The sequence below is a fragment of the Vibrio sp. MM46 genome (assembly GCF_027587135.1).
GTDB classification, from domain to species: Bacteria; Pseudomonadota; Gammaproteobacteria; order Enterobacterales; family Vibrionaceae; genus Vibrio; species Vibrio harveyi.
The window spans coordinates 1-115,343 of sequence record NZ_JAPPTO010000008.1 but is presented as its reverse complement, the minus strand read 5'-3'; the positions used below and the strand labels follow the sequence as shown (position 1 = coordinate 115,343).

The following is a 115,343-nucleotide window of genomic DNA, read 5'->3' as shown; positions in this document are numbered from 1 at the left end:
CATCTTTCCACGCATCAGTTTCAGAGAAGTTTTCGTTAATGAATTTTTCACCAAACGACTTCAAACGATCCTGAAGCTGATCACCGAAGTGTTCCACTTCAAAAGAAAGTTCTTCATAGAGTGCACGGTTGTCTTCCAAACGTTTTTTAATTTGTTTTGGGTTACCACTCATCTCTGCAACGAGCGGATCTTCAAACATTCCAAGTTCATTGAAGCGCAGATCACCATCTTCAACAGCTTTGTATAGTGATTCAAAACCGAACATGGTCGCGCCATCTTCAAGGATCGCATCAAACTGGTCATCCAAAAGACAATTAGACACATCACGGCCTTTGTCTTGTTGATCAATCAGCCCTTTCATCGCCGCTTTGATCTTGCTTGGGCTCCACACCTGACCCAGCTGACCCAGATCTTCTGCTGAGTTAATCAAGGTATCCAACAAGCTATTGTGAATGACCACCAGCGCACAGCCCTTCAAGTAGCCTGACTGGCTTGCAACTTCATCACGTAGGTGAGAGATATAGTTTTCTGTAAAGCCTTGGTACTCAGCAGGATCTTCACTATGAATAACAGGTACGATCTTACAGTTAGACAACTGAATAAATGGCAGTTCGATACCGTTACTCGCACTAATACTACTTTGCGAATGTGCGATCATCGCTTGGTACAAACGCACACTGTTTTCGCTATCTGGTGACTTGAACTGATAACGGAAGCCTGCCTTGATGTGAGCTTCAGCATCAGCCAGAAACTGCTCAACTAGAAAGGTCTCAAATTGTTTTACGGACATAAACTGCGTCTCCACTATCACTCATGCGCTCAACGTTACCAATGCGCTCATAGAATTTAATTAGTTCTTGTTCGGTTTGTTTATCAACGAAAATGCCACGTTGTTTAAATGCGGCAATCAATTCGTGGAAACGGAGTTTGTCCTTTTCTCCAACAACAAGGTTGGTTAATAAAATGATGTAGTCTTGGTTAAGTACCAACACTCGGCCACTGCGACCTCGGCTTTGAATAAAGTGAGCAGCAAGATACTTTTCTACTTCAGAAACATATTTTTTGTTGATGTTGAATCGCTCGCCGATACTAAACTGTGCCATGGCTAACTTCATGATGTTGCCAAGCCAGTCCAGCGCAGATTCCGATTCATCAAGCGATGTATCAAGTCCACGCTGAGCTTTAAATGCTCGCGCAAAGTTCTCTAAGTCACTCTTTAGGTGTTCATAGCGGGATTCTTGAATCCCCTTTGAAATCGCCCACAATGGTACTTTGGCAGCACTCTTGTCACCCATGCCAGGCTGAAGAAGTTCTAGCATTGTCAACATTGGGAACAAACGAGTCGCCGATTCATTGAAAAGCTTGTAGCCGTGATTTTTGATGTGCGTACGTTCATTGCTAGCACGCTCATGATCCATGATGAAGTACAACGGCTTCGCTGTTGGCTCCTCACCAGAGCGCCAATCTGTGAGCGATAGGCTTAACTGAGCGGTGTAAGCAAAACCGTAAAAAGACAAAAACGATTCAATTTCACTTAACAGGTACTTAGGTCGACTTGCCAAAAACTTCAAATCATCACGAAATGCTTTAGATAGGTATGGCAAGTATGGATGCTCACTTGCTTGCATTGATGAATCGCTCTTCATCTTGCCACGCAGAGTTGAAAGCATCTCTCGTTCGATGAAGTTGAGTTTTGCATCAAACTCTTCGACACGCATGTTCTGAAGTAAGTTGGTAAACATAGAAGCAACACGAGAATCGCCTGCTGCAAACTCACCTTTTTGCGCACGAAATAGTAAAAGCTCAGGGCTCACCGAGAAGATATCTTTGTTGTCAAAGTACATCTCTCGTAGTACTTCCCAAAACTCTTCTTCGCCTAACTTCTCTTCAAATACAGACTGACAGTCAGAGACAAAATCCTCGTATTTGTAGCCTTCAATCTTCTTACGTAATAATCCACGCAATACAAGACCAATCACCGCATCACTATCAAAGTCATTACCTTTAGTACGAATTGGCAAATAACTGTTCAAGCTGTTTTTATTGGGTACGTCTTCCGCCGTTTGTGGCAATTTCTGATTAAACGGTTTGATGTATTTATCCATTGTCATCTTAAATACCACTCACTTCGAAATACTCGTCATCTTCGTTGACGATCTTGTAGCGCTTATCATTTTTCAGGATAAACAGGGTGTTCTTCTCGTTTGCAACAGTGATGAGCTGTTCAATCACTTCATCCAACAAAAGCACCGCGTTTTTATCGTGCTTGTTAGGTCGATACCCCTGATTAATCTTTTCTAGCAACTCAAGTAAGTTAATACTGATTGGCATTGGAAGCAGAGCGTTATCATCAGCACGGATGTGCGCATTGAAAGAACCAATTTTGCCAACACCTTGAGTTTTGATAGCTGTAAAGTCAGGTTTCACCTCAAGCTCTGCTGCGGTTTTAAACCCGTTGTATTCTGAGATAAAAAATTGGTCTTTATCGAGCGTTGGAGAGTTACGATTACAGTAACGATGAATCGCCGAAATTAGGATGTCTTTATAGAACTTGTTTAGCTCTTTTTTCTGTTTACCAGAACCATCAAACTCACGGTGAAGCAGCCAAGTATTCGCGTACTGATTCACTAAAGAGTTATCGAAGTCGACTTTCAGCTCGTTGATATAATTATTTGCAAACTGCTCTTCATCTTTGAGCAAGTAAACCATGCGAAGGTAAGAAGCAGCATTTGATACATCAAATACACCTAGTGGCTTCACTTGTTCTTTCAACTGAGTAAAGCCTTCTTCTTCAATGCCCAAACCAAATTGCAGAACAAACTCATCAATCTTGCGAGTATGAATATTGCTTGGGTCAAAGCTCTGAATATGCTCTAGCAACTCGTTATCCGCACCGGAGAACAAGTTGTCGAACAGGTAACCTTCTTCCATTGCTAAGATCTGGAATACAAAATCCAGTAGAGCACGTGCTGTTAAAAATTGGTCTTTGATCAAACGCGCTTTGAGTAACAGAGCGATAATGTTCTTTTGAACGGACTCCAACCCCAATAAAGCGTAGTTTGCAGTCAGTACGCTGTGACCAGACTTTTTCACTTCACTGTCGTAGAGCGCATAAAACGGGTTATCTAAAGTTGGCTCAGTTAAGCGAGCTAGAAATTGAGCGGCAAAATCGGATGTGCTTACTTCGTGGCCAAGAGTAAATTTCGGATATTGTTCGAAATCTAGAAATGTATGGTTTGCTGGAATGTCGTCCGTTTGATTTTCCAGAAAAGCCTTTATCGACGCTTTCACATCGTTATGTTGGTCAGCACCTTCCTCAGCATAGTTACCCAACATACCAATATTAATGCCAACAACGAGTGGCTTGTCATTTCCTTTGAACTGAGTGAAACGCTCATCTAACGCATGAATAGCTGTTTGGCTCGGGTTGAAGCTGTGTGTCGCATCAAGATGAAAATCATGCGTTGCTTTATGCTTTTGGCTGTATTGAGTCAAAATCTCCGACTTGCCGTCACCACTACTGCCACACAAAAAGATAATTTCATCTTTTTTGGCAGACAGAAGCGCTTGCTTAAAATCAGCTTCAATGTCGGTTTTGATGTAGATATGACTTTTATATTCAGCCAAAAGGTCTTGATTTTGCTCTCTTTCGGTACTTACCGCATAGGGTGAGGACTTGGAGAGAATGCTGAGGGCTTGTGCTAAATTCAAGGTTCTTTCTCTTCAAAGGTTGATTAAACGGACTTTCTTTGTGGGATTGAATACTACCAAACGAAGAAAACACACGATACCGTATATGAAATGCATCTAGTTTAAATGGGTGATTTATAACCACCATTTATGCAACCAGTTCATATTACTATTCTCACACAAAAGTTGAATTCTGACCTTAATAAAATTTGAGCCAACTGACATTGCTATGAGTCAGAATTTTCAACTTTCGTATGACGTAAGCACTATACCCCCAAGAAAAATGTACGTATATTCTGTATACATCAACATGTATCATTTTCAGGCATTAAAACAGCACAATGACTATCAAATGGGATCAACTTCTTCGCTTCAAACTGATTGAAGTAGTCGCGTTGTGGGAAGGTCGAGTTACCACTAATCATTTGTGTAACTCATTCAACATAAAGCGACAACAAGCATCTCGAGACATCAAAGCATTCCAAGAACAGTTTGAGTTCCCCCCTCTTATCCACGATAGAAGTATTAAAGGTTATCGCCCGTCAGAAGACTTCGTCCCTCGCTTTACAAAAGGCACACCAAACGAATACTTGTCACTGCTGCACAAATACAGCAATGAGCACGTCGATGGTTTCGACATACAAAACTTAGGTCATGCAGATTCTATCGTTCTCTCTGTTCCAGATAGGCACGTCGCTCCGATCATTGTTCGCGGCTTGCTACAGGCTGCTAGAGAAAAGCGTCGTGTGGATATTGAGTACGTTTCAATGGATAGCCCAGAAGGTCGTGGCAGAAACATTGTTCCTCACACAATCATATTCGACGGCTTTCGCTGGCATGTGCGCGCTTACTGCGAAGATAGACAAATGTTCTTAGATTTTGTTTTAAGCCGCTTCCGAGGAGAGCCAGAACTGCTCGACAAGTCGAACATTGGAATGGATGAGGATGAAGACTGGATGATTGAAGAAACCATCCAAATCATTCCAAATCCGCACTTAACACTGGAGCAACAAGCCATTGTTAAAGCAGATTACGGAATGGATGAGTCATCTTTTACTATCAGTTGCCGAAGAGCACTGATTAAGTACTTGGTTAAGCGATTAGATATATGCGTAGATCAGAGAAAACTAAAATCCTCTCCGAAAAAATACCAACTAACAGTCGCTAACCCTCATGTGGTTAAACGTTGGCTTTTGTGACAAAAAAGCCCCACTTTTTTCACAAGCGGGGCTTTGATATTAAATGGCTATCCTTAGTTTCGGTTCTGAGCCTTACAGCTCTTCGCCTCTTACCAGTTCCGCTAATGTAGATAACCGCTGCTCACTCTGTTTTACGTATGGGTTGGCTTCATCCCATGCGTAACCCGCAAGAATCGCGCTGATCATCTGTTTGATACGTGGGTTGGGGTTTTGGTAGAAGATAACATCTTGCAACATGCCGTTGTACCAACCTTCCACGTAAGTACGGAAAGTATTGACGCCCACCATTAAGCGATCAGCATAATCAGATTGCCAATCGACCGTTTCACCATTTAGCTGGCGTTCAATGCAGTCTGCTGCAAATTGTGCTGACTTCATGGCAATAGTCACGCCTGAAGAGAAGACAGGATCAAGAAACTCACCAGCATTACCAAGCAACGCGTAGTGTGGTGTCGCTAAGTGTTTTACGTTCGCTGAATAGCCACCCAGTTCACCAGCAGGATTTGGGTACTGAGCTTGGTTAAGGAGCTGCGCAAGCCCTGGTTCTTCACTTGCTAACTGCTTAAGAGCGGTAATCTTATCCTCGGGATAGTTTTCAAAGAACGTCGGTTCGCCAACCACACCAAATGAGCAAGTACCATTTGAGAACGGGATCAACCAATACCACACATCATGATTTTCAGGATGCACAGAGATCAGGATCTTGTTGCGATCGTATTCAATCCCTTCTGCAGTAATGTTGTCTTCAATGTGCGTAAAAATTGCTTTTCTTGGTGGCAGGCATGAAGGCTCTTCTAGCGCGAGCAAACGAGGAAGAACGCGACCAAAACCACTAGCGTCTAGCACGTAATCGGCTTCAATTTGGTAAGCTTGTTTGTCAGCGTCAAGCACATTAAGAATCGACTTGGCACCTTCAAAGTCGATGCTTGTCAGTTCGTGTTGGTAACGAATTTCAACACCTTGCTCCACTGCACTGTCTGCCAGTACTTTATCGAAGTTACCGCGTTGAACTTGGTAAGTGGTACCCGGTCCTGCAGTGAATTTGTCGGTGAAATCAAATTGGGTATAAACGCCATTGCGACGAAACGCAGCACCATCTTTGTACTGGAATCCATATTGGTTCACCGCTTCCAACATACCGGCTTGCTCTACCACTTCCATGCAGGCAGGAAGAAGGCTTTCACCGATCGAAAAACGTGGGAACAACGCTTTCTCAATCACAGCGACATTAATTCCGCGCATATTGAGCAATGCGGAAACGGTAGAACCTGACGGTCCTGCACCAACGACGACGACTTGCTTTTGTTCTTTTCTCATTCTGCTTTCTAGTTTGCTTGTAGTTTTAATAATGTATGACCGAGACCAATGTTGTCGGTTCTTTCTGTCACGACTAAGCCTGCCGCTTCAACAATTTCCAGGAAATCATCGCTGCGGTAGAAACGACTGTTGCCGTTTGCTAAACAGGTAAAGTAAAGCGAGGTCGCGTTCAAGCTATAAGAAGCACCCGCGTATTTTTGTGCATCCCAGAACAGTTCTAAGATATACACCGTATCGCCTTCTCGAAGCTGCGCTTTCACTTTCTTAAGAATATTGAGAATTTCGATTGGTGAGAAGCAATCAAGGAATTGACTCATCCACCAGATATCAGCGTGCTCAGGTAACACTTGAGCTTTATCCAGCATGTTGGCTGGGAATGGAGTGATGCGCTCACTCAGTTGATTTTCGTTGGCATTTGCCATCGCAACTTCTAGCTGCTGAGGAAGATCAACAATCGTAATGTTCACATCTTGATCGTGGTTACAGCACTGCATTGCCCATTTACCAGTATTGCCACCAATGTCCACAATGTGACTTGGTTTATTAGCAAATACTTCTTTAAGTAATAGTGGGAAAGAGCGATCAGAGTAAAAGTGGTCAAACTTGAACCAGCTTTGTTTCGCTTGTTCTGGCAATGTTGATAACCCTTGGTAAATGGTTTCCCAATCACCAAGTTCTTTAAGACCTGACGGCTTGCCTTCTTTGATCGCATCCGTTAGGTGCATCATAGCGGCGTAACAAACATCGGCAGTGAAATCCATGTTTGCTTGCGTCATGCCATCATAAAGTAAGTAAAAGCCTAGGTTAGCCAAGGAATAGTTAGGTTTTTCCCACAAAACAATGTGCGCACTAATGGCCATATCCAACAATACTTTCACGCCGTATTCAGACACACCCGTTTTTTCTGCAATTTCTACAGCGTTCATACCCTTTGAGCCTGCACTGTCGAGCGCGGCTAAGATACCAAGTTCTCTTAATGTTCTCGCAGTGTGGAAAACAATAGGGGCAAAAGATAATTTTTGAGCTTCTGTTTTAGCTTCAAAAGCGTTGAAAGGATCAATATTTTGATTTAACACGAAAAAACCTAACTTCAATTAATATAATTATTACTGGGGCTCTGCGCCTAAAAGTGCAAGCGCGCGTTGAATATCAACATTTAAGTTGTTCACCCAACGGTTGTAATTACGATGGATTTTGCCATCACTTGCTTTTAGATTTACTGAGTTGAGATAAATAATTGAATAATATTTGTTGCTATATGGAATTTTTACTTCCGCAAAGTGACTACGAACGTTGATTTTTGCAATTAATACACCTGGGCTTGTTTCTTCAATCGTCCAACCGCGATTAGTTGCTGATTGAACAATCGCCGATTTTACTTGTTTATTTTGAAGATCATAAGCAACTGGAGTATCCTCCACATTCAATACAGGTTGCACTCGGCCACAACCGACAAGAAGCAAAGTTAATAGCACTGATATAAACAGCTTTAAACGTGACATGATAATTTCCTTTATTATGGTTTCTGCTGAAGCTTAAATTGTATCGAGCGGTAAAATAAAGCAATTTAATCAAATATGCCAAACTCCAAGATCAAAATTTCGTTTAATATCGACGCTTGGTCAGCTAACTCTCAAGGGCTTAGTCAAGTCGATGAGTGGAAACAATGGACCTCTACCGGTCAGTGGCCAGAAGAAGGCAAACTGAACGTATCTGATATCCCACCTATGATGCGCAGACGTATGAGCCAACTGAGTAAGTTAGCGGTTCAAACGGCGATTGAGTTGCTCAAGCAGCACGATGTTGACTACCTTGTTTTCTCTAGCCGTCATGGTGAACTTCATCGCAGTGTGGCGTTGGTAGAAGACATCCTCAAGGGTGAAGAAGCTTCGCCAATGGCATTCTCTCAGTCTGTGCATAATACCGCAGCGGGGCTTGCGACCATCGCAACTAAACAGCCGATCCCTCTCACCTCTATCGCAGCTGCTGAAAATACCTTCCAAAGCGCGTTAATCGAAGCGTGGCTATTCCTGTATGACAACCCTGACAAGAAAGTTCTGATTGTCGATTTTGATGAGCCACTCCCAGAGTCATATTCTGAGTTTGAAACGCACGCTTACCATGGATATGGTTTAGGTTTGGTGCTTTCTCATGGCGATACTTTTAGCGTTCAAGCAACAACCGAGAAAACAGACGAAGATGCCTTTCCGCAAGGGCTTAGCTTTATTCAGCACTTTTTATCATCAGCAAACAATTGGACGATTCATTCGCCTCAACAATCATGGGAATGGCGTCGTCAATGAGAATATTGAATCAATATTGGCGAGTATTCGCGACAGGATTTTGTTTCTCGGTTTTTGGTTTAGGTGGCTTGGCACTCAGCTTTATCGTCATTCCACTTATTCACCTAACTACATCGGATATAAAACAGAGAGAATATAAAGTTCAAGGGGCGATTCAATATTCTTTCAACACTTTTTGTAATTTGATGAAGCTTTGCGGCGCAATTGATTACCAAATCATTGGTGCCGACATTCTTCAACAAGATAAAAACTGTCTCATAGTTGCGAACCACCCAAGTTTAATTGATTACGTTTTGATCGCATCCCAATTAAAGCGCTGCGACTGTTTAGTTAAGTCCGCAATTTGGGTAAACCCATTTATGAAGCACATTGTTAAGGCTGCAGGTTATATACCCAACGAAGCACCTGATGATTTATTAGCAATGTGTGAAGAAAGATTTGACGATGGTAACGTTTTGCTTATTTTTCCTGAAGGCACAAGAACCACTCCAGGTGTAAAATCGAAATTACAAAGAGGCGCTGCGCAAATAGCGGTTAGAACCGAGCGAGATTTGCGTGTCGTACATATTACGGTCACGCCAAGCTTCCTGACAAAAGAGAAAAAATGGTATCAAGTTCCAAAGACAAAACCATTTTTCAAGGTTGAAGTTAAGGATAAAGTTGAGATTGAGCCTTTTATAAAGCAAACTACGTCCCCAACGATAGCGGCTCGTCGCTTACAACAGCATTTGGCTGAAACTATATTTCCAGAAAATTCGTAATTATAAGCAGGTCCCAGTGGAACAATTACACAACGATATCAAGCAACTTATTATTGACGCTCTAAACCTAGAAGATTTAACCGTCGACGATATTGAAACAGAAGCACCACTTTTTGGTGATGGTCTTGGCTTGGATTCTATCGATGCTCTTGAACTTGGATTAGCAATTAAAAAGCAATACAACATTGTCATTGATGCAGACGATTCGAACACTCGTGAGCACTTCGCTTCTGTAGCTAACCTTGCGAAGTACATTTCTTCTCAAACCTCTTCTCAAGATAATGAATAGTTTTTAGGTATATTCATGACAGACGTAAATAAAGATCAAGTATTTGAACAAGTTAAAGATGCGCTTGTGGAGCTATTCGAAATTGAAGCTGAAGACATTCAGCCAGAAGCCCATCTTTACACCGATCTAGACCTAGACAGCATTGATGCCGTAGACCTTGTTGTACACCTACAAAATGTCACTGGCAAAAAGATCAAACCAGCGGAATTCAGCACAGTTCGTACTGTCGATGACGTGGTTAATGCAGTAACTGAACTTCTCAAGGAAAGTTAATGCGCCAATTGCTGACGGTTTTGTCTGCAATTGTATTATTTGCCTACCCCTTCGCGGTTTACTTCGGTATCGACCGATTTGGTTTAAATCTGGTTGGTGGCTTATTGGTTGCAGCGTTGCTTTTGCGGTTACTCGCTGCAAACAAAACACCACTCAAAGAGTTTAAGTTCCTTGCGATCACCACGGGCGTTGTGGGTATTGTCTTAGTCACCTTAGGTGTTGTTTTTAAGCAGCACGGGTGGCTAAAGTTCTACCCTGTTGTCGTCAACCTTTGCATGCTTGGCGTGTTCTCACTGAGCTTGAAGCAACCGCAAACCATCATCGAGAGACTGGCTCGCCTTCAAGAGCCTGAACTTCCTCAAAGTGGCGTGATCTACACACGAAAAGTTACGATCGTGTGGTGTGGATTCTTTATCTTGAATGCATCGGTAGCACTGTATACCTGTTTTCAACCTATCGAAATCTGGACGCTGTACAACGGCTTAATCAGTTATTTACTCGCTGGTAGCTTGTTCGCTGGTGAATGGATCGTGCGTCAATTTGTACGAAAGGAACATTAAATCGTATGAACACAAGTTCGTTAAACTTCTCCTCTATTGCGACCTTAATGACAGCCAATAGAGAGGCACAATCCACGATTGCGTATGACAGAAACCAAACCATGACGTGGGAGTCTTTTCAGCATAACGTCGCCAGTTTGCGAGCAACGTTAGAAGCGCTTGATGCCCAACGAATTGCGCTCTGTTTTGGCAACAGCTACCTTTTTGCGCTCAGTTTCTTTGCTTGTTGTCATGCTGGAAAATCCATCGTCCTTCCCGGCAATTACCAACCTGAAGCTTTAAAAGAGCTCGACGAGCACTTCGATCTTGTATTGCACGACACTGAAGTGATGATTCCGACAGGGCTCTCAGCTTTGCACGTGAATACAAGTTTCGATTCTCTCATTTGTGAATGGCAAGCCTTGCAACTTGCGAATATCAACGTCACGCTGTTTACCTCAGGTTCAAGCGGCAAACCAAAAGCGATCAGAAAAACACTCAAACAACTGGATGTGGAAGTCGCCATTCTTGACGGCTTATGGGGAGACAAACTGGAAGGTTCTCATATCGAGAGCACAGTATCTCACCAACATATCTACGGATTGCTATTCCGCGTTCTCTGGCCATTGTGCTCTGGGCGCACTTTTGCCGCTCATAACTTAGAATTTCCAGAGCAGATTGTGCATTTTGCCTCTACTGAGACAACATTGATCAGTAGCCCTGCATTACTTAAACGCCTGACAGAAGAGCATCAACCATCGGCGTTACGCTGCGTTTTTTCTTCTGGAGGTCCTTTACCTAATGATGCTGCCAATCACAGCCAGCAATTGTTTGGTGATTACCCATTAGAGGTCTTCGGCAGTACCGAAACGGGTGGTATCGCTTATCGACAGCAATTATCTGCTACCCAACCTTGGACTCTATTCCCCGGTGTAGAAGCCGCTCTAAATCATGAAAACTGTTTAAAGCTTCGCTCCCCCCACATTGATGAAAACGCGTGGTATCAAACTGCAGATGAATGCTATTTCCATGATAGTATTTCCTTCGAACTACGCGGTCGCACCGACAGAATCGTCAAAGTTGAAGAAAAGCGCGTTTCGTTGGTCGAAGTCGAGAAGCGTTTAGAGCAATTGCCGTGGGTAAAAGAAAGTGCCGTCATCCCGATGGAAGATGCCGGTCGGCTGTCTCTATTTGCAGTGATAGTCTTGACCAACGAAGGCGATCAAACACTGCAAGAACTCGGGAAAGGTAAGTTCTGGTTAGCGCTAAGAAAAGCCTTGCGTAGCTGGTTAGAGCCGATTGCTATTCCAAGAAAATTCCGCGTTTTAGACGAGATTCCGCTCAATAGCCAAGGCAAGCGCCAGATCGCTGAAATAGAAAAACTGTTCCAAGAATAAAAGAACTCATCATGGACAAAAGAAAACCAACGCTCAAACAGGTTGATATCGACAATCACATCGCGACGATTGAAATGCGTGTCGATGCCGACATCTTGGATTTCCAAGGTCACTTTACCCATTTCCCATTGTTGCCAGGCGTAACACAAATCGATTGGGCGCTGTTTTATGCGGTCGAATACTTGAACACACCAACACTGTTCAAAGGCATGGAAGTCATCAAATTCCAAGAACCTATCCTACCGGATATGTGCGTTAGTCTTACGCTTTCTTGGGATGCAGAGCGTGAAAAACTGGCATTTAAGTACACGTCGATCTCGGGCGAGCAAACCGTAGTTCATTCTTCAGGCAAAATGAAGCTAGGGAATTAACGTGACAAGCGCAAGCAACGAGAACCAATACCACCCTTGTTTTCTTATTCCATGCTACAACCATGGCAGCACGATTGCGGCTGTAGTTGAGTCGTTGTCTGTTTTTTCCCTGCCAGTTTTAGTCGTTGATGACGGCAGTAATGAAGAGACAAAACGTGCTCTAGATGCTTTAGCAAATGAAGAGAAAATCACCTTGATTCGCCTTTCAGAAAACCAAGGTAAAGGTGGCGCAGTAATGGCTGGTATTAAGCAAGCGCTGCTACAAGGGTTCTCTCATGCAATTCAGATAGATGCCGATGGGCAACACGACCTTGAGGCTGTGCCAACGTTATTGCAGGCTTCGCAGGCTAACCCAAACAGACTAATTTCTGGACAACCGGTTTACGACGAAAGTGTACCAAAATCACGTCTCTACGGACGATACGCGACCCATGTTTGGGTGTGGATTGAGACGCTATCGCTTTCTATCAAAGACAGCATGTGTGGCTTTCGAGCTTACCCTCTTACCCAGACTGTGGACGTACTCAACAAGTACGATATTGGTAAGCGCATGGACTTCGACATTGAGATCTTAGTTCGTATGTATTGGGAAGGCACCGATATTGATTTCGTACCAACACGCGTGATTTACCCTGAAGGTGGCATTTCTCATTTTGATGCACTTTGGGACAACGTAAAAATCAGTTGGATGCACACACGTTTGTTCTTTGGCATGTTGCCTCGCATCCCTTCATTGCTGGCTCGTAAGCACAAGCGTGCAAACGAGTCCAAGCAAGCAACATCTCGCGACGATCATTGGTCAAAGCGAAAAGAACAAGGCACCGTGTTGGGGATCAAAACCCTATTAGCCGTGTATCGAGTATTTGGACGCAAAGTTTTTGACCTCATTTTGAAGCTCGTAATGCGTTACTACCACCTAACAGGTAAGTCTGCTCGACAAGCTTCTGAGATCTACTTAGATCAATTGCAACAACACGCGAAACAACAGAACATCACCCTACCTCAACCTTTGGACAGCTATCAGCACCTGCTGTCATTTGGGCGAACCATGCTTGATAAGTTGGCAGCTTGGCAAGGTGATTTCAGTGTGGACAATCTTACCATTCATGGTCAGCACCACTTCGAAGAGATGGCTGAGAAACAACAAGGCGTGGTCATTCTTGGTTCCCACCTTGGTAACATCGAATTGTGTAGAGCGCTTGGTCGTCGACATTCACACGTGAAAATCAATGCATTGGTGTTCACCGAGCACGCCGAGCAATTTAATGCCGTGATGAAGGCCGTTAACCCAAGCTCCGAGCTTAACCTTATCCAAGTGAGTTCGATGGGACCCGATACCGCCATTTTGCTTCAACAAAAAATAGAGCAAGGTGAATGGGTGGTGATTGTTGGCGATCGCACTTCCACCAGCGTTGAAAGCCGCGTCGTTTGGGCGGACTTTTTAGGCAAGCCAGCGCCCTTCCCACAGGGACCATTTATGTTGGCTTCAGTGTTGAAAGCTCCAGTTTATCTGCTGTTTGGTCTACGAGACGATAACGCCGAAACGCCGCACTTTAACGTATATTTTGAACATTTTAGTGATCAAATCGTCTTACCACGTAAGAGTCGCCAAGAAGCGCTGGACAACGTGGTGCAGCAATATGCGCAACGATTAGAACATCACACACTGCAAGCTCCATTGCAATGGTACAACTTTTTTAATTTCTGGACTTTAAGTAATCAGCAACATGACAATGAACAATAATCAAAGCATCACCTTTGGTGCAGAACGCCTTTCGATTGAAGATGTCGTCGCGATTGCACATGGTGCAAAAGCAAACATGAATGCGTCACCGGAATTCACATCGAAGATTGATCGCGGTGTGGCATTCCTAGAAAAATTACTTAAAGAAGAAGGCGTAATTTACGGCGTAACCACTGGGTATGGCGACTCTTGCACTGTTGCAATCCCACCAGCATTGGTCGATGAATTACCCCTTCACCTCACTCGCTTTCATGGTTGTGGTTTAGGCGAGATCTTGTCTCATGAGCAAGCAAGAGCCGTGCTGGCAACTCGCCTATGTTCTCTATCACAGGGGGTTTCTGGTGTTTCGCATGATCTATTGAACCAAATCGTCAACCTGATCAACCACGACATTGCACCACGCATCCCACAGGAAGGCTCGGTTGGCGCTAGTGGCGACTTAACACCACTGTCTTACCTTGCTGCGGCGCTTATTGGTGAGCGCGATGTGCTTTACAAAGGTGAAGTACGCCCAACTCTTGATGTATTTACTGAACTTGGCATTACTCCAATTACGCTCAAACCAAAAGAAGGTTTGGCGCTGATGAATGGCACATCCGTGATGACTGCTCTGGCGTGTATTGCTTACAAACGCGCAGAATACCTTGCTCAGTTGTGCACTAAGATCACGGCGATGGTATCGGTAGGTATGCAGGGCAATGATTTCCACTTTGATGAAGCCCTCTTCGCAGTGAAACCTCATCCGGGTCAACAACAAGTTGCGGCATGGCTACGTAACGACCTTAAAGCGGAACGCCCACCACGCAACAGTGACCGCCTGCAGGATCGTTACTCTCTGCGTTGTGCTCCACACGTGATCGGCATGGTTCAAGATTCTCTTCCTTGGTTGCGTCAATTGATCGAGAACGAGCTTAACAGCGCAAACGACAACCCAATCATCGATGGCGACAACGAACGCGTACTGCATGGTGGACACTTCTACGGCGGTCATATTGCAATGGCGATGGACACACTGAAAACAAACATCGCGAACCTAGCGGATCTACTGGATCGTCAGATGGCTCAGTTAATGGACTACAAGTTCAACAATGGTCTGCCATTCAACCTGACGGGTGCGGAAGGCGAACGTAAGCCAATCAACCATGGCTTTAAAGCGGTGCAAATTGGTATTTCAGCTTGGACAGCAGAAGCGCTAAAACACACCATGCCTGCAAGCGTGTTCTCACGCTCAACAGAGTGTCACAACCAAGACAAAGTGAGCATGGGTACGATTGCAGCTCGCGACTGTATGCGCGTTCTTGAGCTGACAGAACAAGTCGCAGCGGCATCTTTGCTGGCGAGTGTTCAAGCGGTAGAGATTCGTCGCCGCCATAATGAGCTAGACGAACACCACATGAGCAGTAACTTGAAGATGATTCGCGATGCGGTATTGGAAGAGTTCGAGTTTGTTGTCGAAGACCGTCCACTAGAGCACGATCTACGTAACTTCATCGCTAAAATCCAACAACGTCACTGGTTGTTGTACGCGGAGGCGTAATGCAAGAACAAGTCCTTTACCCGCTAGAAACCGAGGTGACAATGGTCACCTCATTTCAGGATGCTGATCCGATGGGCGTCATCTATCACGGTAACTTCTTTCGTTACTTCGAAGAAGCACGCCGAGTGCTAATGGAGAAGATTGAGTACAGCTACCGTGATATGCAAGCGTCGGGCTACATGTGGCCAATCATCGACACCCGCGTGAAGTATGTAAAGGCAATCCCATTCAACCACGAGATTCGCATTACCGCGACGCTCACTGAGTGGGAAAACCGCTTGCGCGTAGACTACGTGATTTATGATGCCAAAACCGATCAGCGCATGTGTAAAGCTCATACCACACAAGTGGCAGTTTCTATCGAAAAACAAGAAATGTGCTTTGTTTCTCCTGCCGCTTTTCTAGATAAAGTAGAGCAGTGGCATAAATGTGGGAGCCTATCTTAATGCACAAATCCTTGTTCTCTTTATTTGTGTCTATGGCTCTGCTCGTATCATTCTCGACTCCGAGCTGGGCAAAAGTGGTGGATCTCGACTCATTGCAGGCGCAGCTGTCACAAAACGAAGTAATCCGCGGCGATTTTAAGCAAAGCCGTCACCTAGAGATGTTTAATCAACCGCTTACTTCAACAGGCATTTTTACTCTCAGCAAATCGCACGGTTTACTTTGGCAACAGCAGATCCCATTTGCCGTAAACTTGGTTTTAACTCAAGACAAGTTACGCCAGACCTTTGCTAACCAAGCGCCAAAAACCATCACCGCACAAGAAAACCCAATGGCATTCTATTTTAGCCATGTATTTCTATCGGTTTTCCATGGTGATACCGCAGCATTGAAAGAACAGTTTACGCTGGACTTTTCTGCTCAAGATAGTGGTCAATGGCAATTGGTTCTCACTCCAAAACAAGCGCCACTTAACGCGGTGTTTAAAGCCATCACGCTCTCTGGTAACACTCATATTGACCAATTAATGCTAGAAGAACTGCGCGGAGACAAAACAGAGATTGAGTTTACTCAACAAGCGTCTTTGCCAAAGGAATTAACGGATGCAGAAAAGGCTCAATTTGATTTCTAAATTCCGTCTAGGTTCATACGCATTGGCTTGGCTTTGGTTAAGCTTAGTTGTGATCGCAAGCGCTCTGCTATTAAAACAATGGGGGGGGAGCGAACACTCGCCGATTGAAACTAACATCCTAAAACTGCTGCCTGAAAATCAGCAAAATCCAATCGCAGAGCAAGCGTTTGAAGCAGTCTCCACCAGTATGAGTGATCAAGTCATCTTTGTACTGACCGCTGCCGACAAAACACAATTGTTAAAAGCCGCTGGCGCATTTGAAAAAGGGTTAAGAGAAACCCAACAGTTTACCAACGTCGTCGGGAAAATATCACCTGACGCTCAACAAGCTTGGGCAAGCTACTACTTCAATCATCGTTTCCAGCAACTGACTCAAGCACAACGAGAGCGACTAAGCCAAGACCCACAAGCTCAAGTGCAATATGTGGTTCAATCCCTTTACAACCCGTTTTCGGGCGTAACAGGTCAAGAGCTACAAAACGATCCGTTCTTACTGTTTCGTGATTACTTAAGCCAAGTCACGCAGCAAACATCAGCGTTTAGACTCGATAATGGCTACTTGTCTGTCGAAAAAGATGGTCAACAATACCTCTTAATCACTGCGACACTCAGTGGTTCTCCATACGCTCTCTCGACTCAAAGTGTCGTCCCAAAAATCGAACAGCTAGAGCAATCCATCGCCGCACAGTTTGGTGCTAAAACCGCGCATACCGGCGTGCTGTTTTACGCAGACTTTGGCACTCAGAGTGCGAAATCAGAAATCAGCACTATTGGCGTGTTCTCTTTATTGGGCATCGTCGTGTTGTTCTTGGTTGTGTTCCGAAGTTTAATGCCGCTCTCTTTAGCGCTGTTATCCATTTCGGTTGGTTTGCTGATTGCTCTTAGCGTCACCACTTGGGTATTTGGCAAAGTCCATCTATTCAGTTTGGTCTTCGGTGCAAGCTTGATTGGCGTTTCAATAGACTACGCCTTCCATTATCTGACGGAACGTTTATCTGAAGGCAGCCAGTGGGACAGTCGAAAAGGTCTCAAACATATTTTTGCTGCCATCACTTTAGGTCTTATCACCAGTTTGATTGGCTATTTAGGCATGTTGATTGCGCCTTTCCCAGGCTTGCAGCAACTTGCCCTCTTCTCCTCTATCGGACTGATTGCCGCTTACGCAACCGTAGTGGCTTGGTACCCGATTCTCGCAGTGAAACCTTCTCGCAATGCGGTGAAAGTACCGGGTCATCGGTTGTTGTCTGCATGGTTATCTGTGTGGCAACGTCCTAGTGTGAAAGTTGGGCTGCCGCTTATCTGTCTTATCATCAGCGGCTATTTTCTCACTCAGTTGAAGTACGACGATGACATTCGCCAATTGCAAGCCATGCCAGAAACGCTAAAGCAGCAAGAAGCTTTGATTACAAAAGTCAGTGGAATGCAGGCTTCTCAACAAATGCTTGTGGTCACCGCCGACACGGATCAATCTCTACTTCAACGACTAGAGCAACTTGACCCTACGCTACAGCAATGGCAACAAACCAACATCATTGAAGGCTATCAAAGTTTGAGTAAGTATCTGGGCTCAACCGAACGCCAACAAAGTGATTTTGCTCTGATAGCGAATCTGTACCAAACGCAAGCTTCTGCTTTAGCATCAGGCTTACAACTGGCACACAAGCCAAAACTGACAAACACCCTTGTGCCAGTCAGTTTGCCAGACTATCTAAACAATCCGGTATCCGAACCAATTCGCTTCCTCTACTTGGGAGAAATCGAAGGCCAATCGGCAGCGGTCATCACGTTAAACAAGTTGAACGACCCAGAAATTGTAATAGCATTTGCGCAGTCTCAACCAGATATCAGTTACTTAAACAAAGCCGAAGAGATCTCGACATTATTTGGCGAGTACCGCATTAAAATCATGGAGCTGTTATTTGCTGCTGCCGCGATTATTTTTGCCGTTCTAGTCAAACGCTACGGCTTTCACCACGGTTGGCGTATTTTACTCCCTTCAGCAATTGCTTGTATTGGAGGTCTCGCTGCCGCGGTTGCTGCTGGCTCGACACTCAACTTATTTAACTTGTTAGGCTTGATCCTGATCTTGGGAATAGGTATCGACTACACCCTATTTTTTGCTGAGAAAGCACGCAGTTTGAGCACTCTTCTCGCGATTACGCTCTCTGCCATCACAACGGTATTGTCTTTTGGGTTACTCTCTCTCAGTCAAACCCATGCGATTCATAGCTTTGGTGTGACCGTTTTAAGTGGCATTTTCATCGCTTGGCTACTCTCGCCGATTGCTATTATGACTAAGGAAAAATCACAATGAGCACTTCCACGGCCGTGCGTATTTTCATCACAATGATTTTTGTAACTTTGCTCAGTGCTTGCAGCTTAGTACCCAAACAATCAACGCCTAGCGTCGAAATAGAACAAGGCGTCTCTGTCGCGCTCCCTGCCCCGAACGATCTCGGTTATCACCTCACAGCAAGCCAGTTGATTACTGCGACTTGGACCGCAGAAGGAAAAGAGAGACAAGAACAACTGCCAGTGCAATTACAAGTGAACAGCAACGATGTAACACTAGCCGGCTTTTCCTCTTGGGGTACCCGAATTTTATCCCTCAACTACAATGGTGAGCAGATAAATACAGAAGTTTTAACCGGTCTCGATGGCACGTTGCCAGAACCGGAGCAAGTACTATTCAACCTAATGATCACGCTGTGGCCGAGTTCTGCTTGGGAAGCGCCGCTAAATAAGGTAAGGTGGCGAATGATTGATGATGAATATTCTAGAGCCGTGTTTAATAGCGACGGTGAAAAGATCATAGACATCCGCTATGAGAATCACGACAAACTGAAAGGTAAGATTAGCTTTAATCACCTTCAACATCCGTTTTCGATTTCTATTCAAACACTGCAGTATCAATTAAATTAAGAACGATCCTAATACAACACTATGTCTACTCGCTCTCCTCAACCTTTGTATATTCAGGCCTGCGGCTTTCATTCCGCGATGGGTAACGATGATGCAAGCATTCATCAATGTCTATCGGGTTCTAAGCCATCGAACATGGTCATGGATAAAACCATTCTGAATAACGATCGAGAAACCGTTATTGGACGCGTCTTAGAACCATTACCAACGCTTCCGCAGGCGTTGCATTCGTTTGATTCTAGAAACAACCGACTCGCACTCTCTGCCATTTTGCAGATCGAACCCAAAGTCCGCGAAGCCATTGGCCAATATGGCTCAGACCGCATTGCCGTGGTGATCGGGACCAGCACCTCCGGCATTGCAGATGGTGAAATTGCCTTTGCAGAAAAGCTCTCAGATGGTGCGTTCCCAAACGATTACCATTACCGTAAGCAAGAGCTTGGTCATTGCAGTGACTTTGTCGCCGCGTATTTTGGACTGACAGGTCCTCATTACGCCGTATCGACAGCTTGCTCTTCCAGTGGACGCGTATTTATCACCGCTCAACGTCTTTTAAAATCGGGGCTAGTCGATGCAGTGATTGTTGGTGGTGTCGACACCATATGTCGCCTGACCTTAAATGGCTTTAGTGGTCTAGAAGCCCTGTCAGACAAACACTGCTTACCATTCGATGCAGATCGTTCGGGTATTAATATCGGAGAAGCCGCGTCCATCATGCTATTGAGCCACACGCCAGCCAAAGTGGCGTTGTTAGGCGCAGGAGACAGCTCTGACGCACACCATATCTCTGCACCACACCCAGAGGGACTAGGTGCAGAAGAGGCCATGAACAAAGCCCTTTCAAACGCTGGCTTAACGGCTGAAGATATTGGTTACATCAATGCGCATGGAACCGCGACCCCATTGAACGATTCGATGGAAAGCAAAGCCATTTTCCGCTGCTTTGGCGATGCTGTATCAGTGAGCTCAACCAAACCGTTAACCGGTCATACTCTAGGTGCCGCCAGCGCAACTGAAGCGGCAATCGCATGGCATATTTTGAATTACGATCTCGATCTCCCCGTCCAGCATTGCGCAAACAAAGCGGAAGATATCGAAATCTCCCTCGTTGAAGCACCATCAAAACTTGGTGGAAAAGCGATTTTAAGCAACTCTTTTGCTTTCGGCGGTAATAACGTTAGTCTTATTTTTGGTTACGCTCATGACTAAACTTCCCCCAATTGAACAACTGCTTCCGCACGATAGACCAATGATCTTGGTTGATCGTGCTATCGATATTCAACAAGACACCATCCATTGTCAGGTTGATATTGGCGAGCATAACCCTTTTTTCAACCGTGATACTCAAACGGTTCCGGCGTATGTCGGCATAGAGTTTATGGCACAGTCTGTTGCCGCTTGGTCTGGCTACCATGCCCTTATTCAAGGACAGGAGCCACCTATTGGGTTCTTATTAGGCAGTCGACGTTACACCTCTGAGTGCGATGCCTTTACTAAAGGTCAACAGCTCGACGTATATGCCGAGAAAATGATGGAAGACAATGGCATGGCGGTGTTTTCTGCTCGCATGGAGTGGCAAGAAAAAACCATCGCTACCTGTCAGTTGAACGTATACGTTCCATCAGAAGAAAAATTAAAAGAAATGAAAATCAGGAGTCAACAATGACCCGACAAGTCCTCGTAACTGGTGCCAGTAAAGGCATTGGTAAAGCCATCGCCGTTCAACTTGCCAAAGACGGTTTCCACGTCGTCGTGCATTACATGGGCGATCAACAAGGCGCACAAAACACTTTAGAGACCATTGAACAACATGGTGGCTCGGGTCGTCTGATCCAGTTTGATATCAGCAACCGCGAAGAATGCCGTACTAAACTAGAAGCCGACATCGCAGAGCATGGTGCTTACTACGGTGTCGTCAACAATGCTGGCATCACTCGCGACACTGCTTTCCCAGCGATGACGGAAGAAGAATGGGATGGCGTGATTCATACCAACCTAGATAGTTTCTACAACGTACTGCACCCTTGCGTAATGCCAATGGTACAAAAACGCAAAGGCGGTCGTATTGTGACTCTCGCGTCGGTGTCTGGTCTGATGGGCAACCGTGGTCAAACCAACTACAGCGCGGCAAAAGCTGGCGTGATTGGTGCAACGAAATCTCTCGCGCTTGAACTCGCAAAACGTAAGATCACCGTGAACTGTGTGGCACCAGGTCTTATTGATACTGGCATGGTAGATGAGCACGTAAAAGAGCACGCGATGCCGCAAATCCCTCTTCGTCGCATGGGTGAACCAGAGGAAGTGGCTGGTCTGGTAAGCTACTTGATGTCTGATATCGCAGGTTATGTTACCCGCCAAGTTATCTCAGTAAATGGAGGCTTAGTATGAGTCGTCGAGTCGTTGTGACAGGTATGTCCGGTGTTACCGCCTTTGGTAACGATTGGTCAGCAGTAGAGCCTAAACTGCGCGACTGCCAGAACGCCACTCAATACATGCCTTCTTATGAGCAATATGATGGTTTGAACACCAAGCTTGCTGCACCTGTAACTGACTTCGAACTACCGAAGCATTACAAACGCAAACAAGTCCGCGGTATGGGTCGTGTCTCTAAGCTTGCGACTGTCGCAACAGAAAACGCGCTAAGCCAAGCTGGTCTGATTGGCAATGATGTTCTCACTAACGGTCAAACCGGTATCGCTTACGGCTCATCTACAGGCAGTACCGATGCCATTGGCGCATTTGGTGTAATGCTAAATGATAAAACCACCAAAGCGATTACCGCGACAACTTACGTACAAATGATGCCACACACGACTGCAGTTAACGTTGGTCTGTTCTTTGGCTTAAAAGGTCGCGTAATCCCAACCAGTAGCGCATGTACTTCTGGCAGCCAAGCGATTGGTTACGCCTACGAAGCCATTAAGCACGGTTACCAAACCGTGATGGTTGCAGGTGGCGCTGAAGAGCTTTGCCCAACAGAATCGGCTGTGTTTGATACCCTTTTCGCGACCAGTTTGAAAAACGACGCACCGAAAAGTACCCCAAGACCCTACGATACCGAGCGCGATGGCTTAGTAATTGGCGAAGGTGCAGGTACATTGGTTTTAGAAGAGTACGAACACGCAGTGGCTCGCGGCGCGAAAATCTATGCCGAGATCATTGGTTTTGCAAGCAACTGCGATGCTGCACACGTAACACAACCTCAAATGGAAACCATGCAAATCTGTATGGAGATGGCGCTACAGAACGCAGGCATTTCGGCAGATCAAATCGATTATGTATCGGCGCACGGTACGGCGACTGACCGCGGCGACATTGCAGAAAGCAACGCCACGGCAAATGCACTCGGTAAAGTGCCAATCAGCTCATTGAAGAGCTACTTTGGTCATACCCTAGGCGCTTGTGGTGCTATCGAGGCGTGGCTAAGCCTAGAGATGATGCACGGAGGTTGGTTTAACCCGACCCTTAACCTAGAGAACCTAGACCCACAGTGTGGCGACCTAGATTACATCTCAGGACAAGGTCGCGAGCTCAATGTTGAATACCTAATGAGCAATAACTTTGCGTTTGGCGGTATCAACACCTCACTCATCTTTAAAAAGATCTAAACCCCTTTTAAACAAAAAGCGCTAGCTTCTTCTTATTAGCTAGCGCTTTTTTGTTCTATTCGTAAGCTACAGATCGGTGCTTACAGCGATAAACATCTGCTGAAACTGACGTTGGATTTTGTCCATCAGTTTCTATCACCTTCACCACGTGATATCGGTTACCACCCGCCATATAAACTTGGTTTGCAAGTTCCTCAAATAAGGAACCTTTTTGTTGCTCAGACACAACTTGGTTACCGATGACTTTACACTCATTGTTTTCCACCTCTGCAAATGAGATTGGCTGCACCTCATTGGCACCAGGCAATAGCATGGTCTTGGTTGCTTTAGCCACACTTACGCTCGGTGCCGATGGACAGTGATACAACTCAGCAACCACACTGGAAGGACGACCACGACTGGTATCGAGCACGGTAGCAATGTGATAACGGTTACCTCCCGATGCGTACGTTTGATTCTTCAACATACGGTCAACGTTGTTAGGATGGATATCTTCAATCGTGTAAGAGTCCACCATCTGACAATTAAGATTTTTAATTGCTACGTCAGTAATCGGAGAAATATTGACAGCTTGTGGAAGCACACGAACTTTACGCGTGACACATCCACTTAAAATAGAAAGCACAACTGCGGTTAGAATTATTTTTTTCATGATTTACTAAATGGAATAGAAGAGAACCAAATTCTATGAAATGAGTCATTTTGGACAATCCAAAACGACAAAACCCCGACAACTCAGAGAGTTATCGGGGCTTTTGAATAAATGGCACGCCCTATAGGATTCGAACCTATGACCACATCCTTAGAAGGGACGTGCTCTATCCAGCTGAGCTAAGGGCGCGCTACAGGGACAGGATTATACGAGTTCAAGCGCTTAAATCAACGAGTTTTCATAACATTCTGATCTGAATGCCTAAAAAAAGGGCACCAAAAGGCTAAATGTTCAAAAACACCACAAAGCAAACGTTTGCGTATGGATGTTAAATAGATTTTCTGCGACAATGCGCCGCAAATAATTTGCCTTCTCAATTTAAAAGGAAAGTCATGACTGCTCAAAATATAGATGGAACTCTTATTTCCCAAACTGTTCGATCCGAAGTTGCAGCACGTGTGAAAGCTCGTATTGAAGCTGGTCTTCGCGCTCCTGGTCTTGCAGTTGTTCTAGTTGGTGAAGATCCAGCTTCTCAAGTATACGTTGGCAGTAAGCGCCGTGCGTGTGAGGAAGTTGGCTTTGTCTCTAAGTCTTTTGACCTTCCTGCGACAACGTCGGAAGAAGAATTGCTGGCTCTAATTGATGAGTTGAACAACGACGCAGAAATCGACGGTATTCTTGTTCAGTTGCCTCTTCCTGCTGGCATCGATGCAACGCACGTTCTTGAGCGCATTCACCCAGAGAAAGACGTGGATGGCTTCCACCCTTACAACGTGGGTCGTCTAGCGCAGCGCATTCCTAAGCTTCGTTCTTGTACACCAAAAGGCATTATTACGCTTCTTGACCGTTACAACATAGAACTACGTGGCAAACACGCAGTTGTGGTTGGTGCATCAAACATTGTAGGTCGCCCAATGACTCTTGAGCTGCTTCTTGCTGGCTGCACAACAACGACTTGTCACCGCTTTACCAAAGACCTAGAAGGTCACGTTCGCCAAGCAGACCTTGTTGTAGTTGCGGTTGGTAAGCCGAACTTCATTCCTGGAGAGTGGATTAAGAAAGGCGCGGTTGTGGTTGATGTGGGTATCAACCGTCTTGAGTCAGGCAAACTAGTGGGTGACGTGGAATACGATAAAGCGCGTGAAAACGCGAGCTTCATTACCCCTGTACCAGGTGGTGTTGGTCCGATGACAGTGGCAAGCCTAATTGAGAACACAATGCTGGCATGCGAACAGTTCCACACCAAAAAGTAAGTGCGCCCCCGATGAAAAAAAGGCTCCAGTGGAGCCTTTTTTATTGGCTGTAACTCTAACCCCAGCCGTTAATAACAATATAACTCAATAGAGAGTGAGTATTTTTTGAACCACTTCTAAGTTCATTCAAACACAGCCAATACACAATTTAGTCGCGGTATAGTGGTTTTCATTTGTTTCTGTACAGCTAAATACCATGCGAGAAAGAATACTGTTTGAAGGTCCGTCACCAAAACAAAACCTACCGGATTATGAGTTTTACGCGGAAGGTGGAAGCCCCAAATTTACTGATTTCATTTGCGATTTTATCGACCAACAGAAAGAGCAGCTCGAAGAGATCAATCTCGCGTTGTATTTATGCAATAACAAATTGATGCTGGAAAGTATGATTGGATCAGCGTTGAAGGCTGGAATTACATTGAATATCTTCTCTATTCCTTTAGAGGGCTACGATAAAACTCCGGCGCAATCTCCCACTTTCGCACCTAAGCTAAGCAAAAACAAAGCACTACAAAGTAAACAGAAAAAACCGTTCTCCAAAAAAGACATCGCCCAGTATTTATATGGCAGATTTGCCAAGTCTGAGAATCCAAAAATCAACTTGTACATCTGTGATCATATGTATGTCCGATCGAAGTATGTTAAGCCCTTCTCTCGAGGAAGAATGCCCTACTCTCTCCATATCAAACACCTATTTATTAAGTTCAAATCGGGGTCTAGTCACTCCATGGTCACGTCTTCAAATATGGCAGTCAGGGACTTAATTAAGCACGAGTTATTGGTTCATACGGAAAACTCAGAACACGATCATCAAAGGTGTCAGGTGTTTTTTGACCACTTAAAAATCAATAGCGCAAATATCAAACATTACAAGGAAAAACGAGGGTATAGCTATCAAGAGAAGACACAAGAGAGATTGTCTTCCCCCTCATGGGATCAAGGCATCTACTTTACCGCTCACTTTTTAAATGAATCCAATACCATTGTTCAGGATAAAATTTATACCCTGATTCGCAATGCGAGAAAAAGGATCATTCTGTGTGCACAGCACATTAATGATCAGAACTTAATACCTAACCATCCCGATGTCGAACTGCGCGTCATTTCTCAAACCTATACGGATGAGCACAAAATTAAAAAATCAGGTAAACACTACGTTTGCATCAACCAGCAGTTAGTGGAAACGCGGATGCCTTCTAATACCACTAACTTTCTCCAGATGGTCAACTTCCTCAAACAAAGACCAAACACGGCGTATTACTTCAACACCTCTTTGCACGCTAAATTTATCATCGTCGATGACACAATCATTATCTCCACGGGTAACCTGACAGAGACTCAATTTATTTACCGTTATGTTGCATCAATGAATCTCGTCAACATGCCTGATACCACCTACGAAGGGACACATTCCGAGGTGAATGCCTACTATTTGAGTCGCAACAATCCAAAACTTGCCGATGAGCTTGTCACTTATTTTGAAGTATTAACTCAATGCCCTCTCACCCATCGCGCTTTCTGAGTCTGGCTTCTACTATACCCAAGTGACTTCAAGATGCAGGATTCAGAGCGTTGTCATTGATTCGAGAGTAAGGAAAACAACGCAGTGTAATAGCCAGCTCTTTCCAAGTTGTTTGACGCAGCAATCGGGTCAATGACACGCTCCCAAAGGGCGAGCTGCCTTGGCTTGTATACTTTGTTGCCGATTCTTGATTTAGAATGACTAGATCTTTAAATCGCCGCCGCGTCTACAAACCAAGTCATTCTCGCTGAACCTAGCATCTCGAGGTTACTTGGGTATAAGTGCAGCCATACATTCAACTTATTGAAATAACGTGAGAAAAAATCACTGGCCTTATGTACAGTAAGTTGGTACAATACGCCCATTATTTAGACGACATATATCAGAGCATGACACAACGAATCGTTTCTTTTTTTGCTGGGGCTGGTGGCTTAGACCTAGGGTTCGAACAAGCCGGGTTCAATGTAACTTGGGCTAACGAATACGATAAAGATATTTGGGCGACATACGAGAAGAACCATCCTCACACTACGTTGGACAGACGTAGTATCACAAACATTGATGCGGATGAAGTGCCTGAATGTGATGGTATTATTGGTGGTCCACCATGCCAAAGCTGGAGTGAAGCGGGTGCACAACGTGGTATCGAAGACAAGCGTGGTCAGCTGTTCTTCGATTTTATCCGTATCCTAGAAGCGAAAAAGCCCAAGTTCTTCTTGGCTGAAAACGTAAGTGGTATGCAGCACACACGCCATGCAAACGCGCTCAACAACATCAAGCAGATGTTTAAAGATGCTGGTTATGATTTGTATTACCAGATGATGAACGCGGTTGACTACGGCGCTGCGCAAGACAGAAAGCGCGTTATCTTTATTGGCTTCAGAAGTGACTTAAACATCAAGTACACCTTCCCAGAACCAATGGAAAAAACAGAACGTCGCACCTTGAAGCACGTGATTGCAGACCTTGATGGAACGGCAGTGCCTGCATTAGACAAGCAGAAGCCAAACCCAGATGTAAAAGTGCTAAACCACGAGTACATGATTGGCGGTTTCTCTACGATGTTTATGTCTCGAAACCGAGTGAGAACTTGGGATGAGCCTTCTTTTACCATTCAGGCTGGCGGTCGCCACGCACCGATTCACCCAGGCGCGCCAAAAATGGAAAAAGTAGAGACAGACAAGTTTAAGTTTGTGGAAGGTCACGAAGACAAATATCGCCGTCTGAGTGTGCGTGAGTGCGCACGAATTCAGGGCTTCCCGAATGACTTTGAGTTCGTTTACAACAATGTTGCAGCGGGCTACAAGATGATTGGTAATGCTGTTGCTGTCCCTTTTGCAAAAGCATTGGCTTTAAGCATTCAAGAGCACCTAGCTCAAGCAAAAGATCTTAAAGCCGCTTAACGAAAAAAAGTATCCCTAAATGCCTTTAGGGATACTCATTTCTTCTCTTTCTATTACTTCAATTGGAAGAAGCTCCCCACTTAAGGGAACCTTCCATCACCTTTCAATTAAAGACTCAAAATCACGCCAGCGATTGATGCGCTCATCAGGTTGGCCATTACGCCTGCTGCGATTGCGCGGAAGCCGTATTTCGAGATGAATGAACGCTTCTCTGGTACGAGTGAGCCTAGACCGCCAATCAGCATTGCCATGGTTGAGATGTTTGCGAAACCACACAGTGCGAAGGTTACGATAGCTTGTGAGTGTGCGCTTAGCTGAGACTTCACTTCCATCAGTTGGATGAAGGCTACGAACTCGTTTACCACAATCTTGTTACCGATCAGTGAGCCAGCCACAATAGCTTCATTCCAAGGAATACCTAGCAACCATGCGATTGGTGCGAATAGGTAGCCAAGTACTAGCTCGAAGCTCAGTTCCATACCGAATAGACCGCCGAACCAGCCTAGAATGCCGTTTAGCATCGCGATAACGCTCACGAACGCCAATAAGGTTGCACCTACCGCCACTGCGATGCGTAAACCAGACATTGCGCCGTCTGCCATTGCTTCAACCACATTGGTTGCACGTGGCATTTCTACTTGGTCTAGGCCGATATCTGGTGTTGTGGTGTCTGTCTCTGGCATCATGATTTTTGCCATCAGAAGACCTGCAGGCGCTGACATGAATGCTGCCGCGATTAGGAAGTTAAGATCCACACCCAGTGATGCGTAACCTACTAGCGTGCCACCAGCAACCGATGCCAAACCACCAGTCATTACTGCGAAAAACTGAGAATCACTCATGTGCTTCAGGTATGGCTTTACTACAAGCGGCGCTTCAATCATACCAACGAAGATGTTCGCTGTTGCAGATAACGATTCTGCACGACCTGTACCTAGCAAACGCTGAAGACCACCACCGATTAGGTTGATCACTTTTGGCATTATACCGATGTGGTACAAACCAGAAATCAGTGCCGAGAAGAAGATGATGATACCAAGTACGTTAATCGCGAAGGTAAAGCCGTTGGTCGCAAGACCGCCGAATAGGAACGCGATGCCCTCTTGACCGTAGTTGATTAGGTTAGAAACCGCGCCAGTTACTGCGTTAAGCGCTTCTTTACCCGCTGGTACGTAAAGTACCAATAACGCGAAGATTACTTGCAGAGCAAAAGCCAAAGACACCGTTCGTAGACGAATGTTCTTACGGTTAGTCGAAAGCAGCCATGCTACGAATAGGATGGCTACGATACCAAGAATTGAGTTCATAAAATGAATCCGACAAAAGGGGGAACAGGAAAGGCGTCGGATTGTATAGAGCGTAAAAAAAGCTGCAAGTTGGGGATGTTAACAGGCTGAGAATCTCGCCTGCTCACTCTTTAACCAGAAAAATAACTCTTTGAATTAAATAAAGATAAACGTTTGCCTAAAGTTATTATTTCCAAATGGAAAAGATGTTTCTGGATTTGGAAAAATTTTGTGATTCAAATCACCTTATGTATTCCTTATTTCGGAATCGAAATATACGGCGCTAATCGCTGATCCCAATGGCAAGGCGATCCGATCTTTTGTTTGATGAACTCGATCACTGCTGAGATCTTTTTCGGCATATGTTGACGGCTTGGGTACACCGCATAAAACGGCATGGATTGGCTGGCTCTCCAATCAGGTAGAAGCTGTATTAGTTTGCCTGAGCGGAATTCATCCCCCAGCAAATAAGTGGCTAAGTAAGCAATCCCCCACCCTGCGATTGCGGCATCACGCACCGCTTCTGCTAAATCGACCGAGTAGTTGCCAGAGACTTTCACGTTGAGCTCTTGCTCGCGATTGGTGAACGCCCAACTGGTGTAGTCACGCTCCCAACTGCGGTAAATAAGGCAGTTGTGCTGCGACAAGTCATTCGGTTCGGTTGGCGTATCGAACTTGAGTAAGTAATCTGGCGAAGCAGCAACCACAAATTGGCAATCTGCTAAGCGCTGAGCAATGTAACCTTCTGGCAAATGTTCATTATTGGTAATCCACAGATCCAAGCCTTCTTCGAGCATATCGACTTTGTAATCGAACAAATGCACTTCGACTTGCAGTTGCGGGTATTTCTCACGAAGTTCTTGAATGGCAGGGATGATGTGCAACGTGCCAAAAGACTGCGACAAACCGAGACGAACCAAACCGGCGACTTCATCGCGTTGGCTTTCCATCTCTAACGTGGCACTGCTAACGGCTTGCACCACTTGTTCACAATGGTGATAGAAGGTTTGCCCCGCTTCGGTTGGCGTGAAGCTGCGCGTGGTGCGTTGCACGAGCTTGATACCCAGTGACGCTTCCAACTGGCTGAGCTGTTTACTGACGTGAGAAACAGACACGCCTAAGCTCTTTGCCGCAGCGGTAAAGTTTTTATGTTTGATCAACGCCGAGAAGATCACCATTTGTGCAGCACGTTCAGATAACACGCAAACCTCGTTTCAAATAGAGAAAACAAAGGGCTCCGAAGAGCCCCTTTTTATTCGTTTATACATTCAATCTAGAATGTGATGCGGTCAGCTAAATGACTTACCGCCAGTGCGAAGTAGTAAGAGCGGTTCCACTTCATCAACACATTGTAGTTGTTGTACACCAGGTAAGTACGACCGTTCTCATCGTCTGGCATGATCAACCATGCTTTGATGTCTTCGTCCAACTTAGGAAGTGGGCTGCCATCGTATTTGGTGATGCCAAGCTTGCTCCACTCTTGCAGATACTTACCTTTTTCCGCTTCGCGACCTTGCAGGTTGCGGTCAATGCCGTGTGGCACTTTAACCTGACGACCCCAAGTGAACTTATCATCCCAGCCAGATTTGCTTAGGTAGTTCGCAGTAGAAGCAAACACATCAGCTTCTGATTGCCAGATATCCTTCTTGCCGTCGCCGTTACCATCCGCGGCAAAGCGTAGGAATGAGCTTGGCATAAACTGACATTGACCCATCGCACCAGCCCAAGAACCTTTGAAGTTCTCTAGCTCGATATGACCTTCATCTAGGATTTGTAGTGCCGCCATGGTTTCTTTACGGAAGAACTCTTCACGGCGCCCCTCAAACGCCATGGTCGACAACGCGTCGATCACGCGGAAGTTACCAGTGAACTTACCGAAGTTACTTTCCACGCCCCAAAGTGCAACGATAAAGCGCGGCTGCACGCCAAACTCATCACCAATGCGTTTTAGCTCAGCGTAGTGTTCTTTGTACAGTTGCTTCGCTTGTTTTACCTTCCACTCAGGTACCGCGCGCGGAATGTATTCATCTAACGTCAGTTTCTTCTCAGGTTGGTTACGGTCGGCTTTGACTGCTCGTGGTTTGTATTCCACATCAGCAAAAGCGGCACTGATCACCTGTTCGGAAATGCCTTTATCACGCGCTTCTGCGCGCAATTTATTTAGGTATTCATCAAAGCCATCGCTGCTTGCAAAGGCTGAAGTGCACATACCAACGCTGAGCATTACTGCCAGTATCTTTTTCATATCGCCCTCCTTGAGCGAGGCAGAATTCCCAGATGAAAAGCGGTGACGTTATTCGCCTTTCTGCTGGGCTTTTTGTTCTTTGTATTTTTCTAGTAGGTTTTCCGGCGGAGGCGGAACCTGTAGGAAGAAACCATCATTGATTAGTGACGTTTTCACTTTCTCGACATCAACTTGTGCCAAAGTACGACCATCAAGTTTGATTGTCATCACCGGCATAGGCTTACCGAACATCTGCATTAACGTGTCAGGAACCTGTGAGAAATCATCCTTTTTCGGAATATAGAGATAAGTGCCTTCTTTTCTGGAGCTTTTATAAATAGAACAAAGCATGACGAGCCTTTTGTGCTGATTTACCCGCTTTGAGTGCGGATTTTGTTGAAAACGTAAAATTCTCGCAAACTTGATAGCAAATTTGAGATTAATTCACTTATTTGCCCGCTTGAGAACTTGCTGCGCTAAAGGATGAAATATAACATGACAGACCTAGTTTAAGGCAACGCTCTTTCAATAAAGGCAAGAAGTCCACGATGACCCATTCACCTGACCTTAAAGGTAGCAGTTTTACATTGTCAGTTTTACACCTTTCTGACAACGAGATCGCTAAGACTGTCGAATTTTTGCAAGAAAAGGTTTCTCAAGCACCCTCTTTCTTCGCATCCGCACCTCTGGTTATCAATATAGCAAAAGTAGAAGGCGACATTGATTTCACCACACTTAAACAAGGCATCGCCGATGCAGGGTTTATTCCGGTTGGTGTGACTGGCTGTAAAGATAAGCGCGTTCAAAACCTTGCCTCAGAAGCGGGCTTCGCCATCATGTCTGCGAGCAAATCTCCAACTCAAGCACCAGCGAAAATGGCGCCGACCAAAATCGTTCGTACGCCTGTGCGTTCTGGTCAGCAGATTTACGCCAAAGACGGTGACTTGGTTGTACTAGCACACGTAAGCGCTGGTGCAGAAGTGATTGCTGATGGCTCTATCCACATTCATGGCACTCTACGCGGACGCGCCATTGCTGGGGCGAGTGGTCAACAAGAAGCACGAATTATTTGTCACGATTTACAAGCTGAACTGGTTTCCATTGCTGGAGATTACTGGTTGAGCGATCAAATTGAGAGTGAGTATTGGCAAAAGAAAGTAATGATCAGTAAAGCCGAAGAATCATTACATCTAGAAACACTCACGATTTAGTCTAAAAAGGAAATAAAATGGCACGCATTATTGTAGTAACGTCTGGTAAAGGTGGCGTTGGTAAAACCACTTCAAGCGCAGCCATCGCCTCTGGTCTGGCTCTTAAGGGCAAAAAGACTGCGGTGATCGATTTTGATATCGGCTTGCGTAACCTCGATCTTATCATGGGCTGTGAGCGCCGCGTGGTGTATGACTTTGTTAACGTCATCAACGGTGAAGCAACGCTTAACCAAGCGATGATCAAAGACAAGCGCACAGATAACCTATTCATTCTTCCAGCTTCTCAAACACGTGATAAAGACGCGCTGACCAAAGATGGCGTGCAACGTGTGTTCACTGAGTTGGATGAAATGGGCTTCGACTTCATCATCTGTGACTCTCCAGCAGGTATCGAGCAAGGTGCTCTGATGGCGCTGTACTACGCAGATGAAGCGATTGTAACGACCAACCCAGAAGTGTCTTCGGTACGTGATTCTGACCGTATCCTAGGTATTTTGGATTCTAAGTCGCTACGTGCTGAGCAAGGTCTTGAGCCTGTTAAGCAGCACCTATTGCTGACGCGTTACAACCCATCTCGCGTAACACAAGGTGAGATGCTGAGCGTTGAAGACGTAGAAGAGATCCTACACATTTCTCTACTGGGCGTGATTCCAGAAAGCCAAGCCGTTCTAAACGCATCAAACAAAGGTGTGCCAGTGATCTTTGACGAGAACACAGACGCAGGCATGGCTTACTCTGATACGGTAGACCGCCTACTGGGCAACCAGGTTGAATTTCGTTTCCTTACCGAGGAGAAGAAAGGAATCTTTAAACGACTATTCGGAGGCTAGAAATGTCACTATTAGAATTTTTCCGCCCGCAAAAGAAAACTTCAGCGAATCTAGCCAAAGAGCGTTTGCAGATCATCGTTGCTGAGCGTCGTAGCCAGAACGATCCTGCGCCTTCTTACTTGCCTCAATTGAAAGAGGACATCTTGAAGGTGATCAGCAAATACGTTGCGATTGATCCAAACATGGTGGATTTGACGTTTGAGCACAAGGACGATGATATTTCGGTTCTTGAGCTAAACGTGAAGTTGCCAGAAGACGAGAAGTAATTACTTTTCGACTTTGCTTGAGAGTCTTCCTCTTCGTCATTCTGGACAGCGAGGTACGAGCGCGATTCAGAATCTATTACCAGAGTACTCGGCTTGGTGAAAGAAGGTTTTGGCTTTAAAGCGGGCTGTCAGTAGATTCCTAGTCTCACTTAAGCTTTTGGCTTTCACCCAGCTTCGCTGGAATGACTCAAGACCCCTTCGTCATTCTGAACAGCGAGGCGCGAGCGTGATTCAGAATCTACGACTAGCGTGCTCGGGTTGTTGAAAATAGGTTTTGGCTTCAAAGCCAATTACAAATGCGTGTTACAAAAAAGGTTGGCGATAGTGCCAACCTTTTTTATTTGGTACTTACTTCAGCACCTTATTCATCTTCTCGCCGAGCAATTCAAGACGCCAGCCTTGCATGACATCCGGTAGACGCGCTGGGTCGCGGTCTTTCTTCCATACCCAACTGATGATTTGGTTGATCTGCTTTTTAGACGCCAAGAACTCGGTCGCCAAGCCTGATTTTTGCGATGCTACCTTCACCACATCTTTCATGTTCTTGAAGATTTGCTTGTAGCCTGGATAATCCATCAAACGCTCGATTTTAGCTGGGTAATCATCGGCAGGTGTTTGCTTTGCACTTTTCACGATAGCCGCAATTCGTGCGCCGTGGCGGTTAATCGCACGAATGTCGATGCCTTCCGCTTCCATCTTCTTAAAGCCAGTCAAACCAAGGCGAGCCACTGTCAGCAAATCACCTTCTTTGAAGATAAAGTTCAGTGCTAGGTCACGCTTAATCGCTTCGCGGTAGCGCCAAGTCGCCAAAGGCTTAAGAATCGCAAGTTCAGCCGGTCTTAGTTGCCATGCACCTTTGATATCTAGGTAGACGGTTTCTTCATTTAAGTTACGAATACGCTTTGATACAAGCAGGTCACTCTCTTGCTGAACCGCTTCCCACCAGCCTGCTTCGTTCACTTTATCTAATAGCTTCTCGTAAAGAGGCATTAGGTAGTGTACGTCGGCCGCGGCGTAATCAAGCTGCTTTTGAGTCAGTGGACGCGCCATCCAATCAGTGCGAGATTCGCTCTTGTCTAGCTCGACACCTAGGTATTCTTCTACCAGCGTAGCAAAGCCCGTCGACAGACCGTGACCCAAAAATGCTGCCATCAACTGAGTATCCACCATTGGGAATGGTGTGCAGCCAAAGGCATTTTGGAAGACTTCTAAATCTTCACCACACGCGTGCAGTACTTTTAGCACTGAGGTGTCTTTTAGCAACTCGACGAACGACGTCATGTCAGTCAGTTCGGTCGGGTCGATAAGGGAAAGTTGTTTGCCATCGAAAAGCTGAATCAAACCTAGTTGCGGATAGTAAGTCCTGATTCGCACGAATTCGGTATCCAGCATAACTACGTCGGCTTCTCTTGCTAGAGCGCAGACTTCTTCTAGGTCTTTGTTTTTCGTAATGATCTGATAGTTCACATGCTTCTCGCTATAAAAAAATGCCAGCAAAACGCTGGCATTCTAACACTATTTGGCAATAAATGATTGTTGCACAAAGAAATCCGCTTATGCGCTCTTCTTCGCTAGTTCTGCGTCGTTCTCTTCACGCAGTACGCGACGAAGGATCTTACCTACGTTGGTCTTCGGTAGATCTTCACGGAACTCAACCAACTTCGGCACTTTGTAGCCCGTTAGGTGTTGGCGACAGTGTGTAATCACTTCGTCTTTGGTTAGGCTTGGATCGCGTTTTACAACGTAGATCTTCACCAACTCGCCAGACACTTCGTGAGGCTGACCGATTGCCGCGACTTCTAGTACTTTACCGTGCAGAGCAACCACGTCTTCGATTTCGTTCGGGTAAACGTTAAAGCCAGACACAAGAATCATGTCTTTCTTACGGTCAACGATGTGTAGGAAGCCTTCATCATCAAACTTAACGATGTCACCCGTCGATAACCAACCGTCTTCGTTGATCACTTCTTTAGTCGCTTCTGGGCGCTGCCAGTAACCTTGCATCACTTGAGGACCGCGCACTTGAAGCTCACCTGTCTCAGTATTTGCTAGTGGGTTACCTTCTTCATCAACAATACGTACTTCAGTTGATGGCACAGGCAGACCGATAGAACCGTTGTATTCCACTAGGTCGTGCGGGTAAGCCGCCACCAATGGAGAACATTCTGTTAGACCGTAACCTTCTAGTAGGTAACAGCCTGTGGTCTTTTGCCATTTTTCAGCGACGGCACGTTGCACTGCCATACCACCACCTACTGCTAGGCGAAGGTTGCTGAAATCTAGCTCATGGAAATCTTCATTGTTCACTAACGCGTTAAACAGGGTGTTAACGCCAGTAATCGCAGTGAACTGGTATTTTTGCAGCTCTTTCACAAAGCCTGGGATATCACGTGGGTTAGTGATAAGCAGGTTGTTACCGCCCATCTCAACGAACAGTAGACAGTTCACCGTTAGTGCGAATACGTGGTAAAGCGGCAGCGCCGTAACAACAAGCTCGCGACCCGGAGACAATACAGGACCATAAGCACCTTTCGCCTGCATTACGTTAGCGATCATGTTGCGGTGCGTCAGGATTGCGCCTTTCGCTACGCCCGTTGTACCACCAGTGTACTGTAGGAATGCGATATCATCGCCAGACATAAATGGTTTCACGTACTGAAGACGACGACCTTTGTGCAGCGCTTTACGCATTGAGATTGCACCCGGTAGATCGTACTTAGGCACCATGCCCTTCACGTACTTAACCACGAAGTCGACAAGCGTACCTTTCGCACGTGGCAACATTTGACCAAGGCTGGTCAGAACCACGTGTTTCACTGGCGTGTTTTCTACGATTTGCTCTAGTGTGTTCGCGAAATTAGAAACGATAACGATCGCTGTTGCGCCAGCATCGTTTAGCTGGTGCTCAAGCTCACGAGGAGTGTAAAGTGGGTTCACGTTCACAGCGATACAGCCTGCACGCAAAATACCAAATAGCGCGACAGGGTATTGAAGCAGGTTTGGCATCATAAGAGCAACGCGGTCGCCCTTCTTCAGCTTAAGTTCGTTTTGTAGGTATGCGGCGAATGCGCGGCTACGCTCTTCCAATTTGCGGAAGGTCATGACCGAGCCCATGTTCATGAATGCCGGCTGGTCTGCGTATTTTTGAACAGACTGCTCGAACATTTCTACCAAAGACTCATATTGCTCTGGATTAATGGTTTCAGGTACGTCACTTGGATAACGTGAAAGCCATGGTTTATCCACGATGTTACTCCTCGTTTATAACTGGCTAAAAAATAGCGTCCTTTTTATTTTGAGCACTATTACAGCACAGCAAACGTGCTTGAGCACGTAACTCTCAAACACTTGTTTAAATTTTGTTAACTACACCAAGAATTCGCTTTGCGACCTCGAGTATTTGCTCTAAATGGCAATGATGCCCACCCGCGACAGAAACCACGTTCGGTGGATTTTCGCCCCAATCGACTTGGTTAGACTGTAAATGTTGAAATCCTTTGTCACCCAATATGATCAGGTGTGGACAGCGTATTTGGCTGGTGATCGAGTTCGCGTGGTCCTGTGCCATGCGATAAAGAGAATCGCACTTTAATTTGGCATCGTGTCGCCAAAACCATTGGTTCTCGCGACATTCAGTCCCGCGCTCTACGATTGGCATCAACTGCTCGGCGGTCAGGTGATTCGCTTGCATGCGTAGCTTTAACGCCAGATCGAAAGAAGCGATCGCTCGCTCCGGTTTGTTGCGTTGACGTTGCCGGCTAAGGACACCATCACGCAGTCGTTTTACGCTATTGGAAGGTTGTTCTGCGAGTGGACCCGCTCCTTCAATTTGCACTAACGCTTCGACCTGTTCAGGAAAGGCAGCACTATAGCAACTTGCGATTAAAGCGCCTAGTGAATGACCTACTAACACCAGTCTGTTTGGCGATAATTCATCCAATAATTGGTGTAAATCAGCAATGTAGTCGTGGAAGGGGTAGTAATTGTCTGAGGATTTATGACTGGATAAGCCATGACCAAATAGGTCAATTGCTAGTAAATGAAGATCAGGGTTGCAGTGATGGATAGCTTGCATCAAGGTTTTGAAGCTGCCTGCGTTATCCATCCACCCATGAAGAAAAACGACTGAACAAGCAGTCGTTTTTTCATTTCCGATCTCTAAGGCTGCCATGCTCCCATTTGGGAGTTCGAAACGGCGCTCATTCATCACAGATTATTTAACCTTCTTGATCACCTTACCGTCTTGCGGGAAATCCGAACGCATCATACGGCAGTTTATGGAGTAACAAGGGTAGTAATAGGTTGGCGTGTCGTACATACGTACTCGCTCTTCAATCTTCCATAAACGGTAGCCATCGCCTTTGATGACAGGGAAGATGTATTGGTGCTCGCCAATTTTGCCTTCTTCTTCGCCCGCACCTTTACCCACCACGGTAATGATTCGACCTTTACTGAAAGCAACTGGCTCTAAGTAACCATCAAAATAAACCGCGAAGCGACCCGTTGGTTCTTGATCGATGTCCGGCTTGCCTGATTTGCTGATTGGCAGATTTACGATCTCCAGACGCGTTTGGTCTTTCAAGTTATCCACTTTCGCGATAACACCACCAAGACGGACATCGTTAGCAGCCTGTCCTTGGTCTTCAGCAAAGGCTTTGTAATCCGTCAAAACCTGCTCGGTGCTTGCATTCAGCTCTTCAGGAAGAGAACTACAGGCAGAAAGCCCGAATGCTGCGATAATAACCAGAAAAATACGTCCAGAAAGTTTCATAAACCCCCACTATAAATTCGTTGTTTTACACATAGATATCGACACCAAGTAATTGAGCAAGTTCCTCTTTCTTCGCTCGATTCATGACGTCCATATACTGTTCCATTGCTTTGCGAGCGTGACCCTCGGGCAAATCATATTGCACTTGAGCGCGATGAATCTGAGACTCATCCACTTGCTTAATGGAATGCGCGACAGCGTTCGCCACCTTAGAGGGTTGACCAACGGGCTGCTTATCTTGAGCTTTCTTTACCTGCCCTTTTTTACCGACTTTATTGGTGCGTTTTGCACCCGGTATTAACGCAGGAGGTAAACCATTGATAGACGCCATAACGCTCCATAAAAATACAGGGCGAACGCCCTGTACTTTGTCAAATCATTGAAAGACCGATTATTCGCGCCCCGGAAGTTTCTTCCACGTCACATTATCACGCAGATAAACCGGGCTCGATTCTTCTACTGGAACTGTGTTGCCTTTCTTAAGCTCCTGCTCAGCAAGAATCACAATGTCTTGTGAATCAGGGTAAAGCACATCACCGCTCGTTAAGTTGAGTGGCAGTTTGCCAAGATCTTCTTGGTAAGCATCCCAACCAGTACCTGCTTTAGTCCACGTTTTGTCGTCTGCTTGCGCTTCTTCTGCAAGTCGTGCTGGTGGAATAACGCATTCTGCATCCACACCTGCCCATTCACCGTTTTCTTGGCGAGTGTAACGTGCCCAGTAAACTTCACTCATACGCGCATCAATCGCAACCGCAACATCCGTTGCACCGTGCAGGCGGTAGCTTGCTTGTGCCATCGCAGCCAACGTTGAAACGCCAATCATTGGTAAGTCAGCACCAAACGCCAAACCTTGCGCGATACCAATACCGATACGAACACCAGTAAAGCTGCCCGGACCACGACCAAACGCCAATGCGTCTAAATCTTGTAGAGTTAGACCGGCTTCTTTCAGTACTTCGTCTACCATAGGCAGCACTTTCTTAGTGTGATCACGAGGAGCCACTTCACTGCGTGAAATCACTCGGTCATTAACCAGTAGCGCAACTGAACAGTTCTCAGTTGCCGTATCGATAGCAAGAATTTTTGCGCTCATGTAACTCTCTACAATTCTTCTTTAATTTATTGATGCCACAGCGCATTAGTCTGCGGCAGGTTGTTCTGTTTTTAGGAATGTTTTGATTCGTTCCAAATCCCGTGTTCTTGGGATTGGCGGTAAACTGCCAAGGAAGATGCCACCATAATCACGCGTCACCAAACGGTTGTCGCAAATGATTAAAGCCCCATGGTCTTTTTGGTCTCGAATCAAACGTCCTACGCCCTGCTTTAACGTGATAACCGCGTCTGGGATTTGCACTTCTGCAAACGGCTCACCACCACGTAATCGACAATCTTCGATTCGGGCTTTGAGTAGCGGGTCATCAGGGGCAGTAAACGGTAATTTGTCGATGATAACACAGCTCAGCGCATCACCTCTAACATCGATCCCCTCCCAGAATGCCCCAGTCGCCACCAGCAGCGCGTTACCCAGTTCCATAAACTCGGCAAGGGTCTTTTGTTTGCTCATCTCACCTTGCATCAGCACAGGCAGATCCAGTACTTCACGGAAACGTTCACCAAGCTCACGCATCATGCTGTGCGAAGTACACAGGAAGAAACAACGCCCATCGTTTTCTTCAATTACAGGCGCAAGCATTCGCACCAGTTTGTCGGCTAAGCCAGGGCTGTTTGGCTCTGGTAGATAACGAGGTACACACAAGCGTGCTTGCTTCTCGTAATCAAACGGAGATGGCAACGAAAACTGCTGCTTCGGCTTCAATCCAAGACGGTCGGTAAAGTGTTTAAAGTCCCCCGAAACCGCAAGGGTTGCTGAGGTAAAAATCCACGCACCTTGTTTGATTTCGATTTGCTCATGGAATTTATCTGCCACCGATAGCGGCGTAATGTGCAGAGCAAAATGGCGGGGAGATGTGTCGTACCAGTATGAGTAACCAGTAATATCGACATCACAGACGCGGTCAATTCTCCCTTTGATCAGATTGGCACGCTCAAAGGCGGTATCCAGCAATTGGCTTCGACCTAATGCCAGTTTCAATACGTCAATCGCCAAGTCTAAGCTATCGGTTAAGCGCACCAATTCACGTTTGATCGATTCCGACTGCAGCGCTTCACGCCAGTTACCGCGAAAGCCCGGTTCACCCAGTACGATGCGCATATCCATGGCACTTTGCATCAGCTTATCGCCCACTTTTTGTAGCTGGCGCATGTCTTTTGCTTCAGTACGGTAGGCAATCTCAATGTCCTTAGCGAGCTCTTGGATCTGTCGGCTAGAGATCGATTGTCCGAAGTATTCGCTGGCAATGTCTGGAAGCTGATGAGCTTCGTCGAAAATGAATACATCTGCCTCAGGGATCAGTTCACCAAAGCCAGTTTCTTTGATCGCAAGGTCTGCAAGGAACAAGTGGTGGTTAACGACAACAATGTCTGAATCCATTGCTCGTTTGCGTGCTTTTAAGACGAAACAATCGGTGTAGCTCGGACACTCTTTGCCCAAACAGTTGTCGTTGGTTGAAGTAATGGTCGGGATGATCATGCTGTCTTCTGGCAGATCCTCACAGTCCCCTAAATCGCCCGTTTTGGTCTCAGACGACCAAGTTCGGACTTTAACCAATTGAGTCAACAGTGTTGGATCGGCTTCATTGGTATGGCTCTCGACCATTTGTCGGCTAAGACGATCCAAACATAAGTAGTTGGAGCGACCTTTTAGTAACGCAACTTGTCCATAAAAGCCTAAAGCACTGACCATCAACGGCAAGTCACGGTGATACAACTGCTCTTGCAGGTTCTTCGACCCGGTACTGATGATGACTTTTTTGCCGCTTAATAGCGCAGGTACAAGGTAAGCGAAGGTCTTCCCCGTTCCCGTTCCTGCTTCAACCACCAGCTGAGTTTGGTCTTTGATCGCACTGCTGACAGCTTCTGCCATATCGATTTGTGGCTGGCGAGCTTGAAAGCCCGGAATGGCTTTGCCTAACGCGCCCTCAGAGGAGAATGTTTTTGCGATCATGCCTGACATCTGGTTGGAAAAATTGTCGTGAGTATATCAGGAGTTGAGTGTAAACATCAGCCAACAAAAGCACTAGGTTTTAGCATCGCGCGGATAATTTGTTGAAACCGCGCCGAGAATAGATTATTTATGAAGTCAGATTGCAGTACGATTCACGCTTCTGACGTGACCCTTTTATTCGTACGCTAGAAAAATAATGCATGGAAGTATCTGATTTATGGAAAAGAAAACACTGTTAACCCATTGTTCTGACGCACCGGGTTTGATCTCAAAAATCACCAATATCTGTTATAAGCATCAGCTGAATATCGTTCATAATAACGAGTTTGTTGATAACACCAGTGGGCACTTTTTCATGAGAACCGAGTTGGAGGGTTACTTCAACGATCAAACGCTACTCGCCGATTTAGACCAAGCACTGCCCCAAGGTGCAAAACGCAAACTTATTAGCTCTCGCCGCAAACGCATTGTTATCCTAGTAACCAAAGAAGCGCACTGTCTGGGTGATATTCTGATGAAGACTTACGATGGCAGCTTAGATGTTGAAATTGCTGCGGTTGTTGGTAACTACGACAAACTGCAAACACTCACGGAGCGTTTTGATATTCCTTACCATCACGTTACTCACGAAGATCTTAGCCGTGAAGAGCACGAGCAAAAAATGCTAGAAGTGATTGATCAATACGATGCCGATTATCTTGTACTAGCGAAGTACATGCGTGTTCTTACTCCGACTTTCGTAGAGAAATACCGTCACAAGATCATCAACATCCACCACAGTTTCTTACCCGCTTTCATCGGTGCGAAGCCATATCAGCAGGCTTACGACCGCGGTGTGAAGATCATCGGTGCTACGGCGCACTTCGTGACAAATGACTTGGATGAAGGTCCAATCATCAAGCAGGACGTTATTCCAGTGGATCACACGTTCAGCGCACAAGATATGGCGCAAGCAGGTCGCGATGTAGAGAAGAACGTATTGAGCAAGGCTTTGAATAAAGTGATCAATGACCACGTTTTTGTCTACGGTAATAAGACGGTTATTCTTTAAATTCGTCGTATTTGAAAAAAGAAAGGGTTGCTCATTTGGCAACCCTTTCTTCTTTATAGTTATTCAGAGCCAACTTATTCAGCCTGCTCAGACTCCACAATACGCTTAAGTGAATGCGGGTGCAGCTTGATACAAATGCCTTGATACTTAAACGCCACGGTTGGGTTGTGCAAGCGTTCGCCTTCTCCTTTCGGGCTCGACAGTTTGGTCTTCACCCCCAGCTCTTCCAACTCGTCAAAACGCGCACCAAACGCTGGGTAAGTGTGTTTCAAATCAGCAAGAAACTCGTCTGCGGTTTCGGCATGAGATGGAATCACGAACTCCACATGCTCCCAACTTTCGCTCGGGTAGATTTTGCCTTCCGCAGGGTATGGCAGCTCCAGACACTCAATCTTCCAGCCACGGCTTTCCAACGCTTTGTCGAATTCGATAACAATAATCGGGCGACCGTTGATTTTCGCTTGTGAAATCACCTTACCGTATTGATTCCATGCTTCATGCGCGGCTTTCGCTATTTCAGTATCATTAATACGCAGCGCAATATGGTCAGCTTGAGCAAAGCTCAGATCCAGTTTTAACAGGGATGCAAGCTCTTCAATCTTCGCAATAAATGCATCCAGATCTTGGATCATCAATTCAGGCGCTAGGCGTTTTTCAACTAGTTGAGTCGTCATTGTGGCTCTCTCATGGGGCGATTTATCTCATTACTCTGAGCGCAATAGTAAACGCAAACCAAGCCACATTTCCATTCAATCGAAAAAGTATAAATTTCCCCAATTCCTCTCTGTATGAAAAGCAATAAAGTTGTTATCATTAGCCCCATTTTTGTGAACTCCAACAGAACTCGGCACTTACTTCGCCGAGTTCTTCGTCCTTGAATTGAAGGAAACGCGTGTGAATATCCAAGCACTTATTAATGACAAAGTATCTCAGGCTCTAGAAGCCGCTGGCGCACCTGCAGGCAGTCCTGCGGCAGTACGCCAATCAGCAAAGCCACAATTTGGTGACTACCAAGCAAACGGCGTAATGGGCGTTGCTAAAAAACTGGGTACTAACCCACGAGAATTTGCACAGAAAGTACTGGATGTTCTAGACCTAGACGGTATTGCGAGCAAGACAGAAATCGCAGGTCCTGGTTTCATCAACATTTTCCTAAGCGAAGAGTTCCTAGCAAAACAAGCGGAAGCAGCATTGGCTGACTCACGTCTTGGCGTTGCGGCAGACGAAGCTCAAACTATCGTTGCTGACTACTCTGCACCAAACGTTGCTAAAGAAATGCACGTTGGTCACCTACGTTCAACCATCATCGGTGATGCAGTAGTACGTACTCTTGAGTTCCTAGGTCACAAAGTGATCCGTGCGAACCACATCGGTGACTGGGGTACTCAGTTCGGTATGCTTATCGCAAACCTTGAGCGTGTACAACAAGAGTCTGGCGAAGTTTCTATGGAGCTGGCTGACCTTGAAGGCTTCTACCGTGAGTCTAAGAAACTGTACGACGAAGACGAAGAATTCGCAGTGAAAGCACGTAACTACGTTGTGAAACTGCAAAGCGGCGACGAGTTCTGCGCAGAAATGTGGAAGAAGCTGGTTGACGTAACTATGATCCAAAACCAGCGTAACTACGATCGTCTAAACGTATCTCTATCTCGTGATGACGTAATGGGCGAGAGCATGTACAACGACATGCTACCTAAGATCGTAGCGGACCTTAAAGCACAAGGTCTTGCAGTTGAAGATGACGGCGCGCAAGTTGTGTTCCTTGAAGAATTCAAGAACAAAGACGGCGAAGCGATGGGCGTTATCGTTCAGAAACGCGACGGCGGCTTCCTATACACAACAACGGACATCGCATGTGCGAAATACCGTTACGAAGAACTAGGCGCAGACCGCGTACTTTACTTCATCGACTCTCGTCAACACCAACACCTAATGCAAGCTTGGACTATCGTTCGTAAAGCGGGTTACGTGCCAGAGTCAGTATCTCTTGAACATCACGCGTTCGGTATGATGCTAGGTAAAGATGGTAAGCCATTCAAGACTCGTGCAGGTGGTACGGTTCGTCTTGCTGATCTTCTTGACGAAGCAGAAGTTCGTGCAGCACAGCTGATCGAATCTAAGAACCCAGAACTAGCAGAAGACGAGAAGAAAGCGATCGCAAACACAGTTGCAATGGCAGCAGTTAAATACGCAGACCTTTCTAAGCACCGTACCACGGACTACGTGTTCGATTGGGACAACATGCTAGCGTTCGAAGGTAACACTGCACCGTACATGCAATACGCTTACACTCGCGTAGCATCTGTATTCGCTAAAGCTGGCGTTTCTATGGATGATCTACAAGGTGAAATTAAGATCACTGACGAGAAAGAAAAAGCGCTTATCGCAAAACTTATGCAGTTCGAAGAAGCAGTTCAATCTGTTGCTCGCGAAGGTCAACCACACATCATGTGTAGCTACCTATTCGAACTAGCAGGTCAGTTCTCTAGCTTCTACGAAGCATGCCCTATCCTAGTTGCTGAAGACGAAGCAGTGAAACAAAGCCGTCTGAAACTAGCAGCCCTAACAGCGAAGACCATCAAGCAAGGTCTATCTCTACTAGGTATTGATACTCTAGAGCGTATGTAAACGATTCGAGAATCGAGACGATTTAGAAAGGTTGGCGTGAAAGCGTCAACCTTTTGTTTTATCTGGCGTATACTGATGTCATTCAATTCAAATCGGATAATATAATGAGTTTTGAACTGCACCCTCAATTGGCAAAAGACACTACCGTTATCGGTCACTTCCCACTGTGTGTGGCGCTTCTGCATAAAGACAATGCCGTGCCATGGGTTATCTTGGTACCAAAACGTGCAAACCTAAAAGAGCTTCACCACTTGCCAATGAAAGAACAGCAACAGTTTTTGCTAGAGTCTCAGGCAGTAAGCCAAGCACTAGAAGCAACATTCCGTCCAGACAAGTTAAACCTAGGCGCACTAGGTAACATGGTACCTCAGCTACACATTCACCATATTGCTCGCTTCAAAGATGACGTAGCATGGCCGGGACCAGTTTGGGGCAACACCAAAGGTGAATTCCGTACAGAAGAAGAGCAAAACGAATTGCTTGGTCGTATTAAAAACGTGCTATCACTGAGCTCTATTTTCCAAAAAGCATAGCCGCTGCCAGCGAAAATAATTCGCCTTTGAATACGGCTGAAACAGACAGAGAAAGATTAATACGCATTTGTAACAATCTTTCTCATTTTTCTAGGATTATCACTTAAATAAAACTTGTTTAGACTGCCAACTCAGTTAGAGAGGGTCATCATGAAACAAGTCTTCAACACATTCCGATACGTCAGCTGGATCGCCATCATCTGTTCTATGGCTGCTTCATTCTTGCTTTTTGTTATGGGCGCAGCAAAAACCTATTCGGCATTTGCGGTCTTCATTCTCAATCAAACACCTCCAGAAGCACTCGCACATTTAGATAAAGCAGACATCGCGATCGCGTATTTGATCAAATCACTGGATACGTTTCTTGTCGCACTAGTTTTGTTCATCTTTGCTCACGGCATCTACACACTGTTTATTTCCAACAAAGCTAAAGCGAAAACACAAGAACAGTCGGTTTTGCATTGGATCAGAACCCCAAACATCGGTCACCTAAAAAACATTTTGGCTGAAGTCATCATCGTGATCTTGTTTGTGAAGTTCTTAGAGCTCGTGCTGATTAACTTCGACAGCTTAGATTGGACGATCTTAACATTACCTATTTCGATTTTAGTTTTAAGTCTTGGTTTGAAGTTCCTAGGGTTAGGCGCGACTAAACACTCTGAAGAACATTAATTTCTCTGTATTCACAAACAATAACCAGCAAAAGAAAAGCCGCATCATTGCTGATGCGGCCTTGTCGTTTTTACATGATAACTTTTTAGGTGACTAATTTTGACAATCGCTACATGGTGACTGTCAAAGACAAACCATCTTGTTTAGTCACTGAGTAGCGAACACGAGTCACGTCATGAGCTTTATTAGTGTCGACTAGGCGGCTAATTTTGCCCTTCTTAATCCACACGTTTAACATCGCGTCAGCGCCATCTTCACTCATCCCAAACTGTTTAGCCAGATCTGACTGGGAGACGGTTCCTTTGTCTGCAATGTATTGATAAAGCTCTTTTAAAATCATGCTACTTGCGCCTCTAATGCACCGTTTTGTTTCTTACCAACTTGTTTGAACACGCGGTAGGTACCAAAGAAGATAGCAACGATCACAGCCATCCAAATACCACTTGTCACTGGGCTATCTGCGAAATGCGTCAATTGGTTGTAGAACGTCGCACATAGGTAAGCTAAGCCCATTGTCCAAACCGCGATAAAGCGTGCGAACTTATGACCAAACTCACGTACGTAAGCACCCATCGCCGCCACACAAGGTGTGTACAGTAGGATAAAGATTAGGTAAGCAAATGCGGCATTGCCAGAAGCAAACTGCGATTTGATGTTACCGAAGATAGAAGCATCGACTTCTTGTTCTTCTGCAACTGCATTTGAGTCAGTTAAGTCACCCACTTCAATGCCTAGGGGATCTGAGTAGCTCAAACCGGCTAGGTTTTCAGGGATACTCATTACTGCCTCTTCTAGGCTGCCCATTAGGTCAAATTCTGCGTCTTCACCATCGCTTGGTGTAGTGTATAGGCTGTTAAGCGTACCAACTACCGCCTCTTTTGCGAAGATACCGGTAATGATACCTACCGTCGCCGGCCAGTTGTCTTGTTGAACACCGATTGGCGCGAATACTGGAGTCACAACTTGCGCTGCTTTAGAAAGCACAGAGTTTTCGCCGTCTTCGTTACCAAAGCTGCCATCAGTACCCAATGAGTTGAAGAAACTCAGAATAGCAACAACGATAACGATGGTTTTACCTGCACCAAGAACGAAGCGCTTTAGCTTTTGCCAAGTTTTGATCACCACGTTTTGTAACGTTGGAAGCTCATAGTCAGGCATTTCCATTACTAGGCTGTCACTGCTACCTGGGTAAAGCGTGTGCTTAAGGAAAAGCCCCGTGAAGATCGCTGCCACAATACCAAGTAGGTAAAGTGCGAATACAATGTTCTGACCAGAACCTGGGAAGAATGCCGCAGCGAATAGTGCGTATACTGGTAGACGAGCACCACATGACATAAATGGCGCCATAGATGCAGCTAGTTTACGCTCACGCTCTTGATCTAGAGTACGGGTTGCCATGATTGACGGTACGTTACAGCCAAAACCAAGAACAAGCGGTACGAATGCTTTGCCTGGTAAACCAATCTTCTGCATCACTTTATCTAGTACGAATGCGGCACGAGCCATGTAGCCTGAGCTTTCTAGTACCGCTAAGAACAAGTACAAACACGCGATAACTGGAATAAAGGTTGCAACCGTTTGGATACCACCACCAATACCATCAGCAAGCACCGTCACTAACCACACAGGCAAATGACCGTCTAACAAGTGGTGTCCACCATCAACCAACAGAGCACCGACACCGATATCAAAGAAGTCGATGAACGCACTACCAATGTTGATAGAGAACATGAACATTAGGTACATAACAATGAAGAAGAATGGAATGCCCACCCACTTGTTCAAGATAAATTGGTCTAGCTTTTCAGTCACACTGCGACTTAGCTTGCCCTCACTGCGACGTACTTTCTTGCACTCTTCATGAAGGTGTGTGTATTTGGTGTCAGCCACATGAAGGTCAACATCAAGATCTAGCTCGGCAATCGTATTTTCAACACTATTGCGGTCTGCATCCGACATGCTGTTAAGGACCAGTGCATCTTTTTCCAGTGCACGAATTGCTAGAGCACGATTAGAAACGGTTTGATCATTGAAAAGAGCCGAAACGTTGTTGATCGCCGCTTCCATTTGTTCGCCGTAATTCAAAGCGATGTCTTTTAGTGCAACACCTTGAACCACTGACTTGTGCAACTTCTCTTTAAATTCTGCAACTTGTGCTTTATTTGTCGCTGATAGGCTAACGACTGGACAACCCAAGGTTTTTTCTAGTTCTGCAACATTGATGACTTGGCGTTCACGCTTAAGTGCGTCCATTTTGTTTAATACAACAATCATAGGACGACCAAGTTCACGCAGTTGTAGCGTCATGTATAAGCTGCGCTCAAGACTCGTTGCGTCTACTACGTTGATAATCAGATCAGCAGGGTGCGTCAAAACCGCACGCGATGCGATAGATTCGTCGATACTATTGCTATCATTGCCACTGTCGAGAGAGTAGATACCCGGAAGGTCCGTCAGAAGAAATTCATCACCAGCATGTTTGAACTGACCAGTTTTCTTTTCAACCGTTACACCAGCCCAGTTACCAACTTGTTGTTTTGCACCAGTCAGGCCATTAAAAAGTGTGGTTTTACCGCTGTTTGGGTTACCAACAGTAAGAATTTGGTATTGCATTATGCTCGCTCCACTTCGATGTTTTGCGCAATAGTCTCTCGTAATGCAACAGAAACACCACGAACTTCAACTTGCAGTGGGTCTCCCATTGGTGCGCGTCGAATAACTTTAACCTCAGTATTAGGAAGTAGTCCCATTACCATTAGCTTTTTTCTGACGTCCGACGTAAGTCCTTCTAACAACCGAATTGTCACTGTTTCGCCAGGTTTGATTTCTGATAGCTTCATAGTGGCCCTTAAGAGTAGTGCAAATGATAAATATTATTATTAATAGTATAGGGCGCTAATGTTACTCTTCTATACCCTCTCATTCATTGTGTGAAATCAAAGATTTCATTAATGCTTTTGGCGAAATCTAACGTCAACTCCGTTAATTAATTTCACGTCATTTTCGTCAAAATTGAATATTTTCAGACAAATGCAAATTAACACAAGCGTAACATTTGCAGTTTCGAAAAATTAAAAATCAATAAATTCAGCACCTTAAATAGAAAAAGGCAACTTGTCGCTTTTCTCACATAAAGCTGTCGTTATTTTTATAAGAAAAATAAGTAAGGTCTCGTATAGTTAACCCATCGAGAGACAACAGCCTCTCAAAAGAATTCCAGAGGTGGCATGGCAACATGTCACTCCGGCAGCAAGCGAAGGTGTCATTGACACCCGTGGTATAGTCCCCCCGGCTATACCACGATATTTTTTTCTTCTCTTTCTTCATTCGCTTCTCAATTAAGTCCCAATAATTCCTAAACGTTTTACTCGAACAAATCCCTGTTATTCTCATTATCTATCACAACACTATATCGCCATTGTGCTGCACGTACTCTGCGTTATATAGCTCGAGCCCTTTATCACGCATCACGCATCACGCATCACGCATCACGCCAGACTAAATGTCATTCCCTTGTGTCCAGAATCTATATTGAGCTCTTTACGATACCGTTTACCTTACAGACGTAAAAAAACCCAACGCTAAGGCTGGGCTCGGTAATGTCGAATTAAGAGCTAGAGGCTTGTTTGGCTCTCTTGAGTCATTGCGAACTTAGAAGGTGGCAGCCCGAAATGTAGCTTAAACTTCTGGCTAAAGTACGACGGGTCATTAAAGCCGCAGTTAAAGGCAACTTCACTGATCTTCTCACCAGCGAGCAATTGTTCACATGCGGTTTCCAACCTAACTTCCGTTAAGTAGTCTTTCAATGTTCGTGAAGAAGCAGATTTAAATCGTCGTTGTAGGCTTCTTTCTGACATATAGAGCATCTTCGCTGCAGACGCTGTACCAAATTCTGGGTCGTGATAATGTTCTGCGACAAGTTGATACACTTTCATCAACCATTCTTGTTCCGGCGATGTATCTTGCTGTGGTTTCTCTACTTCTGCAAACTCCGGCAAGACCTCTTCGACATGACTCGGTTCTTGAGCACATGGCCACGTGATTTCAATTTTATTTTGAGCATCCGACGCAAACATAGATAAATGACCACCGCTGACCGCCACCAATTGAGGCAAATTATCCATACTTAAATCAACATTGCTGCTGTTTGATGGTCGCATCGTCGAAGCCTTACTCGGTAACTGGGTACCATGATCGATAAAACTTAACGAGACAATGTCATTCCCCTCCTCCAATACCAACTTAACCGACTGCCCTCTAAAAGAGCGTTTAATAATATTGGCGAAGATGCTGTTAAAAATGACATCAAGATTAAAGCTTTCGAGTGAAATCCGGCTCGCTTTGTTGTCATCTTCTAACTCAACACTAATGCCAGCTTTAGTGAAGTCCTCTCGCCACACATCAACGACGGACTGGGTAATCTGGCTTAAGTTATAGTTTTGACTACCATTGCTGGTATCTTCTGGTGAGCTCTTAAGCTCGTTCAATTGCCAATAGGTTTTAGAAAGGTGATCTTGAGTTACTGAATCTAAATCCAGTGGAAGCTTATGGGCAATCGAATCCACACTGGATTTAATTGATTGTGCAACATGGTCCACCAGCAAGTTTCTCACTTGAATTTGCTTTCTAAGCTGTTGATTGCTCGTCAATAGAACTCGACTTTGATGACGTAACTGATTGGTTTTTAATGTCACCTGCGCCGCTAGATCACGGTTCGCTTGCAATACAAATCGCGAACGCCAGTACATCAGGAGTGCTAACGTTGCGATCGTAATTAACGTAAATCCAGATATTGCCAACTTTGACAAATACCAAGGCTTGAGTACCGTAAACTTAGATTCAAGTCCAATCAAACCAGAGGCGAGCTGTGAGTCATTACTTACTTGAAGGTGATAATCTCCGGAATTTAAGTGCTCTAGTGTTAACTGTCCACCTTCCAGAGATTGCCATTGTTCACTCTCATTCAAGCGATAGTAGAGGTTTTGGTTATCTGGTTTTGGCATCACACCAAACAAGAAACTCAATGAAGACCCATAAGGCAACTTCATATCTTCTAAGTCAGAGCTTCCTACTTGAACAACATCATTTTCCAACATGACTTGGCTAACAATAAGTTTGGACTCTGGCGTATTAGACACTAGCAGTTTTGATGAATCAGCTTTCACTAAACCGTATTGAGATCCAAAGATAAGTTGGCGGTCACTATCCTCTGAACGTCGAATCAGATTACAAACGCCTGGAAGAAATTCATTATTAATTAAGCCTGAAGAAGAGGAATAGTGCTTCATCAACTGACCGGAGAGATGGTAATAGCTTAACCCTACCGATGAAGCGAGCCAAACCCCTTCAGAATCACTCAGTAAACAAGCGGACCGAGAGTTTGAAACACTCATTTCCATCACCTGCTTTTCGTTACGACCCGGGATGGTTCGAAAAACACCGTAAGCAGATGCAAACCATTGAGAGCCATCATTAGCAGTAATGATATCAAGCGACTCTCCATACTTTTCAGAGAAACGGTTAAAACGAATCCGCTCTCCATCATACTCATAGACACCGTGATCGGTACCAATCAGCAGCAACTCTTCTTTGTCATACAAACGAGTAATTTTGGCAGGTAGATACTGACTCACTAACCAGTCACTGCCAAAGTTACGCATTTCTTGCTTTTCAGCGTCGATATTAAACAGTTGATAACCACTTGATACCCACAATCGGCTCGCCCCGTCAGCCACAATATGATCAACGGCTCGTCCTGCAATGACTTGCAAATACGGGAAGGTCATTGGGGTTAAGTTCTCAAGATCGAATATCTCAAGACCATTTGCTGTCGCTATCCATAACTTATCACCTTGAAAAGCGAACTCATTAATCTGAGAAGATAAATCTAAAACCTCACTAATTGCCTTGGGTCCTGAGCGATAAAGCTTATGATCATCAGCAAACCAAAGCGCACCATCAGGTCCCGTCAACGTTTGGCGGATTCGCCCAGAAAGTGTCAATTGATCGTAACTACTGAACGTTGTTCGCTCGAATTTTTTACTAAATAATGAGTAATAACGAATACCTTGGTTGGTAGCAATCCACATACCGCCCATGTTGTCGTTCAATAACGAGTAGATCTTAGTGGTCGCTAATTCCAGCTCAAGGAAGCTTGCCGGGGTGACTTGAGTTACATCTCCGCTTAAGAACGAATACAAATAAAGCCCTTGCTCCGTTCCGACCCAATACTCTTGGTTGGTTTCTGCAAATGTAAGAACGTGAGATGTACCAATTCGAATGACAGGTTTATCTGGTTCGGAGATATTAAAAATCAGCGCGCCTTTTAGCGTTCCGACCAGAATCTCTCGACGAGTATGTGAGTAATACACTTTTTCTATGTAGTGTTTACCCGACGAAACAACATGGTTGAACTTGCTCCCCTCTGATAGATATACACCTGATGTCGTCGCTAACGCCCACTTCGTTTCGACGAAAATGGCGTCATTAATATAGACGTAACTGTTGTTACTATGCTGATAGAGTTGCAGTAAAGAGAAGGAGTTAAGTTCACTGGTTTCAATATTGTAGGTATAGAAATGCGCGCCGTCACTAACCCAGATAAAATTGCCAGATGAGCCAATCTTACGAATTTGAGAACCAGGATTGAGACTAAAGACCAAGCGACGTTCTTGGTTAGGGTAAGTCTGATATACCTCGTTTTCGATAAACGTCCAGAATGAGCCTTTGTGGTATGCCAGTTGTTCTACTTTCGCTCGTAGAAAACTGCCTGATTTTGGCAAAGTGGTTTGCCCATCATAAAACAGCACCCGTCCGTGGACATCGTGAATCCAAAGCCCACCATGCTCACCCGGGAACAATTTTTTTGCCGCAATAAAAGTCCCCTTAACCTGATTTGGCAAAGGGTAAAAGATCGCATTCGCTTCACTTGAAGCAAACGCTTGAAATGAGAGGATAAAAGCCCAGAAAAAGAGGGCTAATTGGCGCAGCAAGATAAAATCCTTACATGTATCAATACGTGCGACTCATGGTTCACTCATGCCTTCCATAGCTAAGTGTCTATATGGTTATTTTGAGCCGCTAATTATTGATAATGATATCTCAAATCCTTTGATAGAAAAGACTCACTGCGCTTAAGGTTTGTAATTCTTACTGCCAGATCACGTTAAAAACGTATTCCGTGTAGAGAAGCACAACACAATTGTTACTTTTCGCTCAAACATTGACTAAAGCTGTTGGACATTCCTTTAAGAAATTCGAAGTAACTTCCAGATTTCACCTCAACCTCACTACCCAGCGGATCAAGAACACCTGAACGAACGTCACTGCCGCGCATCACACTCTCAATAACCGCCGGAGTAAACTGAGGTTCAGAGAACACGCACGCTACATCACCGGTTCCCAACGTTTTACGGATACGAATCAGTGTTTTTGCACCAGGTTTACGGTCCGGTGAAACGGTGAAGTGACCCATTTGATTCAAACCATAACGCTCTTCAAAATACCCATAAGCATCATGGAATACGAAGTAACCTTTATCTTTGACTGGAGCAAGCTGCTGTTTAATCTCAGAATCAGTCGCGTTCAACTTTACTTCAAATTTCTTCAGGTTGTTGGCGTACGTATCGGCATGTACTGGATCAACTTCCGCTAACTTGTGTGCAATTGCATTAGCGACCTGTTGTACTGTTTCAACACCCAACCAAAAATGAGGGTCATGTGTACCATGGTCATGACCATCGTGATCATGAGAATGCTCGCTACCAAACTCTCGCAGCGACAAACCTGGAATTTGGCTTAGTGTCAGTGTGTTCCCTCTATCTGTCACCACTTTTTCAAGGAATGGTTCGAGGTCGTGCCCATACCAAATCACCAAATCCGCAGCAGCTACTTTCTGGACATCAGAAGGGCGCAACGCGTAATCATGCGGAGATGCATTGTTTTGTAGCAATACGTCCGGAGCTGTTACGCCTTCAGTAAGCTCGGTCGTGATCATTTGAATTGGTTTGATACTGGTTAACACAGTTACCGCGTGAGCAGGTAACGTTAATATTGCTGAGACAGCAAGAATAATAGCTCTTTTCATAGTTTTACTTGGGGTATGGCGTGGAAAGTGAGATAATGTTACATTATAACATTATTATTTTGCAAATGAGTTTCATTCATGTCTTCACTAGTCCGTCTTGAGCAACTGTGCGTCGAGTTTGACGAACGCAGAGTTCTCGACAATATCACTATGGAATTAGAAAAGGGCAAGATCACCACCCTAATTGGTCCCAACGGAGCGGGAAAATCGACATTAGTTAAAGTCATTCTAGGTCTCCAAAAACCGACCAGCGGTAAGTTAACGAAGCAACGTAAACTGAAAATTGGTTATGTTCCTCAGAAACTGAAACTCAACGATTCACTGCCACTCAATGTCATTCGCTTTTTGAACCTTGCTGGCAAGTATAGCAAGCAGGAATGTCTCGATGCGCTACGCCTTGTTGGAGCTGAGCATCTCATCGCAAGTAACATGCACCGTCTATCTGGCGGAGAGAACCAACGAGTATTGCTCGCACGCGCCCTACTACAACGTCCAGAATTGTTGGTATTAGATGAACCCGCTCAAGGAGTCGATGTTCAAGGTCAGATCGATCTCTATGACTTAATTGAGAGCATCCGCCACCGATTTGACTGCGGTGTGTTCATGGTGTCTCATGACTTGCACTTAGTGATGGCTAAAACTGACGATGTGATTTGCTTGCATCATCATGTGTGCTGCTCTGGCTCACCGGCAACCATCACCCAGCACCCTTCTTACATTGCGCTGTTTGGTAATGCGACTCGAGAATCTCTGGCTTTTTACCATCATGATCATGAGCATCACCACCACGATTTAGCGGGTTCACCAGTCACTGGCGATGCTACATCTTGTTCAAACCATTCTCACGGACATCATCATCATGATTGAGTTTTTATTGCCTTCAATTCTGGCTGGTATTGGTATTGCGCTCATCGCAGGTCCACTTGGCTCATTCGTGGTTTGGCGAAAAATGGCTTACTTTGGCGATACCCTTGCTCACGCCTCGTTAATGGGGTTAGCGCTGGGCTTTTTACTCAATGTGAACCTATATCTTGCGCTACTAGTTTGCTGTTTAGCGTTAGCGGTCCTGCTTGTGACTCTGCAAAAACAACAGCTTGTGGCGACAGATACCTTGCTTGGTATTTTGGCGCACAGTGCGCTGTCCATTGGTTTAGTGTCCGTCAGTTTCTTAGACAACGTTCGCGTAGATCTTATGAGCTACCTATTCGGTGACTTGCTTGCGGTCTCGCCACAAGATCTGATGTTCATCTACGCTGGTGTTGTTGCTGTAAGTGCGTGTTTGTACATCTTTTGGCGCCCACTGCTCTCCAGCACAGTCAGCGAAGAGCTTGCCGCCGTGGAGGGCGTGAATACCGATCTAGTGCGTTTGGTATTAATGCTGATGGTGGGTGTGGTCATAGCAGTAGGTATGAAGTTTGTTGGCGCATTGATCATGACTTCTCTACTGATTATCCCTGCAGCCACTGCGCGTAAAGTTTCCTCATCACCAGAGCAAATGGCATTGTTTGCCTCGATTATCGGTTCGATTGCAGTGTTAATGGGGTTAAGCCTATCTTGGCACTTCGATACGCCAGCAGGTCCTTCTGTTGTCATTAGTGCAACATTCCTGTTTATGCTTAGCCAATTGATTAGACGTAAAGCCTAATGTACTGATAGAAAAAGAAAAGCCTGCGAAATCGCAGGCTTTTTTGATGCTTTTGTAATGGTTTGGTTGATTACCAACCTGTCACTTCACGTAGACCTTTGCCAATCTCTGCTAGAGATTTCACAGTCTTAACGCCAGCCGCTTCTAGTGCTGCGAATTTGTCTTCAGCAGTACCTTTGCCACCAGAGATAATCGCACCAGCGTGACCCATACGTTTACCAGGAGGAGCCGTTACACCAGCAATGTAAGAAACCACTGGCTTCGTTACGTTTTCTTTGATGTAAGCAGCAGCTTCTTCTTCCGCAGTACCACCAATTTCACCAATCATTACGATTGCTTCAGTTTCTGGGTCTTCTTGGAAAAGTTTAAGGATATCGATAAAGTTTGAACCAGGAATTGGGTCACCACCGATACCAACACACGTTGATTGACCGAAGCCTTCATCCGTTGTTTGCTTAACCGCTTCGTACGTTAGAGTACCTGAACGAGAAACGATACCTACTTTACCTTTCTTGTGAATATGACCAGGCATGATACCGATCTTACATTCATCAGGTGTGATAACACCCGGACAGTTTGGACCGATCATGCGAACGCCAGTTTCTTCTAGCTTCACTTTAACATCGATCATATCTGTTGTTGGGATGCCTTCCGTGATGGTCACGATAAGCTCAATACCCGCGTCAATCGCTTCTAGGATTGCATCTTTACAGAATGGCGCTGGTACGTAGATTACTGTTGCTGTTGCGCCAGTCACTTCGACTGCTTCACGTACAGTGTTGAATACAGGAAGACCAAGGTGAGTTTGACCACCTTTACCTGGAGATACACCACCAACCATTTGTGTACCGTAAGCAATTGCCTGCTCTGAGTGGAAAGTACCTTGACCACCCGTGAAGCCCTGACAGATTACTTTAGTGTCTTTGTTAATTAGTACAGACATTATTTAGCCTCCGCAGCAGCAACAACTTTCTGAGCAGCATCTGTTAGCGACTCAGCAGCAATGATATCAACATCAGAATTAGCAAGAACTTCGCGACCTAGGTCAGCGTTAGTACCTTCAAGACGAACAACAACAGGTACCGTTACACCAACTTCTTTCACTGCACCAATGATGCCTTCTGCGATCATGTCACAACGAACGATACCGCCGAAGATGTTGACTAGAACTGCTTTCACGTTGTCATCAGATAGGATGATCTTGAACGCTTCCGCTACACGCTCTTTTGTTGCACCGCCACCTACGTCTAGGAAGTTAGCCGGCTTGCCACCGTGTAGGTTTACGATGTCCATTGTACCCATCGCCAGACCTGCACCATTAACCATACAGCCAACGTTGCCGTCTAGTGCTACGTAGTTCAGTTCCCACTGAGCTGCGTGCGCTTCACGCTCATCTTCTTGTGAAGGATCGTGCATTTCACGAAGCTTAGGCTGACGGTATAACGCGTTTGAGTCGATGTTGATCTTACCGTCAAGACACAACAGGTTGCCTTCGCCAGTAATAACCAGTGGGTTGATCTCTAGTAGCGCTAGGTCGTACTGAGAGAACATAGTGCCAAGACCCATGAAGATCTTAACGAATTGTTTGATTTGGTCACCTTCAAGACCAAGTTTGAACGCGAGCTCACGACCTTGGTAAGCCTGAGGACCTACTAGTGGATCGATTGCTGCTTTGTGGATTAGCTCCGGTGTTTCTTCCGCAACTTTTTCGATTTCCACACCACCTTCAGTTGAAGCCATGAATACGATCTTACGGCTTGCACGGTCTACAACCGCACCAAGGTAAAGTTCGTTAGCAATGTTAGATGCTTCTTCTACAAGGATTTTAGTAACAGGCTGACCATTTGCGTCTGTTTGGTAAGTAACCAAGTTCTTACCTAGCCATTTTTGTGCGAATTCTTTTACACCATCTTTTGTATCGTGTAGCTCTACGCCGCCCGCTTTACCGCGACCGCCAGCGTGAACCTGACACTTTACAACTTTCTTTTCAGTAGTGATGCGACCCGCTGCTTCAAAAGCTTCTTGTGGCGTATCACATGCGTAGCCTTCCGGTACAGGCAAACCGAATTCTGCAAACAGCTGTTTGGCTTGGTATTCATGCAAATTCATTTTGATATTCCGTTTGTTTATCCCTTAAGGGATTTATTATTTCCATAACACCACTTCATGCGGTGCGTCTGTAGGGTCTTCTCAAATCAACTGCTTATAGATTATATCGGGGGCAGTTCAAGTGAAGGCCAGACGCTGAGCCAGTCTAGCCTTGGATGCTGTAGGCGTCGAGCTATCAGGGACAACTCGACGTTTTAGCGATATTAAACGTCTAATAACAGACGCGCTGGATCTTCTAGTAGCTCTTTAATGGTTACTAGGAAACCCACTGACTCACGACCATCAATCAAACGGTGATCGTAAGATAGTGCTAGGTACATCATTGGCAAGATTTCTACTTTGCCATCAACCGCCATTGGACGCTCTTGGATCTTGTGCATACCCAAGATTGCTGATTGTGGTGGGTTAATGATTGGCGTAGACATCAATGAACCAAATACACCGCCATTAGTGATAGTGAAGTTACCGCCCATCAACTCATCAACCGTTAGCTTGCCGTCACGACCTTTGATTGCTAGCTCTTTGATGCCTTTTTCGATGTCAGCAAAACCTAGCGTGTCACAGTCTTTTAGAACTGGCGTCACTAGACCGCGTGGCGTAGAAACCGCCATACTGATATCAAAGTAGTTGTGGTAAACGATGTCATCACCATCAATAGATGCATTCACTTCTGGGTAACGTTTTAGTGCTTCAGTTACTGCTTTCACATAGAAAGACATGAAGCCAAGACGAGTGCCGTGACGCTCTTCAAACTGGTCTTTGTACTGCTTACGAAGGTCCATGATTGGCTTCATGTTCACTTCGTTAAACGTAGTCAGCATCGCCGTGTTGTTTTTCGCTTCTAGAAGACGATTTGCCACTGTCTTACGTAGACGCGTCATTGGAACACGTTTTTGGCTGCGAGCTGCTGCAGGCGCTTCAACGGCTGCTGGAGCTTCTGCTTTCGGAGCTGCTTTTGCGTTTGCAAGGTGCGCTTCGATATCTTCGCGAGTAATGCGACCGCCAACACCAGAGCCTTTCACTTGGCTTGCTTCTAGACCGTGTTCAGCAAGAAGGCGACGAACCGCTGGGCTTAACGCATCGTTGCTCTCTTCTGTCAGCGTTGCTTTATGACGCTTGTCAGGAGATGCTTCTTTGTCTTCTGTTGAATCTGTCGTTGGTTCGCCTGCTACGGCACCTGGCTTAAGCTTTGCGATCAACTGCTTAGAAAGTACTGTCGCACCTTCTTCTTCGATAATGGCTTCTAAAACGCCCGCTTCCGGAGCAGGTACTTCAAGCACGACTTTATCAGTTTCGATATCAACCAGAACTTCATCACGCTCGACTACGTCGCCTGGTTGTTTGTGCCATGTCGCTACGGTTGCGTCAGCAACTGATTCAGGTAAATCTGGAACCAGAATTTCAATTGTCATATCTGTTTCTTCCTTTAACTTCTAGTTCTTAATTCGAAGTTTTTGAGTTCACGTTCAGAGCGTCTTCAACCAACGCTTTTTGTTGTTTCAAGTGCACCGACATGTAGCCTACTGCTGGCGAAGCAGAAGCTGGGCGACCTGCGTATTTAAGATCTGCGCCTGCTGGAATAGCAGCACGGAAGTTGTGTTGGCTACAGTACCAAGCACCCTGGTTTTGAGGCTCTTCCTGGCACCATACAAAGTCTTCAACATTCGTGTATTGCTCAATAGCGGCTTGAACTTCTTCCATCGGGAATGGGTATAGCTGCTCAATACGCACAATAGCAACATCATCTTGTTCGTTATTGCGACGCTGTTCTAGAAGGTCGAAATAAACCTTACCCGAACAGAACACAACACGTTTCACTTTGCTTGGTTCCAGATTATCGATTTCTGGAATCGCCGGCTGGAATGTACCTTCAGAAAGATCTTCCAAAGACGATGTACAAAGTGGATGACGCAGTAGCGACTTAGGTGACATAACAATCAGTGGACGACGCATTGGACGCACCACCTGACGACGGATCATGTGGTAAACCTGTGCTGGTGTAGATGGCACTACAACCTGCATGTTTTGTTCAGCACACAATTGTAGGTAACGTTCTAAACGCGCTGACGAGTGCTCAGGACCTTGACCTTCATAACCGTGTGGCAACAGCATCGTCAGACCACATAGACGAGCCCATTTTTGCTCACCCGACGAAATGAACTGGTCGATCACCACTTGCGCACCGTTTGCGAAATCACCAAATTGTGCTTCCCAAATGGTCAAACCGCTTGGCTCTGCCGTTGCGTAACCGTACTCAAACGCCAGTACTGCTTCTTCTGACAATACAGAGTCAAAGACTTGGAATGGACCTTGTTTGTCATGAATATTCGCTAGCGGGATGTAAGTGCTCGCATCGTTTTGGTTATGCAAAACAGAGTGGCGATGGAAGAAAGTACCACGACCTGAGTCCTGACCAGAGATACGAATACGCTTGCCATCGTCAACTAAGGTAGCGTAAGCAAGTGTCTCTGCCATACCCCAATCTAATGGCTTCTCACCACTGATCATTGCAGCACGATCGTTGTAAAGCTTGTTTACACGGCTTTGTAGCTTATGGCTATCCGGGTATTGAATTAGGCGTTGACCAAGCTCTTTCAAGCGGGTTGAATCAAACTTGTTGTCCCATTCAACATCCCAGTCGTGACCTAGATACGGAGACCAGTCAACAGAGTGAAGAGCCATTGGACGCCACTCTTTCACCACAACTTCACCTTTATCAAGCGCGTCGCGGTACTCATTCACAAGCTGAGTTGCAACTTCAATGTCTGATTCATTTTTATCGATCAATACATCAGCGTATAGCTTACGTGGTGTTGGGTGCTTTTTGATTTTCTGGTACATCAACGGTTGAGTCGCATTCGGCTCATCCGCTTCGTTGTGACCATGACGACGGTAACAAACCAAATCAATCACAACATCACGCTTAAACTCGTTGCGGTAATCCAGAGCAATACGAGTGACAAAAGCAACTGCTTCTGGGTCGTCAGCGTTAACGTGGAAAATCGGAGCCTGTACCATCTTCGCAATATCAGTACAGTACATCGTCGAGCGAGTATCACGAGGGTTCGATGTTGTAAAACCAACTTGGTTGTTCACAACGATACGTACCGTACCGCCGACACAGAAGCCGCGCGCTAGAGACATGTTAAACGTCTCTGCTACCACGCCCTGACCTGCAATTGCTGAGTCACCGTGAATAGTGATTGGCAGTACGCGGCTACCATCAAAATCACCAAGGCGATCTTGACGCGCACGAACCGAACCGATAACTACTGGGTTTACAATCTCAAGGTGAGATGGGTTAAATGCTAGCGCTAAGTGGACATCGCCACCTGGCGTTGCAAAGTCTGCAGAGAAACCTTGGTGGTACTTAACGTCACCCGTACCCCATGTTTCGTCATGTTTGCCTGCAAACTCGTCAAACAAATCTTGTGGCTTCTTACCTAGAACGTTGACTAGCATGTTCAAACGTCCACGGTGAGCCATACCGATAACCACTTCACGCATGCCGCTCTTACCAGCATGACGAATCAGCTCTTTTGTCATCGGAATTAGTGCATCACCACCTTCTAGAGAGAAACGTTTAGCGCCTGGGAACTTAGCACCCAAGTAACGCTCAAGACCTTCAGCAGCAGTTAGCTCCTCAAGGAATGTACGTTTTTCAGTTTTATCGAAAGATGGCTGACCAACAACAGACTCTAAACGTTGCTGAATCCAACGCTTCTGTTCTGTGTCTGTCATGTGCATGTATTCAGCACCAATAGAACCACAGTACGTTTTCTTCAGAGCTGAGTAGATGTCTTTCAACTGCATGGTTTCTTGCCCAATAGCAAAAGAACCTACGTTGAAAGTTTCTTCGAAGTCATCTTCGGTGAGATTGTGGAATGCAGGGTCTAGCTCCGCCACAGGTGGACGTTGCCATAGACCTAGAGGATCAAGCTCAGCAGCTTCATGACCGCGGAAGCGGTATGCGTTGATAAGCTGTAGAACTTTTACTTGCTTAGCGTCGACATCTGGATCACTAACTTGGACACTGTAATGCTTTGTTTCTTGAGCGAGTCGTCGGAAGTAGTCACGGACACGCGAATGCGGCTGTTCTGCCACTTCTTCTGAGTTTTTAGGCAACTCATCAAATACGCGTTTCCACTCCTCACTTACCAGATCGGGATCACTTAGATACAGTTCGTAGAGGTCCTCTACATACGTTGCATTGGCGCCAGCCAAGTGTGAAGACTCGAGCCATGCCTTCATCACGCCGTTGTGCATATTTTCCCTTAACCAGTAGTTTTCACGTTTGCTTCGGTCTGCGCCGAGCTATTAAGAGCCGACCCATTTGGGTCGGCAATTTTTGTTGTTAATTAAATCGAACGATTCACCAGCATCGACTTGATGTGACCGATGGCTTTCGTAGGATTTAGCCCCTTAGGACAAACACTTACACAATTCATGATGCCATGGCAACGAAAAACGCTAAATGCATCATCAAGATCGGACAAACGTTCATCAGTTGCTGTATCTCGGCTATCAATTAGCCAACGGTAAGCCGCTAAGAGACCAGCAGGGCCGATAAATTTATCTGGGTTCCACCAGAATGATGGACAAGAAGTTGTACAACATGCACACATGATACATTCATACAATCCATCTAAATGCGCACGTTCATCTGGCGATTGTAAGTTCTCTCGCGATGGTGGTAGAGCACCGTCATCAATCAAGAAAGGCTTAACTTTCGCATAGTTATCGTAGAACTGTGTCATGTCAACGATAAGATCACGTACTACTGGTAGGCCAGGTAACGGTCGGATGACAATCTTGTCACCTTGAAGCGCAGATAGCGGAGTAATGCACGCTAGACCGTTTTTACCATTCATATTCAGACCATCAGATCCACATACCCCTTCACGACATGAACGACGGAATGCAATGCTCGGATCTTGCTCTTTTAGTAAAATCAGCGCGTCCAGAACCATCATGTCTGAGCCTTCTTCCACTTCAAGAACGTAGTCTTTCATGTAAGGTTTTGTGTCTACATCCGGGTTGTAACGGTATAAAGAGAAGTTCAGTTTCATAGTCATATCCTCCCTTTAGTAAGTACGTACTTTCGGAGGGAAAGCTTCACGATGAGTTGGCGTCATATTCACATCACGCTTAGTCATTGCTTCAGTTTCCGGGTTGTAGATTGAGTGGCATAGCCAATTTTCATCATCACGCTCAGGGAAGTCGAAGCGAGCATGTGCGCCACGGCTTTCAGTACGGTAGTTTGCCGCTACTGCTGTAGAAAATGCAGTTTCCATCAAGTTGTCTAGCTCTAAACACTCAATACGTTGCGTGTTGAATTCAGAAGACTTGTCAGCTAGGTGTGCATCTTTTAGGCGCTCACGAATCACTTTCAACTCTTCCAGACCTGTTGCCATTGCATCACCTTCACGGAATACCGAGAAGCTGTTTTGCATGCAAGATTGTAGATCTTTACGGATTTGAACTGGATCTTCACCACCAGTGCTGTTCTCCCAACGCATAGTACGCGCTAGTGAAGCTTCGATGTCAGACTCTGTTGCTGGACGAGCTTCAGCTTGTGCAGCCAGTGTTTCGCCGAGGTGTAGACCTGTTGCGCGACCGAATACCACCAAATCAAGCAGTGAGTTGCCGCCCAGACGGTTTGCACCGTGTACCGATACAGAAGCAATTTCACCACAAGCGTATAGGCCTTGGACTTCGACATCATTACCGTCAGCAGTCTGTTTGATTGCTTGACCTGAAACTTGCGTTGGAACACCACCCATCATGTAGTGACAAGTTGGGATTACTGGAATTGGCTCTTTAACTGGATCAACGTGCGCGAATGTACGCGAAAGCTCACAGATACCAGGCAGACGAGACTCAAGAACATCTTTACCTAGGTGATCCAATTTCAGCTTGATGTGTGGGCCCCAAGGACCGTCACAACCACGACCTTCACGGATTTCAATCATCATAGAACGAGCTACTACGTCACGACCAGCAAGGTCTTTCGCGTTTGGCGCATAACGCTCCATGAAGCGCTCGCCATCTTTATTTAGAAGGTAACCACCTTCACCACGACAACCTTCTGTAACAAGAACACCTGCACCGGCAATACCCGTTGGGTGGAACTGCCACATTTCCATGTCTTGCATTGGAACGCCTGCGCGAAGTGCCATACCAACACCATCACCAGTATTGATGTGCGCGTTGGTAGTCGACGCGTAGATACGACCTGCACCACCTGTTGCTAGGATGGTTGCTTTCGATTTGAAGTAACAAATCTCACCCGTTTCCATACAGATAGCCGTACAACCCATGATCGCGCCGTCTTGGTTTTTCACCAAATCTAGAGCGTACCATTCAGAAAAAATGGTTGTTTTGTGTTTTACGTTTTGTTGGTAGAGCGTGTGAAGAAGTGCGTGACCAGTACGGTCTGCCGCTGCTGCTGTACGAGCCGCTTGCTCACCACCAAACTCTTTTGACTGACCACCAAATGGACGTTGGTAGATTGTTCCGTTATCAAAGCGAGAGAATGGAAGACCCATTTTTTCTAGTTCGATAACTGACTCAGGGCCATTTTTACACATGTACTCAATCGCATTTTGGTCACCGATGTAATCAGAACCTTTTACCGTATCGTACATATGCCATTGCCAATCGTCCTTGTGCGAGTTACCAAGCGCAACTGTAATACCACCCTGCGCGGATACAGTATGAGAACGAGTTGGGAAAACTTTAGATAGCAAAGCACATGATAAGCCTTGCTCCGAAATTTGTAGTGCAGCGCGCATGCCCGCACCACCAGCGCCGATTACTACGGCATCAAACTCACGAACTGGAATAGACACTTACGCACCCCACAGAATAAATAGACCAGAGAAGACATAGCCGAACAGAACGGCAATAACACCAAGTTGAAGTGCACCGCGAAGTTTCGAGCACTTAATGTAATCGGTTAAGACTTGCCATAAACCAATCCACGCGTGAATCAGAATAGAAACAAGTGCCAACATGGTGAAAACTTTGGTGAAAGTACCACCAAAGAATTGGGTCCAAGATGCGTAAGAGATATCTGAGAAAGCACAGAAGCTCACTAGATAAATCGTGTATAGCGTCATAATGATGGCTGAAGCACGAATCAATAAGAAATCGTGAACACCATTACGACCAAATGAAGAAACGTGTTTTACCATACCAAGATCCCCGCCAGTAGTGATAACACTGCAGTTGCACCAAATGCGACTTTAGCGCTCATCGCGCCTGAATCGAGTTCTTCGAAATGACCTAGGTCCATCAATAAGTGACGAACACCACCAGCAATGTGGTAGGCAAGTGCAGTTAGAATGCCCCATAGAATGAATTTCACGAAGAAGCTATCGACAATGTCAGCGGCTTCCATAAAACCCATCGGGGACGACAGAGAAATGGACAGTAACCAAAGTAATATACCCACCGCAACAAACGTAATCACACCAGATACACGGTGTAGGATTGACGCGATTGCTGTGATGGGAAAGCGGATGGTCTGTAAATCTAAATTAACAGGTCTTGACTTTCTTTCTTTCACGGGCTTGCTCACTCAGCTCCATTGAGCATTTATTGTTATAACCAATTTCAGCTTCCAAACGTACAAAAGTTAACATTTGATTAACAAATACTCGCAATAAGCTCGGAGATAATTGTAAACACTTTGTTAACAACCGGAGTCCACAAACAAACCTCACTTTTGTTTCTAGCCCCGAATTTATAAGGATTTAACTAAAATTTTCTGTGCCAATATACGGCTAGCAACATTCTAATACAATTGATGTAACAAATTATGCTACATAGAACAGATTTTTAACGATTTTCATGAGAAAAATCATAACAAGTGCACACAAAAATGGAGAAAAATTGACTTTAAGCTTTAACAACAGTACAAAAATGGCACATAAACATCCTGGACGGATTAAATAATAAACAAAGGAGATTGTTATGGCGGATAAGAAAGCTACCCTTCATGTTGAAGGTCATGCGCCGATCGAACTGCCAATTATGGACGGTACGCTAGGTACACCTGTGATTGATGTTCGTAAACTGGGAGCCAATGGTTACTTTACTTTTGACCCAGGTTTTCTTGCCACTGCATCTTGTGAATCGTCAATCACGTACATCGACGGCGGCAAAGGTATTCTTTTGCACCGCGGTTACCCAATTGACCAATTAGCCAATAACGCAGATTACTTGGAAGTATGTTACATCCTGCTTTATGGCGAAGCCCCTACCCGTGAGCAATACGAGCAATTCAAAACAACGGTTACTCGCCATACAATGGTGCACGAGCAAATCGCAAGCTTCTTCCATGGCTTCCGTCGCGACGCTCACCCAATGGCAGTAATGTGTGGTGTGGTTGGTGCACTAGCGGCCTTCTACCACGATTCACTAGATATCAACAACGACGAACACCGTGAAATTGCGGCGTACCGTCTGCTATCGAAAATGCCAACATTGGCGGCGATGTGTTACAAGTACTCAATCGGTCAGCCATTTATCTACCCTCGTAACGACCTAAGCTACGCAGAAAACTTCTTACACATGATGTACGCAAACCCATGTGAAGAATACGAAGTAAACCCTGTTGTTGCTCGTGCGATGGATAAAATCTTTACGCTTCACGCAGATCACGAACAAAACGCATCAACATCGACCGTTCGTCTATCTGGTTCTTCTGGAGCGAACCCATTCGCATGTATTGCCGCAGGTATTGCTTCTCTATGGGGTCCTGCACACGGTGGTGCAAACGAAGCATGTCTGAAGATGCTTGAAGAGATCGGCAGTGTAGAGAACATTCCTGAGTACGTTGAACGTGCAAAAGACAAAGATGACCCGTTCCGTCTAATGGGCTTTGGTCACCGCGTTTACAAAAACTACGATCCACGCGCTACAGTTATGCGCGAAACATGTCACGAAGTTCTAAAAGAGCTAAACATTAAAGATCCACTACTAGACGTAGCAATGGAGCTTGAGCGTATTGCACTTTCTGACGAATACTTCGTGTCTAAGAAGCTTTACCCGAACGTAGACTTCTACTCAGGTATCATTCTAAAAGCGATCGGCATTCCTGTATCGATGTTTACGGTAATCTTCGCGATTTCTCGTACTATCGGTTGGATCGCTCACTGGAACGAAATGCACAGCGACCCACTAAACCGAATCGGTCGTCCTCGTCAGCTATACACAGGTGAAACTCAGCGTGAGTTCTCTCCACTGCACGAGCGTGAATAACCGTTAGAATCGATAATCGGATAAGAGTTGGGGTTGACGTGAAAGCGTCAACCCTTTCTTTATTTGAAGAGATGAGAACACGCAGCGTTCTATGAAATGCGTCGCATCGAGAGACTATTTCTCTACGCTCTTACACAAGAAATTCCTGACGTTGCTCCTACCTCACAATCGGAGATGACGTCGTGAAGGCTTCAGAGTTTTCGTCTTCTTTATGAGCGAGGCACAAGTGAGTTGGGGATCTGCTCTTTCTCTCTGTTTAGAAAGCAGAGCGTCCCCGTATCACGAAGGATGAAGTCCGTCCCGTCTATACTGGATTATCAATATCGATAAACGTGACATCTAACCCGTGCTCTTGCGCCAACCATTCACCCAACGCCTTAATACCGTAACGTTCTGTAGCATGGTGACCCGCAGAGAAATAATGAATGTCTAACTCACGAGCGGTGTAAGTTGTTCGTTCTGAGATCTCACCCGAAATAAACGCATCTAATCCGTGCTGAGCGGCAAGCTCAATAAAATCTTGACCACCGCCAGTACACCAACCGACGGTCTCAATCATTTTGTCTGCATTTTCAGGTGCGATATGCAAAGGTTCACGGTTTAGGACTTGATTAATTTTGTTCGCAAACTCAGCACCTGTCATCGCTTGTTTTAAACGACCAAACATCGCCACGGACTGAGGGTGACCTTCTAACCCACCTTCAACCGAGATATTCAACAAACGAGCAAGCTCAGCGTTATTGCCGAGTTCTGGGTGAATATCTAACGGTAAGTGGTAGCCGTAAAGGTTGATGTCGTTTTTAATCAAACTACGAATGCGCTTACCTTTCATACCACGAATAGGCTCTGGTTCACCTTTCCAAAAGTACCCATGATGCACAAGCAGAGCATCAGCTTCCAACTCGATGGCTTTATTGATCAAGGCTTGTGAAGCAGTGACACCAGTTACGATACGTTTGATTTCTGATTTACCTTCTACTTGCATTCCATTTGGCGCGTAGTCTTTGATAAGTTGCGGCGACAATTTCTCGTTGAGGATCTTTTCCAACTGTAAATTATTCATTATTACTTCCAATACTTGTGGCTTGAGCAAAGTGTATATCGAACCGCAACCCAGATGCCAGTTGTGACATCCCCAACTCAAACAAATTTAGATACAATAGAAAGGCTTTACCCGTGACAACAAGGATAATGGATGAATTCACTACAACGTTTCCAACAATGGATTGCTAACACCCCTCCACTTTTCAAACTTAAGTCCCCTTTTGTCACTGTCAAAGATATTCAGACGCAGGCTCTGCCAGACAATGAAGAATATGATGGAAACCCTCGCCTTGGTTTTCTGTATCAGTACCTTTGCACCAAGTTGCTAACCTGTTCGCCTCGTTATGAACTGGTTGCTGAAGAGGTTCAATTAAATGACGCCACTGGGCGAACCATTGGTGCTGTCGATCTGATCTTAAAAGATGTAGAAAGTAATCAACATGAACATTGGGAAGTCGCAATTAAATTCTACTTACTTCATCAAGGCGTTTGGTATGGACCGAATGCTCACGACCAACTGCACAAAAAGCTCGAACGCATGCTCAACCACCAGCTAAAAATGAGCCAAAGGGAAGAGTTTCGTCAGCAACTACCGCTAAACAGTGGACCGAGTGAACATTTACTAATGCAGGGACGTCTGTACGTAAACCCTTTTTCAAAAGAGCCTATCCCTACAACCTGTTTAGGTTATGAATTAGACCCTACACAAATATCTGGTTTCTGGTGTTATCAAAGCCAATGGGAACAAATTAAACAGCCACTTTACGCACTTCCTAAACCGCTCTGGGCAACTGGTAATGAGGAATTCTTGGATCCAATCGACAAACCATCTGATAGGTTTGTTCACGCGCAGACAAAGGACGGTCAGTTTTGGTTTGTTGTACCGGATACGTGGCCCAATTAAAAACGAAAGACATTTTATTTTGTCTTTTTAGGGGCAAGTTCTTTCAACGAGCTAATCTCGACATTTCCGGTTATAAGAAAGATTCTCGACCACAACCTTTCGCCGCTTTCGGGAATGACGCTGCCGAGGTCCAGTATATCCAGTTCATCACCTTCACAAGGGAGAAACGAACGAGTTGGGCTCCCTTTCTTTTTGCTCGCCTCTCCAAGCGAGGCTCCTTCGAATCTTGAAGCGAAGCATTACCTCTTCACAAACAAAAAAGGGTCGACACAAAGTCGACCCTTTCAAACAATAATCGCTTAAGTTACAAACCAGCGGCTGCAAATACTTGATTAACGATTTCTTGTGCTTCAGCTTCGATTTGTTTTAGGTGCTCTTCACCTTTGAAGCTTTCACAGTAAATTTTGTAGATGTCTTCAGTGCCTGATGGACGAGCTGCGAACCAACCATTAGCGGTCGTGACTTTAAGACCACCAATTGCAGCTCCGTTACCAGGAGCGTGCGTTAGACGAGCAGTGATTGCATCGCCTGCTAGTGTTTCAGCCGCTACCATTTCAGGTGAAAGCTTCTTCAGTACGTCTTTTTGCGGACCATTCGCTACAGCTTGAATACGGTTGTACTTAGACTCACCATGCTTCGCAGCTAGCTCCTCATAGTAATCTTGCGGGTTCTTACCCGTTACCGCAGTGATCTCTGCCGCTAGAAGACATAACAAGATGCCATCTTTGTCTGTTGACCAAGGCGTACCATCTTTACGAAGGAAAGACGCACCAGCACTTTCTTCACCGCCGAAGCCGAACTTACCAGTGTATAGACCATCAACAAACCATTTGAAACCGACTGGTACTTCGCACAGTTCACGACCTAAATCAGCCACAACACGGTCAATAAGAGCACTTGATACTAGCGTTTTACCAACAGCAACATCTTTGCCCCACGCATCGCGATGACGGTATAGGTAGTCAATACAAACCGCTAAGAAGTGGTTCGGGTTCATCAAACCTTTTGGCGTAACGATACCGTGACGGTCGTAGTCAGGGTCATTACCAAAAGCTAAATCATATTCATCTTTCAATGCCAATAGACCAGCCATTGCGTAAGGAGAAGAACAATCCATACGTACAACGCCATCTTTATCGAGAGACATGAATTGGAAAGAAGGATCAATCGCTTCACTTACTAGCGTTAGGTCTAGGTTGTACACCTGACCAATTTGACGCCAGTAATCAATACCGCTACCACCCAATGGATCAACACCAATTTTCAAGTTTGCTTTTTGGATTGCTTCCATATCGATAACATTAACTAGGTCATCGATGTACGGTTTCACCAAGTCCATCTCTACAAACAGATCCGATGCTTTTGCTTCTGCTAGAGGTAAGCGTTTAACACCTTGTAGACCTTCTGCAATTAGCGCATTTGCACGATCTTCGATCGCTTGAGTCAGTTCAGCTTCTGCAGGACCACCGTGAGTCGGATTGTATTTGATACCGCCGTCTTGTGGTGGGTTGTGAGATGGTGTGATCACGATGCCATCTGCCTTATCATCGTGCTTGATGTTGTAAGTCAGGATCGCATGAGAAATACCCGGCGTTGGTGTGTAGCCGTTGTCTTGCTGCACAATCACTTGTACACCGTTTGCAATCAATACTTCAACCACACTTGAAAAAGCAGGCTCAGAAAGCGCGTGAGTGTCTTTACCCACAAACAATGGACCCGTTGTGCCTTGTTGTGCACGAACTTCCGCTACCGCTTGAGCAATCGCTAAGATGTGGTTTTCGTTAAAAGTGTGTTTGTCTGCAGTACCGCGATGACCAGAAGTACCAAATTGAACTTTATGTTCTGCATTAGTTGCATCTGGCTGAAGTAAGAAGTAATTAGCAACGAGTGCTGGGATATTGTGAAGATCTTCCTGCTGCGCTTTTTGCCCAGCACGAGGGTGCATAGCCATGTTTGACATCCTTTCTTTAAATACAAATAAAATCAAAAAAGCCTCATAATATCCGCTACACGCTACACATTATGAGGCTTCTATCAGGTTTCTTAGATTGAACCTGTTACTTTCTCTATTAAGTCAGGCTGGAATTCCATGTGCGTCATCACCTGCTCCACCATTTGTCGTTTACGACTGGTGTTGTTGTTAGTGATTACCCAAAATGGCGTACCAGGAATTGCTTTAGGTTTGGTAGTGTTACCATTTGCTAGTAGAGTCTCTTCGTTATCAGCAAAGTAAACACGTTTGCGTCCCTTCACTTTTGTCGCTTGGGAGAAACTCTCTGGATTTAGTTTGTGTAAGGTTGATAGTACCAACATGAAGCGATCAATCGCTTTCTTAAGACCAGCAAACTCATCAGAGATAAGTAGAGAACGCATCTCTTTTACGGTATCTACTGATTCTGCTTTACCTGCATCTTTACTTACTACAATCCCTTGTGGCTTTTCTACTACAGGTGCAACGACTGCTTCCTGCAACTGACCATCAAGGTTCAAAAGGCGTCGTAAAATATCCGAGGCACTTTCACCGATATGCTTGGTTTGACCTGCAATGTAACGGTATAGATCCTCATCAACCTCAATTGTTTTCATTCGCTTTTCACATTCTCAATGTTTAAACTCTGGGGGATTATAACGAGATCCTCGCGGATACTCCACGTTAAACCCATCACGAATAAGATAAAATGTCAGCATTACTCAACTATAAGCAGGAAGGGCAAGGCCAAACGGTTGTTTTGATTCATGGATTATTTGGCAGTTTCAGTAATCTAGGTTTACTGGCTCGCGATCTCGTTCAAGATCACTCAGTGATCAGCATTGATCTCCGAAATCATGGTCTTTCTTTCCATTCAGATACACACAATTACGAAGTGATGGCACAAGATGTTGCTGATTTACTTCACCATTTAAACATCGAGCCAGCGTTAGTTATTGGTCACTCAATGGGTGGCAAAGTAGCGATGAAACTCGCAGATGTCGCACCTGAATTCGTCAAACAGCTGATTGTATTAGACATGGCTCCTGTGGCTTATCAAACCAACCGTCATGACAATGTATTTAATGGCTTGCGAGCAGTAATCGAGGAACAACCAGCCAATCGACAACAAACTATGGATATTCTCGCTCAACACATCGAGATGGATGGAGTCAGACAATTCTTGTCAAAGTCCCTATATAAAAACGGGAACAAAATGGATTGGCGTTTTAACGTCACGGGCTTACTGAACAACTACGACAACATCATCGGTTGGAACGACATCGCACCCACCGATATTCCAACTCTATTTGTTAAAGGCGGCGATTCCGACTACTTGATGCCAGAGCACCAGCCTGCAGTTAAGCGTCAGTTTAACAATGCAAAAGCGCACATTATTGCTAACACAGGACACTGGTTACATGCAGAAAAACCAGCAGAAGTTATGCGGGTGATCAGGAAATATATTTCCAGTTAACAAATTCGGAAAACAACGCCAGATTATTGAAATAACCCTTCTTGTTGTGCATTAACTTTACGGTTTAACAGTGGTATAGTGCGCCCAAGAATTTTTGGCATGAAGGACGACAATGCTATACGACTATATGGACATGCTCGAGTCGATCGGGCTCGATCTTCTTTTTGCTGCTATCTTCTTTTTCATCGGGATGGCAATAAAAGATGTACTAAAACAAGGTAACGTACCTGTTTTCGGTCGTCGTATTGTGTGGTTGGTTCTTTTCCTTGGCTGCGCTGGCTTCATTGCGAAAGGTCTGATTCAGCTCAGTTGGGAAGGCACAGGGCTCGGTTAAGCTCTCTATCCCATAGCCAGTAACAAACAATGTAAAGGTATAGACTCTATGGCAAGTGTAGGTATCTTCTTCGGTAGCGACACAGGTAATACTGAAGCCGTTGCAAAGATGATTCAAAAGCAACTAGGTAAACAACTAGTTCACGTTCAAGACATCGCAAAAAGCAGCAAAGAAGACATTGATAACTTTGATCTTCTGCTTCTAGGTATTCCGACTTGGTACTACGGCGAAGCACAATGTGACTGGGATGACTTCTTCCCTGAACTTGAGCAAATCGACTTCTCGACAAAGCTAGTTGCTATCTTCGGTTGTGGTGACCAAGAAGATTACGCAGAGTACTTCTGTGATGCAATGGGTACAGTACGTGATATCGTTGAAGCGAAAGGTGGTACTATTCTGGGTCACACTTCAACTGAAGGTTACGAGTTCGAAGCATCTAAAGCACTTGTAGAAGGTGATGATAGCCAGTTTGTAGGTCTATGTATCGATGAAGACCGTCAACCAGAACTTACTGATGAACGTGTTGAAAACTGGGTTAAGCAAATCTACGAAGAGATGTGCCTAGCTGAGCTTGAAGGCTAATTAAAAGCATTCATTAAAAAGACCTCCACTCTGGAGGTCTTTTTGTATGTGGTAATCAAGATACCTCAGTAGCAATTTCTTCTTCGCGGAATTGTGGTTTCTTGCGTACATACAATTTGCGCTGAACTTCAGAGACCACATTGCCTTCCTTATCTTTGACGTGGGTAATAAACTCAGGGAAACATTTTTCTCCATTGCGCGTCATCTGATAGATGTCGTCCAGCATTCCTTCCGTCACCTCAAATTCAGCAAACAAATCACTTTGTCCTGGCTTGATAAAGTTGATGCTCGCCTCTTTGTCCCATACATAATATTCTTCACGCAGAATGCCCATAAGCATCAGCGAGTAGATAGGATCAGTCAGGGAAAAAATGCTCCCTCCATATTGAGTGCGATTGGCGTTTTTATTCCACCATCTCAACTTCAAACGTACTTTAACCGTTCGAAAGTCTTCAGAAATATGTAAGATTTTAATACCCGCCCCCCAAAATGGCGGCCAAATATTGAGCGCAAATTTCACAATTCCCGGTTTATATATCTTAGCAAGTCGCTTATTCATAACTTTCCATGTCTTTGCGATTCTGATGTTATCAATTTGTAACTGGTCTGATCTGTAATATAATCGACCTGTTTCTAATTTACAAAAAGAATCTATTAACCCTTTGAAGTTCGTGGTTTAATGTTTCGAACGCTTCGCCTATAATGGTAGGAATATTGAATTCTGTTAAATCGCTGCAGATGATCCAACGGGAAAGTATATGTCAGACAATAATCAGGCGCTGAAGGATGCGGGCTTAAAAGTAACCCTTCCGAGGCTAAAAATTCTAGAAGTACTTCAGCAGCCAGACTGCCAGCACATCAGTGCTGAAGATTTGTACAAAAAGCTGATTGATCTCGGTGAAGAGATTGGTCTTGCAACCGTTTATCGTGTACTCAACCAATTCGATGATGCTGGTATTGTAACTCGTCACCACTTTGAGGGCGGCAAATCAGTTTTTGAATTATCAACGCAACACCACCACGACCACCTTGTTTGTCTGGATTGTGGTGAAGTTATTGAATTTTCTGACGATGTTATTGAGCAACGTCAAAAAGAAATCGCCGCTAAGTACAACGTGACGTTGACTAACCACAGCTTATACCTATACGGCAAATGCAGCGACGGTTCTTGCAAAGATAATCCAGACGCACACAAACCTGTAAAATAAGAAGTATTTCTTTTTATTGATAAACATAGTAAAACGTCAGCTAAGGCTGACGTTTTTTTATGGAGAAGAGCAATGAAGAGAAGGAACCCTCAAGGCTTTACCCTACTAGAACTTATCATTGCGATCGTCATTCTCGGCATCCTAGCTGTTGTTGCAGCTCCCCGTTTTTTAAACCTCCAAGACGATGCGTATCAAGCAAAAATGGAATCCATCGCTGACCAATTCGAAACAGGCGTGCGATTTACCCAAAGCCAATGGTTAGTCAATGGTGGAACACAGGAAGCTCAAACAGATATCGATGGATATGGTGGTGGCGAACTGGATGTAAATGAGTTTGGCTTTCCGCTTGGCACTAACAAGGGCAACAGAAATGGCGTGATTGGCAACCCGTATAACATAGGACAAGGGAATGCTGGTTGTATTGCCGTGTGGCAAGCTTTACTCGGCAACGAATACTCTCTATCAAATAATCGTAACGCGAACGATAGGTTTGATTTTATTACCCGACGAGTCCAAGACAAAGAATCCCACCAATCTGTTTGTTATTATACCTTTACTAAAAAAGGTTACGATCGCAATCCTGATAACTCTAGCTTCGTCATATGGTATGACTCAAAAACAGGCAGCGTCACGACATCAAAACCAACTAGATTGGAATAACAAACAAAAATGCCAGCAATGATGCTGGCATTTTTATTAGCGAAGGATTGAGATTATTGGTTCTCGATTTTCGCCCAAGTATCACGTAGACCAACCGTACGGTTGAATACTAGGTTCTCTGCTGAAGAGTCTTTTGAATCTGCACAGAAGTAACCCATACGCTCAAACTGGTAACCTGTTTCCGCTTCTGCGTTTACTAGGCTTGGCTCAACAAAGCCGTTTAGAACCACTAGTGATTCTGGGTTGATTGTCGCAGCAAAGTCATCCGCAGCCGCTGGGTTTGGTACTGTGAACAAACGATCGTACATGCGGATTTCTGCAGGCAATGCTTTGTCTGCTGATACCCAGTGAATTACGCCTTTCACTTTACGACCATCTGCAGGGTTCTTACCTAGCGTTTCAGCATCGTAAGTACAGAAGATTGTCGTGATGTTACCTTCTGCGTCTTTTTCGATGCGCTCAGCTTTGATCACGTATGCGCCACGTAGACGTACTTCTTTACCTAGAACCAGGCGCTTGTACTTCTTGTTCGCTTCTTCGCGGAAGTCTTCACGCTCGATCCAAACTTCACGAGTGAATGGCACTTCACGCTCACCCATCTCAGGTTTGTTTGGATGGTTAGCAACAGTCAGCGTCTCTACCGCGCCTGCTTCGAAGTTCTCGATAACGATCTTAACTGGATCTAGAACAGCCATCGCACGTGGTGCGTTTTCGTTTAGATCGTCACGAATACAAGATTCTAGTGAACCGAACTCAATCATGTTCTCTTGCTTCGTTACGCCAATGCGCTTACAGAATTCACGAATAGATGCTGATGTGAAGCCACGACGACGCAAACCAGACACTGTAGGCATACGTGGGTCGTCCCAACCATCAACCAATTTCTCAGTCACTAGTTGGTTTAGCTTACGCTTAGACATCACTGTGTATTCAAGATTTAGGCGGCTGAATTCGTACTGGTGTGGACGACAATCAATCGTGATGTTGTCTAGAACCCAGTCGTACAGACGACGGTTGTCCATGAACTCTAGAGTACAGATAGAGTGCGTAATGCCCTCTAGCGCATCAGAGATACAGTGCGTGAAGTCGTACATTGGGTAAATGCACCACTTATCACCAGTCTGGTGGTGAGTCGCGAAACGTACACGGTAAATAACTGGGTCACGCATTACCATGAATGAAGAACCCATGTCGATCTTCGCACGTAAACACGCTTTACCTTCTTCGAACTCACCTGCGCGCATTTTTTCAAATAGCGCTAGGTTTTCTTCGATTGGACGATCACGGTATGGGCTTGGTTTACCCGGAGCCGTTAGCGTACCGCGGTATTCACGAATCTGCTCAGGACTTAGCTCATCAACGTACGCTAAGCCTTTATTAATCAATTCAATTGCATATTCGTAAAGCTTGTCGAAGTAGTTTGATGAGTAACATACTTCACCATCCCACTCGAAGCCCAACCAGTTTACATCTTTCTTGATAGACTCAACGTATTCGATGTCTTCTTTTTCAGGGTTTGTATCGTCGAAACGTAAGTTACATTGACCCTGGTAGTCCTGAGCAATACCGAAGTTCAAACAGATAGACTTAGCATGACCGATATGCAGGTAGCCATTTGGCTCCGGCGGGAATCGAGTATGCACGCTAGTGTGTTTACCATCCGCTAGATCTTTATCAATGATCTGGCGAATAAAGTTTGATGGACGAGCATCAGCTTCACTCATCTATAGCACCTCAAAAATATTAGTATTGTCAGAGAAAACAGTACTCCGTAGCCTTACTCGGTTTACAGAGTGCATTGTTCCTAATGATCCACAATTCTTAGCGATTAGACAACAAGAACCGTCGTTAAAACGGGAATATTTCTGTTCTTCGCTTGAAAGCGCAGCATATTAAATCCGTATAAACAAAAAAAGACCTCCCGAAGGAGGTCTTTATAGAGAGTCATTAAGATGTAATTAAGGAAGTTTTACATCTGATAGGTCTTCACCTGCACCGATTGCTTTCATTTCACCAGCAACGATTTCTGCAAGAGGACCAAGGATAACTTGAAGGTTGTTTTCGCCTAGCTTAACAACACCTTTCGCGCCTAATTTCTTAAGTACTGCTTCGTCTGCAACAGAGCGATCCTTAAGTGTTAGACGTAGACGAGTGATACACGCGTCGATTGAAGTTAGGTTGTCGTGACCACCTAGCGCTTTTAGGTATTGACGAGCTAGGTCACCTTTTGCTGCATCACCAGCAGGAGCTGCAGATGTTTCATCTTCGTCATCTTCACGACCTGGCGATTTCAGGTTGAAAGCGCGGATTGCGAAGCTGAATGTGAAGAAGTATAGAGCACCGAAAGCCAAACCTAGAGCAAGTAGTACTAGAGGCTTAGTTGCTAGACCGTAGTTCAGTACGAAGTCGATTAGACCTGCAGAGAAACCAAAGCCGTGTAGCGTGCCAAGCATGTTTGCAAGTACTAGAGATAGACCTGTAAATACAGCGTGGATAGCGTATAGAGCAGGAGCTAGGAACACGAACATGAACTCTAGAGGTTCAGTGATACCTGTTAGGAATGAACAGAATGCTACTGAGAATAGTGCACCACCAACTTGGCTACGCTTCTCAACCGGAGCTGCTAGGTACATAGCAAGTGCTGCACCAGGTAGACCGAACATCATTACAGGGAAGAAACCGTTCATGAATACACCAGCGCTCTTATCGCCGCCGAAGAAGCGGTGTAGGTCACCAGATTTCAGAGTTTCAGTTACTTCTTTAACTGTTGCTGTGATTTCTGGAGTTACAGAGTTAGCGAATTCGAATGTGTGAGTTTGACCAGCAACAAGAGTCTTAGCTAGAGCTGGGTCAACACAAAGCTGTTGTAGAGCAGGAAGCGCTTGACCCGCCGCTGTTGCGCCAGATACTAGAACTTCTTGACACGTACCCATACCGAACCAGAAGTACGAGTTTAGTACGTGGTGTAGACCTACAGGGATTAGTGCACGGTTAAGCGTACCGTATACGAATTGACCGATAGCACCAGAAGTAGAAACTGCGTGCGCTAACGCGTCAAGACCGCCTTGGATTGTTGGCCATACAACACCAGCAATTGCACCAGCAACTAGCGAGAATAGACCCGCCATGATTGGTACTAGACGTTTGCCAGAGAAGAATGCCAACCACTCAGGTAGACGAGTAGCGTGGAAAGCGTTGTAAGAGTGACCAGCGATGATACCTGCAATGATACCGCCGAAGAATGACATGTTAACGCTTGCATCGATCGTTGCTGCTGTCGCAGTAAGAACGAAGTAAGCAACTGCACCAGCTAGACCTGCAGCACCTTGACCGTCTTTAGAAAGACCAATCGCGATACCTAGACCGAATAGTAGTGGAAGTTGACTAAAGATTGCATTACCAGCAGATGCCATAAACGCAATATCTAAAAGGTCAGGCTGACCCAAACGTAGTAAAAGCGCTGCAACTGGAAGCGTTGCGATAGGAAGCATAAGAGCTTTACCTAACTTCTGCGCGTATCCAAGAATATTCACCTTAAGTTCCCCCTATAGGATTTTATGTTTTGTTGAATGACTTATTTCAGTCGTTCAATTTAGTCGCTATCAGTTTATGATATTAATTTTGCTCCGCAAATTAAAACCTCATTGTTTGTGATCATAATCACCAGAAATTGGTCATTCAGAAGGTTTTTGCTAGCGAGATCATAAAACTTATTTTATTATACGAAAAAATGGCGTTTTAGAGATAAGATTCTCGTACTTTATGCAAGACAGAATCAGTGTTATTTTGGTATCTCTACAGATGATTCGCAGTAACTTCGCTCTGGAAAACAATCATAAAAACTAATTCATTTATTATTTTTCAGTTAGTTACTCTGATAATGACATCGATAAAACGCGACTTGCTGTATGTGACTCGTTATCTAATTCAGTGATACAAACTAAGTACCAGCCTGACTCATAGAGTCACCAGTTAGATAACGGGACAGAAAATGAATTCTCATCTATAAGGACTAGCTGACTATGTACGCGCTAAGTAACTGTAAAATCTATACCGGTAGTGATGTTCTTACCGATCATGCTGTCATCATCGACAATGACCAGATTCAATCAGTTGTACCAGTGACTCAACTACCAGAAGGTATTGAAGTAAAAGACCTGGACGGTGCTAATCTAAGCCCTGGTTTTATCGACCTACAGCTAAATGGCTGTGGTGGTGTGATGCTTAACGACGAAATCACACCAGAAACAATGCAGATCATGCATGAAGCTAACCTAAAGTCGGGTTGTACAAGCTTCCTACCTACCCTAATCACATCTTCAGACGAAGATATGCGTGCTGCTATCACTGCTGCTCGCGAGTACCACAACAAATACCAAAACCAATCGCTAGGTCTGCATCTTGAAGGTCCGTACCTTAACGTAGCGAAAAAAGGTATTCATAGCGTTGACTTCATCCGCCCTTCTGATGACGGTATGATCGATCTAATCTGTGCTAACGCAGACATCATCGCGAAAGTAACGCTTGCACCAGAACAAAATGATCCTGAGCACATTGCACGCTTGAAAGCAGCTGGCATTGTTGTTTCTATCGGTCACACGAATGCAACTTATGCAGAAGCTCGCCAAGGTTTCGATGCAGGCATCACATTCGCCACTCACCTATTCAACGCAATGACACCGATGGTTGGCCGTGAACCAGGTGTAGTTGGTGCGATTTATGACACCCCTGAAGTCTACGCTGGTATCATCGCTGATGGTTTCCACGTTGATTACGCAAACATCCGAATCGCTCATAAAATCAAAGGCGAAAAGCTTGTTTTGGTGACGGATGCCACAGCTCCAGCAGGTGCTAACATTGATCACTTTATTTTTGTCGGTAAGAAAGTATATTACCGAGATGGTAAGTGTGTTGATGAAAATGGCACACTAGGCGGCTCAGCTCTGACTATGATTGAAGCAGTTCAGAATTCAGTTGAGCACGCAGGCATCGCTTTAGAAGAAGCTCTACGAATGGCTACGCTTTACCCAGCAACCGCAATCGGTGTTGAGGAGCGTCTTGGCCGAGTTCGAAAAGGAATGGTAGCTAACCTGACCATTTTCGATCGTGACTTCAATGTAAAAGCGACGGTTGTTAACGGACAATACGAGCAAAATTAAGCATGAATGGCGGACAGATTGGTAATGTAGATTTAGTAAAACAGCTTAACAGTGCTGCGGTATACAGGCTGATTGACCAACAAGGTCCAATCTCCCGTATTCAAGTCGCGGATGTTAGTCAGCTCGCCCCAGCGAGTGTTACCAAAATAACCCGCCAACTATTAGAGCGCGGCTTGATCAAAGAAGTCGCGCAACAAGCTTCTACCGGTGGTCGTCGAGCCATCTCGTTGACCACTGAAGTAAAACCTTTTCACTCTATCGCTGTACGATTAGGTCGTGACTATGTGCAATTCTGTTTGTACGACCTAGGTGGAACGGCACTTGCAGAAGACCAGCACGAACTTCACTATACCAATCAAGCAGACCTTATCGCAGGTTTGATTGACTTGCTAAAGGACTTCGTGAGTCGCTGCCAAGATAAAATTGACCAACTGATTGCTATCGGTATCACACTGCCTGGTTTGGTGAACCCAACTACAGGCGTAGTGGAATACATGCCGAATACAGACATCGATAACCTTGCACTGGGTGAAATCATCCGTGAAAAGTTCAATACCGCTTGTTTTGTCGGTAACGATGTTCGTGGTATGGCATTGGCTGAACATTACTTTGGTGCAAGCCAAGATTGCCAAGACTCAATTCTTGTCAGTGTTCACCGTGGTACTGGTGCCGGCATCATTGTTAATGGTCAAGTATTCCTTGGCTTCAACCGTAACGTCGGTGAAATTGGTCACATCCAAATCGACCCACTTGGCGAGCAATGCCAATGTGGCAACTTTGGCTGTCTAGAAACGGTTGCAGCAAACCCAGCAATCGTACAACGCGTTAAAAAGCTTATTGCACAGGGCTATGAATCAAGCCTTACTCAACTAGAGCACATCACAATCGATGACGTTTGTACTCATGCGATGAACGGCGATGAACTTGCTAAGCAAAGCTTAGTGCGCGTAGGCAACCAACTTGGTAAAGCTATCGCAATTACGATTAACTTGTTTAACCCACAAAAAATCGTCATTGCCGGTGACATTACGGCGGCTGAAGAAATTGTTTTCCCAGCAATACAGCGCAATGTTGAAAACCAATCTTTGAAGACTTTCCATAACGAACTTCCGATTGTTGCTTCTCATATTGATAAGCAACCAACAATGGGCGCATTCGCAATGATAAAGCGCGCCATGTTGAACGGAGTTTTGTTACAAAAGTTACTAGAAGACTAAGTTTATACAACCAATTGAGTTACAATCTCGGGCTGTGGTTTCACAGCCCGTTTTTGTATATCAGGAATATAGCTCAATAGTATGGAAATTATTCTAATTACAACGGCGTTTCTCGCCGGCTTCATCGCTCTAAAATGTAACCTTCCGCCCTTGGTTGGTTTCCTACTCGCAGGCTTCGGTCTTCACGCGTTTGGCTACCAAAGTAATGACGTCATTGTCACGCTTGCTGATCTTGGTGTGACCTTGCTGCTTTTCACTATTGGTCTAAAGTTGGACGTAAAAACGCTACTTTCCAAAGAGATTTGGGGTGGCGCAACCGCGCACAATATTCTTTCTACCCTTTTCTTTGCGCTGGTTCTCGTTGGTCTAAAACTGCTCGGTTTGTCATCACTGGCCACTATGGAACACAGCCAGATTCTGTTGTTGGCTTTCGCTCTGTCTTTTTCTAGTACTGTCTTCGCGGTAAAAACCCTGCAAGAAAAAGGTGAGATGAATGCGACTTACGGCACCCTAGCAATTGGTATTCTGGTCATGCAGGATATTTTTGCTGTGGTCTTCCTTACCGCTTCAACAGGTAAAATTCCGGAGTGGTATGCGATAGGTTTGTTTGCTCTCCCTCTTATCCGCCCATTGTTCTACAAACTCCTAGATAAAGTAGGTCACGGCGAGATGCTGGTTCTATTTGGTATCTTCTTTGCGCTCGTCGTCGGGGCTGGTTTGTTTGAACTCGTCGGTATGAAGCCAGATTTAGGCGCGCTGATTTTAGGCATGTTACTAGCTGGGCATCGTAAAGCATCAGAGTTATCAAAATCGCTCTTTAATATGAAAGAGCTCTTCCTCGTGTGCTTCTTCCTCAATATTGGTTTGTCAGCATCATTGAGCTTCACTGGTGTGGGTCTTGCGCTGCTATTCATCTTGTTGCTACCAATCAAAGGTCTGCTGTATTTCCTTACTATCAACCACTTTAAGTTCCGTGTTCGGACTTCATTACTGACGTCTCTTTCTCTTTTCAACTACAGTGAATTTGGTTTGATTGTCGGTGGACTGGCTTACAAGATGGGCTGGATGCCTAGTGACATGCTAGCGGCTATCGCTGTGGCTGTTTCGATTTCATTTATCATCTCAGCACCGTTAAATCGTCTTGGTCACCAAATCTACCAACACTCGGGCAAATGGTTACAAGAAACGGCGGCAGAGAAATTGAACCAACGAGATCAATTAATCAATCCAGGGCATGCCCAAGTATTGATCCTAGGTATGGGTCGAATTGGCACCGGTGCTTACGACGAATTACGATCTCGCTATGGCAAAGTTTCTCTTGGTGTTGAAGTAAGAGAAGAAGCTGCGCATAAACACCGCTCTGAAGGTCGCAACGTTATTTCAGGCGATGCAACAGACCCTGACTTTTGGGAACGCATTTTAGATACAGCAAACGTAAAGTTGGTCCTATTGGCGATGCCACACCACCAAGGTAACCAAACCGCGCTTGAACAGCTTCAAAGCCGAAACTATAAAGGGCAAATAGCAGCAATTGCCGAATACCCAGATCAACTTGAAGGCTTACTAGAGACTGGGGTCGACGCCGCATTCAACATCTATAGCGAAGCTGGTAGTGGTTTCGCACGCCATGTTTGCGAGCAACTTCAACCTCAATTTACACCGATGAAATAAGCATCAAACGTAACTATCCTTATTGAGCCCTCTTCTAATAAGAGGGCTTTTTTGTGCGTTTTTTAAACCAAACCTTGATCGCATTCACCATATCAAGGTTATTTTTAAACAATATCTAATCATCAAGCCTTTTTATCATTTTTTTCATCATCAAACGTTGCTTTTTTTACTAAGAATGGCAAATTGAACCCATACCGATTAAAAATTGTTTAGTTTAAAAAGGATGTTGTATGTGTTCAGTATTTGGCATTTTAGACATTAAGAGCGATGCAGCAGCATTGCGCCCTATCGCACTTGAGATGTCGAAAAAGCTTCGTCACCGCGGTCCAGACTGGTCTGGTATTTACTCATCAGAACGCGCGATTCTTGCGCATGAACGTTTGGCGATCGTTGGTCTAAATAGTGGTGCTCAACCACTATACAGCCCTGATAAAAAACTCATCCTTGCTGTAAACGGTGAAATCTACAACCACAAAGAAATTCGTGCTCGCTACGAAGGTAAATACGAATTCCAAACTGACTCAGACTGTGAAGTTATCCTAGCGCTATACCAAGACATGGGTGCAGACCTTCTTGAAGAACTAAACGGTATTTTTGCGTTCGTACTTTACGATGAAGAAAAAGACGAGTACTTAGTAGGTCGTGACCACATTGGTATCATTCCTCTTTACCAAGGTTATGATGAACATGGTAACTACTACGTTGCATCAGAAATGAAAGCACTGGTTCCAGTATGTAAGACCGTGAGCGAGTTCCCTCCGGGTTGTCACTACGGCAGTGCAGATGCAGAACCTCAACGTTACTACATTCGTGACTGGAATGAGTACGCAGCAGTACAAGGCAACAGCACAAGCAAAGAAGAACTTACAGAAGCTTTAGAAGCTGCGGTAAAACGCCAACTAATGACTGACGTGCCATATGGCGTACTTCTTTCTGGTGGTCTGGATTCATCGATTACATCTGCTGTAGCAAAACGATTTGCAGCAATGCGTATTGAAGACGACGAAAAGTCTGAAGCTTGGTGGCCACAGCTGCACTCTTTCGCTGTAGGTCTAGAAGGAGCACCAGATCTGAAAGCCGCTCGCGAAGTTGCAGAACAAATTGGTACGGTTCACCATGAAATGACGTACACCATCCAAGAAGGCTTGGACGCGATTCGTGATGTGATTTACCACATTGAAACATATGACGTAACGACTATCCGCGCTTCAACACCTATGTTCCTAATGGGTCGTAAGATCAAAGCAATGGGAATCAAAATGGTACTTTCTGGTGAAGGCGCTGATGAAATCTTCGGTGGCTACTTATACTTCCATAAAGCGCCAAACGCGCAAGAGTTCCACGAAGAGACCGTACGTAAGCTTCTAGCTCTGAACATGTTTGACTGTGCACGTGCAAACAAATCGCTAGCGGCATGGGGTGTTGAAGGTCGTGTACCATTCCTAGATAAGGAGTTCATTGACGTAGCAATGCGTTTGAACCCTGCCGATAAGATGTGTGGCAACGGTAAGATGGAGAAGCACATTTTACGTGAATGTTTCGAACACTACCTACCAGAGTCGATTGCATGGCGTCAGAAGGAACAGTTCTCTGATGGTGTTGGTTACAGCTGGATCGATACGCTAAAAGAAGTCGCAGAGCAAAAAGTAACAGATCAGCAAATGGAGACGGCTCAATTCCGCTTCCCTTACAACACACCTACAACTAAAGAAGGTTATGTATACCGCGAGATCTTTGAAGAGTTGTTCCCTCTACCATCAGCTGCGGAATGTGTTCCTGGTGGCCCATCAGTCGCGTGTTCTTCAGCAAAAGCGATTGAATGGGATGAGTCATTCCAAAACTGTGTTGACCCATCAGGTCGTGCCGTTCAAACCGTACACAACGATGCATACTAATCGTATCACGTGTTAAATAGGGCTGAGTCACCAGCCCTTGAACACTGGTAAGTTAACACGATCAAAAAGAGGTGCATTACGCACCTCTTTTTGATCTTTCAATGAGTTGGTTTACATAAATTCCAAATCATTATTGTCAATGCTGACAGGCACTCGCTTAGAGAGCATTTGAACCAACATAATCGAACGCTTTTCACCATCTTGTTCGTGATAAATCGCATCAATCCCAGCAAACTGTCCGTTCATAACACGAACATGATCGCCTGGTTTCGGCATACATTCTGGGCTTGTCGGCTCCTCAGCACACTTTTCAATCTGTTTTAGTTCATAAACAAGATCGCCTTGAATCTCTTTTGGTTGTGCTCCGAAGCGTACGAAGTCAACGACACCTCGAGTGGAACGTACCGATGTAAAATTCGGTCCTTGTTCATAATCAAATCGAGAAAAAACATAGCAAGGGAATAATGGTTCTTCGACCTTTTGTCGCTTGCCACGTAAGATCTTTTCGACCTCCACAGTTGGGTAAAAACACTCTACTCCTTGGTTTTCAAGGTGTTGCTTCGCCCTAACTTGCTCTCCTCGTTTACAATACAATAAATACCAACGTTTCATTTTATTACTAGCCAATTATATTTTTATTTCATCCTAGCATTAAGCCTAGAACGAGTCATGGGTATTCAAGAAACCTATCAGTAAGCCTCTTAAACATAACATGCATAACTTACACTTTTTCGAAGCATTAAGAAAATAAGTCTATAGGCAAAAATGGAAAGTAAGTTTGTAACACGAACGATTCGCCGATTAAAACCCCACAAAATCAACGCGGAGCCATCATTTAATAAGGCAAATGAATCGTCACATAAAATTTTATTGTTTGTAAGTCATCAAAATGACATGTATACGTAGATTTCTTTAAAAAATGTAATAACTACTATTAGAAGAGCTTATGTCAAACCAACATCAATACTTTGGTCACCCACGTGGCTTGTTCTTATTGTTCGGTACTGAACTTTGGGAACGCTTTTCTTACTACGCAATGCGCGCCATTCTAGTACTGTATTTAACTGACACAACAATGAACGGTGGCCTTGGCTGGTCGACTAAAGATGCCCTAGACCTATACGGCATCTATACTGGACTTGTCTACATTACTCCTCTCATCGGTGGTTACCTTGCGGATAACTACTTAGGTCAACGCCGTTCTATCTTGATTGGTGGCGCGTTGATGGCAATCGGTCAATTTACACTAGCAATGCCTGCTGACGCTCTAGGTCTTGGTGCTCTACACACATTCTATTTAGGTCTTGCTCTACTTATCTGTGGTAACGGTCTATTTAAGCCAAACATCTCTACAATGGTTGGTGACTTATATCAAGAAGGTGACAACCGTCGTGATGGTGCTTTCACTATCTTCTACATGGGTATTAACCTTGGTGCATTAATCGCTGGTGTTGTTTCTGGCTCTGTAACAACTGAATTCGGTTGGAAAGCGGGTTTCGTGGCTGCTGGTATCGGTATGCTTATCAGTCTAGTCATGCAGATGACGTTTGCTCAAGCATGGCTTGGTGATATTGGTCGTGTTCCAGCTGCAAAACGTGATCTAGCGATTAAAAAATCTTCTCAAAAAGAACCGTTAACAAAAGAAGAAACGGATCGCATCAAAGTAATCCTAGTGATGAGCCTATTCACTATCGTATTCTGGGCAGGCTTTGAACAAGCTGGCGGTCTAATGAACATCTACACTCAGCAATACACAGATCGAATGATCGGTGGCTTTGAAGTGCCTGCTGCGTGGTTCCAATCACTAAACCCATTCTTCATCATCACGCTAGCACCTGTACTAGCCGTACTATGGGTGAAACTAGGTAAACGTGAGCCAAACTCACCAGTGAAATTTGCTTTAGCGATGTTCTTCCTAGCGCTTGGTTTCCTATGTATGGTTGGTGCGGTTATTGAGCAAGGCGGTGACACTACAGTTAAGACATCCATGTTGTGGCTTGTTGGTGCATTCTTCTTCCATACTCTGGGCGAATTGTGTCTATCTCCGATTGGTCTGTCTCTTGTTACTAAACTGGCTCCGCTGCGTCTTGCTTCACTAATGATGGGTGCATGGTTTGGCTGTAATGCAATTGCAAACTACGTTGCTGGTTATGTGGGCTCTCACGTTGGTGAGCTAGGTGCACTGGCTATCTTCAGCGGTATTGCAGTAACAGCGATGGTTTCTGGTGTCATTCTTCTGTTGTTCTCTAACACGCTTGTTCGTTGGATGCACGGTGCTGAAAACACACATAGCACAGCAGAACAAATTGAAGAGCAGCAAACTCAAGTTGCTTAATATATAAAGTGCAAATAAAAACAAAGGGTCGCAATTGCGACCCTTTTTGTATTCAAAGCTCTAAGTGAAAGAATGTAGGACACAGACGCTTTACAACTTTGAGCGAACCAAATCCACCATCATCTCGATGTGTAACTCGTTGTCATTTAAACACGGAATGTAGCTAAAGCTCTCACCACCAGCTTCTAAGTAAATTTCACGGCACTCTTCTGAGATCTCTTCCAGTGTCTCTAAGCAGTCAGCAGAAAAAGCTGGCGTTACGATATTCAGCTTTTTTTTACCTTGGCTAGGTAGGACTTCTAATGTCTTGTCCGTGTATGGTTGTAACCATTCTTCGCGACCAAATCGAGACTGGTAGGTCATACCAATTTGATCCTCATTCAAACCAAGGGCCTCACCAAGCAAGCGAGTTGTCTCAGCACAATGTTGAGGATAAATATCACCATTGTCCGCGTATCGCTTCGGAATACCATGGTAAGAACATAGCAAGTAATCACCCTTACCATTTGCTTCCCAATGCTCGCGTACCGACTGAGCTAAAGCTTCAATGTATTTAGGGTGATTGTGGTAATCGCGAATAAAACTAAACTCTGGCATCACAGGCATATTCTTAAATGCCTTTGTCATCCCGTCAGAAACTGCAGCTGTCGTTGTTCCTGAGTATTGAGGGTAAAGCGGCAAAACGATCACTTGTTCAACGCCTTGGGCTAATAGCGCCTCAAAACCGGTTTGCAAGCTAGGATTGCCATATGTCATTCCTAGCTCTACTGGCATGTCTAAAGCTGTGCTCAGCTTCTTTGCCTGGCGTTTTGAATACACCATGAGAGGTGATCCCTCTTCCATCCACACCGACTCATACAGCTTGGCAACTTTTGGAGAACGAACTGGAAGAATGATGCCATGCAAAATCGGGCACCAGAGCCACCGTGTCATATCAACAACACGGTGATCATGAAGGAACTGACTTAGAAAGCGTTTAACGGCTGGCGGAGTTGGCTCATCAGGCGTCCCAAGGTTGACCAATAACACGCCCTGCTTCTTATTGTTGTTTTTCATAACATCCTATTCATGGTAAACGGCTTGATTTGTACGGCATATCTAAGAGAAAAGTTCATCGTACTAACAGGCAGAATAAAAAAAGCGACCCAAAGGTCGCTTTTAAATATATCAAAATATTAAATTTTGCCGTTAGCAAATTATGCTAGCGCTTTCTCAATATCTGCGCTTACTTCTGCAACTTGCTTAGTGCCATCGAATTTAAGGTACTTAGTGTTGCCAGCTTCTGCTTCTTTGCCGTAGTAGTTGATCAGTGGTGCAGTTTGCTCGTGGTAAACGCCTAGACGTGCGCGTACTGTTTCTTCTTTGTCGTCATCACGAACAACAAGATCTTCACCAGTTACGTCATCTTTACCTTCCACTTTTGGCGGGTTGTAAACAACGTGGTAAGTACGACCAGAAGGAAGGTGAGCACGACGACCAGCCATACGCTCAACAATCACATCATCAGCTACGTCAAATTCAATCACGTAATCTACGTCAACGCCCATTTCTTTTAGGCCATCAGCTTGAGGGATAGTGCGAGGGAAACCATCTAGTAGGAAACCTTTTTCGCAATCGTCTTGAGCAATACGCTCTTTGATTAGACCAAGGATGATTTCATCAGAAACTAGCTGACCAGCGTCGATAACAGCTTTAGCTTGTTTACCAAGCTCTGTACCTGCTTTGATAGCAGCACGAAGCATATCACCAGTAGAGATTTGTGGAATACCGTATTTATCCATGATGAAGTTTGCTTGTGTGCCTTTACCTGCACCTGGAGCACCTAGAAGAATGATGCGCATGATTTATCCTCTTTAATATTTAAGATTTATACCGAAGCTCACAATAGCTGGACTTCTAGGAATCACCCTCGAAGCACTGGCAACGATAAGTTTCGGTATAACGTTTAGGCGAGCCAAAATACACGCCTTATTACTCACATTCAAGTGTTGAGATTCTAACATAGGTTCACTGTGTAATGAGCAGATTAAGACTAAAGAATGTTAGCGATGCCAGCTTTCCTGTCTTATTGACTACTAACTCAACACTTAAAGTGTGAATCTATGCGTTTACAAACAAAAAGCTCGCATTTCGCGAGCTTTTTAGTGGTATTTAGTTATTAAACCTTAGTCAAAAGCTTATTGATGGCACCTAAGAATTGAGAAGGATCTTCCATCGAGCCACGCTCGGCTAACATTGCCTGACCCAGTAACACTTCTACCCAGCGACCAAACGCTTGGTCGTCTGCTTCATCCGCCATTCGCTTCACGAGCTCATGTTCAGGGTTGATTTCGAAGATGTACTTCACTTCTGGTACCGCTTGACCTGCAGCTTCAAGAAGCTTCGCCATTTGCGTCCCCATTTCGAAATCGTCCGTCACCACAACAGCAGGTGTTGTTGCAAGCTTGAAGGTTGTACGAACTTCTTTTACGCGGTCACCTAGGTAAGACTGAGTGCGCTCAACAACAGACTTAAACTCTTCTTCTGTTTCTTTCTGCTTTTCTTTTTCTGCTTCGTCTTCGAACTTGCTCAGATCCAGACCCGCTTTGGTGATCGATTGGAACTGCTTGCCGTCAAACTCTGTCAGGTAGTTCATCAACCACTCATCAATTCGATCGAACATCAAAATAACTTCAATGCCTTTCGCCTTAAATTGCTCTAGGTGCGGACTGTTCTTCGCCGCTGCGTAGCTGTCTGCTGTTAAGAAGTAAATCTTATCTTGACCTTCCTTCATGCGTTCAACATAAGAAGCCAAACCAACAGATTGCTCAGCTGAGTCCACTTCAGTAGATGCGAAGCGCAATAGACCGGCAACTTTCTCTTTGTTTGCCATGTCTTCAGCAGGACCTTCCTTCATCACCTGACCAAACTCTTTCCAGAATGATTGGTATTTCTCTTCGTCATTCTTCGCCATGCGCTCCAGCATTGTCAGTACACGCTTAGTACAAGCGTTACGCAATGACTGAGTCACTTTGTTGTCTTGAAGAATTTCACGAGAAACGTTCAGTGGCAGATCGTTCGAATCAATTAAGCCGCGGACGAAACGCAAGTAAGACGGCATAAACTGCTCTGCGTCATCCATGATGAATACACGTTGTACGTATAATTTCAGACCCGACTTGTGATCGCGGTTCATCATGTCCCAAGGTGCCTTCGCTGGAATGTAAAGCAAGCTTGTGTAATCGTTCTTGCCTTCTACGCGGTTATGACTCCAAGTTAGAGGATCTGCAAAGTCGTGAGAAACGTGTTTGTAGAACTCTTGGTATTCTGCTTCAGAGACGTCTGATTTGTTGCGAGTCCAAAGTGCTTGAGCTTTGTTGATTTGCTCCCACTTCTTCTCACTTGTTTCGTTGCCTTCCTCATCGCGAACAGCAGTTTGGATAGAAACTGGAATACCGATATGGTCGGAGTATTTGCTGATCACGTCACGTAGACGCCATTCATTTAAGAACTCTTTCCCTTCTTCACGCATGTGAAGCACGATATCAGTACCACGAGATTCTTTCGTGATCGTCTCAATAGTGTATTCGCCTTCGCCCGCAGAATGCCATTGAACCGCTTCATCTGCAGAAATACCTGCGGCACGAGTGCGTACCGTCACAGCATCAGCAACAATGAATGCAGAATAGAAACCCACACCAAACTGACCAATAAGCTGAGAGTCTTTGCTCTGCTCATCGGATAATTTAGAGAAAAACTCTGCTGTACCTGATTTTGCAATGGTACCTAAATGTTCAATCACATCATCACGGCTCATACCGATGCCGTTATCAGAGATTGTTAGTGTATTAGCACTTTCGTCAAACGCCAGCTTAACACCCAGATCCGCGTTACCCTCATATAAATCTGGGTTAGATAGCGCTTGGAAACGAAGCTTATCTGATGCGTCAGACGCGTTTGAAATCAGCTCGCGTAGGAAAATCTCTTTGTTTGAGTAAAGAGAGTGAATCATCAGATGAAGTAGTTGTTTTACTTCTGATTGAAAGCCACGAGTTTCTTTGTTTTGTGATACGGTTTCGCTCATGTTTGCTCCATAACATCTAAACTAAAAAGACTTTTAATGACAAAGTCCTAACCGCCACCTTAAAAAAGCAGCATTACTAAGATGTCATTTAACATGTGGCTGACAAATGTAAATTCAAGGTCAATATTGCTAAAAACGGTGTTTTTTTAGAAAATTTTAATTATCCTACGTCCCTAAAAGCATCTAAAACGTAGCACATGTCTTTTTGCGCACGCCTTATTATGTGACGCAAATCACTTATAATTACAGAATCATCCATCTAAGAAGAACTAAATGACTAACATCGGCACCAAATTTCTGCTTGCTCAAAGATTTGTCTTTGACCCAAATAGTAATTCGCTCGCTGACCAACAAAATGGCAACGAAGTTGTACGATTAGGAAGCAACGAAAGCCGTATTCTACTCATGTTGGCAGAGAGACCCAATGAAGTGTTAACGCGTAACGAGCTTCACGAGTTCGTATGGCGGGAGCAGGGTTTTGAGGTGGATGACTCAAGCCTTACTCAAGCGATTTCCACTCTACGTAAAATGTTGAAAGACTCTACGAAGTCGCCTGAATTTGTAAAAACGGTGCCAAAGCGCGGTTACCAACTGATTTGTTCAGTTGAACGTTTAAGCCCACTATCTTCTGAAGCAGCACTCACCGATGTTGATGCTCAAGAGGAAGAAAATGAAGCTCCAGTCGTTGACCTAGAGCAATTCGCAGAGCCCACTGCTGAGACAAAAGCAGAAACAGCCGTCGAACAAGCACCGACAGCTCAACCATTAAAATCTGCACCTGCACAAAAGAACACAAACTGGTTATTCAGAATCATCGTGTTAGTTGCCCTGCTACTTCCTGTTGGCGTGTTAATGCTAACCAACCCTGCAGAATCACAATTTCGTCAAATTGGTGAATATCACAACGTGCCAGTGATGACACCGATCAACCACCCTCAATTAAACAATTGGCTGCCGTCCATTGAGCAATGCATTCAACGCTATGTTGAACACCATGCTGCTGAGTCTTCACCAGTCGAAGTCATTGCAACAGGTGGTCAAAACAATCAATTGATTCTGAACTACATTCACGACAGTGATCACTCATATGAGAATGTAACACTGCGTATTTTTGCTGGTCGTAACGACCCAACTGACATCTGCAATTAAGGGAGGCTGAAATGAAGATAAGAATAGCATCTGCGGTTTTAGCCGTATCCATCCTTTTTAGTGGTTGGTTGTACTGGGGTAGTGACCTTAAAGTTGAGCAAGTCCTTACGTCAAATGAGTGGCAATCAACCATGGTGACACTTATTACTGATAACTTGCCAGATGATACCGTAGGTCCGCTACGCAAAGTCAACGTTGAGTCGAATGTGAAGTACCTACCTAATGGTGACTATATTCGCGTGGCAAACATCAAGCTATTTGCACAGGGCTCAAACGTCGAGTCTACGATCAATATCTCTGAAAAAGGTCGTTGGGAAGTCAGTGATAACTATTTGCTGGTCTCTCCTTCTGAGTTCAAAGACATCTCCGCATCACAATCTAAAGATTTTTCGGAGTCTCAACTTCGTCTTATCACTCAAATCTTTAAGCTAGATGCTGAACAGAGTCGTCGTATTGACGTCGTTAACGAAAAAACTCTACTACTGACTAGCCTGAATCACGGTTCTACGGTACTGTTTAGAAACTGATTTTGATTCGATAAGAAGGGGGCAAGATGCCCCCTTTATTTTGCATATGGATTGGCTAGACACCCTCACCCTCTTCTTCGGTTCCCTTGTCGCAAATACGCTTGCTTCACTCTCTGGCGGTGGTGCGGGATTACTGCAGTTTCCACTTCTTATCTTTCTTGGTCTTCCCTTTTCTGTCGCACTAGGTACGCATAAAGTCGCTTCAGTCGCACTCGGTTTAGGCGCAGCAAGCACACACCTTAAAGCCGGTACGATTAAACCAAAAGTCGCCCTCTATCTCATACTCACCGGCAGTATTGGCGTGGTGATTGGCGCTAATCTCATTGTACAAATCCCAGATGGCATTGCTGAAAAAATGCTTGGCGCGATGATCTTAGCTCTTGGTATTTACTCTCGATTTAAGAAAGAGCTCGGTCAAACGGAAACTAAAACGCATCGTGACAGTGCCGGTTGGCTTATTGGTGGACTGGGTTTACTGCTGATTGGGATTGTAAACGGCTCACTCACAGCAGGTTCTGGGTTGCTTGTGACACTCTTTCTTGTCCGCTGGTTTGGTTACGATTACAAGCAAGCAGTAGCTTACACCATGATTTGTGTCGGTCTGTTTTGGAATGGCATTGGAGGTATTGCCGTTGTGCAAGCTGGTGCTCCTATTCATTGGGCTTGGTTACCTGTTTTATTATTCAGCTCATTTCTAGGTGGCAGCTTAGGCGCATGGGCAGCAACTCGATACAGCAATCGCGTCATCAAAGTTGCCTTTGAAGTGCTCACCTTCGCCGTTGGAATCAAATTGCTCCTCTGACGTTTTAAAAAATTTGAAATTAAGGAATTCGGAAATGGATAAAACCATCATTGACATTTATTACTGTCGCCAGTGCAATTGGATGCTACGTTCAACCTGGCTCTCACAAGAGCTATTACATACCTTTAGTGAAGAAATAAAAACGATGAGCTTGCACCCAGATACGGGCGGTCGGTTCGAAATCTTTTGTAATGGCACCCAGATTTGGGAACGTAAGAAAGATGGTGGCTTTCCTGAGGCGAAAGTCCTCAAACAACGTGTTAGAGACATCATCGACCCAGAACGCGATCTAGGACATTCAGACACAAAATAGGGAGCCACTCGCTCCCTTTATCTTTTCTTTACTCGCAAGGCTATTAAATCGTAGTTTGTGCTAGTACTTCGCCTTCTGGAGTTTGAACCGTTAGCGTATTACCTTCGAGTAAACCATAACTGCGTGGTAAGCCATTTCTCGGGAACGTCATTGAGCCCGGATTGAAAATGATGGCACCATCTTGCATCTCTGCCACAGGAACATGAGTATGACCATGGGCAATGATGTCGCCCTCACGCAACGGCGGTCGCTTTGTGGTGTTGTATAGGTGACCATGAGTCAAGAACATACGCTTGCCAGACTCTAACAGAAGCCACGCATACTCCGTCATCATTGGGAAATTTAACAGCATCTGATCCACTTCACTGTCGCAGTTACCGCGCACAGAGATAATGCGCTCACTGTATTGATTCAGCAATTCTGCCACTTGTGGTGGGTTATAGCCTTCTGGTATTGGATTTCTTGGTCCGTGATTAAGCGTATCGCCCAATAAGATTAGGTGCTCTGCACCAGAGGCTAAATAAAGCTTGATGGTTTCTTCTGTGGCTGGCAAAGAACCGTGCAAGTCTGAGGCAAAAAATAGTTTCACGACATCGTCTCCTCAAAATGTATGAGGGTATTCTACGGCATTCCTATAGAAGCTCAACCACAGTAAAACCTCTAATGACCACGCAACATTTCCACCAGCATCGGAACCAGGTAGAACCACGCGACATAACCAACGCCCACTAAGACAATCATCCAGAAAATGAGGGACAAGAACTTTGACTTAGCAAGATGGTTAAGTGGATCTGGCTCTCCGCAGCCAGGACAAGTATGAGCTCGTTTTGAAATTTGTTTCTCGCACACAGGACAAGCAACTAGCGGCATGACATGACATCCTCAATTATTTCTTTAATTCTCAAAGGATAAGCCTCAGATCGAGGATATGCAATGGCACTAATACGCTAATCTTCTTAGCTAGGCAAAATGTCGCTGACCTGAGAAATTATCTTTACCAGCAGCGCGCGAACCACACTCAAAACCGTCGCTATACTTCTTCCCGAGCCATACCATTGATAACAATATTGTTATAACTCACCATGCCAATGACCTCTCCATTTTCAATGACTGGCGCGCGGCTGATACCAAAACGCTCAAACAAACGCGCACAATATTTCACATTCATATTGGGGTCGACGGTTAACGCAGGTTTGGTCATGATTTCATAGATGTTGGTGCGTTGTGGTGAACGGTTTTTTGCCAACACTTTTTTCGCTATGTCGTTCATTAAGACGATGCCATATTCATCATCGTCATCACGCTTTTTCACCACCAGCGCTTTCACTTCACTCTTCCTCGCTAGCGTGATCCCTTCGTGAACCGTAATCAACCCATCGACAATGATGTATGTTGCCGCCATTACGTCTCTGACTCTAATCAGCTCATGACTACTCATAACTCATCCTCTACCACTTTAGTTAGCTTCTCGACTTGGTGTGCGACACCGACAGCATCCTCGACATCAATCTGCACGGCAATCCCTTGACCGGATTCCTGATCGAACTCTCCAACGTCACTGATGGTTTCTAAAATGTGTCTCGACAAATGCTCCTCTACAACAAATAACAGCACATCTTTTTGCACCTCCAAGGTTAATCCAAAGAAAGTTCGTTTCTGGTTTAAACCTTGTCCTCGGGCATTGTTGATCACCGTAGCCCCCGTTGCTCCTGCATCTCTTGCTGCATCGAGCACCTTGTCGGTTTTGCTGTCTTCAACAAAGGCCAAAATCAATTTAAAGCGCATTTTCTTTTTCCTCCGCGGTTCCTTTATTCAACCACTGGGTAATCTGGGCATAGCCCATCACAGAAATCATTGGAAACAGGCTGGCAAACGCTATCAAGCCAAAGCCATCTATCATTGGGTTTCGTCCTGGTACGGTTGAAGCTAACCCCAACCCAAGCGCGGTCACTAAAGGTACGGTCACCGTCGAGGTAGTAACACCGCCTGAATCGTAAGCCAAAGGTACAATCAACTTTGGCGCATAGAAGGTTTGAATCACCACTACGATGTAACCGGCGATAATGTAGTAGTGAATAGGATCACCAACGACAATCCGATAGCTGCCTAGAGCAATACCAACTGCCACCCCCAAAGCAACGGCAACGCGCAATCCATTCACACTAATACTGCCACCAGAAACCTGGTTTGCCTTTATCGCCACTGCAATAAGAGAAGGCTCTGCGATTGTCGTACTGAAACCGATAAAGAAAGCAAAGATATACACCCAGTAGTAGTCTACCCAACTTAAGGCTTGACCGATGGATACTTTAAACTCGCGTAGAAATGCAGGGGCAGTAAGCTGCGTTGCCATGGTTTCACCCAACGGAAACAGCGCCATTTCTAACCCAAGCAAAAACAGCGACAAACCGAGGATAACGTAGGCAAATCCAAGCAGGACTTTAGGCAGGTTAGAGATGGGACGTCGTAATACTGCAAGCTGGAAGCCAAAAATAATGGTCGCAATCGGGATCACGTCACTGATAGTAGAAACAAAGGTATCGAAGAAGTGCTCAAACGAAATCATGCCACCACCATCCCGTATACCATCACAAACATCATTGGTAGCAATGAGGCAAAGGCGATCAAACCAAACCCATCAATCATAGGATTTCGCCCTTTAATCGCAGAAGCGAGCCCAACGCCAAGCGCTGTGACCAAAGGAACCGTGATGGTGGATGTCGTCACTCCTCCAGAATCATAAGCCACCCCAATGATTGATTCAGGCGCAAATCCCGTTAGTATCACAACGCCAATATAACCACCTATGATCATGTACTGAATCGGCCAGCCCTTGAGAATTCGCAACACGCCGAGCACAATCGCTACACCTACCGACAAAGCAACCGTTAGGCGTAATCCATCTGCGTACTCTTCCATAGATTGTTCTGTATTGGCAATCATGCCCCCTTCAGCCGCAACTTCTGATGCTTCCTCTGCAACAGCGGTCAAGGCTGGTTCTGCAATGGTGGTACCAAAACCCAAGCAGAACGCAAAGATCAGTAACCAGAAAACGCTGCCTTTATTAGCGAACGCTTGTGCCATATTTTCCCCAATGGGAAACAAACCAAGCTCTAATCCAAAGATAAAGAAGGTTAAACCGAGAATAACCAGAAGAAGACCAAATAGAATAGAGACGAGATTAGGCAGCGGTTCCTGAAGCACGACCAACTGAAAAAAGGTGATGACAATAACAATAGGTAGCAAGTCACGAGCACTACTGAGCAACGCTCTAAATAGAGCAACAAATGCCTCCATACTCCCTCCTATCTACTGACTGTTATTCTCCTTTAAGTTCAGCATGACACAGTTTCCCTAAGCTAAGTGTGAGCTTTGCTAAAGGCTTGATAACATTTTGTTACACTCTTTCAAATTGTGAACTTCGCATCGCTTCCCAACAAAATGCTTCTAACTCCTTAGGAACTAATAATAAAATCGACACTGCAAGTCATTGATATGATCACGCTAGGCGTATAACGACTATAATGTTTGAATAGTTTTACCATCAAAGGGATGACATGAAGATACTACTGACCGGCGGCACAGGCTTTATTGGCTCAGAGCTACTTAAGTTACTGACCACTCACCAAGTCATTTTGCTTACGCGTAACCCAGAGCAAGCAAAACAACGACTTAATCATGCCGATGTCGGTAATATTGAATATCTCGACTCCCTTGATTCACTTGAAGATCTTAATGATGTTGATGCCGTGATTAACCTCGCAGGCGAACCGATCGCAGACAAGCGCTGGAGCAAGGAGCAGAAAGAGATCATTTGTAACAGCCGTTGGAAGGTTACCGAGCGTATTGTCGCACTGATCCACGCAAGTACAGAACCACCATCGGTGTTCATCAGTGGATCTGCCGTTGGTTATTACGGCGACCAGCAAGACCATCCTTTTGATGAGTGCTTACACGTCAATAGCGAGGCGTTCGCTCACTCCGTTTGTGCTCGTTGGGAGCAGATAGCAAAACGTGCAGAATCCGAACAAACCCGAGTATGCTTGTTGCGTACTGGCGTTGTCCTTGGTCCAAATGGTGGCGCACTTGCCAAAATGATTTTGCCTTACAAACTAGGTTTAGGGGGACCATTGGGTAGCGGTAAACAATACATGCCATGGATCCATATTTTGGATATGGTTCGTGCCATTATGTACTTGCTTGAAACGCCACACGCTCATGGTGAATTCAACTTATGTGCTCCCCACCCTGTTAGCAATCGAATCTTTAGTGGCACACTGGCGAAAACGCTAAAACGTCCACATATTCTCTTCACCCCTAAATGGGTGATGAATATGGCGATGGGAGAATCCTCTTGCTTACTGTTTGATAGCATTCGCGCCAAACCGAAAAAGCTGACCGAATTGGGTTTTCAATTTAGCTACTCTCGCGTCGAACCTGCACTCAAGAACTTGCTTCAAGATCGAAGTTATTGAATCATAAGGCTCACTATACTTTCGTGAGCCCTCTAATATGAAAAAATCCATTCTTATCACCGGATGCTCCACTGGCATCGGCTACGTTTGTGCCCATGCTTTGAAAAAAGAGGGCTTCCACGTGATTGCCTCCTGCCGGCACGAACAAGATGTCGAACGCTTAACAAGCGAAGGACTAACCTGTATTCAATTGGATCTTAACGATTCTGAAAGCATCTCTTCGGGAGTCAAGCAAGCATTAACACTAGCCGACGGAAAGTTATATGCCATATTCAATAACGGGGCATATGGTCAGCCTGGCGCGCTAGAAGACTTGCCGACAGAGGCGCTCCAAGCTCAGTTTCAAACCAACTTTTTTGGCTGGCATCAGTTAGTCAGAGAAGTACTGCCACATATGCGCAAACAGGGTGAAGGAAGAATCATCCAAAATAGCTCTGTGCTTGGGTTTGCAGCCATGAAATATCGTGGTGCCTATAATGCCTCTAAGTTCGCACTCGAAGGCTGGACCGACACACTACGTTTGGAATTGATGGACACCAACATCAAAATCGCACTGATAGAGCCGGGACCTATTGAAACCCAATTTAGACACAATGCATTAAAAGCCTTCGAGCGATGGATTGATGTCGAGAACAGCCCACACAAAGCCGCTTACGAAGGTCAGAAGCAGCGTCTAGATAACGACAAGTCGAACAATAGATTTGTGCTTCCTGCAGAATCTTGCATCGAGCCAGTGCTTCATGCGCTCACAAGCGATAAACCAAAAATCCGCTACCGCATTACAACGCCAACTAAAGTATTTGCCGTGTTAAAGCGCCTATTACCAACGCGTATTCTTGATAAGATTCTGCGACAAGCAGCATAAAAACTTTTTATCACAATGTAATTTTACCGTAACAATGTGATGTCATTATGAGCATGTAGGTTAAGAAAGCCTCAATGTTCGAATCAATTTCTAAGTTAGTATCTTCATCTATCGAGCCTGAACACGATGTTGATACTCACTTTAGATTTGGTATCGCCACCCTTTCTGTTTTGTATTTACGCGAGACAATAATGACATTAAATCAGCTCAACTGGCTTAGTGTGGGTGTAGTGTTGACTGTGTTCATCCTATTTTGATACCTCACCCAGCACACAAAGATAATGTCTAACAAGACTCCCTAATTCGTGCTGGAATAGCCAAAGTTTTATAGCACTTTCGCTTGCTATCAGGATTACGCTGCTTCGGCAGCGTTTTTCCTTTCTATCGCTTGAATTTCCCAAATATCAACTCCATATCTACAATCAACGACAAGAAACAAAAAGCAAGGACACTCTGATGCAATCCCCATTTATCGTTGAGTTAACAGAACAAAATTTCCGCGAGACTCTTGAAGGGTCAATGAACACGCCAGTGTTGATCCACTTCTGGGCGAGTGCTCAACCAGAAAGTGCGCAAGTGATCCCTGAGCTACAAATGCTAACTCAACAATACAACGGTGCATTCACCCTTGCTCTATTGAACTGTGAGCAGCAACCAGCTTTAGCATCACAGTTTGGCGTACAAGTCTTACCAACTATCGCATTGTTTATGAACGGTCAAGCGGTAGATGGTATGGGTGGTCCTCAGCCGATTGATGCCATTTCAGCCATGCTGCAAAAACACCTCCCAAGCCAAGACGAAATGCAGTTAAAGCAAGCAAGCGAGTTGCTCCAACAAGGCGAACATGCTCAAGCTCTAGCTATTTTGCAAACCCTTTCAGAAGATCTGCAAAACCGCGGTGATGTAAAACTAGCGATGGCAGATTGTTTGCTAGAAACCAAACAATTTGAATTGGCACAAACGCTATTGAGTGCAATCCCACTGGAATATCAAGATAACTACTATAAGGGATTGATTGCCAAGTTAGATCTGCACCTCCAAGCAGCAGATAGCCCAGAGCTTCAACGCCTTGAACAAGAGCTAGCCGCAAACCCAGATAACTTCGAATTGGCATGTGAGCTTGCAGTTCAATACAACCAAGTTGGTCGCGATGAAGAAGCGTTGGAGCTACTTTGGAATATTTTAAAAACCAACCTCGGCGCACAAGACGGTGAAGTGAAGAAAACTTTTATGGATATCTTAAGTGCATTGGGTCAAGGCAATGCATTAGCAAGTAAATTCCGTCGTCAGTTGTACTCTATTCTCTACTAATTAAAGTACTAAGCTGCTGAATTAAAAATATAAAAAGGTCGGATTAATCCGGCCTTTATTCTGTCTATAATTTATCGAGGCTCTCATTTCTACGATTGTGTCATAAGCCTAAATGAGTAAAAATGAAACAAACATTATGCACTTAAGGGAATAGAACATGCCAATCGACTCATTGATCACCATCGGGATCTTAGTTGTACTAGCCATTATTGTCCTCGCTTCTGGGATCAAAACCGTACCACAAGGGAACAACTGGACCGTCGAACGCTTCGGACGTTATACCCACACCTTAAAGCCAGGTCTAAACCTAATCATTCCTTTCGTTGATCGCGTAGGTCAAAAAGTCAACATGATGGAACGTGTACTGGACATCCCGGCACAAGAAGTCATCTCAAAAGACAATGCGAATGTTGTTATCGATGCAGTCGGCTTTGTCCAAGTCATCGACGCAGCCAAAGCGGCGTATGAAGTCAACGATCTAGAACACGCTATCCGTAACCTAACACTAACGAACATTCGTACCGTGCTCGGCTCAATGGAATTGGATGAGATGCTTAGCCAGCGTGACATGATCAACACCAAATTGCTCTCTATCGTTGACCAAGCAACCAACCCTTGGGGCGTAAAAGTAACTCGTATCGAGATCAAAGACGTTCAACCACCAGCAGATCTAACAGCAGCAATGAACGCTCAGATGAAAGCAGAACGTAATAAGCGTGCTGAAATCCTAGAAGCTGAAGGGATACGTCAAGCAGAAATCTTACGAGCAGAAGGTCAAAAACAATCGGAAATTCTGAAAGCGGAAGGTGAAAAGCAATCGGCGATCTTACATGCGGAAGCGCGTGAGCGTGCAGCTCAAGCAGAAGCAAAAGCGACTTACATGGTATCTGAAGCAATCGCTAAAGGTGATGTTCAGGCGGTTAACTACTTTATTGCCCAAGGTTATACCGATGCACTGAAGAGTATCGGTCAAGCGGAAAATGGTAAGATCATCATGATGCCGATCGAAGCGACAGGTCTAATGGGCTCAGTCGCGGGTATTGCTGAAATGTTCAAACAAAGTAAGGACTAAGGATTGCCTATGGATTTATTTAGCCTATTAGAAAGCGTGTCATTCTGGCATTGGATTGCGCTTGGTTTAGCCTTGCTCGCTGTAGAGCTATTGGGCACAGCAGGCTATTTTCTTTGGCTAGGCATTTCCGCCCTGATCGTTGGCGCTATCCTATCTTTCTTACCAATGAGTTGGCAGATGCAGTGGCTTGCCTTTGTGGCTTTCAGTTTGGTTACCACTTGGCTATGGTGGAGAAAGCAATGGTCCAAGGATCGCAAAAGTGATCAAGCCAGAGATCTCAATCAAAAACATAAACAGCTGATAGGTAATATTGTCACGCTCGAAGAAGATTTTCACATTGGAATAAATCGTCTTAGAGTGGCAGATACAACGTGGTCAGCTGAATGCGAACACGAATTGCCGACGGGAACTCGGGTCGAAATTATCGCCGTAGACGGCATAATTTTGAAGGTTAAACCGGTTTCTCGCTGATTTGTGTCAAAATAAAAGGGTGCTCAGCATCCTTTTATTTCCTTTCCATGACTAATGCTTTTATTTCATCTACTTATTTAAATTAACCACAAAAATTAAGTAATAGAAATATTATTAATATTCTCTCCTTTATCAAAACAGATCCTCCTACTAAATTAAAATTTCAAGCACATAGATAAATATATCCCAAGATTTAAAATCTAAATTCATTTTAAAAAATAAAACACTGTTGAATTAATTTTTGATCTTTCTAGGTCTCTATACATACTTAACGCATAAGCATGGCAATTAAATGCTTATATTTTTTTAAGGTAAGTAAGAGGATGTACTATGAAGAAGTGTTTTTTGTTTTTAGCGTGCAGCGCGTTTGCGTTTTCTTCATTCGCCTATAACAACGGGAATGGAGGCACCACAAATCTAGGACCTATCGTTGAATGTGTTTTACCAAGTGGCGATGTTGCCCATCTACCTAGTGAGATGTGCCGCTTTCAAGGTGGTTCATGGGACAACTAAATCGTAGGTTAGATTAAGGAGCAGAACGCTACGCTTTAATATTTCCCACCTAAACAACGAACTCAAGTAATTAAGTGAAATTAAAAAGAAAATACATTCTAGATTACAAGGTAAATAATATGAAACTGGTAACTGGATTATTAGTCGCTATCGTTGCATTAATGCCATTGACTTCGCTAGCAAATGGCGCTTCTGGTGGTAGAACATTAGCACCGGAAATAAAGTGTGAATTGCCCAACGGCAACGTACACATGCTTCCTCCCCTATATTGCAAAATGTATGACGGAAAAGAAGTAAAATAAAAAAGGAGCCGATTGGCTCCTTTTTCTTAACTTCTAAATATTAGTGGAAGCTGTATGGGATAAGAACTTGTAGACGTAGGTCTGTCTCATCCGCGTCTGCTGCACCAGCAAACTCGTCACGCTCTAGGATAGTACCGTGTAGACGCACGGTTGTACCTTTAAGAGAACCGCTTTGTAGAGAGTAAGAAACTGTTGCGTTAACTGCGTACTCGCTCTCGTAATCCCAGTCACCAGATGCGCCGCTTGCTGCAGAGTCTGCACCAGAACCGTAGCCGAAGCCTAGGTAGTAGTTCCAGCCGTTACCTTGGTTGTAAGATAGACGGTTGTACCAAGCTAGCTCGCCAGCTTTGTTCCAGTCAGATAGAGCATCCCACCATTGTGACCAAGTACCGTTATTCATACCGTAAGTATGGATTGTACGAGGAACGAAATCTGAACGGTTGTCTGTGTCTGTGTAACGTAGTTCAGACATCCAAGACAGTTTACCGAACGATTGGTTTAGAGATAGACCAGTGTGGAAACCTAGACCATCGTATTTCACATCGTCATCAACACCGTAGAAGTCAAATGCAAGAGTAGTACGGTCACTTACTGTGTACTTCAAGTAAGCTTTGTATGACGTGTTATCAGTTTCGTCATGGTAGCTAGTTACTTGACCTGCACCCCAGTCGATACCGTTAGCATATTTAACGCCTGTCGCTTGACCAAGACCAACTTGGAAGAATAGAGCGTCAGTAATGTTACCGTTCAAACCTAGAGAGTGTAGGTAGCTCCAAGAAGTGTCTGACCATAGTGCTGGCGCGTAGTCATCTTCGTGTAGCAACCATGGTGCTGTAAATTGGTCTGCACCAAAGTAGCTTAGGTTGAAATCACCCAGCTTCGCGTTTAGTTCGAAACCACGGTAAGTACCTGGTACGAAGCTCCAAACGTTACCGATTGTGCCATTACCACCAGCTTGCAACATACCGAAGCGAGCGTTAAAGTTTTCGCCAGTCTTAAACTTCAGAGCAGCTTTGTAAACTTTAAGTTGATCACCGTCACCTGCACCCCAGTCTAGGTTAGTACAAGTAGAGATCTCGTTACATAGGTAACCGTCTGCGCCTTTCAAACTATCGTTGTATAGGTCGCCAGAGTAGTAAGCTGCTACGTCTGCACCTAACCAACCATCATGGTAGCCAGAAGTGAAGTCAATGATCGCGTTGTAAGATGAGTAGTTTAGACGGCTCCAGCGGTCGCCATTCTCACCACCAGGTTTACCTGTTGTACGAGTACGAGAACGAGTATCAACAACGAACATTGCATTAAGACTTGAGTCTTGCATAAATTCGTTAACTTTTTCTACATACTCACCACCAGCTGCACTTTCAGTAGATGCTGTAGCCGGAGCTACTGCAACCGCACCAAACATCGCAGCTGTTAACGCTGAAACCTTGAAAAATTTGTCCATGGAAAAAACTCCTAAAAATGGATATAGCTGTATTTTTCTATCTCGCCTTAAGTTGGCCGCCGAAGGAGAGAAGTAAATTCCTGAGTGAACCTCAATATTTCTAAATTGGTTCTTTTTAGTTCCTGCATACACACCGTGTATCCACGCTTCTAAGACTAACTTCGCATCTAAAAACATCCAAATGGAACTTATTTTTTTTCTAAAAAAATATGACCAACGCCAAAGTTCCATATAAGTTGTTGATCCAGATCTTATTTTTAACACCAAAGACACAAATCAAAGAAAAGGCTTTAAATATCAAACACATAATGAAAACTTATCCATTCTATTTTGAAGTCGATCGCAGAGTTTTAGTTATAAAAGAAGAATAACGTAAGGAGAGATCCTGATCACTGAAATCAGGAAAAGTGGTATTTGAACGGTTATTGAGTGACTTTTTAATTGCCAAGAAAAAGCCCCAAGCGACTGACACTTGGGGCTTTTAGGTATTTTTTATCTTTTTTTAGGAGAGTTATTTCATCAAATTGAGTAAGTCTTGCTCAGTTTGAATCTCAATTCCAAGTTCTTGAGCTTTAGCTAGCTTAGAACCGGCATTTTCTCCAGCAAACAAAATATCTGTTTTCTTCGAAACACTACCAGTTACTTTTGCGCCTAAATTCTGTAGTGCTTCTTTCGCCTCTGAACGACCTAACTGAGAAAGCGTACCGGTTAACACCACGGTTTTACCTTCCAAAGGTAATTCGACCCCTTCCTGTGGTGTGGCGATTTCTGGCCAGTGAATGCCCTGCGCCAGTAGGTCTTGTACAACCGCTTGGTTTTTCTCTTCGCTGAAGAAAGTGGTAATGTGTTTTGCTACGACCACACCAATATCTTGAACCTCAACCAACTGCTCTTCTGTTGCTTGCTCAATGATTTCAAGATTCTTGAAATGTTGTGCAAGGTTTGCAGCTGTAGCTTCACCGACCTCTCGGATACCAAGTGAGTACAAGAAACGTGGCAATGTTGTTAGTTTTGATTTCTCAAGAGCATTCACAACGTTGGTTGCCGATTTCGGTCCCATTCGTTCCAAGACTGTCAGTACGCCTGCAGAAAGCTTGAACAGGTCAGCTGGCGTTTCGACCATCTCACGATCAACCAATTGTTCAATGACCTTCTCGCCCAATCCGTCTACATCTAGCGCCTTACGAGACACAAAGTGTTTTAACGCTTCTTTACGTTGAGCCTGGCATACTAAACCACCAGTACAACGTGTAACGGCTTCACCTTCGATACGTTCAACATGAGAGCCACATACCGGACAAGCATTGGGGAATAGGATCTCGCGCGCCGTTTCTGGGCGACGTTCTTTGATAACAGAGACAACTTGCGGAATCACATCACCAGCACGACGAATCACTACTTGATCACCTACCATCACTTGTAAACGTTCAATCTCGTCTGCGTTGTGAAGAGTTGCATTACTTACCGTGACACCACCAACAAATACTGGCTCAAGCTTAGCTACTGGCGTAATGGCACCGGTACGACCAACTTGGAACTCCACATCATTTAGCGTGGTAATTTCTTCTTGCGCTGGGAATTTATACGCGATTGCCCAACGAGGAGCACGAGCAACAAAACCCAAACGCTCTTGAATTGCAATATCATCAACTTTAATGACGACGCCATCAATTTCATACGCCAAAGCTTCACGACGGTTAAGAATGTCTTGGTAGTAGGCTTTTACCTCTTCCAAGTTATCGACTCGCTTGGTTTCGGGGCACATTGGTAAGCCCCAAGATTTGATTTGTAAGAATCGCTCGTAGTGGCTGTTTGCTAACGTAGCACCTTCAACAACGCCAACACTGTAAGCATAAAAGCTCAATGGACGCGAAGCGGTAATACGTGAATCTAGTTGACGCAGACTGCCCGCCGCCGCGTTACGTGGGTTAACAAAAACTTTCTCGCCTTTTTGACGAGCGATCTCGTTAAGTTTGTCAAAACCCGCTTTTGGCATAAAGACTTCACCGCGAACTTCTAGACGTGTCGGCCAGTCTTTACCCTGCAGCTTTAATGGAATTGCGCTGATGGTACGCACATTTTCCGTGATGTTTTCACCAGTAGTACCATCACCACGTGTCGCAGCCTGAACCAAGACACCATCTTCGTACAATAGACTTACAGCCAAACCGTCAAGCTTAGGCTCACAGCAGTACTGTTTGATGGTATGACCGACAACGCGATCTTGAGCGCGTTTATGAAAACCATCCAGTTCCGTATCATCAAAAGCGTTATCCAACGATAGCATCGGCACTTCATGAGTAACTTGGCTGAACTCAGACAGTGGCTGACCTCCTACGCGTTGACTTGGAGAGTCGACGGTAACCAGTTCTGGGTGTTCGGCTTCAATATCCAATAATTCACGCATCATACGATCGTATTCTGCATCTGGAATCTCTGGGTTATCTTCCACGTAGTAACGAACCGCGTGGTAATGCAACGACTCTTTTAGCTCTTCTAGTCGCTGATGTACTGATTCAGACATATTAAAGCCCCGTGTATATTCATTAATGAGGTTGGGAATCTAAGAAAAAGGGCTCCTAACGGAGCCCTATCATTATTTGGTGTTAAGGTTATGCGTTAGCAGCATTAAACTCAACTATTTGACGTCGATATGATGCTAATCGATCAGGTGTCATCAGGTTACGTTGATCATCCAGTACGTTCCCCCCCATATCGTCCGCGACTTGCTGTGCAATACGCAGCATAAGGTTGAAGTTTTGGTCTGCTTCACCATAGCAAGGGAGAGTCATAAAGAAGGAAATACCTTTCGTTGAAAACTCTGCTGGGTCACCGTGCTCTAACGTACCCGGCTGCATCATATTTGCAACACTGAATAACACTTTACCATTGCCAGACAAGTCCACATGACGATGGAAGATATTCATTTCACCGTAAATCAAACCGTTTTGCTGAAGGCTATCGAATAGCTTAGTACCAATAAATGGCTCTTCGCCTGCACAGTGCACATTTAACACAATCACTTGCATTTCTGGCTCTGGCTTCGGCTCTTCAACCGCTACCTCTGTCATTACAGGCGCAATCTCTACTTCTGCCGATTCTGGTACAACCGTTGTTTCAAATACAGGTTCGATAATTTCTTCTTTTTCCGCGATAGTTTCGTTTTCAGCAAAAGTGTCTACTGACTCTTGTAAAACTGGCTCTACCACGTCTTCTTCTGTTTTTGTCGCAACAAAAGCTGGGATTTCTTGCTCTTCTTTATGCTCTTTCTCTTCTTTTACATCAAGAATATCATCGATCAGAGGATCAGAAGCGAATTTATTATCAAATGAATTCTCCATCCCAAAGTCTGGCTCTTTGCGATCTTTACGGATGATTTCGAAGTCGTCTTCTGGAGCAGGAGCAAAATCACGCTCTTGTTCTGGAGACTCTTTATCCTCTTGATCAACTTCCAACTTACCAAGCGGCTTGTTACCAAATTTTGCTTTGCCTTCTTTTTTGCTTGTCCACAGACCATGAAATAGCAATGCGGCGATGGCTAATGCGCCAACAACAATGAGTACGAATCGCAATTCCTGCATTATTTACTCTCAATCTACTTGTTCTACTACTCGCACATCCTTGAGCAGTAACCCAAGTGCAATAAATCCGAATGATGCTTTTACTTTACCAAAACTATATGTAGGTTTAGAACAACTTAATGCAAGAAGTTCGGTTTTTTGTTGTGATTCTTGCCACGATTCCACTTTACAAGACCCAAAATGTTAGGGCATTGAAAGAAAACCATCCACAGGTACAATGAGTTTTCACTTACACGAAACAAAATAGATATGAAGTTGAATAATCAGCCTAGAACCGGATTCGGTTACTTCCTATATGGGATTCAAATAGCACTCTCTCCGGAGATCCGTCGCTTTGTGGTTTTGCCATTACTTGCCAACGTATTACTCGTGGGTGGCGCGATTTTCTATCTATTCTCCCATCTCGATGTTTGGATCCAGAACTGGATTGGTCAGTTACCAGATTTTCTCTCTTGGCTTACCTACATATTGTGGCCAATATTGGTGTTAACTATTCTCGCCACATTCTCTTATTTCTTTAGTACATTAGCTAACTTCATCGCCGCACCATTCAATGGTTTACTCGCTGAAAAAGTCGAAGAGTCCTTAACGGGTCAAAAAGTGAATGATGATGGCATGGCTGCGGTTATAAAAGATGTCCCTCGCGTGCTAGCACGAGAATGGCGAAAATTGCTTTATGTCCTACCAAAAGCGATTGGCTTGTTTCTTCTTCTGTTGATCCCTGCACTCGGGCAAACGGTTGGACCTTTCTTGTGGTTCATCTTCACCGCTTGGATGCTTGCTATCCAGTACTGTGACTATCCGTTTGATAACCATAAAGTGTCTTTCAACGAGATGCGTTACAAATTGAAACAAAAGCAAGGGAAAGCCTATGGCTTTGGAGTGTTGGTTTCGGTGTTTACCACGATTCCAATTCTTAACCTAATTGTTATGCCTGTTGCTGTCTGCGGTGCAACTGCAATGTGGGTGAACGAATTTAAGCATCAACAATAACTCACACTTTCATTCGATACGGGGAGGTTTTAGACGCCTCCCCTTTCATTTTGCTCAATTCTCGACCAACCTCATAAGATATAACTTTTTAATCCTTTTCCCTTTTTTTGAGACCGCATATTCTTCTACTCATATTCACAATATCGTGTAATGAAGGAACATCACTATGAGCAAGATCTACGAAGACAACTCTCTTACTATTGGTAACACACCTCTTGTTCGCTTGAATAAAGTGAGCAAAGGTAAAGTTTTGGCGAAAATCGAAGCGCGTAACCCAAGCTTCAGTGTTAAGTGCCGTATTGGTGCGAACATGATTTGGGAAGCAGAAAAGGCAGGTACTCTTAAGCCGGGCGTTGAGCTAGTTGAGCCAACCAGTGGTAACACAGGTGTTGCACTTGCATTCGTAGCAGCCGCTCGCGGTTACAAGCTCACTCTGACAATGCCAGAATCAATGAGCCTTGAGCGTCGTAAGCTTCTTAAAGCGCTAGGTGCAAACCTAGAACTAACAGAAGCAGCAAAAGGTATGAAAGGCGCGATCGCTAAAGCGGAAGAAATCGTTGCAAGCAATCCAGACAAATACCTTCTTCTACAGCAGTTCAACAACCCTGCCAACCCAGAGATTCACGAGAAGACAACTGGTCCAGAAATCTGGGAAGCAACAGACGGTGAAATCGATGTATTCGTAGCAGGTGTAGGTACAGGCGGTACCATCACAGGCACAAGCCGCTACATCAAAGGTGAGAAAGGCAAAGCCATCACATCTGTTGCAGTAGAGCCAGCAGAATCACCAGTAATTGCGCAAGCGCTAGCAGGTGAAGAAATCCAACCAGCGCCTCACAAAATCCAAGGTATTGGTGCAGGTTTCATCCCTGGTAACTTAGATTTAGAACTTCTAGACCGTGTTGAGCAAGTGACTTCTGAAGAAGCGATCGAGATGGCTCGTCGCCTAATGGAAGAAGAAGGCATCCTAGCTGGCATCTCATCAGGTGCAGCAGTCGTTGCAGCAAACCGACTCGCAGAACTTCCTGAATTTGAAGGAAAAACAATCGTAACAGTTCTACCAAGCTCTGGTGAACGTTACCTAAGTACAGCGCTATTTGCTGGTATCTTTACCGAGAAAGAGAACCAACAGTAATATGTGGTCAAATCAATTTTTCGTTTAAAAAAGCCCCGTTCAGGGGCTTTTTTGTTGATCCCTGCCCCACCTTTGGTAATATCAGGGTGTTTTATTTTTAGGTTCAAAATAAAGAATCTAAACCAAAAAAGGTTTCAGTGTAATTACGCACGCAAACAGTTGCGTAATTACCAAACTTTTGACTAGTATCAGTTCTGACACGCTTTGAACTCTCCCGTGCTAGCGCACAAGGTGTAAAGCAGTTAAGCTAAAACTTAGTCACAAACTAACAAAAAAATACATTTATTGGGGTATATCACATGTACGAGAAGCAAGTAGAAATCACAGCAGAAAACGGTCTTCACACTCGTCCAGCTGCACAGTTCGTTAAAGAAGCTAAAGCATTCGACGCGGACATCACTGTGACTTCTAACGGTAAAAGCGCTAGCGCTAAGAGCCTATTCAAGCTACAAACACTAGGCCTAGTAAAAGGTACTCTAGTAACTATCTCAGCTGAAGGCCCACAAGCTCAGCAAGCAGTTGACCACCTAGTTGCTCTAATGGACCAACTACACTAATTCGGTCTCCTATTTCAGAAGCCATTTTGTGAAAGCAAAATGGCTTCGTTGGAAATAGACTCAAAACTAAGCTAAAACTATTCGTTAGCGCACCCATTATTCTCCCGTTTTATAAAGTTGACCAACTTAAGGTAAGGCTATGATTTCAGGCATCCTAGCATCTCCTGGTATTGCAATCGGTAAAGCACTACTACTTCAAGAAGATGAAATTGTCCTAAACACAAACACTATTTCTGATGATCAAGTAGAAGCAGAAGTTGCACGTTTCTTTGACGCTCGTAACAAATCTTCTGCTCAACTAGAAACTATCAAGCAAAAAGCGCTTGAAACGTTTGGCGAAGAAAAAGAAGCGATCTTTGAAGGTCACATCATGCTTCTTGAAGACGAAGAGCTAGAAGAAGAAATCCTAGCACTTATCAAAAACGACAAAATGTCTGCTGACCACGCGATCCACTCTGTGATCGAAGAGCAAGCAACGGCTCTTGAGTCTCTAGACGACGAATACCTGAAAGAACGTGCAACTGACATCCGTGATATCGGTTCTCGTTTCGTTAAGAACGCTCTAGGTATCAACATCGTTTCTCTAAGCGATATTGATCAAGAAGTTATCCTAGTAGCTTACGACCTAACGCCATCTGAAACTGCGCAGATCAACCTAGACTACGTTCTTGGTTTTGCTTGTGACATCGGTGGTCGCACTTCTCACACTTCAATCATGGCTCGCTCTCTTGAGCTTCCAGCTATCGTTGGTACTAACGACATCACTAAGCAAGTTAAGAACGGCGACATGCTGATTCTTGATGCGATGAACAACAAGATCGTTATCAACCCATCTGACGCTGAGCTAGAAGAAGCAAAAGCAGTTAAAGCTGCATTCCTTGCTGAAAAAGAAGAGCTAGCTAAGCTAAAAGACCTACACGCAGAAACAACTGACGGTCACCGCGTAGAAGTTTGCGGTAACATCGGTACTGTTAAAGACTGTGACGGTATCATCCGTAACGGTGGTGAAGGTGTTGGTCTGTACCGTACTGAATTCCTATTCATGGACCGTGACGCACTTCCAACTGAAGAAGAGCAATACCAAGCTTACAAAGAAGTTGCTGAAGCAATGAACGGTCACGCTGTGATCATCCGTACTATGGATATCGGCGGCGACAAAGATCTTCCATACATGGATCTTCCAAAAGAGATGAACCCGTTCCTAGGCTGGCGTGCAGTACGTATCAGCTTGGATCGTCGTGAAATCCTACGTGACCAACTACGTGGTATCCTACGTGCATCTGCACACGGTAAACTGCGTATCATGTTCCCAATGATCATCTCTGTTGAAGAAATCCGTGAGCTTAAGAAAGCGATCGAAGAGTACAAAGCAGAACTACGCGCTGAAGGTCATGCATTCGACGAAAACATCGAAATCGGTGTAATGGTTGAGACTCCAGCTGCAGCAGCTATCGCACACCACCTAGCGAAGGAAGTTGCTTTCTTCTCTATCGGTACAAACGACCTAACTCAGTACACACTAGCGGTTGACCGTGGTAACGAGATGATTTCTCACCTATACAACCCACTATCACCAGCTGTACTTACTGTGATTAAGCAAGTTATCGACGCTTCTCACGCTGAAGGTAAGTGGACTGGTATGTGTGGTGAGCTAGCAGGTGATGAGCGTGCAACACTTCTACTTCTAGGTATGGGTCTAGACGAGTTCTCAATGAGCGGCATCTCTATCCCTAAAGTGAAGAAAGTTATCCGTAACTCTAACTTCGCAGAAGTGAAAGCAATGGCTGAAGAAGCACTTTCTCTACCAACAGCAGCGGAAATCGAAGCAGTTGTAGAAAAGTTCATTGCAGAGAAAACTCAATAATCAACTAATTCCAATGAGATAGGCGGTTAAAAAAAGTCGTCTATCTCGAAAGATTGGTATACTATAATTCGACAGAATTAAATAAAACGTTAGGAGCATGACACAATGGGTCTGTTTGACAAACTTAAGAAGCTAGTATCTGACGACAGCGCTGACGCAGGTGCAATCGAAATCATCGCACCACTTTCTGGTGAGATCGTGAACATTGAAGATGTGCCAGATGTTGTTTTCGCTGAGAAAATCGTTGGTGATGGTATTGCTATCAAACCTGCTGGTAACAAAATGGTAGCTCCTGTAAACGGTACTATCGGTAAGATCTTCGAAACGAACCACGCGTTCTCTATCGAGTCTGACGACGGTGTTGAGCTTTTCGTTCACTTCGGTATCGATACTGTTGAACTTAAAGGCGAAGGCTTCAAGCGTATCGCTGAAGAAGGTCAAACTGTTAAAGCTGGCGACACTGTAATTGAATTCGACCTAGCTCTTCTAGAAGAGAAAGCGAAATCAACGCTAACTCCAGTTGTTATCTCTAACATGGACGAAATCAAAGAGCTAAACAAGCTTTCTGGTTCTGTTACTGTTGGTGAAACTCCAGTTCTACGTGTAACTAAGTAATTTTTACTTAGCTGAACACGAAAAAAACGCTGCCATTGGCAGCGTTTTTTATTACCTGAAACTTTTGTTCCTGAGCGATATTCATCGCTGTAACCCGTTCAACTGAGCAAGCCAAGTGCCGAGCCCGGTCTCTGCTTCGCTTGGGCTAATAATGCGGTAGTCGCATCTTGCAGCACTTGTGACCGCACCATCTCCGTCGACTCACGAGCAAAATCCGTATCTCGTATCCGCCCTTTTGATTCGGTCACACTCCGGTTCACCGTGTTAAGGTTATCCATCGTGCCGCTAACCCGGTTTTGGAAGCCACCTATTTCACTTCGATGCGAATCAACATACTTAATTGCCGCATCAATCACTCCAATCGAAAGCTGCGCCCCGCCAACAGTCGACATATCGATGTCGTCCATTGTGACTAAACCACCAGCACTAACATCAAGCTCATCCGTTAAACTGCCCTCTAACGTTACACCTTCAGGTGCATTCAGCGTCGAGGCAAAGAATTGCAGTTCATTGTTTTCAGTCACTGAGGCACTCACTATCGATTGCTGCGCATTGATATAAGTAGCAACCTGTTCAATGCGATCTCCTAGCTTGAGCCCAATAGATTCTGTTTGGGTTTGCCCTTTACTGTCTTGGTATTCAAATTTAAGGGTTTGATTATCTTTAGTGACTCGCCAATCTTTATCGACCGCATCACCAACATAATGCTGCCCTCCCATCTCCGGGATGTGACTGCGCATATTCCGCAGCGTCAAAGAGATTGAGTTAGCATTCGCTCCAATATGGAAGCTTTGTGAACCGTAAGATCCATCAAACAGGTTTTTATCTGCAAATGTTGTCGTGATCGCGACACGATCAAGCTCATCTTGCAGCGCTACGACCTCGTATTGAATACTTTGCCGATCACTTGAGTCATTACTGCCGTTTGCCGCTTGAAGCCCCAGAGAGCGCAAGCGTTGCAATATATCACTACTCTCATGCAAAGCGCCTTCTGCGGTTTGTGCCACCGAATACGCGTCGTGCGCATTTCTCAAGGCGACATCAAGCCCTCTTGTTTGAACATTAAGAGTATTGGAGATTTGCAGACCTGCAGCGTCATCACTAGCGGAGTTAATCCGATAACCCGAGGTGAGGTTTCGCTGAGACTCTATGTTTTGCTCAGCCGCATGACTGAGGTGTCGCTGCGTCATCATCGCAGTGACATTGGTATTTAAAGAGACCATCTAATCGATACAAACTCCTTGTCACCTATCCTATTCGGTGTCCCTAATGCGTGATTCGAATATGCAAAAAGCCAGGGATGAACCTGGCTTTTGTATCGCGTCGTATTAGGTT

General features: G+C 44.9%; 109 protein-coding genes and 1 tRNA gene (1 of these 110 running past the window's edge). 57 read left to right on the top strand and 53 right to left on the bottom strand.

All coding sequences use genetic code 11. From position 1 onward, the window contains the following. The 3 genes in view from dptH to dptF are tightly spaced (at most 1 nt apart) and all read right to left on the bottom strand, a layout consistent with a single transcriptional unit that may run on beyond the window. On the bottom strand, positions 1-790 hold the start of the coding sequence (gene dptH, locus OH459_RS11145) for a DNA phosphorothioation-dependent restriction protein DptH (protein ID WP_269986766.1). The gene continues 4,352 nt to the left of window position 1, outside the view; 790 of the gene's 5,142 nt are visible here — the first part of the coding sequence; its start codon is at positions 788-790; the stop codon falls past the left edge of the window. After that, positions 771-2,111: a DNA phosphorothioation-dependent restriction protein DptG gene (dptG, locus tag OH459_RS11140; RefSeq protein WP_033007305.1), complete on the bottom strand. Its 1,341-nt coding sequence runs from the start codon at positions 2,109-2,111 to the stop codon at positions 771-773. The genes dptH and dptG overlap by 20 nt, the downstream gene beginning before the upstream one ends. A gap of 1 nt (position 2,112) precedes the next feature. Then, the gene (gene dptF / locus OH459_RS11135; protein ID WP_269986765.1) at positions 2,113-3,711 is read right to left on the bottom strand and encodes a DNA phosphorothioation-dependent restriction protein DptF; all 1,599 of its coding nucleotides are present in this window, start codon (positions 3,709-3,711) and stop codon (positions 2,113-2,115) included. A gap of 320 nt (positions 3,712-4,031) precedes the next feature. On the opposite strand from dptF, the gene OH459_RS11130 reads away from it, so the two are divergent. Continuing rightward, complete coding sequence (locus OH459_RS11130) at positions 4,032-4,889, top strand: WYL domain-containing protein (protein ID WP_269986764.1); 858 nt, start codon at positions 4,032-4,034, stop codon at positions 4,887-4,889. 72 nt (positions 4,890-4,961) lie between these two features. On the opposite strand, the gene OH459_RS11125 is transcribed toward OH459_RS11130, so the two are convergent. Genes OH459_RS11125 through OH459_RS11115 form a run of 3 tightly spaced genes read right to left on the bottom strand, consistent with a single transcriptional unit; the run spans position 4,962 to position 7,708 of the window. Then, a complete protein-coding gene (locus OH459_RS11125) occupies positions 4,962-6,206 on the bottom strand; it encodes an NAD(P)/FAD-dependent oxidoreductase (protein WP_269986763.1) in 1,245 nt (414 codons plus the stop codon). 8 nt (positions 6,207-6,214) lie between these two features. Next, positions 6,215-7,282 carry a methyltransferase gene (locus OH459_RS11120; protein WP_005446497.1) on the bottom strand — a complete coding sequence of 356 codons (1,068 nt, stop codon included), beginning with the start codon at positions 7,280-7,282 and terminating at the stop codon, positions 6,215-6,217. A 30-nt stretch (positions 7,283-7,312) separates the two neighbouring features. Beyond that, positions 7,313-7,708 carry a hypothetical protein gene (locus OH459_RS11115; protein ID WP_269986762.1) on the bottom strand — a complete coding sequence of 132 codons (396 nt, stop codon included), beginning with the start codon at positions 7,706-7,708 and terminating at the stop codon, positions 7,313-7,315. A gap of 75 nt (positions 7,709-7,783) precedes the next feature. On the opposite strand from OH459_RS11115, the gene OH459_RS11110 reads away from it, so the two are divergent. Genes OH459_RS11110 through OH459_RS11030 form a run of 17 tightly spaced genes read left to right on the top strand, consistent with a single transcriptional unit; the run spans position 7,784 to position 23,025 of the window. Then, positions 7,784-8,509 (top strand): beta-ketoacyl synthase chain length factor, encoded by a 726-nt coding sequence (locus OH459_RS11110; protein ID WP_050921858.1) that lies wholly within the window; start codon positions 7,784-7,786, stop codon positions 8,507-8,509. Further along, positions 8,506-9,270, top strand: a complete 765-nt coding sequence (locus OH459_RS11105; protein WP_061065698.1) for a lysophospholipid acyltransferase family protein — start codon at positions 8,506-8,508, stop codon at positions 9,268-9,270. Before OH459_RS11110 ends, OH459_RS11105 begins: the two co-directional genes overlap by 4 nt. 16 nt (positions 9,271-9,286) lie before the next feature. Then, on the top strand, positions 9,287-9,559 hold the full coding sequence (locus tag OH459_RS11100; protein WP_009696047.1) for a phosphopantetheine-binding protein: 273 nt from the start codon (positions 9,287-9,289) through the stop codon (positions 9,557-9,559). Positions 9,560-9,574: 15 nt separating this feature from the next. Next, positions 9,575-9,832 (top strand): acyl carrier protein, encoded by a 258-nt coding sequence (locus tag OH459_RS11095; protein ID WP_005446488.1) that lies wholly within the window; start codon positions 9,575-9,577, stop codon positions 9,830-9,832. Next, complete coding sequence (locus OH459_RS11090; protein WP_009700647.1) at positions 9,832-10,392, top strand: intracellular septation A family protein; 561 nt, start codon at positions 9,832-9,834, stop codon at positions 10,390-10,392. The genes OH459_RS11095 and OH459_RS11090 overlap by 1 nt, the downstream gene beginning before the upstream one ends. 5 nt (positions 10,393-10,397) lie before the next feature. Then, positions 10,398-11,768, top strand: coding sequence for an AMP-binding protein (locus tag OH459_RS11085; protein ID WP_256902211.1), 1,371 nt, complete (start codon positions 10,398-10,400; stop codon positions 11,766-11,768). An 11-nt stretch (positions 11,769-11,779) separates the two neighbouring features. Further along, on the top strand, positions 11,780-12,139 hold the full coding sequence (locus tag OH459_RS11080) for an ApeI family dehydratase (RefSeq protein WP_005446483.1): 360 nt from the start codon (positions 11,780-11,782) through the stop codon (positions 12,137-12,139). Between the two features lies 1 nt (position 12,140). Further along, positions 12,141-13,883 (top strand): glycosyltransferase family 2 protein, encoded by a 1,743-nt coding sequence (locus tag OH459_RS11075; RefSeq protein WP_005446481.1) that lies wholly within the window; start codon positions 12,141-12,143, stop codon positions 13,881-13,883. Continuing rightward, on the top strand, positions 13,867-15,420 hold the full coding sequence (locus tag OH459_RS11070) for an HAL/PAL/TAL family ammonia-lyase (protein ID WP_017188379.1): 1,554 nt from the start codon (positions 13,867-13,869) through the stop codon (positions 15,418-15,420). Before OH459_RS11075 ends, OH459_RS11070 begins: the two co-directional genes overlap by 17 nt. Next, the gene (locus OH459_RS11065; RefSeq protein ID WP_005446478.1) at positions 15,420-15,866 is read left to right on the top strand and encodes an acyl-CoA thioesterase; all 447 of its coding nucleotides are present in this window, start codon (positions 15,420-15,422) and stop codon (positions 15,864-15,866) included. Before OH459_RS11070 ends, OH459_RS11065 begins: the two co-directional genes overlap by 1 nt. Further along, a complete protein-coding gene (locus OH459_RS11060; protein ID WP_269986758.1) occupies positions 15,866-16,495 on the top strand; it encodes a LolA family protein in 630 nt (209 codons plus the stop codon). The genes OH459_RS11065 and OH459_RS11060 overlap by 1 nt, the downstream gene beginning before the upstream one ends. Beyond that, on the top strand, positions 16,467-18,809 hold the full coding sequence (locus OH459_RS11055; RefSeq protein ID WP_269986757.1) for an MMPL family transporter: 2,343 nt from the start codon (positions 16,467-16,469) through the stop codon (positions 18,807-18,809). Before OH459_RS11060 ends, OH459_RS11055 begins: the two co-directional genes overlap by 29 nt. Next, the gene (locus OH459_RS11050; protein WP_005446475.1) at positions 18,806-19,417 is read left to right on the top strand and encodes a DUF3261 domain-containing protein; all 612 of its coding nucleotides are present in this window, start codon (positions 18,806-18,808) and stop codon (positions 19,415-19,417) included. The genes OH459_RS11055 and OH459_RS11050 overlap by 4 nt, the downstream gene beginning before the upstream one ends. Positions 19,418-19,438: 21 nt before the next feature. Beyond that, complete coding sequence (locus OH459_RS11045; protein ID WP_269986756.1) at positions 19,439-20,626, top strand: beta-ketoacyl-[acyl-carrier-protein] synthase family protein; 1,188 nt, start codon at positions 19,439-19,441, stop codon at positions 20,624-20,626. Continuing rightward, on the top strand, positions 20,619-21,083 hold the full coding sequence (locus tag OH459_RS11040; protein ID WP_017818965.1) for a hotdog family protein: 465 nt from the start codon (positions 20,619-20,621) through the stop codon (positions 21,081-21,083). The genes OH459_RS11045 and OH459_RS11040 overlap by 8 nt, the downstream gene beginning before the upstream one ends. Beyond that, positions 21,080-21,805, top strand: a complete 726-nt coding sequence (fabG, locus tag OH459_RS11035; RefSeq protein WP_029788652.1) for a 3-oxoacyl-ACP reductase FabG — start codon at positions 21,080-21,082, stop codon at positions 21,803-21,805. The genes OH459_RS11040 and fabG overlap by 4 nt, the downstream gene beginning before the upstream one ends. Continuing rightward, on the top strand, positions 21,802-23,025 hold the full coding sequence (locus tag OH459_RS11030) for a beta-ketoacyl-ACP synthase (RefSeq protein WP_005446466.1): 1,224 nt from the start codon (positions 21,802-21,804) through the stop codon (positions 23,023-23,025). Before fabG ends, OH459_RS11030 begins: the two co-directional genes overlap by 4 nt. A 55-nt stretch (positions 23,026-23,080) precedes the next feature. On the opposite strand, the gene OH459_RS11025 is transcribed toward OH459_RS11030, so the two are convergent. Together OH459_RS11025 and OH459_RS11020 are read right to left on the bottom strand one after the other, a co-directional pair. Further along, positions 23,081-23,677 carry a hypothetical protein gene (locus OH459_RS11025; protein WP_047513060.1) on the bottom strand — a complete coding sequence of 199 codons (597 nt, stop codon included), beginning with the start codon at positions 23,675-23,677 and terminating at the stop codon, positions 23,081-23,083. Between the two features lie 112 nt (positions 23,678-23,789). Beyond that, positions 23,790-23,866: transfer RNA gene (locus tag OH459_RS11020), tRNA-Arg, on the bottom strand. Between the two features lie 203 nt (positions 23,867-24,069). Here OH459_RS11020 and folD point away from each other — a divergent pair. The 3 genes from folD (at position 24,070) to OH459_RS11005 (ending at position 27,855) form a co-directional block, all read left to right on the top strand. After that, complete coding sequence (folD, locus tag OH459_RS11015; protein WP_005446463.1) at positions 24,070-24,930, top strand: bifunctional methylenetetrahydrofolate dehydrogenase/methenyltetrahydrofolate cyclohydrolase FolD; 861 nt, start codon at positions 24,070-24,072, stop codon at positions 24,928-24,930. Positions 24,931-25,126: 196 nt separating this feature from the next. After that, positions 25,127-26,452 carry a hypothetical protein gene (locus OH459_RS11010; protein ID WP_269986753.1) on the top strand — a complete coding sequence of 442 codons (1,326 nt, stop codon included), beginning with the start codon at positions 25,127-25,129 and terminating at the stop codon, positions 26,450-26,452. Between the two features lie 389 nt (positions 26,453-26,841). Continuing rightward, positions 26,842-27,855 (top strand): DNA cytosine methyltransferase, encoded by a 1,014-nt coding sequence (locus OH459_RS11005; RefSeq protein ID WP_005446460.1) that lies wholly within the window; start codon positions 26,842-26,844, stop codon positions 27,853-27,855. Positions 27,856-27,962: 107 nt separating this feature from the next. On the opposite strand, the gene OH459_RS11000 is transcribed toward OH459_RS11005, so the two are convergent. From OH459_RS11000 to OH459_RS10985, 4 genes are all read right to left on the bottom strand, one after another. After that, positions 27,963-29,162 carry a NupC/NupG family nucleoside CNT transporter gene (locus tag OH459_RS11000; RefSeq protein WP_269986750.1) on the bottom strand — a complete coding sequence of 400 codons (1,200 nt, stop codon included), beginning with the start codon at positions 29,160-29,162 and terminating at the stop codon, positions 27,963-27,965. Between the two features lie 236 nt (positions 29,163-29,398). After that, positions 29,399-30,343, bottom strand: a complete 945-nt coding sequence (locus tag OH459_RS10995; protein WP_005446456.1) for a LysR family transcriptional regulator — start codon at positions 30,341-30,343, stop codon at positions 29,399-29,401. A gap of 71 nt (positions 30,344-30,414) precedes the next feature. Further along, on the bottom strand, positions 30,415-31,386 hold the full coding sequence (locus tag OH459_RS10990) for a lytic murein transglycosylase (RefSeq protein ID WP_269986749.1): 972 nt from the start codon (positions 31,384-31,386) through the stop codon (positions 30,415-30,417). 48 nt (positions 31,387-31,434) lie between these two features. Next, positions 31,435-31,716 (bottom strand): YcgL domain-containing protein, encoded by a 282-nt coding sequence (locus OH459_RS10985; RefSeq protein WP_005430875.1) that lies wholly within the window; start codon positions 31,714-31,716, stop codon positions 31,435-31,437. Positions 31,717-31,913: 197 nt separating this feature from the next. Here OH459_RS10985 and minC point away from each other — a divergent pair, with 197 nt between their 5' ends. The 3 genes from minC to minE are packed head-to-tail and all read left to right on the top strand — an operon-like array spanning position 31,914 to position 33,672. Beyond that, positions 31,914-32,576, top strand: coding sequence for a septum site-determining protein MinC (minC, locus tag OH459_RS10980; protein ID WP_005446451.1), 663 nt, complete (start codon positions 31,914-31,916; stop codon positions 32,574-32,576). Between the two features lie 17 nt (positions 32,577-32,593). Further along, positions 32,594-33,406 (top strand): septum site-determining protein MinD, encoded by an 813-nt coding sequence (minD, locus tag OH459_RS10975; RefSeq protein ID WP_005446449.1) that lies wholly within the window; start codon positions 32,594-32,596, stop codon positions 33,404-33,406. A gap of 2 nt (positions 33,407-33,408) precedes the next feature. Beyond that, positions 33,409-33,672: a cell division topological specificity factor MinE gene (gene minE / locus OH459_RS10970; RefSeq protein ID WP_005437690.1), complete on the top strand. Its 264-nt coding sequence runs from the start codon at positions 33,409-33,411 to the stop codon at positions 33,670-33,672. A gap of 348 nt (positions 33,673-34,020) precedes the next feature. Here the strand turns inward: minE and rnd are convergent, their stop codons facing one another. The 7 genes from rnd to OH459_RS10935 form a co-directional block, all read right to left on the bottom strand. Further along, positions 34,021-35,139 (bottom strand): ribonuclease D, encoded by a 1,119-nt coding sequence (gene rnd / locus OH459_RS10965; RefSeq protein WP_005446447.1) that lies wholly within the window; start codon positions 35,137-35,139, stop codon positions 34,021-34,023. Positions 35,140-35,226: 87 nt separating this feature from the next. Further along, positions 35,227-36,918 (bottom strand): long-chain-fatty-acid--CoA ligase FadD, encoded by a 1,692-nt coding sequence (gene fadD / locus OH459_RS10960; RefSeq protein ID WP_171371666.1) that lies wholly within the window; start codon positions 36,916-36,918, stop codon positions 35,227-35,229. A 106-nt stretch (positions 36,919-37,024) separates the two neighbouring features. Further along, positions 37,025-37,879, bottom strand: coding sequence for an alpha/beta fold hydrolase (locus OH459_RS10955; protein ID WP_114321161.1), 855 nt, complete (start codon positions 37,877-37,879; stop codon positions 37,025-37,027). A gap of 6 nt (positions 37,880-37,885) precedes the next feature. Then, the gene (locus OH459_RS10950; protein ID WP_009698574.1) at positions 37,886-38,443 is read right to left on the bottom strand and encodes a Slp family lipoprotein; all 558 of its coding nucleotides are present in this window, start codon (positions 38,441-38,443) and stop codon (positions 37,886-37,888) included. Positions 38,444-38,468: 25 nt separating this feature from the next. Continuing rightward, positions 38,469-38,774, bottom strand: coding sequence for a hypothetical protein (locus OH459_RS10945; RefSeq protein WP_049536064.1), 306 nt, complete (start codon positions 38,772-38,774; stop codon positions 38,469-38,471). 60 nt (positions 38,775-38,834) lie between these two features. Further along, positions 38,835-39,536, bottom strand: coding sequence for a tRNA (adenosine(37)-N6)-threonylcarbamoyltransferase complex dimerization subunit type 1 TsaB (gene tsaB, locus OH459_RS10940; protein WP_005446440.1), 702 nt, complete (start codon positions 39,534-39,536; stop codon positions 38,835-38,837). Positions 39,537-39,581: 45 nt separating this feature from the next. After that, positions 39,582-41,507 carry an ATP-dependent DNA helicase gene (locus OH459_RS10935; RefSeq protein ID WP_009698575.1) on the bottom strand — a complete coding sequence of 642 codons (1,926 nt, stop codon included), beginning with the start codon at positions 41,505-41,507 and terminating at the stop codon, positions 39,582-39,584. A 217-nt stretch (positions 41,508-41,724) separates the two neighbouring features. Between OH459_RS10935 and purU the strand changes: the two genes are divergently transcribed. Continuing rightward, the gene (gene purU / locus OH459_RS10930) at positions 41,725-42,558 is read left to right on the top strand and encodes a formyltetrahydrofolate deformylase (RefSeq protein WP_005428723.1); all 834 of its coding nucleotides are present in this window, start codon (positions 41,725-41,727) and stop codon (positions 42,556-42,558) included. A 74-nt stretch (positions 42,559-42,632) separates the two neighbouring features. On the opposite strand, the gene OH459_RS10925 is transcribed toward purU, so the two are convergent. After that, positions 42,633-43,232 carry a VOC family protein gene (locus OH459_RS10925; RefSeq protein WP_050934681.1) on the bottom strand — a complete coding sequence of 200 codons (600 nt, stop codon included), beginning with the start codon at positions 43,230-43,232 and terminating at the stop codon, positions 42,633-42,635. 220 nt (positions 43,233-43,452) lie between these two features. On the opposite strand from OH459_RS10925, the gene argS reads away from it, so the two are divergent. From argS to OH459_RS10910, 3 genes are all read left to right on the top strand, one after another. Continuing rightward, positions 43,453-45,186, top strand: coding sequence for an arginine--tRNA ligase (argS, locus tag OH459_RS10920; protein ID WP_005446437.1), 1,734 nt, complete (start codon positions 43,453-43,455; stop codon positions 45,184-45,186). Between the two features lie 104 nt (positions 45,187-45,290). Beyond that, the gene (locus tag OH459_RS10915; protein WP_005446436.1) at positions 45,291-45,719 is read left to right on the top strand and encodes an HIT family protein; all 429 of its coding nucleotides are present in this window, start codon (positions 45,291-45,293) and stop codon (positions 45,717-45,719) included. A gap of 150 nt (positions 45,720-45,869) precedes the next feature. Beyond that, positions 45,870-46,391: a YqhA family protein gene (locus tag OH459_RS10910; RefSeq protein WP_005426711.1), complete on the top strand. Its 522-nt coding sequence runs from the start codon at positions 45,870-45,872 to the stop codon at positions 46,389-46,391. A gap of 109 nt (positions 46,392-46,500) precedes the next feature. Here OH459_RS10910 and OH459_RS10905 read toward each other — a convergent pair whose 3' ends face one another. From OH459_RS10905 to znuA, 5 genes are all read right to left on the bottom strand, one after another. Next, positions 46,501-46,731, bottom strand: coding sequence for a FeoC-like transcriptional regulator (locus tag OH459_RS10905; RefSeq protein ID WP_005382192.1), 231 nt, complete (start codon positions 46,729-46,731; stop codon positions 46,501-46,503). Then, a complete protein-coding gene (gene feoB, locus OH459_RS10900; protein WP_269986745.1) occupies positions 46,728-49,004 on the bottom strand; it encodes a Fe(2+) transporter permease subunit FeoB in 2,277 nt (758 codons plus the stop codon). The genes OH459_RS10905 and feoB overlap by 4 nt, the downstream gene beginning before the upstream one ends. Continuing rightward, on the bottom strand, positions 49,004-49,231 hold the full coding sequence (locus OH459_RS10895) for a FeoA family protein (protein ID WP_005426705.1): 228 nt from the start codon (positions 49,229-49,231) through the stop codon (positions 49,004-49,006). The genes feoB and OH459_RS10895 overlap by 1 nt, the downstream gene beginning before the upstream one ends. Before the next feature lie 774 nt (positions 49,232-50,005). After that, positions 50,006-53,383, bottom strand: coding sequence for an AraC family transcriptional regulator (locus OH459_RS10890; protein ID WP_038898869.1), 3,378 nt, complete (start codon positions 53,381-53,383; stop codon positions 50,006-50,008). A gap of 212 nt (positions 53,384-53,595) precedes the next feature. Further along, complete coding sequence (znuA, locus tag OH459_RS10885; protein ID WP_017188397.1) at positions 53,596-54,477, bottom strand: zinc ABC transporter substrate-binding protein ZnuA; 882 nt, start codon at positions 54,475-54,477, stop codon at positions 53,596-53,598. 78 nt (positions 54,478-54,555) lie between these two features. Between znuA and znuC the strand changes: the two genes are divergently transcribed. Both znuC and znuB read left to right on the top strand, forming a co-directional pair. Continuing rightward, entirely contained in the window at positions 54,556-55,344 is a 789-nt protein-coding gene (gene znuC / locus OH459_RS10880; RefSeq protein ID WP_009698581.1) for a zinc ABC transporter ATP-binding protein ZnuC, read from the top strand. Beyond that, entirely contained in the window at positions 55,337-56,122 is a 786-nt protein-coding gene (znuB, locus tag OH459_RS10875) for a zinc ABC transporter permease subunit ZnuB (protein WP_009698582.1), read from the top strand. The genes znuC and znuB overlap by 8 nt, the downstream gene beginning before the upstream one ends. 70 nt (positions 56,123-56,192) lie before the next feature. Here znuB and sucD read toward each other — a convergent pair whose 3' ends face one another. From sucD to sdhC, 8 genes are all read right to left on the bottom strand, one after another. Then, positions 56,193-57,065 carry a succinate--CoA ligase subunit alpha gene (sucD, locus tag OH459_RS10870; RefSeq protein WP_005436989.1) on the bottom strand — a complete coding sequence of 291 codons (873 nt, stop codon included), beginning with the start codon at positions 57,063-57,065 and terminating at the stop codon, positions 56,193-56,195. Beyond that, complete coding sequence (gene sucC / locus OH459_RS10865) at positions 57,065-58,231, bottom strand: ADP-forming succinate--CoA ligase subunit beta (RefSeq protein ID WP_005446426.1); 1,167 nt, start codon at positions 58,229-58,231, stop codon at positions 57,065-57,067. The genes sucD and sucC overlap by 1 nt, the downstream gene beginning before the upstream one ends. Positions 58,232-58,434: 203 nt before the next feature. After that, complete coding sequence (odhB, locus tag OH459_RS10860) at positions 58,435-59,643, bottom strand: 2-oxoglutarate dehydrogenase complex dihydrolipoyllysine-residue succinyltransferase (protein ID WP_005426699.1); 1,209 nt, start codon at positions 59,641-59,643, stop codon at positions 58,435-58,437. A gap of 28 nt (positions 59,644-59,671) precedes the next feature. Further along, a complete protein-coding gene (gene sucA / locus OH459_RS10855) occupies positions 59,672-62,497 on the bottom strand; it encodes a 2-oxoglutarate dehydrogenase E1 component (protein ID WP_009698583.1) in 2,826 nt (941 codons plus the stop codon). Between the two features lie 92 nt (positions 62,498-62,589). Then, on the bottom strand, positions 62,590-63,300 hold the full coding sequence (locus OH459_RS10850) for a succinate dehydrogenase iron-sulfur subunit (protein WP_005446424.1): 711 nt from the start codon (positions 63,298-63,300) through the stop codon (positions 62,590-62,592). A 15-nt stretch (positions 63,301-63,315) separates the two neighbouring features. Beyond that, positions 63,316-65,082 (bottom strand): succinate dehydrogenase flavoprotein subunit, encoded by a 1,767-nt coding sequence (gene sdhA, locus OH459_RS10845; protein ID WP_009698584.1) that lies wholly within the window; start codon positions 65,080-65,082, stop codon positions 63,316-63,318. Continuing rightward, positions 65,083-65,427 (bottom strand): succinate dehydrogenase, hydrophobic membrane anchor protein, encoded by a 345-nt coding sequence (gene sdhD / locus OH459_RS10840; RefSeq protein WP_005446422.1) that lies wholly within the window; start codon positions 65,425-65,427, stop codon positions 65,083-65,085. Continuing rightward, the gene (gene sdhC / locus OH459_RS10835; protein WP_005446421.1) at positions 65,421-65,813 is read right to left on the bottom strand and encodes a succinate dehydrogenase cytochrome b556 subunit; all 393 of its coding nucleotides are present in this window, start codon (positions 65,811-65,813) and stop codon (positions 65,421-65,423) included. The genes sdhD and sdhC overlap by 7 nt, the downstream gene beginning before the upstream one ends. A 395-nt stretch (positions 65,814-66,208) precedes the next feature. Between sdhC and OH459_RS10830 the strand changes: the two genes are divergently transcribed. Then, positions 66,209-67,498 carry a citrate synthase gene (locus OH459_RS10830; protein WP_005446419.1) on the top strand — a complete coding sequence of 430 codons (1,290 nt, stop codon included), beginning with the start codon at positions 66,209-66,211 and terminating at the stop codon, positions 67,496-67,498. Positions 67,499-67,802: 304 nt separating this feature from the next. Here the strand turns inward: OH459_RS10830 and OH459_RS10825 are convergent, their stop codons facing one another. Beyond that, positions 67,803-68,561 carry a Nif3-like dinuclear metal center hexameric protein gene (locus OH459_RS10825; protein ID WP_005446417.1) on the bottom strand — a complete coding sequence of 253 codons (759 nt, stop codon included), beginning with the start codon at positions 68,559-68,561 and terminating at the stop codon, positions 67,803-67,805. A gap of 132 nt (positions 68,562-68,693) precedes the next feature. Between OH459_RS10825 and OH459_RS10820 the strand changes: the two genes are divergently transcribed. After that, positions 68,694-69,446 carry a DUF1853 family protein gene (locus OH459_RS10820; RefSeq protein ID WP_269986738.1) on the top strand — a complete coding sequence of 251 codons (753 nt, stop codon included), beginning with the start codon at positions 68,694-68,696 and terminating at the stop codon, positions 69,444-69,446. Positions 69,447-69,750: 304 nt separating this feature from the next. Here the strand turns inward: OH459_RS10820 and pgm are convergent, their stop codons facing one another. Both pgm and seqA read right to left on the bottom strand, forming a co-directional pair. Continuing rightward, positions 69,751-71,397 carry a phosphoglucomutase (alpha-D-glucose-1,6-bisphosphate-dependent) gene (gene pgm / locus OH459_RS10815; RefSeq protein ID WP_269986736.1) on the bottom strand — a complete coding sequence of 549 codons (1,647 nt, stop codon included), beginning with the start codon at positions 71,395-71,397 and terminating at the stop codon, positions 69,751-69,753. A 92-nt stretch (positions 71,398-71,489) separates the two neighbouring features. Beyond that, entirely contained in the window at positions 71,490-72,032 is a 543-nt protein-coding gene (gene seqA, locus OH459_RS10810) for a replication initiation negative regulator SeqA (protein ID WP_005446408.1), read from the bottom strand. 92 nt (positions 72,033-72,124) lie between these two features. On the opposite strand from seqA, the gene OH459_RS10805 reads away from it, so the two are divergent. From OH459_RS10805 to fldA, 3 genes are all read left to right on the top strand, one after another. Beyond that, positions 72,125-72,892, top strand: coding sequence for an alpha/beta fold hydrolase (locus OH459_RS10805; RefSeq protein ID WP_009698588.1), 768 nt, complete (start codon positions 72,125-72,127; stop codon positions 72,890-72,892). Between the two features lie 112 nt (positions 72,893-73,004). Then, positions 73,005-73,226 carry a DUF2788 domain-containing protein gene (locus OH459_RS10800; protein ID WP_005446406.1) on the top strand — a complete coding sequence of 74 codons (222 nt, stop codon included), beginning with the start codon at positions 73,005-73,007 and terminating at the stop codon, positions 73,224-73,226. 48 nt (positions 73,227-73,274) lie between these two features. After that, a complete protein-coding gene (fldA, locus tag OH459_RS10795; protein ID WP_005446405.1) occupies positions 73,275-73,808 on the top strand; it encodes a flavodoxin FldA in 534 nt (177 codons plus the stop codon). A 55-nt stretch (positions 73,809-73,863) separates the two neighbouring features. On the opposite strand, the gene OH459_RS10790 is transcribed toward fldA, so the two are convergent. After that, positions 73,864-74,367, bottom strand: a complete 504-nt coding sequence (locus tag OH459_RS10790; RefSeq protein WP_005446404.1) for a DUF4442 domain-containing protein — start codon at positions 74,365-74,367, stop codon at positions 73,864-73,866. 199 nt (positions 74,368-74,566) lie between these two features. Between OH459_RS10790 and fcrX the strand changes: the two genes are divergently transcribed. Continuing rightward, positions 74,567-75,016 (top strand): ferric iron uptake transcriptional regulator FcrX, encoded by a 450-nt coding sequence (gene fcrX / locus OH459_RS10785; RefSeq protein ID WP_005446402.1) that lies wholly within the window; start codon positions 74,567-74,569, stop codon positions 75,014-75,016. A 72-nt stretch (positions 75,017-75,088) separates the two neighbouring features. After that, entirely contained in the window at positions 75,089-75,676 is a 588-nt protein-coding gene (locus OH459_RS10780; protein WP_005446400.1) for a pilus assembly FimT family protein, read from the top strand. Between the two features lie 53 nt (positions 75,677-75,729). Here OH459_RS10780 and glnS read toward each other — a convergent pair whose 3' ends face one another. Both glnS and nagE read right to left on the bottom strand, forming a co-directional pair. Further along, positions 75,730-77,400: a glutamine--tRNA ligase gene (gene glnS, locus OH459_RS10775; RefSeq protein ID WP_005446398.1), complete on the bottom strand. Its 1,671-nt coding sequence runs from the start codon at positions 77,398-77,400 to the stop codon at positions 75,730-75,732. A 234-nt stretch (positions 77,401-77,634) separates the two neighbouring features. Next, positions 77,635-79,209, bottom strand: a complete 1,575-nt coding sequence (gene nagE / locus OH459_RS10770) for an N-acetylglucosamine-specific PTS transporter subunit IIBC (RefSeq protein ID WP_005446396.1) — start codon at positions 79,207-79,209, stop codon at positions 77,635-77,637. A gap of 489 nt (positions 79,210-79,698) precedes the next feature. Here nagE and nagA point away from each other — a divergent pair, with 489 nt between their 5' ends. The 4 genes from nagA (at position 79,699) to asnB (ending at position 85,618) form a co-directional block, all read left to right on the top strand. Next, the gene (nagA, locus tag OH459_RS10765; RefSeq protein ID WP_005446394.1) at positions 79,699-80,835 is read left to right on the top strand and encodes an N-acetylglucosamine-6-phosphate deacetylase; all 1,137 of its coding nucleotides are present in this window, start codon (positions 79,699-79,701) and stop codon (positions 80,833-80,835) included. Positions 80,836-80,837: 2 nt separating this feature from the next. Further along, the gene (gene nagC / locus OH459_RS10760; RefSeq protein WP_005446392.1) at positions 80,838-82,052 is read left to right on the top strand and encodes a DNA-binding transcriptional regulator NagC; all 1,215 of its coding nucleotides are present in this window, start codon (positions 80,838-80,840) and stop codon (positions 82,050-82,052) included. Between the two features lie 81 nt (positions 82,053-82,133). Then, on the top strand, positions 82,134-83,723 hold the full coding sequence (locus OH459_RS10755; protein ID WP_005446391.1) for a cation:proton antiporter family protein: 1,590 nt from the start codon (positions 82,134-82,136) through the stop codon (positions 83,721-83,723). Between the two features lie 230 nt (positions 83,724-83,953). Further along, complete coding sequence (asnB, locus tag OH459_RS10750; RefSeq protein ID WP_009698590.1) at positions 83,954-85,618, top strand: asparagine synthase B; 1,665 nt, start codon at positions 83,954-83,956, stop codon at positions 85,616-85,618. Positions 85,619-85,729: 111 nt separating this feature from the next. Here the strand turns inward: asnB and rfaH are convergent, their stop codons facing one another. Then, entirely contained in the window at positions 85,730-86,230 is a 501-nt protein-coding gene (gene rfaH, locus OH459_RS10745) for a transcription/translation regulatory transformer protein RfaH (protein ID WP_005446384.1), read from the bottom strand. A 334-nt stretch (positions 86,231-86,564) separates the two neighbouring features. On the opposite strand from rfaH, the gene OH459_RS10740 reads away from it, so the two are divergent. Further along, a complete protein-coding gene (locus OH459_RS10740; protein WP_005446383.1) occupies positions 86,565-87,953 on the top strand; it encodes a peptide MFS transporter in 1,389 nt (462 codons plus the stop codon). 90 nt (positions 87,954-88,043) lie between these two features. Here OH459_RS10740 and hemH read toward each other — a convergent pair whose 3' ends face one another. The 3 genes from hemH to htpG form a co-directional block, all read right to left on the bottom strand. Then, positions 88,044-89,009, bottom strand: a complete 966-nt coding sequence (hemH, locus tag OH459_RS10735; RefSeq protein WP_017818948.1) for a ferrochelatase — start codon at positions 89,007-89,009, stop codon at positions 88,044-88,046. 140 nt (positions 89,010-89,149) lie between these two features. Continuing rightward, positions 89,150-89,794: an adenylate kinase gene (adk, locus tag OH459_RS10730; RefSeq protein WP_005425498.1), complete on the bottom strand. Its 645-nt coding sequence runs from the start codon at positions 89,792-89,794 to the stop codon at positions 89,150-89,152. A 317-nt stretch (positions 89,795-90,111) separates the two neighbouring features. Further along, positions 90,112-92,016, bottom strand: coding sequence for a molecular chaperone HtpG (gene htpG, locus OH459_RS10725; RefSeq protein ID WP_269986734.1), 1,905 nt, complete (start codon positions 92,014-92,016; stop codon positions 90,112-90,114). A gap of 273 nt (positions 92,017-92,289) precedes the next feature. Between htpG and OH459_RS10720 the strand changes: the two genes are divergently transcribed. Genes OH459_RS10720 through OH459_RS10705 form a run of 4 tightly spaced genes read left to right on the top strand, consistent with a single transcriptional unit; the run spans position 92,290 to position 94,807 of the window. After that, positions 92,290-93,165 carry a transcriptional regulator gene (locus tag OH459_RS10720; RefSeq protein ID WP_005446380.1) on the top strand — a complete coding sequence of 292 codons (876 nt, stop codon included), beginning with the start codon at positions 92,290-92,292 and terminating at the stop codon, positions 93,163-93,165. An 11-nt stretch (positions 93,166-93,176) separates the two neighbouring features. Next, complete coding sequence (gene toxS / locus OH459_RS10715) at positions 93,177-93,692, top strand: transmembrane regulator ToxS (RefSeq protein ID WP_005446378.1); 516 nt, start codon at positions 93,177-93,179, stop codon at positions 93,690-93,692. Between the two features lie 46 nt (positions 93,693-93,738). Next, positions 93,739-94,494 (top strand): sulfite exporter TauE/SafE family protein, encoded by a 756-nt coding sequence (locus OH459_RS10710; RefSeq protein WP_009698593.1) that lies wholly within the window; start codon positions 93,739-93,741, stop codon positions 94,492-94,494. 34 nt (positions 94,495-94,528) lie between these two features. Next, entirely contained in the window at positions 94,529-94,807 is a 279-nt protein-coding gene (locus OH459_RS10705; RefSeq protein ID WP_269986733.1) for a SelT/SelW/SelH family protein, read from the top strand. Between the two features lie 43 nt (positions 94,808-94,850). Here OH459_RS10705 and yfcE read toward each other — a convergent pair whose 3' ends face one another. From yfcE to OH459_RS10675, 6 genes are all read right to left on the bottom strand, one after another. After that, the gene (gene yfcE / locus OH459_RS10700; protein ID WP_009698595.1) at positions 94,851-95,396 is read right to left on the bottom strand and encodes a phosphodiesterase; all 546 of its coding nucleotides are present in this window, start codon (positions 95,394-95,396) and stop codon (positions 94,851-94,853) included. Between the two features lie 71 nt (positions 95,397-95,467). Then, positions 95,468-95,677: a hypothetical protein gene (locus OH459_RS10695; RefSeq protein ID WP_009698596.1), complete on the bottom strand. Its 210-nt coding sequence runs from the start codon at positions 95,675-95,677 to the stop codon at positions 95,468-95,470. Between the two features lie 160 nt (positions 95,678-95,837). Further along, complete coding sequence (locus OH459_RS10690; protein ID WP_009698597.1) at positions 95,838-96,245, bottom strand: CBS domain-containing protein; 408 nt, start codon at positions 96,243-96,245, stop codon at positions 95,838-95,840. Beyond that, complete coding sequence (locus tag OH459_RS10685; RefSeq protein WP_005451557.1) at positions 96,242-96,592, bottom strand: P-II family nitrogen regulator; 351 nt, start codon at positions 96,590-96,592, stop codon at positions 96,242-96,244. The genes OH459_RS10690 and OH459_RS10685 overlap by 4 nt, the downstream gene beginning before the upstream one ends. Beyond that, positions 96,582-97,373, bottom strand: coding sequence for a DUF1538 domain-containing protein (locus tag OH459_RS10680; protein ID WP_005451556.1), 792 nt, complete (start codon positions 97,371-97,373; stop codon positions 96,582-96,584). Before OH459_RS10680 ends, OH459_RS10685 begins: the two co-directional genes overlap by 11 nt. Next, a complete protein-coding gene (locus OH459_RS10675; protein ID WP_005451555.1) occupies positions 97,370-98,104 on the bottom strand; it encodes a DUF1538 domain-containing protein in 735 nt (244 codons plus the stop codon). The genes OH459_RS10680 and OH459_RS10675 overlap by 4 nt, the downstream gene beginning before the upstream one ends. A gap of 260 nt (positions 98,105-98,364) precedes the next feature. Here OH459_RS10675 and OH459_RS10670 point away from each other — a divergent pair, with 260 nt between their 5' ends. The 6 genes from OH459_RS10670 to OH459_RS10645 all read left to right on the top strand — a co-directional run bounded on the left by OH459_RS10670 (position 98,365) and on the right by OH459_RS10645 (position 103,816). Next, positions 98,365-99,282: a TIGR01777 family oxidoreductase gene (locus OH459_RS10670; protein ID WP_005451554.1), complete on the top strand. Its 918-nt coding sequence runs from the start codon at positions 98,365-98,367 to the stop codon at positions 99,280-99,282. 37 nt (positions 99,283-99,319) lie between these two features. Then, positions 99,320-100,147, top strand: a complete 828-nt coding sequence (locus OH459_RS10665) for an SDR family oxidoreductase (RefSeq protein ID WP_050937948.1) — start codon at positions 99,320-99,322, stop codon at positions 100,145-100,147. Between the two features lie 456 nt (positions 100,148-100,603). Then, positions 100,604-101,458, top strand: a complete 855-nt coding sequence (locus tag OH459_RS10660) for a thioredoxin family protein (RefSeq protein ID WP_017818943.1) — start codon at positions 100,604-100,606, stop codon at positions 101,456-101,458. A gap of 157 nt (positions 101,459-101,615) precedes the next feature. Further along, positions 101,616-102,530: an SPFH domain-containing protein gene (locus OH459_RS10655; protein ID WP_005451550.1), complete on the top strand. Its 915-nt coding sequence runs from the start codon at positions 101,616-101,618 to the stop codon at positions 102,528-102,530. Positions 102,531-102,539: 9 nt separating this feature from the next. Beyond that, a complete protein-coding gene (locus OH459_RS10650) occupies positions 102,540-103,001 on the top strand; it encodes an NfeD family protein (protein WP_152163623.1) in 462 nt (153 codons plus the stop codon). Between the two features lie 632 nt (positions 103,002-103,633). Beyond that, entirely contained in the window at positions 103,634-103,816 is a 183-nt protein-coding gene (locus OH459_RS10645; protein ID WP_114322106.1) for a hypothetical protein, read from the top strand. A 40-nt stretch (positions 103,817-103,856) separates the two neighbouring features. Here the strand turns inward: OH459_RS10645 and OH459_RS10640 are convergent, their stop codons facing one another. The 3 genes from OH459_RS10640 to zipA form a co-directional block, all read right to left on the bottom strand. Then, positions 103,857-105,263 (bottom strand): hypothetical protein, encoded by a 1,407-nt coding sequence (locus OH459_RS10640; RefSeq protein ID WP_005451547.1) that lies wholly within the window; start codon positions 105,261-105,263, stop codon positions 103,857-103,859. A 511-nt stretch (positions 105,264-105,774) separates the two neighbouring features. Next, positions 105,775-107,787 (bottom strand): NAD-dependent DNA ligase LigA, encoded by a 2,013-nt coding sequence (ligA, locus tag OH459_RS10635; protein WP_114093015.1) that lies wholly within the window; start codon positions 107,785-107,787, stop codon positions 105,775-105,777. Positions 107,788-107,875: 88 nt separating this feature from the next. Beyond that, a complete protein-coding gene (gene zipA, locus OH459_RS10630; protein WP_269986732.1) occupies positions 107,876-108,844 on the bottom strand; it encodes a cell division protein ZipA in 969 nt (322 codons plus the stop codon). A 249-nt stretch (positions 108,845-109,093) separates the two neighbouring features. Between zipA and cysZ the strand changes: the two genes are divergently transcribed. The 5 genes from cysZ (at position 109,094) to crr (ending at position 114,008) form a co-directional block, all read left to right on the top strand. Beyond that, positions 109,094-109,837 carry a sulfate transporter CysZ gene (gene cysZ, locus OH459_RS10625; RefSeq protein ID WP_005451544.1) on the top strand — a complete coding sequence of 248 codons (744 nt, stop codon included), beginning with the start codon at positions 109,094-109,096 and terminating at the stop codon, positions 109,835-109,837. 166 nt (positions 109,838-110,003) lie between these two features. Beyond that, positions 110,004-110,972: a cysteine synthase A gene (gene cysK, locus OH459_RS10620; RefSeq protein WP_005436896.1), complete on the top strand. Its 969-nt coding sequence runs from the start codon at positions 110,004-110,006 to the stop codon at positions 110,970-110,972. Between the two features lie 299 nt (positions 110,973-111,271). Beyond that, positions 111,272-111,529 carry an HPr family phosphocarrier protein gene (locus OH459_RS10615; RefSeq protein ID WP_005436894.1) on the top strand — a complete coding sequence of 86 codons (258 nt, stop codon included), beginning with the start codon at positions 111,272-111,274 and terminating at the stop codon, positions 111,527-111,529. A 139-nt stretch (positions 111,530-111,668) separates the two neighbouring features. Beyond that, positions 111,669-113,393 (top strand): phosphoenolpyruvate-protein phosphotransferase PtsI, encoded by a 1,725-nt coding sequence (gene ptsI, locus OH459_RS10610; protein ID WP_029788502.1) that lies wholly within the window; start codon positions 111,669-111,671, stop codon positions 113,391-113,393. A gap of 105 nt (positions 113,394-113,498) precedes the next feature. Next, complete coding sequence (gene crr / locus OH459_RS10605; RefSeq protein WP_005425608.1) at positions 113,499-114,008, top strand: PTS glucose transporter subunit IIA; 510 nt, start codon at positions 113,499-113,501, stop codon at positions 114,006-114,008. A gap of 98 nt (positions 114,009-114,106) precedes the next feature. On the opposite strand, the gene OH459_RS10600 is transcribed toward crr, so the two are convergent. Next, positions 114,107-115,231, bottom strand: coding sequence for a flagellin (locus OH459_RS10600; RefSeq protein WP_239970175.1), 1,125 nt, complete (start codon positions 115,229-115,231; stop codon positions 114,107-114,109). Between the last annotated feature and the right edge of the window lie 112 nt (positions 115,232-115,343).

Coding starts and splice junctions, on each gene's coding strand:
- OH459_RS10820 (WP_269986738.1), top strand. CDS start 68,694: ATGAATTCACTACAACGTTTCCAACAATGGATTGCTAACACCCCTCCA.
- toxS (WP_005446378.1), top strand. CDS start 93,177: ATGAAGATAAGAATAGCATCTGCGGTTTTAGCCGTATCCATCCTTTTT.
- tsaB (WP_005446440.1), bottom strand. CDS start 39,536: ATGAGCGCAAAAATTCTTGCTATCGATACGGCAACTGAGAACTGTTCA.
- OH459_RS10720 (WP_005446380.1), top strand. CDS start 92,290: ATGACTAACATCGGCACCAAATTTCTGCTTGCTCAAAGATTTGTCTTT.
- OH459_RS10680 (WP_005451556.1), bottom strand. CDS start 97,373: ATGATTTCGTTTGAGCACTTCTTCGATACCTTTGTTTCTACTATCAGT.
- OH459_RS10645 (WP_114322106.1), top strand. CDS start 103,634: ATGAAACTGGTAACTGGATTATTAGTCGCTATCGTTGCATTAATGCCA.
- OH459_RS11105 (WP_061065698.1), top strand. CDS start 8,506: ATGAGAATATTGAATCAATATTGGCGAGTATTCGCGACAGGATTTTGT.
- OH459_RS11080 (WP_005446483.1), top strand. CDS start 11,780: ATGGACAAAAGAAAACCAACGCTCAAACAGGTTGATATCGACAATCAC.
- znuA (WP_017188397.1), bottom strand. CDS start 54,477: ATGAAAAGAGCTATTATTCTTGCTGTCTCAGCAATATTAACGTTACCT.
- OH459_RS10685 (WP_005451557.1), bottom strand. CDS start 96,592: ATGCGCTTTAAATTGATTTTGGCCTTTGTTGAAGACAGCAAAACCGAC.
- OH459_RS10935 (WP_009698575.1), bottom strand. CDS start 41,507: ATGATCGCAAAAACATTCTCCTCTGAGGGCGCGTTAGGCAAAGCCATT.
- OH459_RS11050 (WP_005446475.1), top strand. CDS start 18,806: ATGAGCACTTCCACGGCCGTGCGTATTTTCATCACAATGATTTTTGTA.
- feoB (WP_269986745.1), bottom strand. CDS start 49,004: ATGCAATACCAAATTCTTACTGTTGGTAACCCAAACAGCGGTAAAACC.
- minC (WP_005446451.1), top strand. CDS start 31,914: ATGACCCATTCACCTGACCTTAAAGGTAGCAGTTTTACATTGTCAGTT.
- OH459_RS10830 (WP_005446419.1), top strand. CDS start 66,209: ATGGCGGATAAGAAAGCTACCCTTCATGTTGAAGGTCATGCGCCGATC.
- pgm (WP_269986736.1), bottom strand. CDS start 71,397: ATGGCTATGCACCCTCGTGCTGGGCAAAAAGCGCAGCAGGAAGATCTT.
- OH459_RS11110 (WP_050921858.1), top strand. CDS start 7,784: ATGCCAAACTCCAAGATCAAAATTTCGTTTAATATCGACGCTTGGTCA.
- sdhD (WP_005446422.1), bottom strand. CDS start 65,427: ATGGTAAAACACGTTTCTTCATTTGGTCGTAATGGTGTTCACGATTTC.
- OH459_RS10780 (WP_005446400.1), top strand. CDS start 75,089: ATGAAGAGAAGGAACCCTCAAGGCTTTACCCTACTAGAACTTATCATT.
- OH459_RS10640 (WP_005451547.1), bottom strand. CDS start 105,263: ATGGACAAATTTTTCAAGGTTTCAGCGTTAACAGCTGCGATGTTTGGT.
- OH459_RS10905 (WP_005382192.1), bottom strand. CDS start 46,731: ATGATTTTAAAAGAGCTTTATCAATACATTGCAGACAAAGGAACCGTC.
- cysZ (WP_005451544.1), top strand. CDS start 109,094: ATGAAGTTGAATAATCAGCCTAGAACCGGATTCGGTTACTTCCTATAT.
- OH459_RS10755 (WP_005446391.1), top strand. CDS start 82,134: ATGGAAATTATTCTAATTACAACGGCGTTTCTCGCCGGCTTCATCGCT.
- nagA (WP_005446394.1), top strand. CDS start 79,699: ATGTACGCGCTAAGTAACTGTAAAATCTATACCGGTAGTGATGTTCTT.
- OH459_RS11055 (WP_269986757.1), top strand. CDS start 16,467: ATGCAGAAAAGGCTCAATTTGATTTCTAAATTCCGTCTAGGTTCATAC.
- glnS (WP_005446398.1), bottom strand. CDS start 77,400: ATGAGTGAAGCTGATGCTCGTCCATCAAACTTTATTCGCCAGATCATT.
- ligA (WP_114093015.1), bottom strand. CDS start 107,787: ATGTCTGAATCAGTACATCAGCGACTAGAAGAGCTAAAAGAGTCGTTG.
- OH459_RS11040 (WP_017818965.1), top strand. CDS start 20,619: ATGACTAAACTTCCCCCAATTGAACAACTGCTTCCGCACGATAGACCA.
- OH459_RS11060 (WP_269986758.1), top strand. CDS start 15,866: ATGCACAAATCCTTGTTCTCTTTATTTGTGTCTATGGCTCTGCTCGTA.
- OH459_RS10615 (WP_005436894.1), top strand. CDS start 111,272: ATGTACGAGAAGCAAGTAGAAATCACAGCAGAAAACGGTCTTCACACT.
- OH459_RS10740 (WP_005446383.1), top strand. CDS start 86,565: ATGTCAAACCAACATCAATACTTTGGTCACCCACGTGGCTTGTTCTTA.
- OH459_RS10925 (WP_050934681.1), bottom strand. CDS start 43,232: ATGACGACTCAACTAGTTGAAAAACGCCTAGCGCCTGAATTGATGATC.
- OH459_RS11005 (WP_005446460.1), top strand. CDS start 26,842: ATGACACAACGAATCGTTTCTTTTTTTGCTGGGGCTGGTGGCTTAGAC.
- OH459_RS11030 (WP_005446466.1), top strand. CDS start 21,802: ATGAGTCGTCGAGTCGTTGTGACAGGTATGTCCGGTGTTACCGCCTTT.
- hemH (WP_017818948.1), bottom strand. CDS start 89,009: ATGAAAAACAACAATAAGAAGCAGGGCGTGTTATTGGTCAACCTTGGG.
- adk (WP_005425498.1), bottom strand. CDS start 89,794: ATGCGCATCATTCTTCTAGGTGCTCCAGGTGCAGGTAAAGGCACACAA.
- OH459_RS10825 (WP_005446417.1), bottom strand. CDS start 68,561: ATGAATAATTTACAGTTGGAAAAGATCCTCAACGAGAAATTGTCGCCG.
- sucC (WP_005446426.1), bottom strand. CDS start 58,231: ATGAATTTGCATGAATACCAAGCCAAACAGCTGTTTGCAGAATTCGGT.
- OH459_RS10655 (WP_005451550.1), top strand. CDS start 101,616: ATGCCAATCGACTCATTGATCACCATCGGGATCTTAGTTGTACTAGCC.
- OH459_RS10910 (WP_005426711.1), top strand. CDS start 45,870: ATGAAACAAGTCTTCAACACATTCCGATACGTCAGCTGGATCGCCATC.
- OH459_RS10790 (WP_005446404.1), bottom strand. CDS start 74,367: ATGAATAAGCGACTTGCTAAGATATATAAACCGGGAATTGTGAAATTT.
- OH459_RS10660 (WP_017818943.1), top strand. CDS start 100,604: ATGCAATCCCCATTTATCGTTGAGTTAACAGAACAAAATTTCCGCGAG.
- OH459_RS11065 (WP_005446478.1), top strand. CDS start 15,420: ATGCAAGAACAAGTCCTTTACCCGCTAGAAACCGAGGTGACAATGGTC.
- OH459_RS10675 (WP_005451555.1), bottom strand. CDS start 98,104: ATGGAGGCATTTGTTGCTCTATTTAGAGCGTTGCTCAGTAGTGCTCGT.
- OH459_RS10895 (WP_005426705.1), bottom strand. CDS start 49,231: ATGAAGCTATCAGAAATCAAACCTGGCGAAACAGTGACAATTCGGTTG.
- OH459_RS11115 (WP_269986762.1), bottom strand. CDS start 7,708: ATGTCACGTTTAAAGCTGTTTATATCAGTGCTATTAACTTTGCTTCTT.
- nagC (WP_005446392.1), top strand. CDS start 80,838: ATGAATGGCGGACAGATTGGTAATGTAGATTTAGTAAAACAGCTTAAC.
- OH459_RS10850 (WP_005446424.1), bottom strand. CDS start 63,300: ATGAAACTGAACTTCTCTTTATACCGTTACAACCCGGATGTAGACACA.
- OH459_RS10705 (WP_269986733.1), top strand. CDS start 94,529: ATGGATAAAACCATCATTGACATTTATTACTGTCGCCAGTGCAATTGG.
- minE (WP_005437690.1), top strand. CDS start 33,409: ATGTCACTATTAGAATTTTTCCGCCCGCAAAAGAAAACTTCAGCGAAT.
- folD (WP_005446463.1), top strand. CDS start 24,070: ATGACTGCTCAAAATATAGATGGAACTCTTATTTCCCAAACTGTTCGA.
- purU (WP_005428723.1), top strand. CDS start 41,725: ATGGAAAAGAAAACACTGTTAACCCATTGTTCTGACGCACCGGGTTTG.
- OH459_RS10600 (WP_239970175.1), bottom strand. CDS start 115,231: ATGGTCTCTTTAAATACCAATGTCACTGCGATGATGACGCAGCGACAC.
- OH459_RS11090 (WP_009700647.1), top strand. CDS start 9,832: ATGCGCCAATTGCTGACGGTTTTGTCTGCAATTGTATTATTTGCCTAC.
- OH459_RS10955 (WP_114321161.1), bottom strand. CDS start 37,879: ATGAATGAGCGCCGTTTCGAACTCCCAAATGGGAGCATGGCAGCCTTA.
- sucD (WP_005436989.1), bottom strand. CDS start 57,065: ATGTCTGTACTAATTAACAAAGACACTAAAGTAATCTGTCAGGGCTTC.
- OH459_RS10670 (WP_005451554.1), top strand. CDS start 98,365: ATGAAGATACTACTGACCGGCGGCACAGGCTTTATTGGCTCAGAGCTA.
- znuC (WP_009698581.1), top strand. CDS start 54,556: ATGTCTTCACTAGTCCGTCTTGAGCAACTGTGCGTCGAGTTTGACGAA.
- OH459_RS10690 (WP_009698597.1), bottom strand. CDS start 96,245: ATGAGTAGTCATGAGCTGATTAGAGTCAGAGACGTAATGGCGGCAACA.
- cysK (WP_005436896.1), top strand. CDS start 110,004: ATGAGCAAGATCTACGAAGACAACTCTCTTACTATTGGTAACACACCT.
- OH459_RS10985 (WP_005430875.1), bottom strand. CDS start 31,716: ATGCTTTGTTCTATTTATAAAAGCTCCAGAAAAGAAGGCACTTATCTC.
- OH459_RS10695 (WP_009698596.1), bottom strand. CDS start 95,677: ATGCCGCTAGTTGCTTGTCCTGTGTGCGAGAAACAAATTTCAAAACGA.
- OH459_RS10800 (WP_005446406.1), top strand. CDS start 73,005: ATGCTATACGACTATATGGACATGCTCGAGTCGATCGGGCTCGATCTT.
- fldA (WP_005446405.1), top strand. CDS start 73,275: ATGGCAAGTGTAGGTATCTTCTTCGGTAGCGACACAGGTAATACTGAA.
- dptG (WP_033007305.1), bottom strand. CDS start 2,111: ATGACAATGGATAAATACATCAAACCGTTTAATCAGAAATTGCCACAA.
- OH459_RS10945 (WP_049536064.1), bottom strand. CDS start 38,774: ATGGCGTCTATCAATGGTTTACCTCCTGCGTTAATACCGGGTGCAAAA.
- OH459_RS11125 (WP_269986763.1), bottom strand. CDS start 6,206: ATGAGAAAAGAACAAAAGCAAGTCGTCGTCGTTGGTGCAGGACCGTCA.
- minD (WP_005446449.1), top strand. CDS start 32,594: ATGGCACGCATTATTGTAGTAACGTCTGGTAAAGGTGGCGTTGGTAAA.
- sucA (WP_009698583.1), bottom strand. CDS start 62,497: ATGCACAACGGCGTGATGAAGGCATGGCTCGAGTCTTCACACTTGGCT.
- rfaH (WP_005446384.1), bottom strand. CDS start 86,230: ATGAAACGTTGGTATTTATTGTATTGTAAACGAGGAGAGCAAGTTAGG.
- znuB (WP_009698582.1), top strand. CDS start 55,337: ATGATTGAGTTTTTATTGCCTTCAATTCTGGCTGGTATTGGTATTGCG.
- OH459_RS10650 (WP_152163623.1), top strand. CDS start 102,540: ATGGATTTATTTAGCCTATTAGAAAGCGTGTCATTCTGGCATTGGATT.
- zipA (WP_269986732.1), bottom strand. CDS start 108,844: ATGCAGGAATTGCGATTCGTACTCATTGTTGTTGGCGCATTAGCCATC.
- OH459_RS11045 (WP_269986756.1), top strand. CDS start 19,439: ATGTCTACTCGCTCTCCTCAACCTTTGTATATTCAGGCCTGCGGCTTT.
- odhB (WP_005426699.1), bottom strand. CDS start 59,643: ATGACAATTGAAATTCTGGTTCCAGATTTACCTGAATCAGTTGCTGAC.
- crr (WP_005425608.1), top strand. CDS start 113,499: ATGGGTCTGTTTGACAAACTTAAGAAGCTAGTATCTGACGACAGCGCT.
- OH459_RS11070 (WP_017188379.1), top strand. CDS start 13,867: ATGACAATGAACAATAATCAAAGCATCACCTTTGGTGCAGAACGCCTT.
- OH459_RS10805 (WP_009698588.1), top strand. CDS start 72,125: ATGTCAGCATTACTCAACTATAAGCAGGAAGGGCAAGGCCAAACGGTT.
- OH459_RS11095 (WP_005446488.1), top strand. CDS start 9,575: ATGACAGACGTAAATAAAGATCAAGTATTTGAACAAGTTAAAGATGCG.
- fabG (WP_029788652.1), top strand. CDS start 21,080: ATGACCCGACAAGTCCTCGTAACTGGTGCCAGTAAAGGCATTGGTAAA.
- seqA (WP_005446408.1), bottom strand. CDS start 72,032: ATGAAAACAATTGAGGTTGATGAGGATCTATACCGTTACATTGCAGGT.
- OH459_RS10950 (WP_009698574.1), bottom strand. CDS start 38,443: ATGAAACTTTCTGGACGTATTTTTCTGGTTATTATCGCAGCATTCGGG.
- OH459_RS10915 (WP_005446436.1), top strand. CDS start 45,291: ATGAGTTTTGAACTGCACCCTCAATTGGCAAAAGACACTACCGTTATC.
- OH459_RS11010 (WP_269986753.1), top strand. CDS start 25,127: ATGCGAGAAAGAATACTGTTTGAAGGTCCGTCACCAAAACAAAACCTA.
- OH459_RS11025 (WP_047513060.1), bottom strand. CDS start 23,677: ATGAAAAAAATAATTCTAACCGCAGTTGTGCTTTCTATTTTAAGTGGA.
- asnB (WP_009698590.1), top strand. CDS start 83,954: ATGTGTTCAGTATTTGGCATTTTAGACATTAAGAGCGATGCAGCAGCA.
- OH459_RS11085 (WP_256902211.1), top strand. CDS start 10,398: ATGAACACAAGTTCGTTAAACTTCTCCTCTATTGCGACCTTAATGACA.
- OH459_RS11130 (WP_269986764.1), top strand. CDS start 4,032: ATGACTATCAAATGGGATCAACTTCTTCGCTTCAAACTGATTGAAGTA.
- OH459_RS10990 (WP_269986749.1), bottom strand. CDS start 31,386: ATGAAAAAGATACTGGCAGTAATGCTCAGCGTTGGTATGTGCACTTCA.
- OH459_RS10710 (WP_009698593.1), top strand. CDS start 93,739: ATGGATTGGCTAGACACCCTCACCCTCTTCTTCGGTTCCCTTGTCGCA.
- OH459_RS10665 (WP_050937948.1), top strand. CDS start 99,320: ATGAAAAAATCCATTCTTATCACCGGATGCTCCACTGGCATCGGCTAC.
- ptsI (WP_029788502.1), top strand. CDS start 111,669: ATGATTTCAGGCATCCTAGCATCTCCTGGTATTGCAATCGGTAAAGCA.
- OH459_RS11000 (WP_269986750.1), bottom strand. CDS start 29,162: ATGAACTCAATTCTTGGTATCGTAGCCATCCTATTCGTAGCATGGCTG.
- htpG (WP_269986734.1), bottom strand. CDS start 92,016: ATGAGCGAAACCGTATCACAAAACAAAGAAACTCGTGGCTTTCAATCA.
- fcrX (WP_005446402.1), top strand. CDS start 74,567: ATGTCAGACAATAATCAGGCGCTGAAGGATGCGGGCTTAAAAGTAACC.